The 114,646-nt window shown below is 74.7% G+C and carries 101 protein-coding genes, 2 tRNA genes and 1 pseudogene; 56 read left to right on the top strand and 48 right to left on the bottom strand.

What is annotated here, in order from left to right:
* Positions 1–879: 879 nt before the first annotated feature.
* From F593_RS0118020 to F593_RS26395, 14 genes are all read right to left on the bottom strand, one after another.
* A tRNA-Lys gene (locus F593_RS0118020) sits at positions 880–953 on the bottom strand.
* Positions 954–1,001: 48 nt separating this feature from the next.
* Positions 1,002–1,763 (bottom strand): hypothetical protein, encoded by a 762-nt coding sequence (locus tag F593_RS0118015; protein WP_022930142.1) that lies wholly within the window; start codon positions 1,761–1,763, stop codon positions 1,002–1,004.
* Positions 1,764–1,892: 129 nt separating this feature from the next.
* Positions 1,893–3,515: a twin-arginine translocase subunit TatC gene (tatC, locus tag F593_RS28765; protein WP_022930141.1), complete on the bottom strand. Its 1,623-nt coding sequence runs from the start codon at positions 3,513–3,515 to the stop codon at positions 1,893–1,895.
* A gap of 7 nt (positions 3,516–3,522) precedes the next feature.
* Entirely contained in the window at positions 3,523–3,819 is a 297-nt protein-coding gene (locus F593_RS28760; RefSeq protein ID WP_022930140.1) for a twin-arginine translocase TatA/TatE family subunit, read from the bottom strand.
* Between the two features lie 92 nt (positions 3,820–3,911).
* Positions 3,912–4,997, bottom strand: a complete 1,086-nt coding sequence (locus F593_RS26410; protein ID WP_022930139.1) for a polyprenyl synthetase family protein — start codon at positions 4,995–4,997, stop codon at positions 3,912–3,914.
* Positions 4,998–5,317: 320 nt separating this feature from the next.
* Positions 5,318–6,148: a c-type cytochrome gene (locus F593_RS26405; RefSeq protein ID WP_022930138.1), complete on the bottom strand. Its 831-nt coding sequence runs from the start codon at positions 6,146–6,148 to the stop codon at positions 5,318–5,320.
* On the bottom strand, positions 6,145–6,882 hold the full coding sequence (locus F593_RS26400; RefSeq protein WP_022930137.1) for a cytochrome b: 738 nt from the start codon (positions 6,880–6,882) through the stop codon (positions 6,145–6,147). The genes F593_RS26405 and F593_RS26400 overlap by 4 nt, the downstream gene beginning before the upstream one ends.
* 5 nt (positions 6,883–6,887) lie before the next feature.
* Positions 6,888–7,559 carry a QcrA and Rieske domain-containing protein gene (locus F593_RS0117985; protein ID WP_022930136.1) on the bottom strand — a complete coding sequence of 224 codons (672 nt, stop codon included), beginning with the start codon at positions 7,557–7,559 and terminating at the stop codon, positions 6,888–6,890.
* A gap of 99 nt (positions 7,560–7,658) precedes the next feature.
* A complete protein-coding gene (locus tag F593_RS0117980) occupies positions 7,659–8,408 on the bottom strand; it encodes a hypothetical protein (protein ID WP_022930135.1) in 750 nt (249 codons plus the stop codon).
* Entirely contained in the window at positions 8,405–9,682 is a 1,278-nt protein-coding gene (hemL, locus tag F593_RS0117975) for a glutamate-1-semialdehyde 2,1-aminomutase (protein ID WP_033208249.1), read from the bottom strand. Before hemL ends, F593_RS0117980 begins: the two co-directional genes overlap by 4 nt.
* A 170-nt stretch (positions 9,683–9,852) precedes the next feature.
* A complete protein-coding gene (gene ahbA / locus F593_RS0117970) occupies positions 9,853–10,944 on the bottom strand; it encodes a siroheme decarboxylase subunit alpha (protein WP_022930133.1) in 1,092 nt (363 codons plus the stop codon).
* 105 nt (positions 10,945–11,049) lie between these two features.
* Positions 11,050–12,030 carry a porphobilinogen synthase gene (hemB, locus tag F593_RS0117965; protein WP_022930132.1) on the bottom strand — a complete coding sequence of 327 codons (981 nt, stop codon included), beginning with the start codon at positions 12,028–12,030 and terminating at the stop codon, positions 11,050–11,052.
* 69 nt (positions 12,031–12,099) lie between these two features.
* Positions 12,100–13,485: an ABC transporter permease gene (locus tag F593_RS0117960; RefSeq protein WP_022930131.1), complete on the bottom strand. Its 1,386-nt coding sequence runs from the start codon at positions 13,483–13,485 to the stop codon at positions 12,100–12,102.
* A gap of 70 nt (positions 13,486–13,555) precedes the next feature.
* Positions 13,556–14,245: an ABC transporter ATP-binding protein gene (locus F593_RS26395; RefSeq protein WP_022930130.1), complete on the bottom strand. Its 690-nt coding sequence runs from the start codon at positions 14,243–14,245 to the stop codon at positions 13,556–13,558.
* 188 nt (positions 14,246–14,433) lie between these two features.
* Here F593_RS26395 and F593_RS0117950 point away from each other — a divergent pair, with 188 nt between their 5' ends.
* Both F593_RS0117950 and F593_RS0117945 read left to right on the top strand, forming a co-directional pair.
* A complete protein-coding gene (locus F593_RS0117950; RefSeq protein WP_022930129.1) occupies positions 14,434–14,904 on the top strand; it encodes a hypothetical protein in 471 nt (156 codons plus the stop codon).
* A gap of 116 nt (positions 14,905–15,020) precedes the next feature.
* Positions 15,021–15,821, top strand: coding sequence for a TIGR00282 family metallophosphoesterase (locus F593_RS0117945; protein ID WP_022930128.1), 801 nt, complete (start codon positions 15,021–15,023; stop codon positions 15,819–15,821).
* 326 nt (positions 15,822–16,147) lie between these two features.
* On the opposite strand, the gene F593_RS0117940 is transcribed toward F593_RS0117945, so the two are convergent.
* Genes F593_RS0117940 through F593_RS0117925 form a run of 4 tightly spaced genes read right to left on the bottom strand, consistent with a single transcriptional unit; the run spans position 16,148 to position 20,924 of the window.
* Positions 16,148–18,118 (bottom strand): PepSY domain-containing protein, encoded by a 1,971-nt coding sequence (locus tag F593_RS0117940; RefSeq protein WP_022930127.1) that lies wholly within the window; start codon positions 18,116–18,118, stop codon positions 16,148–16,150.
* Positions 18,115–18,576, bottom strand: coding sequence for a GtrA family protein (locus F593_RS0117935; RefSeq protein ID WP_022930126.1), 462 nt, complete (start codon positions 18,574–18,576; stop codon positions 18,115–18,117). Before F593_RS0117935 ends, F593_RS0117940 begins: the two co-directional genes overlap by 4 nt.
* Positions 18,573–20,303, bottom strand: coding sequence for an alkaline phosphatase family protein (locus F593_RS0117930; RefSeq protein ID WP_022930125.1), 1,731 nt, complete (start codon positions 20,301–20,303; stop codon positions 18,573–18,575). The genes F593_RS0117935 and F593_RS0117930 overlap by 4 nt, the downstream gene beginning before the upstream one ends.
* 45 nt (positions 20,304–20,348) lie before the next feature.
* Positions 20,349–20,924 carry a DUF4126 family protein gene (locus tag F593_RS0117925; RefSeq protein ID WP_022930124.1) on the bottom strand — a complete coding sequence of 192 codons (576 nt, stop codon included), beginning with the start codon at positions 20,922–20,924 and terminating at the stop codon, positions 20,349–20,351.
* A gap of 21 nt (positions 20,925–20,945) precedes the next feature.
* Between F593_RS0117925 and F593_RS0117920 the strand changes: the two genes are divergently transcribed.
* Positions 20,946–22,511, top strand: a complete 1,566-nt coding sequence (locus F593_RS0117920; RefSeq protein ID WP_022930123.1) for an aminotransferase-like domain-containing protein — start codon at positions 20,946–20,948, stop codon at positions 22,509–22,511.
* A complete protein-coding gene (locus tag F593_RS0117915; RefSeq protein ID WP_022930122.1) occupies positions 22,511–23,452 on the top strand; it encodes a D-alanine--D-alanine ligase family protein in 942 nt (313 codons plus the stop codon). Before F593_RS0117920 ends, F593_RS0117915 begins: the two co-directional genes overlap by 1 nt.
* Before the next feature lie 44 nt (positions 23,453–23,496).
* On the opposite strand, the gene F593_RS0117910 is transcribed toward F593_RS0117915, so the two are convergent.
* From F593_RS0117910 to F593_RS0117890, 5 genes are all read right to left on the bottom strand, one after another.
* A complete protein-coding gene (locus F593_RS0117910) occupies positions 23,497–23,976 on the bottom strand; it encodes a bifunctional nuclease family protein (RefSeq protein ID WP_245540821.1) in 480 nt (159 codons plus the stop codon).
* Positions 23,977–24,168: 192 nt separating this feature from the next.
* Positions 24,169–24,242, bottom strand: a tRNA-Ile gene (locus F593_RS0117905).
* Positions 24,243–24,324: 82 nt separating this feature from the next.
* Positions 24,325–25,179 (bottom strand): ParB/RepB/Spo0J family partition protein, encoded by an 855-nt coding sequence (locus F593_RS26390; RefSeq protein ID WP_033208165.1) that lies wholly within the window; start codon positions 25,177–25,179, stop codon positions 24,325–24,327.
* Positions 25,180–25,195: 16 nt separating this feature from the next.
* A complete protein-coding gene (locus tag F593_RS0117895; RefSeq protein ID WP_022930119.1) occupies positions 25,196–25,954 on the bottom strand; it encodes a ParA family protein in 759 nt (252 codons plus the stop codon).
* A gap of 252 nt (positions 25,955–26,206) precedes the next feature.
* Entirely contained in the window at positions 26,207–26,578 is a 372-nt protein-coding gene (locus tag F593_RS0117890; protein ID WP_022930118.1) for a hypothetical protein, read from the bottom strand.
* 1,108 nt (positions 26,579–27,686) lie between these two features.
* Here F593_RS0117890 and F593_RS0117885 point away from each other — a divergent pair.
* The gene (locus F593_RS0117885; RefSeq protein ID WP_022930117.1) at positions 27,687–28,088 is read left to right on the top strand and encodes a YybH family protein; all 402 of its coding nucleotides are present in this window, start codon (positions 27,687–27,689) and stop codon (positions 28,086–28,088) included.
* Between the two features lie 156 nt (positions 28,089–28,244).
* Here the strand turns inward: F593_RS0117885 and F593_RS26385 are convergent, their stop codons facing one another.
* From F593_RS26385 to rpmH, 6 genes are read right to left on the bottom strand one after another with little or no spacing between them, the layout of a single operon-like run.
* Positions 28,245–28,967: a 16S rRNA (guanine(527)-N(7))-methyltransferase RsmG gene (locus F593_RS26385; protein WP_022930116.1), complete on the bottom strand. Its 723-nt coding sequence runs from the start codon at positions 28,965–28,967 to the stop codon at positions 28,245–28,247.
* 52 nt (positions 28,968–29,019) lie between these two features.
* The gene (locus tag F593_RS26380) at positions 29,020–29,499 is read right to left on the bottom strand and encodes a Jag family protein (protein ID WP_022930115.1); all 480 of its coding nucleotides are present in this window, start codon (positions 29,497–29,499) and stop codon (positions 29,020–29,022) included.
* A gap of 2 nt (positions 29,500–29,501) precedes the next feature.
* Positions 29,502–30,452: a YidC/Oxa1 family membrane protein insertase gene (locus F593_RS28755; protein ID WP_022930114.1), complete on the bottom strand. Its 951-nt coding sequence runs from the start codon at positions 30,450–30,452 to the stop codon at positions 29,502–29,504.
* Between the two features lie 9 nt (positions 30,453–30,461).
* The gene (gene yidD, locus F593_RS0117865; RefSeq protein ID WP_022930113.1) at positions 30,462–30,722 is read right to left on the bottom strand and encodes a membrane protein insertion efficiency factor YidD; all 261 of its coding nucleotides are present in this window, start codon (positions 30,720–30,722) and stop codon (positions 30,462–30,464) included.
* Positions 30,723–30,725: 3 nt separating this feature from the next.
* Entirely contained in the window at positions 30,726–31,139 is a 414-nt protein-coding gene (gene rnpA / locus F593_RS26370) for a ribonuclease P protein component (RefSeq protein WP_022930112.1), read from the bottom strand.
* 3 nt (positions 31,140–31,142) lie between these two features.
* Positions 31,143–31,277, bottom strand: a complete 135-nt coding sequence (rpmH, locus tag F593_RS0117855) for a 50S ribosomal protein L34 (protein ID WP_022930111.1) — start codon at positions 31,275–31,277, stop codon at positions 31,143–31,145.
* Between the two features lie 333 nt (positions 31,278–31,610).
* Between rpmH and dnaA the strand changes: the two genes are divergently transcribed.
* The 7 genes from dnaA (at position 31,611) to F593_RS30430 (ending at position 43,412) form a co-directional block, all read left to right on the top strand.
* A complete protein-coding gene (dnaA, locus tag F593_RS26365) occupies positions 31,611–33,086 on the top strand; it encodes a chromosomal replication initiator protein DnaA (protein ID WP_022930110.1) in 1,476 nt (491 codons plus the stop codon).
* A gap of 142 nt (positions 33,087–33,228) precedes the next feature.
* The gene (gene dnaN, locus F593_RS0117845) at positions 33,229–34,338 is read left to right on the top strand and encodes a DNA polymerase III subunit beta (RefSeq protein ID WP_022930109.1); all 1,110 of its coding nucleotides are present in this window, start codon (positions 33,229–33,231) and stop codon (positions 34,336–34,338) included.
* A gap of 9 nt (positions 34,339–34,347) precedes the next feature.
* On the top strand, positions 34,348–35,493 hold the full coding sequence (gene recF, locus F593_RS26360; RefSeq protein ID WP_084630170.1) for a DNA replication/repair protein RecF: 1,146 nt from the start codon (positions 34,348–34,350) through the stop codon (positions 35,491–35,493).
* Positions 35,490–35,843, top strand: coding sequence for a DciA family protein (locus F593_RS0117835; protein WP_022930107.1), 354 nt, complete (start codon positions 35,490–35,492; stop codon positions 35,841–35,843). Before recF ends, F593_RS0117835 begins: the two co-directional genes overlap by 4 nt.
* Before the next feature lie 195 nt (positions 35,844–36,038).
* Entirely contained in the window at positions 36,039–38,573 is a 2,535-nt protein-coding gene (gene gyrB, locus F593_RS0117830) for a DNA topoisomerase (ATP-hydrolyzing) subunit B (protein ID WP_022930106.1), read from the top strand.
* Between the two features lie 115 nt (positions 38,574–38,688).
* Positions 38,689–41,373: a DNA gyrase subunit A gene (gene gyrA, locus F593_RS26355; protein ID WP_022930105.1), complete on the top strand. Its 2,685-nt coding sequence runs from the start codon at positions 38,689–38,691 to the stop codon at positions 41,371–41,373.
* A 101-nt stretch (positions 41,374–41,474) separates the two neighbouring features.
* Positions 41,475–43,412, top strand: coding sequence for a purple acid phosphatase family protein (locus tag F593_RS30430; RefSeq protein ID WP_022930104.1), 1,938 nt, complete (start codon positions 41,475–41,477; stop codon positions 43,410–43,412).
* Positions 43,413–44,151: 739 nt separating this feature from the next.
* Here F593_RS30430 and F593_RS26345 read toward each other — a convergent pair.
* From F593_RS26345 to F593_RS0117805, 3 genes are all read right to left on the bottom strand, one after another.
* On the bottom strand, positions 44,152–44,883 hold the full coding sequence (locus F593_RS26345) for an HNH endonuclease (RefSeq protein ID WP_022930103.1): 732 nt from the start codon (positions 44,881–44,883) through the stop codon (positions 44,152–44,154).
* Between the two features lie 96 nt (positions 44,884–44,979).
* Positions 44,980–45,543, bottom strand: a complete 564-nt coding sequence (locus F593_RS28750; RefSeq protein ID WP_022930102.1) for a DUF4446 family protein — start codon at positions 45,541–45,543, stop codon at positions 44,980–44,982.
* Positions 45,544–45,547: 4 nt separating this feature from the next.
* Positions 45,548–46,762 carry a hypothetical protein gene (locus tag F593_RS0117805; RefSeq protein WP_022930101.1) on the bottom strand — a complete coding sequence of 405 codons (1,215 nt, stop codon included), beginning with the start codon at positions 46,760–46,762 and terminating at the stop codon, positions 45,548–45,550.
* A 409-nt stretch (positions 46,763–47,171) separates the two neighbouring features.
* Between F593_RS0117805 and F593_RS26335 the strand changes: the two genes are divergently transcribed.
* The 8 genes from F593_RS26335 to F593_RS0117765 all read left to right on the top strand — a co-directional run bounded on the left by F593_RS26335 (position 47,172) and on the right by F593_RS0117765 (position 57,202).
* Positions 47,172–48,506 carry a serine/threonine-protein kinase gene (locus F593_RS26335; RefSeq protein ID WP_169449219.1) on the top strand — a complete coding sequence of 445 codons (1,335 nt, stop codon included), beginning with the start codon at positions 47,172–47,174 and terminating at the stop codon, positions 48,504–48,506.
* Entirely contained in the window at positions 48,503–49,363 is an 861-nt protein-coding gene (locus F593_RS0117795; RefSeq protein WP_084630166.1) for an FhaA domain-containing protein, read from the top strand. Before F593_RS26335 ends, F593_RS0117795 begins: the two co-directional genes overlap by 4 nt.
* On the top strand, positions 49,360–49,845 hold the full coding sequence (locus tag F593_RS0117790; RefSeq protein ID WP_022930098.1) for an FHA domain-containing protein: 486 nt from the start codon (positions 49,360–49,362) through the stop codon (positions 49,843–49,845). Before F593_RS0117795 ends, F593_RS0117790 begins: the two co-directional genes overlap by 4 nt.
* On the top strand, positions 49,846–51,114 hold the full coding sequence (locus F593_RS26330; protein WP_022930097.1) for a Stp1/IreP family PP2C-type Ser/Thr phosphatase: 1,269 nt from the start codon (positions 49,846–49,848) through the stop codon (positions 51,112–51,114).
* Positions 51,111–52,454, top strand: coding sequence for an FtsW/RodA/SpoVE family cell cycle protein (locus tag F593_RS0117780; RefSeq protein ID WP_022930096.1), 1,344 nt, complete (start codon positions 51,111–51,113; stop codon positions 52,452–52,454). Before F593_RS26330 ends, F593_RS0117780 begins: the two co-directional genes overlap by 4 nt.
* Positions 52,451–53,908, top strand: coding sequence for a peptidoglycan D,D-transpeptidase FtsI family protein (locus F593_RS0117775; protein WP_022930095.1), 1,458 nt, complete (start codon positions 52,451–52,453; stop codon positions 53,906–53,908). Before F593_RS0117780 ends, F593_RS0117775 begins: the two co-directional genes overlap by 4 nt.
* 160 nt (positions 53,909–54,068) lie before the next feature.
* A complete protein-coding gene (gene pknB, locus F593_RS26325; RefSeq protein ID WP_022930094.1) occupies positions 54,069–56,201 on the top strand; it encodes a Stk1 family PASTA domain-containing Ser/Thr kinase in 2,133 nt (710 codons plus the stop codon).
* Positions 56,198–57,202 carry a D-alanine--D-alanine ligase family protein gene (locus F593_RS0117765; RefSeq protein WP_022930093.1) on the top strand — a complete coding sequence of 335 codons (1,005 nt, stop codon included), beginning with the start codon at positions 56,198–56,200 and terminating at the stop codon, positions 57,200–57,202. The genes pknB and F593_RS0117765 overlap by 4 nt, the downstream gene beginning before the upstream one ends.
* Positions 57,203–57,300: 98 nt before the next feature.
* Here F593_RS0117765 and F593_RS0117760 read toward each other — a convergent pair whose 3' ends face one another.
* Positions 57,301–58,836: a protein kinase domain-containing protein gene (locus tag F593_RS0117760; RefSeq protein WP_022930092.1), complete on the bottom strand. Its 1,536-nt coding sequence runs from the start codon at positions 58,834–58,836 to the stop codon at positions 57,301–57,303.
* A gap of 253 nt (positions 58,837–59,089) precedes the next feature.
* On the bottom strand, positions 59,090–62,044 hold the full coding sequence (locus F593_RS28745) for an OmpA family protein (RefSeq protein ID WP_022930091.1): 2,955 nt from the start codon (positions 62,042–62,044) through the stop codon (positions 59,090–59,092).
* Positions 62,045–62,331: 287 nt separating this feature from the next.
* Here F593_RS28745 and F593_RS26315 point away from each other — a divergent pair, with 287 nt between their 5' ends.
* The 4 genes from F593_RS26315 to F593_RS0117735 are packed head-to-tail and all read left to right on the top strand — an operon-like array spanning position 62,332 to position 65,924.
* A complete protein-coding gene (locus F593_RS26315) occupies positions 62,332–62,907 on the top strand; it encodes an RNA polymerase sigma factor (protein WP_022930090.1) in 576 nt (191 codons plus the stop codon).
* Positions 62,904–64,169: a hypothetical protein gene (locus F593_RS0117745; protein WP_022930089.1), complete on the top strand. Its 1,266-nt coding sequence runs from the start codon at positions 62,904–62,906 to the stop codon at positions 64,167–64,169. Before F593_RS26315 ends, F593_RS0117745 begins: the two co-directional genes overlap by 4 nt.
* The gene (locus F593_RS0117740) at positions 64,166–65,407 is read left to right on the top strand and encodes a hypothetical protein (protein ID WP_157251941.1); all 1,242 of its coding nucleotides are present in this window, start codon (positions 64,166–64,168) and stop codon (positions 65,405–65,407) included. The genes F593_RS0117745 and F593_RS0117740 overlap by 4 nt, the downstream gene beginning before the upstream one ends.
* A 46-nt stretch (positions 65,408–65,453) precedes the next feature.
* Entirely contained in the window at positions 65,454–65,924 is a 471-nt protein-coding gene (locus F593_RS0117735; protein WP_022930087.1) for a hypothetical protein, read from the top strand.
* A 90-nt stretch (positions 65,925–66,014) separates the two neighbouring features.
* Here F593_RS0117735 and purM read toward each other — a convergent pair whose 3' ends face one another.
* Complete coding sequence (purM, locus tag F593_RS26310; protein ID WP_022930086.1) at positions 66,015–67,073, bottom strand: phosphoribosylformylglycinamidine cyclo-ligase; 1,059 nt, start codon at positions 67,071–67,073, stop codon at positions 66,015–66,017.
* 169 nt (positions 67,074–67,242) lie between these two features.
* Here purM and F593_RS0117725 point away from each other — a divergent pair, with 169 nt between their 5' ends.
* Positions 67,243–68,001: a class I SAM-dependent methyltransferase gene (locus F593_RS0117725; RefSeq protein WP_022930085.1), complete on the top strand. Its 759-nt coding sequence runs from the start codon at positions 67,243–67,245 to the stop codon at positions 67,999–68,001.
* A 91-nt stretch (positions 68,002–68,092) separates the two neighbouring features.
* Here F593_RS0117725 and F593_RS0117720 read toward each other — a convergent pair whose 3' ends face one another.
* Positions 68,093–68,995, bottom strand: coding sequence for an undecaprenyl-diphosphate phosphatase (locus tag F593_RS0117720; protein ID WP_028721780.1), 903 nt, complete (start codon positions 68,993–68,995; stop codon positions 68,093–68,095).
* 108 nt (positions 68,996–69,103) lie between these two features.
* On the opposite strand from F593_RS0117720, the gene F593_RS0117715 reads away from it, so the two are divergent.
* The 3 genes from F593_RS0117715 to F593_RS0117705 all read left to right on the top strand — a co-directional run bounded on the left by F593_RS0117715 (position 69,104) and on the right by F593_RS0117705 (position 72,464).
* Positions 69,104–70,225, top strand: coding sequence for a DegT/DnrJ/EryC1/StrS family aminotransferase (locus F593_RS0117715; RefSeq protein WP_028721779.1), 1,122 nt, complete (start codon positions 69,104–69,106; stop codon positions 70,223–70,225).
* Between the two features lie 2 nt (positions 70,226–70,227).
* On the top strand, positions 70,228–71,370 hold the full coding sequence (locus F593_RS0117710; RefSeq protein ID WP_022930083.1) for an SGNH/GDSL hydrolase family protein: 1,143 nt from the start codon (positions 70,228–70,230) through the stop codon (positions 71,368–71,370).
* A gap of 68 nt (positions 71,371–71,438) precedes the next feature.
* Positions 71,439–72,464: a DUF354 domain-containing protein gene (locus F593_RS0117705; protein ID WP_022930082.1), complete on the top strand. Its 1,026-nt coding sequence runs from the start codon at positions 71,439–71,441 to the stop codon at positions 72,462–72,464.
* A 9-nt stretch (positions 72,465–72,473) separates the two neighbouring features.
* On the opposite strand, the gene F593_RS0117700 is transcribed toward F593_RS0117705, so the two are convergent.
* Together F593_RS0117700 and F593_RS28740 are read right to left on the bottom strand one after the other, a co-directional pair.
* Positions 72,474–73,319, bottom strand: coding sequence for a hypothetical protein (locus tag F593_RS0117700; protein WP_022930081.1), 846 nt, complete (start codon positions 73,317–73,319; stop codon positions 72,474–72,476).
* A 49-nt stretch (positions 73,320–73,368) separates the two neighbouring features.
* Entirely contained in the window at positions 73,369–73,965 is a 597-nt protein-coding gene (locus F593_RS28740) for a TetR/AcrR family transcriptional regulator (RefSeq protein WP_022930080.1), read from the bottom strand.
* A 72-nt stretch (positions 73,966–74,037) separates the two neighbouring features.
* On the opposite strand from F593_RS28740, the gene F593_RS26300 reads away from it, so the two are divergent.
* From F593_RS26300 to F593_RS30045, 6 genes are all read left to right on the top strand, one after another.
* The gene (locus tag F593_RS26300; RefSeq protein WP_022930079.1) at positions 74,038–76,017 is read left to right on the top strand and encodes a polysaccharide biosynthesis protein; all 1,980 of its coding nucleotides are present in this window, start codon (positions 74,038–74,040) and stop codon (positions 76,015–76,017) included.
* Positions 76,014–77,369: a LytR C-terminal domain-containing protein gene (locus F593_RS0117685; RefSeq protein ID WP_022930078.1), complete on the top strand. Its 1,356-nt coding sequence runs from the start codon at positions 76,014–76,016 to the stop codon at positions 77,367–77,369. Before F593_RS26300 ends, F593_RS0117685 begins: the two co-directional genes overlap by 4 nt.
* A gap of 135 nt (positions 77,370–77,504) precedes the next feature.
* Entirely contained in the window at positions 77,505–78,050 is a 546-nt protein-coding gene (locus F593_RS26295) for a histidine phosphatase family protein (RefSeq protein WP_022930077.1), read from the top strand.
* Positions 78,047–79,948, top strand: a complete 1,902-nt coding sequence (locus F593_RS30050; protein WP_022930076.1) for a flagellar hook assembly protein FlgD — start codon at positions 78,047–78,049, stop codon at positions 79,946–79,948. The genes F593_RS26295 and F593_RS30050 overlap by 4 nt, the downstream gene beginning before the upstream one ends.
* Positions 79,927–81,453, top strand: a complete 1,527-nt coding sequence (locus F593_RS29480; RefSeq protein ID WP_022930075.1) for an O-antigen ligase family protein — start codon at positions 79,927–79,929, stop codon at positions 81,451–81,453. Before F593_RS30050 ends, F593_RS29480 begins: the two co-directional genes overlap by 22 nt.
* Positions 81,450–83,057 (top strand): hypothetical protein, encoded by a 1,608-nt coding sequence (locus tag F593_RS30045; RefSeq protein ID WP_157251939.1) that lies wholly within the window; start codon positions 81,450–81,452, stop codon positions 83,055–83,057. The genes F593_RS29480 and F593_RS30045 overlap by 4 nt, the downstream gene beginning before the upstream one ends.
* 108 nt (positions 83,058–83,165) lie before the next feature.
* Here the strand turns inward: F593_RS30045 and F593_RS0117660 are convergent, their stop codons facing one another.
* The gene (locus F593_RS0117660; RefSeq protein ID WP_022930073.1) at positions 83,166–83,663 is read right to left on the bottom strand and encodes a hypothetical protein; all 498 of its coding nucleotides are present in this window, start codon (positions 83,661–83,663) and stop codon (positions 83,166–83,168) included.
* Positions 83,664–83,941: 278 nt separating this feature from the next.
* On the opposite strand from F593_RS0117660, the gene F593_RS0117650 reads away from it, so the two are divergent.
* Positions 83,942–85,888, top strand: coding sequence for an RNA polymerase sigma factor (locus F593_RS0117650; protein ID WP_084630162.1), 1,947 nt, complete (start codon positions 83,942–83,944; stop codon positions 85,886–85,888).
* Positions 85,889–86,003: 115 nt separating this feature from the next.
* On the opposite strand, the gene F593_RS0117640 is transcribed toward F593_RS0117650, so the two are convergent.
* From F593_RS0117640 to F593_RS0117630, 3 genes are read right to left on the bottom strand one after another with little or no spacing between them, the layout of a single operon-like run.
* Positions 86,004–88,274, bottom strand: a complete 2,271-nt coding sequence (locus F593_RS0117640; protein ID WP_022930069.1) for an ABC transporter permease — start codon at positions 88,272–88,274, stop codon at positions 86,004–86,006.
* Positions 88,271–88,951 (bottom strand): ABC transporter ATP-binding protein, encoded by a 681-nt coding sequence (locus F593_RS0117635; protein ID WP_022930068.1) that lies wholly within the window; start codon positions 88,949–88,951, stop codon positions 88,271–88,273. Before F593_RS0117635 ends, F593_RS0117640 begins: the two co-directional genes overlap by 4 nt.
* On the bottom strand, positions 88,948–89,472 hold the full coding sequence (locus F593_RS0117630) for a PadR family transcriptional regulator (protein WP_022930067.1): 525 nt from the start codon (positions 89,470–89,472) through the stop codon (positions 88,948–88,950). The genes F593_RS0117635 and F593_RS0117630 overlap by 4 nt, the downstream gene beginning before the upstream one ends.
* A gap of 131 nt (positions 89,473–89,603) precedes the next feature.
* On the opposite strand from F593_RS0117630, the gene F593_RS26290 reads away from it, so the two are divergent.
* Both F593_RS26290 and F593_RS0117620 read left to right on the top strand, forming a co-directional pair.
* The gene (locus tag F593_RS26290; protein ID WP_157251937.1) at positions 89,604–90,098 is read left to right on the top strand and encodes an RNA polymerase sigma factor; all 495 of its coding nucleotides are present in this window, start codon (positions 89,604–89,606) and stop codon (positions 90,096–90,098) included.
* A gap of 43 nt (positions 90,099–90,141) precedes the next feature.
* Positions 90,142–91,341, top strand: a complete 1,200-nt coding sequence (locus F593_RS0117620; RefSeq protein WP_022930066.1) for a hypothetical protein — start codon at positions 90,142–90,144, stop codon at positions 91,339–91,341.
* A 41-nt stretch (positions 91,342–91,382) separates the two neighbouring features.
* Here F593_RS0117620 and F593_RS0117615 read toward each other — a convergent pair whose 3' ends face one another.
* A complete protein-coding gene (locus tag F593_RS0117615; RefSeq protein WP_022930065.1) occupies positions 91,383–92,435 on the bottom strand; it encodes a glycosyltransferase family protein in 1,053 nt (350 codons plus the stop codon).
* Positions 92,436–92,514: 79 nt separating this feature from the next.
* Here F593_RS0117615 and F593_RS0117610 point away from each other — a divergent pair, with 79 nt between their 5' ends.
* The 4 genes from F593_RS0117610 (at position 92,515) to F593_RS0117595 (ending at position 96,517) form a co-directional block, all read left to right on the top strand.
* Positions 92,515–94,026, top strand: a complete 1,512-nt coding sequence (locus F593_RS0117610) for a lipopolysaccharide biosynthesis protein (protein ID WP_022930064.1) — start codon at positions 92,515–92,517, stop codon at positions 94,024–94,026.
* 84 nt (positions 94,027–94,110) lie between these two features.
* A complete protein-coding gene (locus tag F593_RS0117605) occupies positions 94,111–95,430 on the top strand; it encodes a coiled-coil domain-containing protein (protein WP_022930063.1) in 1,320 nt (439 codons plus the stop codon).
* A 175-nt stretch (positions 95,431–95,605) separates the two neighbouring features.
* Entirely contained in the window at positions 95,606–95,956 is a 351-nt protein-coding gene (locus F593_RS0117600; RefSeq protein ID WP_022930062.1) for a winged helix-turn-helix domain-containing protein, read from the top strand.
* Positions 95,957–96,235: 279 nt separating this feature from the next.
* Positions 96,236–96,517, top strand: coding sequence for a LysR family transcriptional regulator (locus F593_RS0117595; protein WP_022930061.1), 282 nt, complete (start codon positions 96,236–96,238; stop codon positions 96,515–96,517).
* Between the two features lie 27 nt (positions 96,518–96,544).
* On the opposite strand, the gene F593_RS0117590 is transcribed toward F593_RS0117595, so the two are convergent.
* A complete protein-coding gene (locus tag F593_RS0117590) occupies positions 96,545–97,507 on the bottom strand; it encodes a glycosyltransferase family 2 protein (RefSeq protein ID WP_022930060.1) in 963 nt (320 codons plus the stop codon).
* 69 nt (positions 97,508–97,576) lie between these two features.
* On the opposite strand from F593_RS0117590, the gene F593_RS28735 reads away from it, so the two are divergent.
* Positions 97,577–99,607, top strand: coding sequence for a serine/threonine-protein kinase (locus F593_RS28735; protein WP_022930059.1), 2,031 nt, complete (start codon positions 97,577–97,579; stop codon positions 99,605–99,607).
* 9 nt (positions 99,608–99,616) lie between these two features.
* On the opposite strand, the gene F593_RS26280 is transcribed toward F593_RS28735, so the two are convergent.
* On the bottom strand, positions 99,617–100,666 hold the full coding sequence (locus tag F593_RS26280) for an SDR family oxidoreductase (protein WP_022930058.1): 1,050 nt from the start codon (positions 100,664–100,666) through the stop codon (positions 99,617–99,619).
* A gap of 210 nt (positions 100,667–100,876) precedes the next feature.
* Between F593_RS26280 and F593_RS28730 the strand changes: the two genes are divergently transcribed.
* Positions 100,877–102,886, top strand: a complete 2,010-nt coding sequence (locus F593_RS28730) for a serine/threonine-protein kinase (protein ID WP_157251933.1) — start codon at positions 100,877–100,879, stop codon at positions 102,884–102,886.
* A 128-nt stretch (positions 102,887–103,014) separates the two neighbouring features.
* On the opposite strand, the gene F593_RS0117570 is transcribed toward F593_RS28730, so the two are convergent.
* Positions 103,015–103,905, bottom strand: coding sequence for an NAD(P)H-binding protein (locus tag F593_RS0117570; RefSeq protein WP_022930056.1), 891 nt, complete (start codon positions 103,903–103,905; stop codon positions 103,015–103,017).
* Between the two features lie 79 nt (positions 103,906–103,984).
* Here F593_RS0117570 and F593_RS0117565 point away from each other — a divergent pair, with 79 nt between their 5' ends.
* The 4 genes from F593_RS0117565 (at position 103,985) to F593_RS0117550 (ending at position 106,713) form a co-directional block, all read left to right on the top strand.
* Positions 103,985–104,395 carry a winged helix-turn-helix transcriptional regulator gene (locus tag F593_RS0117565; RefSeq protein ID WP_028721778.1) on the top strand — a complete coding sequence of 137 codons (411 nt, stop codon included), beginning with the start codon at positions 103,985–103,987 and terminating at the stop codon, positions 104,393–104,395.
* A 108-nt stretch (positions 104,396–104,503) separates the two neighbouring features.
* Positions 104,504–105,613, top strand: a complete 1,110-nt coding sequence (locus F593_RS0117560; protein ID WP_022930054.1) for a glycosyltransferase — start codon at positions 104,504–104,506, stop codon at positions 105,611–105,613.
* The gene (locus tag F593_RS0117555) at positions 105,610–106,209 is read left to right on the top strand and encodes a hypothetical protein (protein WP_022930053.1); all 600 of its coding nucleotides are present in this window, start codon (positions 105,610–105,612) and stop codon (positions 106,207–106,209) included. The genes F593_RS0117560 and F593_RS0117555 overlap by 4 nt, the downstream gene beginning before the upstream one ends.
* Before the next feature lie 39 nt (positions 106,210–106,248).
* Positions 106,249–106,713 (top strand): NUDIX domain-containing protein, encoded by a 465-nt coding sequence (locus F593_RS0117550; protein ID WP_169449217.1) that lies wholly within the window; start codon positions 106,249–106,251, stop codon positions 106,711–106,713.
* 9 nt (positions 106,714–106,722) lie between these two features.
* Here the strand turns inward: F593_RS0117550 and F593_RS0117545 are convergent, their stop codons facing one another.
* Positions 106,723–107,412 (bottom strand): GNAT family N-acetyltransferase, encoded by a 690-nt coding sequence (locus F593_RS0117545; RefSeq protein ID WP_022930051.1) that lies wholly within the window; start codon positions 107,410–107,412, stop codon positions 106,723–106,725.
* An 84-nt stretch (positions 107,413–107,496) separates the two neighbouring features.
* On the opposite strand from F593_RS0117545, the gene F593_RS28725 reads away from it, so the two are divergent.
* The 5 genes from F593_RS28725 (at position 107,497) to F593_RS0117520 (ending at position 111,252) form a co-directional block, all read left to right on the top strand.
* A complete protein-coding gene (locus F593_RS28725; RefSeq protein ID WP_022930050.1) occupies positions 107,497–108,687 on the top strand; it encodes a glycosyltransferase in 1,191 nt (396 codons plus the stop codon).
* A complete protein-coding gene (locus F593_RS0117535; RefSeq protein ID WP_022930049.1) occupies positions 108,684–109,430 on the top strand; it encodes a sugar transferase in 747 nt (248 codons plus the stop codon). Before F593_RS28725 ends, F593_RS0117535 begins: the two co-directional genes overlap by 4 nt.
* Positions 109,431–109,554: 124 nt before the next feature.
* Positions 109,555–109,707 carry a hypothetical protein gene (locus F593_RS30040; protein WP_022930048.1) on the top strand — a complete coding sequence of 51 codons (153 nt, stop codon included), beginning with the start codon at positions 109,555–109,557 and terminating at the stop codon, positions 109,705–109,707.
* 130 nt (positions 109,708–109,837) lie between these two features.
* Entirely contained in the window at positions 109,838–110,230 is a 393-nt protein-coding gene (locus F593_RS0117525; RefSeq protein ID WP_022930047.1) for a hypothetical protein, read from the top strand.
* Between the two features lie 77 nt (positions 110,231–110,307).
* Complete coding sequence (locus F593_RS0117520; protein ID WP_022930046.1) at positions 110,308–111,252, top strand: SDR family oxidoreductase; 945 nt, start codon at positions 110,308–110,310, stop codon at positions 111,250–111,252.
* Between the two features lie 94 nt (positions 111,253–111,346).
* On the opposite strand, the gene F593_RS0117515 is transcribed toward F593_RS0117520, so the two are convergent.
* Positions 111,347–111,793 (bottom strand): GNAT family N-acetyltransferase, encoded by a 447-nt coding sequence (locus tag F593_RS0117515; RefSeq protein WP_022930045.1) that lies wholly within the window; start codon positions 111,791–111,793, stop codon positions 111,347–111,349.
* 63 nt (positions 111,794–111,856) lie between these two features.
* Between F593_RS0117515 and yczR the strand changes: the two genes are divergently transcribed.
* The 4 genes and pseudogenes from yczR to F593_RS0117495 form a co-directional block, all read left to right on the top strand.
* Positions 111,857–113,314 carry a MocR-like transcription factor YczR gene (gene yczR / locus F593_RS0117510; RefSeq protein WP_022930044.1) on the top strand — a complete coding sequence of 486 codons (1,458 nt, stop codon included), beginning with the start codon at positions 111,857–111,859 and terminating at the stop codon, positions 113,312–113,314.
* A 161-nt stretch (positions 113,315–113,475) separates the two neighbouring features.
* Positions 113,476–113,997, top strand: coding sequence for a sensor histidine kinase (locus tag F593_RS0117505; protein WP_022930043.1), 522 nt, complete (start codon positions 113,476–113,478; stop codon positions 113,995–113,997).
* 77 nt (positions 113,998–114,074) lie between these two features.
* Complete coding sequence (locus F593_RS0117500) at positions 114,075–114,254, top strand: hypothetical protein (RefSeq protein ID WP_022930042.1); 180 nt, start codon at positions 114,075–114,077, stop codon at positions 114,252–114,254.
* 171 nt (positions 114,255–114,425) lie between these two features.
* Positions 114,426–114,646, top strand: a pseudogene (locus F593_RS0117495) (TasA family protein); the annotation flags it as partial.

Below are 114,646 nucleotides of genomic sequence, written 5' to 3'. Positions count from 1 at the left end.
TAAGTCCTGCAAATCAGGCTTGTCTAGAACATCGATACTGGGCAGACGGCCCGTTCGTTGAGTCACGCTTTACCGCTGGCGGTGCCCACGTCTTAGGCGACCTGCGCCCTTCTCGTCGCGTTGCACGCCCAATCTTGCCCGGAAACACATGCTGTATATGAGTCCCGCGGAGTGCCGGATCCGGCAGCGGTCCCCGAAGTCCGCTCGACGCATTGCATACGCCGGACGGCCCAGCGTTGCCCCCGAACGCCGCCGGAGGCAAGTCGGGGCCTCCGGGCCGGGTGCTGCGCGCTGGATTCGCTCCTGCTTCTGCCCTAGTCCTTGGGCGGCCGCTCGGATACCAGCCTCGGCCAACCGTGCGCCTGAACCGGGCCTCGAATTCCACCCCGTGAGCAGCGCGCCTTTTGCGGCGCGGCAAGTTTTCCCGCTGCGTCGCCCCGACGTGATCTCCGACGCGCCCGCCCGGACGACGCCTCGAGTGACGTTGCGGTCGTCGAGCTCGTCCTCAAAGGACCCGAACGTCCGCCGCAACGGTCCGTTAATCGCGTCCTCCGCCTCATGGCTCGCGACCGCCGCATCATGCTGCGCGTTCGCGGGCTCCTGACGACACCTGCCCAACACCATGACGGGAAACGGGAACCTCGGGTCAGCCGGTAGTCCCAGCGCCTGCCCACTCCCCATCCCCGGGGCTGCCTACTTCGGCGCGGGACGAACCGCCCTGCAATTCCGTCCAGAAGGGAACGCGGCCCCGCCGAAGGGCGGTTCTAAGGCAAAGCGGGCGCGAGTGCTGCACCCGGCGCCAGTCTCCGACTCAGCGTCGCCGGACCAGCCGCCCCAAGAACGCAAAAGGCCCCCGTCTCAGACGGGGGCCTTGCACAGTGCCCCGGGAGGGACTCGAACCCTCAACCTTCGGATTAAGAGTCCGCTGCTCTAACCAGTTGAGCTACCAGGGCCCGAGCATCGTACAAGATGCTCGCCCGATCGCGTCGGCTGGTCGGGGGCTACTTCTCGTCCTCGGGGAGGGTCACCGTGCCGCCACCGGTGCTGGTGCCGGCACCCTGGGCGGCCTGCGCCGCGGCCTGGGCCTTGGGGTCGTCCGGGTTCTTCGCCACGGCGATGGCGGCGTCGACCTGCTTCTTCAGCTCCTTCGGCGTGACCTCGCGGAGCTTGCCCTCGGTGATCTTGGCCTGGCGGGTGCGCTTGGCCGCGTACTGGGCCTGCAGGAGCGCCAGGTAGGTGGCGGGCTCGACGGCCTCGTCGCGCTTCTCGGCCTCTTCCTCGGCCTCGGTCGTCACGATGGCCTGCACGTCGGCCCACTTGGCCGGCTGGTTCAGGCCCGTGGGGCTGAAGGCGGCCGCCATGCGGTTGGCCGTACCCGTGTCGATGGTCTTGGGGTCGAGGGAGAGGTACTTGTCCCACGCCGCGGCGGCCTTCTGGAACTCGGCCTTCGCCGCGGGCGGGGCGGTCGCCGCGTTCTCGGGGTAGTCGTCCAGGCCGGCCGCGTAGCGCAGGCGGGCGACGGCGGCGTACGCGGCCGCGTCGTTCGGGTTGGCCGCGATCCGCTTCTCGGCGGCCTTGATCTGGTCGGCGCGCTGGTCCTCGAGCGACTGGCCGCCCGAGTTGCCGTCGGCGCCGCCGAAGATGCCCGGCAGGCCGGTGCCGACGCCGAACAGGATCGTTCCGCCGACGAGCACCACCGCCAGGACGACGTAGACCACCTGGATGACGCGCTTGCGGCCGGGGGCTCGCAGGTCGAAGAGCATGCGGCCCAGGATAGACGGCGGCGAGCGCGAACCCGCCACCGGGTCGTGACGACTACCCCGGGTAGGCCCCGCGCATCCGTGCGCGGGGCCCGTGCCGCCGCCCGTCCACGGGCCGCGGTGCGGTCAGGACTACTCGCGGGAGGAGCCGCCGGCGGGCGGCGCGTCGGGCCCGTCGCCGGCGTCGTCGTCCGTCGCGAACGGGTCGGCGGCGTCGAGCTCGTCGGCCTCGGCCATCCAGCCCGCGGCGGGCGGCTGGGGTGCGGGCGACGGCGGCTGCGGGGCGGCCGGGGGCTCCGTCACGGGGTGCTGGGGGGCGTCGTCGTGCTGCGGCTGGCCCTCGGCCGCGGGCGACGGACCGCGGCGCGAGCCGGGCATCGGCGGCATGAAGGGCGCCGGGCCCGCGCCCGCGTCGTCGCCCGTCGCCGGGTGGACGAGGGTCGGCTCGTCGCCGTCGTCGAACGACGGGGCTCCGCCCGGGTGGACCGGCGCCGGGTCGCCGTCCGTCGCCAGCCGGGGGCCGGCGGGATCACCGAGCAGGTCCGGGTCCGGGGCCTCCGGGTCGGGCGCGCCCTGATCGTCGAGGGTGAAGTCGTCCTCGTCGTCGTCGAACACGCTCGCGAAGGCGGCCTCGTCGTCGTCCTCGAAGTCGTCGTCCTCGCCCTCGTACTCCGGGAGGAACTCGTCGGCCGGGTTGCCGCCCGACGCCGGGGCCGGCGCGGGGTCCGGGCCGCCGAAGTCGTCGTCGTCCTCGTCGTCCTCATCGTCGCCGCCGTTGCGGAGGTCCTTCCAGTCCGCCAGCGGCCCACGCACCGGGCTGCGGCGCTCGAGGAACGACGCGAACAGCACGCTGGCCTCGAACAGCACCACGAGGGGGGCCATCATCAGCAGCATCGTCACGGCGTCGGGCGTGGGGGTGATGATCGCCGCGACGACGGCCGCGCCGATCAGCACGAAGCCACGCTGCTTGCGCAGCTGCGTCGGGCTCACGATGCCCAGGCGCGTGATTGCGATGACCACGACCGGCACCTGGAACACCAGGCCCGTGCCCGCCAGGAACAGCCCCACGAACTTGTAGTAGTCCCGGGCCTGGACGAGGATGTCGAACGCGTCGTCGTTGAAGTTCTGGAGGAAGTCGACGGCCCGTGGCAGCGCCAGGAAGTAGCCGAACGCCACGCCCGCGTAGAACAGGAACGGCACGCCGACCAGCAGCGGGACGATCGCCTTCCGTTCCCGGTTGGTGAACGCCGGGATCAGGAACGCGTAGAGCTGGTAGAGCAGCAACGGCAGCGACAGCACCAGCGCGCCGTACATCGCCACGTTCAGCGTCTGGAAGAACGGTTCCGCCACGCCCAGCGTCACGGGCTTGCGGTTGACGTTCGTGGGCCGCAGGCTCTCGACCTGCCGGACCGCCGCGAGGGCCTCGGCGCGGCGCTCGGCCTGCGTGGCGTTCTCGCCGTTGCCGCCCTGCTTGAGGATCGGGCCGATCTTTCCCAGGGCGTCGGCGACGGCGCGGTCGAAGCAGTTGCTCTGCTCGAGGCTGTCGCCCGTGGTGGTGCACTTCTTGGCGCTCGGCGTCTGCGCGCTCTCGAGCGGCTTGTTGACGACGCTGATGACGCGTTCGTTCTGCCAGTACGAGATCGCGAACGCGACCACGAAGATGCCGATGCAGGCGATGATCCTGGAGCGCAGCTCCGTCAGGTGCTCGACGAGCGTGAAGCGGTCCTCCGAGGAGACCGGGCGCAGCTTCGCCATCCGGCGCTTAGGTGCGGGGCGTGCGGCGCGACTCAGGCACCGGCTCGCCCGTCACCGTCTCCTCCGCACCCTCGTGCGGAGCGGGGGCGCCTGCGGCGTCCTCGTGGGGGGCGGCGTGCAGATCGCTCTTCGCCTTCTTCTTCTCGTCCTTGTCGCCACCCGTGATCGAGTCCTTGAACTCGCGGGCGTTCGTGCCGAGGGAGCGGCCAACGCCCGTCAGCCGCTTCGGCCCCAGGACGAGGAGGACGACGACCAGGAGGACGAGGAGCTCCGGAAGGCCGGGGGCGCCGATGGCGAGGTACATATGGGGATCCTCCCAGGTCATGTCGGTTAAAGGAACGCTGGGGAGCGCGCCTTGGATGCCTGGGGGGTCGGGTTGGCGCGCGGGCGGTCGCCCTACAGGCGGCGGTCGATGACGCCGCGGGCCACGAGCTCGAGGGCCGCGCGCCGGGCGGGGTCCAGATCCGAAGGGAGGGCCGCGACGCCGTCGGCGACGAGCTCGCGGGCCCGGGCCTCCGTCGCCGTCGTCGCGCCGGTCGCCGCGATGCGGTCGCAGACCTCGGCCGCCTGCTCCGACGTGCGGATCTCGCGCAGGTCGAGCGCGGCCAGGGCCGGGTCGCGCTCGCGGGCGATCAGCATCGGCAGGGTGACGGTGCCGTCGAGCAGGTCGCTGCCCCGGGGCTTGCCCGTCTGCTCCGGCGGCGCGACGACGTCGAGCACGTCGTCGAAGAGCTGGAACGCCACGCCGATCGCCGCGGCGAACCGGGCGAAGGCGGCGTCGTCCTCGCCCGCCGCCAGGGCACCGAGCCGCGCGGCGGCCTCGAACAGCGCCCCCGTCTTCAGGTGGCAGCGGTGCAGGTACCGCGCCTCGTCGATCGCCGTCGACCAGGCGTCGGCGCGCTGGATCAGCTCGCCGCGGGCCAGGTCGCGGCTAGCGGCGGCGAGGATCTGCAGGGCGGCCGCGCTCCCGCCACCGGCGAGGGTGGCGAACGCCCCGGCGAAGAGCACGTCGCCCAAGCAGGTCGCAGCCGCCCGACCGTCGCGTGCGTAGGCGGTGGGCTCGCCGCGGCGCAGCAGGCCGGCGTCTAGGACGTCGTCGTGCAGCAGCGTCGCCGTGTGGGTCAGCTCGACCGCCACGCCGCCCCGGACGACCGCCTCACGCGCTGCGGAGCCCGGCTCGGCGACGGCAGGTCCGCCGACGATGATCGCCAGCAGGGGGCGCAGGCGCTTGCCCCCCGCGGCGACCGTGCCGTGGGCGGCCTGGTCGATCTGGGCGCTGCCGGGGGCGGCGGCGTGGCGGAGGGTGCGCTCGATCTCGGCGAGCACGTCAGGGACGTGGGCGCCGGCCGTGGTGACGATCGGGGCGATGACGGCGGGGACCGCGGGGGCGGGCGGGACCGCCGGGGCAGCGGGGGCGGCGGGGGCGGCCCCGGGGACCGGGGCGGCGGCGCGATGGTCGGGGGCGCCTGCGGCCGTGCTCATCGAGTTGAGGGTAGCTGCCGGATGCTCCCGCGGCGAGATGGGGGCCGCGCCCGCGGGCCGCGGAGAACGGCACCACCCCGCGCGGCCCGGGTCACGTCCTCGCTGCTCCGGGCCGAGAGCGGGATTCGGCCGCTATAGGCGGCCGAATCCCGACTTCGACTCCCAGTACGCGAAACGGCCGGGCCCAAGGGCCCGGCCGTCCGGATCAACGCTCTGGTGATCCGACCCGGAGCGCGGGGCGCTCCTCGGGACGGACCGGTCCGGCGCCGGGCGGATCGCCCGGCCGCCGGGGGCGGGGGTCAACCGCCGCCGGGCGTGGCTCAGCCGCCGGGGGACTGGCCCGGGGTCGAGCCGCCCTCGGACTCCTCGCCGGTGCCCTCGGCGCCACCGCCGGTGGTGCCCTTGCCCTCGCCGCCCGACTTGAGGGAGGCCAGGAAGAACGCCATCTTGTCGATGTTGTCCGCACCCAGCTGGGCGAAGGACGGCATCGGGCGCGTCGGGTTGATCAGCGTCTCGCGGATCGCGCCCTCCTTCAGGCGGTCACCGATCTCGGTCAAGGGCGGCCCGGGGCCGTCGTTTCCGTTCTCGCCGATCTTGTGGCAGCCACCACAGGAGCTCTGGGCGACGAGCTTGCGGCCCGCGTCCCACTTGAGCATGGTGGCGCCGCCGGCCTCGGCGATCGCCGGGGGCGGGCCGATCTCGACCTGCGACGGCGCGCCGGCCTCTGCACCGAGGTACGAGAGGAAGAACATCGCGCCCATGATGAAGATGCCGGCCGTCGTCGCGACCGGGCGGCGCAGCGGGTGGCGCTCCGGGTTGCGGTCGTAGAACGGCAGCAGGATCAGGAGCAGGATCGCGATCGTCGGGATGCCGACGGTCGCGAGCGAGACGAGGTACGGCGGCTTGATGACGCGCAGCAGCTCGAACGCCCAGAAGTAGTACCACTCCGGTCGCGGCGCGTACGTCGTCGTCGTCGCGTCGGCCTTCGCCGTCAGCTCGCCACCGAGCATGATCGACATCAGCATGATGACGCCGATGACGACGATCATCATCACGCCGTCCTTGACGATGATGTAGGGGAAGAACGGCTTGCCCGCCGACTTCAGAACGGCGTATTCGCGGAGGTACTCCTCCTTCTCGCGCTGGTTCATCCCTCGTGCTCCTTCAGGTCGGCGCTGACCTTGTCAGCCCGGACCCACGGCGGGGCGGTCGTGCCGAGCTTGACCACCAGGTACAGGTGGGCGCCGATCAGGGCGATGATCGCGCCCGGGATCAACATCATGTGGATGATGTAGAAGCGGGACAGCGTCAAGGTGGTGACGTCCGGACCGCCCAGGGCGATGTCCGGGGTGAACGGGCCGATCAGCGGGGCGTTGCCGGCGATGTTCATCGCGACGACCGACGCCCAGTAGGCGCGCTGGTCGAACGGCAGCAGGTAGCCCGTGACCGACATCAGCAGCGTCAGCACCAGCAGTGCGACGCCGATGACCCAGTTCAGCTCGCGCGGGTACTTGTACGCGCCGAAGAAGAACGTCCTGGCCATGTGCAGGAAGATCAGGATGACCATCACCGACGAGCCCCAGCGGTGCATGCCGTGCACGAACTCGCCGAGGAAGACCTCGTTGTTGATGTACTTCATCGACTCGTACGCGCGCGTCGTCGACGGCTCGTAGTACATCCCGAGCACGATGCCCGTGATGACCTGGTTGATGAAGGCGACCATGGTGGCCGTGCCCAGGGTGTAGAACCAGTTCGTCCCCTTGGGGATCGGACGGAACATCACCCAGCGCAGCGTGCCGGAGATCGATGTGCGCTCGTCGACGAAGTCGACGGCGTGGACGCCGGCTTCCTTCGCGCTGGCGAGCTTGGGGGTCTTCTTCGCCATGAGGATCAGGTGCCCGGGATCTTGCGCTGGGTCGGGCGCGACGGGTACAGGTACTGCCCGATGCCGTCGAGCGGCTGTCCGGGCGGCCGGGGCGAGAAGCGCTCGATCTGCGAGTTCACCGAGAAGCGCTTGCCGACCTGCACGCGACCGTCGACGACGCGCGTGTAGAAGCGGTCGAGCGGACGGACCGGCGGACCGGCGGCGACCTCACCGCGGAAGTCGTAGACGCCACCGTGGCACGGGCAGACGAAGTTCTTGGCGGCCTGCACGTAGCGGGCGGGGCAGCCCATGTGCATGCAGCGGGACGAGATCGCGATGATCTGGTTCCACTTGTCGGGCTTCTCCGTGTCGACCGCCTCGTTGCGGCGGCGCACGTAGATGGTCGACTTGCCGACCTGGCCGGTGCGCGGATCGAGCGTGATCACGCGCGGCAGGTACGTGTCGTCCGGGATCTCGTCCAGCGGACCGACGTCGTGCCAGCCCGTGTCGACCTCCACGAACGGCTGACCGGCAGCGAAGCCGGTCGCGGCCAGGACGACACCACCGATGGCGACGCCGGCCGTCGCGTTCGCTGCGAAGACCATCAGGCGTCGACGCGTGATGGTCTCCCCCTCGAAGGCTCCGGGGATGCCGCGGTCGAGGGTGTACTTGCTCTGCTCTGGGCGTCGATCGGACACGTGTGAGGCTCCTGCGTGCGTCCACAAGGGAAGCGTGGACTCGCGGATCGTACCTGCCCGGAGCGCGTCGCGATCCGCGCTTGCGGTCCGCTGAACGTGCTAGGGCGCCGGCGAGCCGTCGGGCACTGGGCGCGCGGCCTGCAAGAGCGCTGCCGAATCCGGCATCCGACCGGTCCGCGCGGCCTGCAGAAGCACCGTCGCCGGGTGCTCGGGACCCCCGCCGAGGGCCTGCGCGGCCGCCCGCCAGAGCGGCTCCGTGCGGGCCGCGGCGTCGTCGGGCGCGCCCGTGCCGCCGGCGACGACGCCCGGGGTCGCCGGGCCGATCTCCCACGCCGTGTCGGCGTGGATCCGCGCGGCGAGGGCGACGATGTCGGCGAGGATCGCGACCTCGGCCGTCCAGCCGCCCGCGGCGAGCCGCTCCAGGCCCAGCGCGTAGAGCCGGTCGCCGGCCAACAGCGCCAGGTCGCGGTCGTCCGTGCACAGCACCCGCGCGTGCTCCGGGGCGTGGTGGAGCAGCTCGGCCTCGCGCGTCGCCTCGGCGGCGAGCGCCAGGTCGGGACCGACGACCGCCGCGCGGGGGGTGGCGTCGACCGCGGCCTGCAGGGAGCGGTCGGCGTCCGGGGCCGGGTCGGCGGTGACGTCGGCGAGGAGACCGCCCTCGGCCCGGATGGCCGCGGCGATCGCGCTCAGGGCGTCGGCGTGGGCGGTCGCGTCCGCCGGGGCGTCGGTGCCGGCGTCCGTCGGGGCGTCGGACGCGGGCGCGGTCGTGCCGGGGTCCGGGGCGGACCCCGGACCCTCGCCGGCCGTCGGGTGGCCCGTCGGCCGCTCCCTGAGGGCGTCGTCCGTCACCAGGCGCTCTCGAAGGCGGCCGCGGCGGCCTCGACCGTCTGCGCCACGTGCTCGGGCTCGTGCGCGAGGGACACGAACAGGGCCTCGAACTGCGAGGGCGGCGCGTAGATCCCGCGCGCGAGCAGGCCGCGGCACCAGCGGGCGTAGGCCTCGGTGTCGCACGCCTTCGCGTCGTCGTAGTTGCGGACCGGCGTGGCGCTGAAGAAGACGGTGACGAGCCCCGTGACGCTCACGACCTCCACGGGGCGGTCGCCCGCGGCCTCGCGGAGGCCGGTCGCCAGCGCGGTCGTCGTCTCGTTCAGGCGCAGGTAGGCGTCGTCGTCGAGCATCCGCAGGCTCGTCAGGCCCGCGTGGACCGCCAGCGGGTTCCCGGACAGCGTGCCGGCCTGGTAGACGTCGCCCAGGGGAGCCAGGCGCTCCATGAGCTCGCGCGAGGCGCCGAACGCCGCGGCGGGCAGGCCGCCGCCGAGGATCTTGCCCATGACGGTCATGTCGGGCGTGACGTCCTCGCGCTCCTGCGCGCCGCCCGGGCCGACGCGGAAGCCGGAGATGACCTCGTCGAAGGCCAGCAGCGTGCCGTGGGCCTCGGTCTGCTCGCGGAGGAACTGCAGGAACCCGTCCTGCGGGGGGACGAGCCCCATGTTCGCGGGGTACGGCTCGACGATCAGGACGGCGACGTCGTCGCCGGAGAGCGCCTCGCGGACCGCCTCCTCGTCGTTCCAGGGCACGACGACCGTGGCGGCGGTCGCCGAGGCGAGCACGCCCGCCGACGCGGGAATGCCCTGCGTCGCCAGCCCGGAGCCGGCGTCGGCGAGCAGCCCGTCGACGTGGCCGTGGTAGTGGCCCGCGAACTTCACGACCTTCTCGCGGCCCGTCGCGGCGCGCGCCAGGCGGATCGCGCTCATCGACGCCTCGGTGCCGGACGACGTCATGCGGATCATCTCGACGGACGGCACGCGGGAGGCGATCTCCTCCGCCAGCTCGACCTCGACCATCGTCGGCGCGCCGAACGTGGTGCCCGCCTCGGCGGCCGCGTGCACGGCCTCGAGGATCTTCGGGTGCGCGTGGCCGTGGATGAGCGGCCCCCACGAGCCGACCCAGTCGATGAAGCGGTTGCCGTCGACGTCGACGAGGTCGACCCCGGTCGCGCGCTCGACGAAGAGCGGGTCGCGGCCGATGGAGCGCATCGCGCGGACGGGCGAGTTGACGCCGCCGGGGAGCACGCGGCGGGCGCGGGCGTAGAGCTCGGCGGAGCGGGCGTCGGTGAGGGAGATGGGGGGCACGGTCGTTCCGGGGGTGAGGGCGCGGGGTGGGTGGGGCGCGTCGAGCGGGCCGGTCGGTCGGTCAGGGCCGGCGGGCGGCCGGACCCTGCCGATACCCGGTCCTGCGGCCGTCCCACCGGGTCGGCGGGACGGGAAGGACCGCTGAGGCGGGTGGTGCGGGGTCAGACCCCGGCGTTCTCCCGCTCCCAGTTCTTGAAGTCCTCCGTGAAGTACAGGAGGCGGATCTTCTTGAACTCCGTGGAGGAGTAGAGCGTCGAGCGGTCCTCGATGCCGGGGACCTCGTTCGCGATCGCGTCGAGGATGGCGTCGCACTCCTCCTTGGAGCGCCCGTGGGCCATCGTGAAGACCTGGTACTTCCAGTCGGCGTACGTCGGCCGCTGGTAGCAGTGGCTGATGCCGCGGTAGGCGGCCATCCGGATGCCGATCTCCTCGATGCGGTCCGGGTCGACCTGCCACACGCCCATGCCGTTGGCGGAGAAGCCCGCGCGACGGTGGAAGAGGATGGCGGCGACGCGGCGCAGGAGCTTGCGCTCCGTCATGCCCTCGAGGTGCTCGAGCAGCGCCTCCTGCGAGATCCCGAGCGCCTTCGCGGCGGGCGCGAAGGGCTCCTGCACGATCGGCAGCGAGCCCTGCGTCTCGCGCACGACCTTCTTGTCGAACTCGTCGTAGGGCTGGCGCTCCGTCTCGGCCGGGGCGATCGCGACGCCCGCGGTGGCGAGGTCCTTCGTGTCGCCCGCCATGTCCAGGTCCATGCGGATCTTGAACAGCTGCAGCGTCGGGAGCTGGCGGATCGACTCGGCGCCCGTGAGCTCCTGCAGCACGTCGAGCGTGCCCTGCAGGCCGAGCTTGGAGTCCTCCTCGACCGCCAGCGTGAACCACATGTTGAAGTCGTGGTTGCGCAGGTAGTTGTGGCTGACGCCCGGGTGCGAGTTGATGATCTTCGCGGGGCCCCACGGGTGCTCGGGGTCGACCTTCGCCGCCACGAGCATCGAGCCGTAGCCGAACGCGCGCGTGTCGTAGATCGGCGTGACCTGCCGGATGATGCGTTCCTTCTCGAGCCGCTGCGTCCGCTGCAGCACCTCGTCCTCCGAGATCCCCACCGTCGTGGCGATCTCCGCGTACGGACGCGGGACCAGCGGGAACGCGCCCTGCAGCGTGTTCATCAGCGCCTTGTCCACGTCGTCGAGGGGGACGGCGGACCCCTCCTTGCGGCTGCGGATCTTCGGTACAGCCGTCTTGTCACTGGTGGCCATGGGGCTCCTCAGGTCGATCCCTCCATGGTACGGACGGGGCGAGGGCCGTGGTTGACGGGTCGCACGGGGCGGCCCGTTGTGCGCGGGGGGTGGCGGGAACCGTCCCTAGCCCTGCAGCGCCCGGGCCGCCTCGATGGCGAAGTACGTCGCGATCGTCGTGGCCCCCGCGCGGCGGATCGCGAGCAGGGACTCGAGCATCACCAGGGACTCGTCGACGTAGCCCGCCGCGCCGCCGGCCTTGATCATCGAGTACTCGCCACTCACCTGGTAGGCGGCGATCGGCATGTTCGTCGCGTCCTTCGTGCGGCGGATGAGGTCGAGCGCGGGGCCGGCGGGCTTGACCATGATCATGTCGGCGCCCTCGTCGACGTCCTGCAGCGCCTCGCGGATCGCCTCGTCGCCGTTGGCCGGATCCATCTGGTAGCTGCGGCGGTCGCCGAACGCCGGCGTCGAGCCCGCGGCCTCGCGGAACGGGCCGTAGTAGGAGGAGGCGAGCTTGCCCGAGTGGGCGACGATGATCGTGTCCGTGTGGCCGGCGGCGTCGAGCGCGTCGCGGATGGCGCCGATGCGGCCGTCCATCATGTCCGAGGGGTAGATGACCTCGGAGCCCGCGGCGGCCTGCGAGACGGCGGCGCGGCTCAGCAGCTCGAGCGTCGGGTCGTTCAGCACGTGGCCGTGGCCGTCGAGCAGCCCGCAGTGCCCGTGGTCCGTGTACTCGCACAGGCACAGGTCGGTGCCGACGGTGATCCCCTCGACGCCCTCGCGGATCGCGCGGCTGGCCTGCTGCACGACCTGGTCGTCGTCCCACGCGCCGCTGCCCTCGGCGTCCTTGTGCAGCGGGATCCCGAACAGCATGAGCCCGCCGACCCCGGCGTCCCGCGCCTCGCGCGCCAGCTCGACCGCCCCCTCCACCGTGTGCCGCGCCACCCCGGGCATCGCCTCGATCGGCACCGGCCCGTCCTGCCCCTCGCCGACGAAGATCGGCAGCACGAGCTGCTCCGGCCGCAGGATCGTCTCGCGCACCGCGGCCCGCAGGGCGGGCGTGCGGCGCAGGCGGCGGGGCCGGGAACGGGGGAAGGAGGCCATGGAGTCCATCGTAGGACCAGGCGGCGGGCGGGCCGGTGCGAGGGGGCACGGAAGGGGGCCGGCCGCCCCCTACGCCGCCCGGTCCGTGCGCCGCAGGCCCCACCAGCCGACCAGCGACCACCCCGCCGTCAGCACGACCAGGTGCAGCAGCGGCTCGACGACCGGTCCGTGCTCGAGCGCCGCCGTCGTCAGGCGCAGGCCGGGGCGGAAGGGGAAGAGCGCCGACGCGCCGTCGACCACCGCGGTGACGCCGCCCGAGGTCGAACCCTCGGGGACGAGGCCGATGACGACGACGGGGACGAGGAGCAGGATCGCCAGGAGGCTGGCCGCGCGGACGTCGCCGCCCGCCGCGCCGATCGCGCCGAGGGCGACGCCCAGGGCGCCGCACGCCGCGCCGCCCGCGACCGCGGCGAGGATCCACAGGGGCCCACGGGAGGCGTCCAGGCCGAGGAACGCTGCCAGACCCGCGGAGACCACGAGGGCGACCGCCGCTCCGGCCGCTCCGGCCAGCAGGGTCTTCGCCCCCAGCAGCGCGCCCGTCGGCACCGCCGAGCGGACGAGGCGGCCGAACGTGCGCTCCTCGCGCTCCAGCGCCACGAGCCCCGCCGCGAGCAGGACCGCGACGAGCAGCAGCGAGACCGTCGCCGCGACCGCGGCGGCGTAGGTGTCCAGCTCGACCGCCGGGCCCGTGACGCTGCGCTGGTCGACGCGGATCGGGTCGGCCACCGACTGCATCAGCGGGGAGGCCAGCGCGAGGTTCCGGGCCGCCAGCTCGGCGAACCGCTGCACGCGGACGAGCTCGTCGCGGGTCGGCCCCGGGTCGGTCTCGGCCGCGGCGCGGGCGATGATCTCGCCGGCCTGGCGCAGGCCCAGGATGTCCGCGTTGTTCCCGAAGAGGTTGAGGTTGCCGCCCGTCGTCAGGACCCCGAGGTACTGGCCGGCGACGGAGATCAGGCGACGCGAGATCTCGGCGTTCGCGTCGGCCAGCCGCGCCTTCACGAGCTCGCGGAGCGCGCGCGCCCGGACGGGGTCCGCGTCGTTCGTCAGGACCTCGATCGTCGGCAGGTCGGGCGATCCGCGCAGCGAAAGGACGCCGCGCAGGCGCTCGATCGTGTTCTCCGGGATGACGATCGCGCCGACCGCATCGCCGTCGCGCACGATCCGCTCGGCCTCGGCGCGCGTGTCGGCGTAGGTCACGCGGGTGTCGCGCACGAGCTGCCGGGCGTAGGTGCGGGCGTCGACGGTGCCCGTCCCCGTCTCCACGGTGCTGGCCCCCGTCGGGACGAGGTTGACGAGGACGACCTTCGGCTTCGCCGGCCCGCCCGAGAGCGCCAGGCCGAGCAGCAGCGCCACGAGCAGGGGGTAGACGATCAGCAGGCCCAGCAGGACGGGCGACCGGCGGACGATCCGCGCGTCCTTCCCGGCGAGGGCGGCGACGGTGGACAGGCGGCTCATGCGGCGCTTCCCACCTCGGGAACGTCGCACCGGCGTTTCCCGGCGGAGCGCGACACGGTGTGGCGGATCCTCATGCCGCGTCCTCCCCCGCCTCGGCCAGCGCCACGAACGCGCGGGTCAGGTCGCCGTCGCCGCCCATCGCGAGCTCGGCCGGCGGACCGTCGAAGGCGACCCGTCCGGACACGAGGACGATCAGCCGATCGGCATAGCGTTCGGCCTCGCCGACGTCGTGGGTCGAGAAGACGACCGCGCGACCCTCGGCGGCGAGCGCCCCGAGGAACCGCCACATGCGCTCGCGCTGGCGGGGGTCGAGCGAGGACGACGGCTCGTCGAGCAGCACGACCGGCGGGTCGGCGAGCAGACCGATCGCGACGTTCACCCGCTGCTGCCCGCCGCCGGAGAGGCTGCCGACGCGGTCGTCCGCGCGGTCGAGCAGGTCGGCCTGGTGGAGCATCCGCTCGACCCGGTCGGCGGCGTCGGGAACCTCGTCGAGCCGGGCGAACAGCGCCAGGTTCTCGCGCACCGTCAGGCGCCGGTAGACCGCGGACTGCTGTGGCACCCAGCCGACCTCGCGCGCGGGTCGACCGACGGTGCCGCCGTCGGGCCGCTGCAGGCCGGCGAGGAGCGAGAGGAGCGTCGTCTTGCCCGCGCCGTTGGGCCCGAGGATCGCCACGGTCTCGCCCGCGGCCGCCACGACGTCGACCCCGTCCAGGACGGTGCGGTCGCCGTAGCGGCGTACGAGGCCCTCGGCGCGCAACACGCGGCGGATGGTAGTCGGGGGCGGGACGGGCGGGGGCGGGTGTGCCCGGCCGAGGCGGCGCGGCAGATGGTCCGGCGCGACCGCGCGGTGGTCGGCGGCTATCCGCCCCGGCGGCGGGTGTGCGTCCGCCCGCGCGGCTACCGTCGCCGGGCGGTCGTCCGGCCGCAGGCGAGCCAGGAGCGACGAGCGTGAACGACGACCCGATCATGCAGCGCGCGTTCGAGGGGCAACAGCGGCTGATGGGCGGCGACCGCGCGGGGGCGCGGGCGATCTACGGCGAGCTGTGGGCCGAGATCGGCGCGAGCGGCGATCCGAAGCACCGGATCTGGGTCGCGCACATCATGGCCGACGCCCAGGAAGACCCGGCCGAGGAGGTCCGTTGGGACCTGCTCGCCCTCGAGGCCGCCGACGCGCTGGCCGAGCGCGGCGACCCCAGCGGCGTGGGGATCCGCACCTTCTACCCCTCGCTGCACCTGAACCTGGGCGAGGGCTACCGCAAGCTCGGCGATCCGGCGCGCGCCCGGGACCACCTGGAGCAGGCCGAGACGCACGCCGCCGGCCAGCCGCTGGACGACGAGACGACCGGCATCCTCCGGGCGATCGCGGCGCTGCGCGACAAGCTCGACCACCCGGAGCGGTACCCGGATCCGACGGCCTGAGGCGCGGGGCGGCACGCGGGCGACGGAGCCGCTACACCGGGCGACTGCGGCCGCCGTCAGGCCTTTGAGGCGCGGGCGGGAGCCGCCCCTGGCCCCCGCCCTGCGACCCTGATCCCATGTCTGACGCGCCTTCCGTGCTCTTCATCGGCGACGTGATCGGGTCGATCGGGCGCAAGGCCCTGCGGGCGGCGCTGCCGGCGCTGCGCGAGGAGCACCGGCCGACGTTCGTCGTCGTCAACGGCGAGAACGCGGCGGGCGGGGTGGGGATCACGTCGAAGATCGCCGAGGACCTGTTCTCGCAGGGCGTCGACGCGATCACGCTCGGCAACCACTCGTTCCGCCAGCGCGAGGTGTGGTCCTACCTCGACGAGGTGAAGGAGATCGTGCGCCCGGCGAACTACCTGCCCTCGATGCCCGGCCACGGCTCGTGCGTCGTCGAGCGCGACGGGATCAAGCTCGGCGTGCTCAACGTCATGGGCAACCTCTACCTCGACCCGGGCCGGCAAATGTTCACGCTGGCCGAGGCCGAGGTCGAGAAGCTGCTGCGCCAGGGCTGCGACCACATCCTGATCGACGTCCACGCCGAGGCCACGAGCGAGAAGGTCGCGATGGGCTGGGAGTTCGACGGCCGCGTGACCGCCGTCGTCGGCACCCACACCCACGTGCCGACCGCCGACGCCCGCGTGCTCCCCAAGGGCACCGCCTACATCACCGATGTGGGCATGTGCGGCCCCCGCGACTCCGTCATCGGCGTGAAGAAGGAGCTCGCGATCGAGGCGATGCGCACCAAGCTCCCGGTGCGGTTCGAGCCCTCCGAGCGCGACCCGTGGCTCTGCGCCGTCCTGATCCGCGCGGGCGAGAAGCCGCTGAGCGCCGTGTCGATCCAGCCGATCCAGGTCTCGCCGCTCCTGTACTGAGGGAGCGGCGTTCCGGCTCCGGACGGGGCACCACCGCGACGGGCCAGACGCCGCGGCGGGGCCGGACCAGACGCCGCGCCGGGGACGGGTGCGGCTGCGGTGGCCGTCCGCGCCGGAACGGCACGCGTCGCGGGGCGGTATGTCCTCAGGGACATGGGATATGTCTCTCAGGACATATCGCCGCGATGCGTGTGCGGTTCGGCCGCGCAACACCTCGTCGGGCCCGCCCGGCGGCCCGCGGCGTCGGCACGTACGCCGGCGTCAGGACGTACGCCGGCGTCCGGACGAGCGATCGCGGCCGCCCCGCGCCGCGCCGCCCCGCCCCGTCAGCTCGCCCGCGTGCTGCCCGTCGCCGGCGCGTCGGTCGCCCACGGGGCGTCCTCGCGCGTCAGCGGACCGTGCATCCGCGGCATCACCGACGGGGCCGGGGCGATGCCCGGCCATGCCAGGCGGCGGTCGCCGACGGCCGCGACGAAGATCAGCGGGATCAGCCACGTCAGGTAGAGGTAGAACCAGTACTCCGTGGCCAGCTGCAGGCCCAGGATCACGGCCATCACCAGGGCCGCGGTGCCCGTCAGGTCGTGGCGGCGCGGCAGCACGGCCACGACCAGGGCGAAGGCGATCGCGAGGTACCGGACCGGGTCGCGCGCCCAGTCGAGCCAGTCGTAGAAGCCCCAGGGCATGAACGGCGCCGGGCGGCCCGCCTGGTAACCGATCGTGCGGTCGAAGAGGACCCGGAGCGGACGCCCGTCCAATGCGATCAGGGCGGTGACGGCCACGACGACCAGCGCGCCGAGGAGGACGAGGACCGCGCCGAGCACGCCGCGCGCCGGGCCGTCCCCGCGTCGCCGCGTCGGCCAGAACGCCGGCGGGCCGTGGTCCACCGCCACCGTCGGCGCCACGCGCCTGCGGGTCATGAGCACCGGCAGCACCGCGAAGGGGGCGATCTTCGCCGCGCCCGCCGCGCCCGCCGCCATGCCGCGGGCGAAGGGGCGGGCACCGACGAGGAGCAGCAGGGCCAGCGCGGCCGCCGGGAGCGCGTCGTTGGCGTTGGAGTTCAGGCAGTAGGCCGTCCACGGGCACGCGAGCCACAGGTAGGCGTAGAGGATGCCCCGCCGGGTGCCCGCGCGACCGTCGTGCTCCTGGCGACGACCGACGAAGAAGAGGAGCGTCGCCGCGAGGACGTCGAAGCCGATCGCGGCGGCGTGCGCTGCGGGCAGGTCGTCCCAGCGGCCGCCCCACGGGAACAGCTGCTCGAACGGCACGTAGGCCAGGTACGTCAGCGGGCCGTAGGTGTCGCCGCGGCCGACGTCGGACGGGAACACCCCGTAGACCGTCTCGCCCGCCCCCACCTTGGACGCGCCGACCACGCTGGCGTAGCCGACGTCGATGACGTTGCCGTCGGTCACGTTGAGGACGATCCGGAACACGAGCAGCGCCACCCCGAGCAACACCAGCCCGCCCGTGGGCAGCAGCATCCGCACGTCCCTCGCGGGCTTGCGCGGCCGGTGCACGCCCCGCCACGTCGCCCAGCCGAACAGCCCGACCAGGAGCGCGAAGCTCAGCGGCACCGCCCAGTCCAGCCGGGCGTTGTTGAAGAACGCCAGCGGGGCGGTGAACCCGGCGAGCAGCAGCAGCGGCACCGGCGGGCCGCGGAGCGGACGCAGGCGCACGAAGGGCAGCAGGAACAGGACCAGCAGCAGCGCCCAGAGCCACGGGTTCGTGACCGAGCGGCCGAAGGCGCCGTCGTACCCGCGGGCCATCGTCCACGCGACGTACGGGACGTCCCACGACTCGGTGACCTTGCCCGTGCGGTCGTCGACGAGGACCTGCCCGATCTCGGTCAGCGGCTTGCCGGGCGCGTAGAGCGAGAGCTGCCAGCGCGTCTGCCCCTTCAGGAAGATGGAGTCGTAGGAGCCCTTCGTCTCGCGCCGGACCTTCGCGACCTTCGGGTCGGCGCGCGCGATCCGCTGCGCCTGGTCCGCCGTCAGGCGGTGGCCGGCGGGCGGCGTGTCGCGCGTCGCCGGGTTGGTGACCGCGTTGGGGTCGGTCGACCCGGCCGTCGTCGGCTTGAGGGCCGGGGTCCCGGAGCCGGGCAGCGTGCGTGCCCCCTGCGCCTCCTCGGCCACCCCGGGGGGTGCGGCCGTCCCCGGCGCACCACCCGTCTGCGCGCCGCTCCCGCTCCCCGCACCCGCCCCCTGCGCCGCCGCCCGATCCGGAAGCCCCGCCAGTCCCACGGTCGTGGCCAGGGCCAGGAGCAGGAGGACGACGGCGAGAACCGGCCGGCGGAGCGTCATCGCTCGGCGAAGCTCCAGAGCTTGTTGCCGACGAAGCTCATCGGTGTGGCGGCGGCGATCGCGACGGCCTGGCCCACGAGCTTGCCGGCACCGAAGCCGTCGACGAGCACGTGCAGGACGAAGAGGTTGACGACGAGACCCGCCAGGCTGACCGCCACGAACCGCGCGGCCTGGAAGCCGGCGTGGCCCTCGGCGTCGCGGAACGTCCACAGGCGGTTGAGCGCGAAGTTGTTGGTCACCGCGACGACGAAGCCGGCCACGGCCGCGACGCGGTAGTCCCAGCCCAGCGGACCCGAGAGGATCGCGAAGACGGCCAGGTTGACGACGGTGCCCGTCGCCCCGACGACCGCGAAGCGCAGGAGCTGCGCCCACGCCTGCGGGCTGCGCACGGCGGCGGCGAGGCGGCCGCGCAGCGTGACCGCGGCGGGCGTGGGGAGTTCGAACTCGGACGTGTTCATGCGGGCGTCTGGGCGGGCGTCGCGCCGAAGTGACGCAGGATGAGCGGGGTGGCGTCCTCGATGGACCAGGCGCCCGGGTCGAGCTCCGGGCGACCACGCGGGTCGTCCTGATCGTGCAGACCCGTATGGATCAGGATGCCAACCGCGTCGTCCGCGCGTAGCGAGCCGTGGCTGCCGCCGCCGAGGTGATGGACCCCGCCCCAGTCCGGGAACTCCACGCCGGCCGACGCGGAGAGCAGCAGATCGCCGCTGTTGACGCACGTCAGCGCCGACCAGCAGCGCCCGAGCGGATCGGGGTGCGAGGCGCTCGACAGGACGCCGTCCTGCACGGTGGCGCCCACCACGTCGAGGTCGCCCGCGACCTGCCACGTGCCGCCGCGCTGGTCGCGGACGGTCCGCCAGCCGTCGGGCTCGGTCTGCGGGGCGCGCCCCGTGCCCGCCACGTCGACCGGCCGGGAGTCGCCCTCCCCCACCTTGCGGAACCGCAGCTCGCCGATGGCCGCGCTCTCCGACCCGCTCGCGATGACCGCGGTGCCGTCGTCCTCGCGCCAGATCACGAGCTCGACGCCCTCGGCCTCGCGTCCGGCGTCGACCAGCTGCGGCAGCAGGGAGGGGCGCTCGAGCGGGTCGAGCACGTAGACCATGGCCGCGCGCGAGGCCGGCGAGTACGCGATCCGGTCCTTCTTGCCGGGACCCTTCGGCCCGGTGATGCCGAACGGCTCGAACGCCGGCCGCGGGTCGGCGGCGCGCTCGACGAGCGTGTGGCCGTGGTCGGAGGCCACGACGAGCGCCCACTCGGCGAAGAACCGGTCCGGCCCGCCGGCGGCGTCGATCACCCGGCGCAGCTCCTCGTCGGCCAGGGCGATCGAGTCGATTTGCGCCTCGGGACCGTGCTTGTGGCTGTGCGTGTCGTTGTCGGGCAGCGAGAGGAGGATGAAGTCCGCCAGGTCGTGCTCGACCAAGTGCGCCGACACGCAGCCCGCGTGCTGGTCGCGCATGCCCGGGTGGCCGAACCGCGAGCGGCACGGCGTGTCCCGCGTGGCGACGAGGTCGGCGAAGAACAGCTCGCGCGGCCCCATGATCGGCGCGCGGAACACCGAGGCGGCGAGCTTGGTCATCGTGCGGTCGCGCGCGATGGCGTGGCGGTAGCGGCCGCGCGTGATCAGGAACGTCGTGCCGGCGGTGCGCACCCCGGCGTCGTCGAGCGACTCGAAGACGGTGGGCACCTCGGGCGCCAGGTGGCGGCCGTTGAGGTGGTAGGTCACGTCGGCGAGTTGCCGGGCGATGCCGAGCCGCCGCGAGGCCGAGAAGCTCGACCCGTACTCCACGTACCGCCCGCGGGAGCGGTCCCACCAGTTGATGGACGGGATCCGGTGGCGGTCCTGGCGCACCCCGGTCGCCAGCGCCGTGGCGCACACGGGCGTCACGGAGGGGAACGCCGCGACGGACTCGTGCAGCCGCCCCTCCTCCACCGCGCGGGCCAGCATCGGGGCTCGACCCTCGTCGATCGCGCGCCGCAGCTGCGGCGGTGAGCAGCCGTCGACGACGGCGAAGACCAGGCGTCGGCGGCCGTCCGGGCCCGCGCGGCGGGCCGCGGCGGCCTGGGCCGCGGTGCGGTCGGCGTCCGTCACCCGGGAAGGGGCACGGACGCGGGCGGCGGCGCGGTCGGCGTCATCGCGGTCGGGGGTGCCGCGGTCGGCGTCGGCGCGGTCAGGGGCGACGGTCACGCGAGGCGGGCGATCGGTCGCGGTCGGGGGCGGGACAGGCCGGGTCTAGCGGAGGATCCGCAGCCCGGCGTGCTTGCTCGTGTCCTGCCTGCGACCGCCGGCGTAGAGCCAGATGCCGGCCGCGACGGCGACGAGCCCGAGGGGCGGGAGGACGACCGAGAGCAGGGCCACGAGCCCCGCGCCGAGGGCGCCGCCGACGGAGAGGAGGGTGCGCTGCTCGTCCTCCAGGCGCGCGCGGGTGCGGCGCAGCAGCGACTGCACCGCCAGGCCGGTGATCAGCGCGGCGAGGGCGCCGGCGATCAGGCCGGGCCACCACGTGTCGCTGCGGTCGGCGATCGTCGCGGCGGTCACCACGGCGCCGAAGACCACGCCGAGGCCCAGCATCACGCGCTCCGCCTGGGGCGACTCGAGCTTGCGGCGGGCCACCAGACCGACCACCGCGAGCAGCACCGCCAGGGCGATGAGCACCGGCGACTCGAGGAACGAGAACGTCGTCCCTTCGTAGTCAGCGCCCAGATTCACCAAGCCCGCGATCGCGGCGACCGCGAGCGGGAGGAAGGGGCTGGCGCCGGCAGCGGCGGCGACGCCGATGCCCTGAAGGAGGTCGAGGAGGTAGTTCATGGAGGCAGTACCGTGTCCGCCATGACTGTAGAGGACCAGGACCCGACCGCCCCGCAGGCCCAGGGATCCGTCCCGGCCGCGGGCGCGGCCGACGCGGCCCGACCCTCCGCAGCAGGCGACGCGCCCGCCGACCCGTCCGCGGCCGACGTCCCCGGCGCCGACGCGCCCCGCCCCTCGGCGCCGGGCATGGGCGACCGCGAGCGGTACGCCGAGCTGTTCGCCAAGCGCACGCGCGTGATGAAGAGCTCCGCCATGCGCGACCTGATGGCGCTGACGGAGCGCCCCGAGGTCATCTCCCTCGCCGGCGGCCTTGCGGACACGACCCTGTTTCCGGCCGAGGACCTCGCGAAGGTCCTCTCTCACATGGCCGCGCGCGACTCCGCCCGAGCCCTGCAGTACGCGCCGACCGAGGGCATGGCCGAGATCCGCCCGTGCCTCGCCGAGGTGATGGCGGCCGAGGGCACGGTCGTCGACCCCGACGAGATCCTCGTCACCACCGGCGGCCAGCAGGTCATCGACCTCGTCTGCAAGACGCTGGTCGACCCCGGCGACGTGATCATCGCCGAGGCCCCGACCTACCCCGGCGCCGTCCCCACCTTCAGCGCCTACGAGGCCGACCTCGTCCAGATCGCCTGCGACGAGGACGGCATGCGGATCGACGTGCTCGAGGAGACGCTCGACCGCCTCGAGGCCGAGGGCCGCCGCCCGAAGTTCATCTACACGATCCCCACCTTCCAGAACCCGAGCGGCGTGACGATGTCGCTCGAGCGCCGCCGACGCCTGGTGCAGATCGCCCAGGAGCGCGAGCTGCTCGTGCTGGAGGACAACCCGTACGGGCTCCTCCGCTACGAGGGCGAGCCCCTGCCGACGCTGTTCTCGCTCGACGGCGGGCGGTTCGTGATCTACGCGGGCACGCTGTCGAAGATCCTCTCCCCCGGCATCCGCGTCGGCTGGGCGCTGGCTCCCGCGCCGGTGCGACAGAAGATGGTGATCGGCAAGGCGGGCAGCGACCTCAACTCGTCCTCGCTCTCGCAGCTCTTCGTCGCCTACTACTTCCGCGAGCGCGACTGGCGCGACTACGTCCGCCATCAGGCGGAGGTCTACCGCGCGCGCCGCGACGTGATGCTCGAGGCCCTGACGCGCCACATGCCCGACGGCACGACCTGGACGCGCCCGCAGGGCGGCCTGTTCGTGTGGCTCACGCTGCCCGACTACCTCGACACGACCGACCTGCTCGCCCGCGCGCTGCAGCACGACGTCGCCTTCGTCCCCGGGCGCGGGGCGTACCTCGACGGACGCGGCGGCAACTCCATGCGGATCAACTTCTCCGGCGTCGGCGAGGACGACATCCGCGAGGGCATCAGCCGCATCGGCACCGTCGTGGCGGAGCAGCTCGAGCTCTACGCCTCGATCACGGGCGGGGCGCGACCCCGGGGCGGGTCCACGCGGGCCGGCTCCGGCGGGGCGTCCGGCACGGGCGGGGTTGGCGGAGCGGGGGCCGACGGCACGGGCCCGGACGGGCGCAGTGCCACGGACGGCTCGATCGTCCCCCTGCGCACCGCCGGCCGTCGTCGGGGGAACGGCTGATGCGCGTCGCGGTCCTCCAGGGCGGGCGCTCCCTCGAGCGCCAGGTCTCGCTGCAGTCCGCCCAGCGCGTCGAGGAGTCGCTGCGGCGCCTGGGCCACGAGGTCCACGGCGTCGACGTCGACCACGCCCTCGTGTCGACGCTGACGTCGCTGCGCCCCGACGTCGCGTTCGTCGCCCTCCACGGCGAGGACGGCGAGGACGGCACGGTGCAGGAGCTGCTCGAGGTCCTCGGCATCCCGTACACCGGGTCGGGCCCCGGCGCCTGCGAGCAGTGCTGGGACAAGGTCGTCGCCAAGCGCGTGCTGGCCGGTGCCGGCATCGCCACCCCGGACGCCGTCTCCGTCTCCGGCTCCGCCTTTAAGCAGCTCGGCGCGGCCGACGCGCTCGACGCCGTCGGCGAGCGGCTCGGCTACCCGATCGTCGTCAAGCCGGCGCGCCAGGGCTCCGCGCTGGGCCTGCGGATGGTCCGCAAGCCGCAGGAGGCACCGGGCGCCCTCGTGGCCGCCCTCTCGTACGGCGACCGCGTGCTGCTCGAGAAGCACGTCGACGGCCACGACCTGTCGATCTCGGTCCTCGACGACGCGACCCTGCCGATCGTCGAGGTCCACCCGCGCGACCTCGATCCCTACAGCGCCCGGTACACCATCGGCCAGACCACGTTCACGTGCCCGGCCGACCTCGACCCGGCCACCGCGAGCGCCGCCGAGGCCCTGGCCCTACGGTCGTTCCGGGCCCTGGGCTGCCGCGGCTTCGCGCGCGTCGACCTGCTCGTGGACCGCCGCACAGGCGACCTCACCGTGCTCGAGGTCGACGCGGTGCCCGGCCTGACCCACACGAGCTACCTGCCCGTGGCCGCCGAGGCCGCGGACATCAGCTTCGACGACCTCGTCGGCCGGCTCCTGGACCTCGCGCTCCAGGAGCACGAGGTCTCGCCGGCGTAGGACCGGCGCGCGGCCGGGGCCGGCGCCGAGCGCCGGCCCGTCCCTCAGCCCTGCTGGCCGAAGTCGTCCGGGGAGACCTGGTCTAGGAAGGAGCGGAAGCGGTCGACGACGTCGTCCGTCTCCTCGGCGCCGCGGTCGAACTCGATCGCAGACTCCTCGATGACCTCGTCGGCGGCGAAGATCGGCGCGCCGCAGCGGACGGCGATCGCCAGCGCGTCGGAGGGACGCGAGTCGACCTCGACCTCACGGCCGTTCTGGTCGAGCGTGATCGTGGCGTAGAAGGTGTTGTCCCGCAGCTCGGTGACCGTGATCTTGGTGCACTTCACGTCGTACTGCTCGAGCACGTCGACGAGCAGGTCGTGCGTCATCGGCCGCGGCGTCGAGGCGCCCTGCAGCCGCATGAGGATGGCGGCCGCCTCGGGATGCCCGATCCAGATCGGGAGGAAGCGGTTGGACTCGGCGCACTTCAGGAGCACGATCGGCTGCTTGCCGACCATGTCGAAGCTCACGCCGTAAATGGTCATCTCCTGCATGCTCAGCTCCGCGTGGTGGGTGCTGTGGGCCGGAACGGCGACACGGCGTCCTAGACCCCGAGTATAGGCAGGGCGGACGACGCGCCACGTCGAGTCGGGCCTCGCCGCTCGACACCGTGGGACGCGCCCGGGGCCGGCGCGGCCCGGGAACGACGAAGGCCCGCCGGGGCGGGCCTTCGAGAGTGGGCGATCCTGGATTCGAACCAGGGACCTCTTCCTTATCAGAGAAGCGCTCTAACCGACTGAGCTAATCGCCCGAAGAAGCGGAAGATTACCGCACCTCGCGCCGACGCGTCTGCTCGTCGCCCATCGGCCCGAATCGCCCGCGGGGACGGGGATTCAGGCCCCCAGGCGCTCGGTCAGACGGCGTGCCGCACCGGCGTCCCGGAGCCGGATCTCGATCGCGAAGCCGTCGCCCTTGGGCTTGACCTCGACATCGTGGCCCATGACCCTGCCGAGGCGCTCGCTGAGGTCGACCGCCGCGGCGACCTGGTCGGCCGGGGCCACCTCGCGGGAGCGCTTGGCCCGGTTGCCCGTGCCCGCGACGCGGGCCTTCTGCTCGAGCACCCGCACGGACCAGCCCTGGTCGGCGGCCTGACGACCGAGGTCGCGGCGCGTCTCGTGGCCGTCGGCCAGCAGGAGCGCACGCCCGTGACCTTCGGACAGCCGGCCCTCGCCGATGAGGTCGAGCGTCTCGTCCGGCAGGTCCAGGATCCGCAGCAGGTTGGAGATCGCGACGCGCGACCGGCCGACCATCTTGCCCACGGCCTCGCGCGTCAGCCCCATGTCGTCGACGAGCGCCGACACCGCGCGGGCCTCCTCGATCGGGTTGAGGTCGGCCCGAGCCATGTTCTCGACGAGCGCCGCCTGGAGCGTCGTCTCGTCGTCGCGCTCCTGCACGAGCGCCGGCAGCTCGCCCAGGCCCGCCAGCTGCGTCGCCCGCCAGCGACGCTCGCCCGCCACGAGCTCGTAGCGGCCGCCGGGCAGCGGCCGGACGAGGATCGGCTGGAGGACGCCACGGTCCGCGATGGAGCCGGCCAGGGCCTGCAGGGCGTCCTGGTCGAAGTTCCGCCGCGGCTGCTTCGGGTTCGGGACGACGAGCTCGACGGGGAGCGTGCGCAGCTCGGCGCGGTGCGCCGTCGCGCCCTCCCCCTGTTCGTCGGCGGACAGGATCGCCGCGAGGCCGCGTCCCATTCCCCGCTGCTTCGGCTTAGCCACGGGCCACCATCTCCTTCGCGAGGTCGAAGTACGCCGTCGCCCCGTTCGAGTGTGGGTCGTGGTGGATCACCGGGATGCCGTAGCTCGGCGCCTCGCTGATCCGCACGTTGCGCGGGATGACCGTGTCGAAGACGAGCTCGGGGAAGTGCTCGCGCACCTCGCGCTCCACGTCGTGCGCGAGGCGCGTGCGGGTGTCGTGCATCGTGAGGAGCATCCCGGCGATCGCGAGCCGCGGGTTCAGCCGGCGCTGGATCAGGCCCAGCGTGTCGAGCAGCCCGGCGAGACCCTCGAGCGCGAAGTACTCCGCCTGCACCGGCACGATGACCCGGTCGGCGGCGACGAGCGCGTTGATCGTCAGCGGCCCGAGCGACGGCGGGCAGTCGAGGAGGATGTACCGGTAGTCCTCGCGGACCTCTTCGAGCGCGTCGCGCAGCCGCCCGTCGCTCCCGGCCTCACGGGCCAGCTCGACCGTCGCGGCCGCCAGGTCGGGCTGCGCGGGGAGCAGCGACAGGCCCTCGACCTCGGTCTTGACGATCGCGTCGCGCGCACGCACGTCGCCACGCAGCACGTCGTAGACGCTCGGCTCGGAGTACTTGTCCACCCCGAGCGCGACGGTGGCGTTGGCCTGCGCGTCGACGTCCACGAGGAGCGTCGGGTAACCCGCCTCGGCGATGCAGGCGGAGAGGTTGACCGCGGTCGTGGTCTTTCCCACGCCGCCCTTCTGATTCGCGATGGCGTAGATCGTGCCCAAGGGCCACCCACGGTACCGGGCGGGGGTCCGCACCGCCCATTGAAGCGCCGTTTGGGCGTTTCACGTGAAACATCCGTTGCGAGCCGGAACACCGGTGGCACCCCGTCCGAGCTACGCGCCACCCCCGGGCCCCGCCCGGATCGCTCGTCGTCCGCGTCCCGGCCGATCGGTCGCGCTCCCCTCCGCCTCCTGCGGCCGACGCTGTTGGGCGCGGTCGCGCGGCGGGGCCGGTCGCGCGCTAGACGGCCGGCGCTATTCGGCCGGGCGCTCGTCGCCCGCCGCGTCCCAATCCGTCAAAACGTAGACCGCCGCCAGGCTCGCGAGCATGGTCGACAAGAACGCGCCGGCCCGCACCCCGCGCCACGCCCCGCTCAGGGCTACGGCCGCCGCGAAGGCCGGAACGGCGACCGTTTCGAGCTGGCCGTGCTTGCGAAACGGTACGACCTTCCGGGCCGCGAGCGGCTGATCGGTGATCGCGTTGAGCAGCCCCTGGGTCGCTCCGAACGCCGTCGGGAGGACGCGAGCGGCACCGGTGAGACCAAGCAATCGCGGGCCAGCGACCGCAGCGGCGAACAGTCCGTAGTCGATCACGCCGTGGCTGGCGACCTTGATGGGCTGGTGCATGGCCGCCCGTTGCCCTCGCCCAAGTCCACCAAACGCGTTTCACGTGAAACGCAGCAGCCCAAGGCCAGCGTTCGCCCTCCGCCGTCGCGACATCCTCCCGAGGCTCGCGTGCCCCGATGTCCCGCAGCCGACGGCGCCGCGGCGCTGCAGTCAGGGATGCACCGGATCAGCATCCGCGGTGTCGTGACGGCCGTGCGGTGCCGCACTGTCCCCCGTAACGACGACCGGCCCGCGGTCGTTCCGACGCCCTCCTCGTGCGGTGGCCGACCTGCCGGCGAAACCGGGACCACTCCCTTCCATGTCGCCCCCCGAACCAGCGGCCCGACCGCTCGTGGGGTGGTTGCCGTGCCTGTTCCCCAGAGCCGGCTGGAACACCCGGCGCGCCCGGCCTGGATGGATCGACGACTCCACAGACCCCCCCTCTCGCCCGGTCGCCGCCGCGGCCCGACCCGACCGCGGCGACGCCTAGGTGCACCGCATGGCGTCGGTCACCGAGCCCGGGCAGGGCTTCAGACCGTACGCCTCAAGCGGTCGAGCGTCGGCTCGGCCAATCATGGGCACGCACCGCTCGGCCCGAGGATGCAGCCGACGCCGGCGGAGCACGCGACGCCGAGCAAGGCTGCGTCAGGGGGCGCCCATTCAGGGCCCGGAGCGGAGCGCTCTCGAGCCCAGACGCCGTGGGAGAGAGGGGGAGAGGCAGGCCGGGACGCGGACCACACCGCCCAGCGGTGGACGCGGACCGACTGCGCCAGCCGGCGGCCGGACGTCACGAGACGGTGGCGCCGAGGGATGCGGTCGGGCCAGAGGAGCGCTAGCTGGGGCAGAGCGAGCCGCCCAGCTCCGGCCAGGCGGGCCTCCCAGAAGCGTCGTCCGAGCCCCGTGAACTCTCGCGTCGCCCCGTTCCACGATTAGTGAACCTCCCCCACCCGCTTCTCCCGCTGCCGCACCGCCCGACCCACGACCAGCCCCCGTTTCACGTGAAACGCAGCGTCCCGGCGCGACAACGCCCCGCCTGCTGTTTCACGACCCCGTCCTGCAAGGGATCTTGCGTCGATCGCCACCCGCGCTTCGCCGATGAGTCCGATCGCCGCGGACGGTCCCTGCCTTCATGAACGACGACGAGACCGCCATCCACGCCGGCATCGTGCGGTGGGCCGCCGCGGTCCACAGCGGCGACCTCGCCACGGTCGTGGCGGACCGGGCCGACGACATCGTCATGCTCGACGTCCCACCGCCTCACGAGGGCGTCCGCGGGATCGACGCCTACCGGGCCGCATGGCCCGGCTTCTTCTCCTGGCAGGCCGCGGGCGGCAGCTTCGAGATCGTGGAGGCGCATGTGACCGCCGGTGCGGACGTCGCCTTCGCCTGGATCCTGCTGCGGTGCGACACGCCCGAAGGCCGCACGGTGCGGCCGGAGAAGCGGCTGCGCGTCACCCTGGGACTCCGCAAGTCGGGGGACCGGTGGACCGTCCACCACGAACACCACTCGTTCCCCCTCGACGCGGGCTGACCCGCCCGCGCCGTCCTGTGCGCCGAGCCACCTGACCCCGTGGGGCGCCGAACCGCGTCCCCCGACCGACCGGACTCTCGCCTTCGCGCTCGTCCAACGTGGCGCGCTGCGTCAGGACCAGCCCGCGCCGCCTCCGGGCCAGCCCCGCGCGCCGGCCTACCGCAGCGGCTTGCGCAGCGCGGCCCCGGGCTGCCGGGGGTAGCCCTTCGGTGTCGGGCCGCTCTTGACGTGCACGACGAGCTGGGTGTCGCGGGCGTCGGGCCACGGCTGCACGGCGATGCGCTCCGGGGGCGACATCCGCATCTTCTTGGCGACGGAGCGGGCGACCGTCTCCTCATCGCCCTCGATGGAGCCCTTCCAGGCCACCAGGCGGCCGCCGGGAGCGAGGAGGGGCGCGGCGTACTCGATGAGCACGCCGAGCTGGGCGACGGCACGGGCGGTGACGACGTCGAAGCGGCCGAGGCCCTCGGGCCACGCCTCGGCGCGCGCGTGGACGCCGGTCAGGTTCCTGAGCCCCATGCGCTCGGCGCAGGCCATGACCCAGGTCACCTTCTTGCCGACGGTGTCGAGGGCCACGACCTCGCACTCCGGCCGGGCGGCGGCCAACACCAGGGAGGGCACGCCGGCGCCCGTGCCGATGTCGACGATGCTGCCGGCGCGGGCGACGGCAGGCACCAGCAGACCGGTGAGGCCATCGGCGACGTGCCGGTCGATGGCGATCTCGGGCTCGCGCACCGTCGTCGCGGCGTGCTCGTCCGTCGCGTAGACGTCCAGCAGGACCCGCAGCGCGTCGAGCGCCCGACCGTCGAACGCGTACTCGGCGCCCAGGGCCTCGAGCCGATCCTCGACGGCGGGGGAGAAGCGGGGTACCGCGCTCACCGTGCGGCCCCGCCCGAGGAGGGGCCCCCGATGGCCGGGACGGCGGTGGCCGTCACGCCGTGGGGCGGGTGACGACGAGGTGCCGCTCGGGCTCGTCGCCCTCGCTGTGCGTGTCGACGTCGCCGCGGTCGCGGAGCCGCTCGTGCACGAACCGGCGCTCGCTGGCCGTCATCGGGTCCAGCGCGACCGGCTCGCTCGTGCGCAGCGCGCGCTCGGCGGCCTCGTCCGCGATGCGCTCGAGGATCGAGGCGCGACGCGTGCGGTAGTCGCCGGCGTCGACGGTGACGACCCAGTCCCCGCCCGGCGCATGCTTGGCGGCGATGCGGGTGGCGAGGTGCTGCACCGCGTCGATGACGTGGCCGTGGCGCCCGATGAAGGGCGCGACCTGATCGCCCTGCAGGGTGGCCGTGATGCGGGTCCCGGCGCGGGTGACCTCGACCTCGTCGCCGGCCTCGATGGCCGCGGCGACGCGGCCCACGAGGGTGCCGACCTCGGTCGCGATGAGCTGCCCGGTCTCGTCCTTGTCGGGCATCTCTAGCGCCTCCGGCCGGAGCGCTTGCGCTTGCGCTTGCGGGGCGGCGGGGGCGGGGTGGCACCGGTGGCGGTGGCGGCGCCACCGGAGGCCTTGCCGCTGCCAGACGAGCGGGAACCCTTCTTGGGCTCCTCCGGCTCGTCCTCCGGGACCTCGACCGGCTTGACGTGGCCGTAGACCTGGATCAGGCCCCACTGCTGGACGAGCGTGAAGACGTTGGTCGTGATCCAGTAGAGGAACAGACCGGCCGGCGGCTTGATCGGGATGAGGAAGAAGACGAAGACCAGGGGCAGCGCGAGCATCAGGCGCTTCTGGTTCTTGTCGGCCGTCGGGGGCATGTTCACCAGCGACGAGGCCATCTGCGAGCCGACGTAGAGCACCAGCAGCAGGATGAGCAGGCCACCCGTGGCGACGGCCGTGATGTCGTGCATCCCGAGGAACGTCTCGCCGAAGCCGCCGAGCGTCTTGCCGGCGATGTCCGAGGTGAACGTCTGCGCGTTGTAGATGAAGTCCCCGGGCGGGTTCGGCACCTGGCCACAGCCGACGTCGTGCGGCAGCCCCAGGTCACGTCCGCCACCACAGATCTCGAACTTCAGATCCGTGCGCAGCATGTAGTAGAAGCTGATCAGGAACGGGATCTGGACCACGATCGGCAGGCAGGAGCCGAACGGGTTGACCTTGTGCTGCGAGTACAGCTTCATCGTCTCCTGCTGGAGACGTGGGCGGTCGTCCTTGTACTTCGCCTGCAGGGCCTTCATCTGCGGGGCGATCGCCTGGAGCCCCCGCATGGACTTGAAGGACTTCACGCTCAGCGGCAGCACCGCCAGGCGCAGGCAGATCGTGAGGACGATGATCGCGACGCCCCAAGGCAGCCCGATCTCATGGAAGAACTCCAGGATCGGCAGGAAGAGCTCGATGAGCCACTGGATCGGAGCGATGACGGCTGAGGGCATGGAACTCGTTCAGGAGTCAGGTGAGGAACGGCGAGAGCGGAACAGCCTCTGGGCCGACACGGGATCGTAGCCGCCGTGGCTCCAGGGGTTGCACCTGAGGATGCGCCAGGTCGCGAGCACGAGCCCGCGGAGGACACCCTCGGTGCGCACGGCATCGACGGCGTAGTGGCTGCAGGTCGGCTCGTACTTGCACGAGCGCGGCAGCGCGGGGGAGATCAGGCGCTGGTAGAGGCGGATCGGCGCGATGACCGCCGAGCGGAGCGGATGCACCGCTCAGCGCGCCTCGGCGTCGGCGCCGGGTGTGGCCACCGGCACGGCCTTGTCGACCAGCTCGCGGAGGGCCGCGGCGATGCCGGCCAGACCCTCGCGCTCGGCGAGCTCGCGCGCATCGGGGCGCGCGACGATCACCAGGTCGACGGAGGTGGGGAACCGGCCGACGTGCTCGGTGAAGGCCTCCCGCAGGAGGCGCTTCACGAGGTTGCGCTCGACCGCGCCACCGACGCGGCGGGAGACGCTCAGGCCGACCCGCGGGTCCCGCGCTTCGTCGGGACCGTCCTGCGGGAAGAGGTGCAGCACCAGGTGGCGGTTGCCGAACGAGCGCCCCTTGCGGAAGACGCGCTCGAAGTCGGCGCTGCGGGTCAGGCGACCCCGCTTCGACCGCGGAGCGGCCGGACGGGGATCAGCCATGACTCAGACGGTCAGCTTGTGGCGGCCCTTGGCGCGACGGCGCTTGAGGACCTCGCGGCCGGCCTTGGTGGACATCCGCTCACGGAAGCCGTGGGTGCGGGCGCGCTTGCGCTTCTTCGGCTGGTAGGTGCGCTTCATATCGTCAGAGCTCGAGTCGTGGGGCGCCGGTCGGCGGCAGGCAGAACCACCTGCCGCGACGCGGGCACGGAGTGGGCAGTCTAGCGACCCTGGCCCGGGCAGGCTGCGTGCCCGTACTGCACCCCCCGGACGGCAACGCGCCGGGCCACCGGTCGATGTTCCCGCTCTTTCCGGGAACTCCGCTCGGACGGCCGTCGACGGGCCGTGCGAGGCCGGACGCCGCTGGTATATTCGCGGCTCGCCGACGCCCCTGGCGCTGGCCCCTCCGGACCTCCAGCACGGTCCCCGTCGTACAACTCTCGCCGCTCGCCGAGCGGCCGCTTCCGTCTGCCCGTGAATCCCACCGACCTCGACCGCGCCTGGAGCGCCATCATCGAGGACGCCCGTCACCGCATCGGCGACGGCGCGTGGGACACCTGGCTCTCCGTCCTGAAGCCCGTCTCCACCGACGGGCACAAGCTGTGGGTCCATGCGCCCGACCACGCGCGCACCTGGATCGAGTCCCGCCTGGTGCCCGTGCTCAGCGCGAGCGCCACCCGGGTCATGCAGCGCCCCCTCGAGGTCGCCCTGGCGGCGCCGGACGGCCCGCGGATCGACGCCGCCCCCGCGCCGGGCGGCCCGCGGGGCGCGTCCGCCGGGGCCGGTGCCGGCCAGGGTCGCGGCCTCCCGCCCACCGGCGCGGACAGTCTCCCGGCCGAGCGCCCCTTCACGCCCCGCTTCCGCTTCGAGGAGTTCGTCCTCGGCCCGTCCAACCGGTTCGCCCACGCCGCGGCGCTCACGGTCGCCGAGAACCCGGGCGTCGCCTACAACCCGCTGTTCCTCTACGGACCGCCGGGCACGGGCAAGACGCACCTGCTCCACGCCATCGGGCAGTACGCACGCCAGCACCACCACGGGCTGCGCGTCCGCTACTGCACCGCGGAGACGTTCACCTCGGAGTTCACGGGCGCCCTGCGCTCGAAGGGCATCGAGGCGTTCAAGGAGCGCTACCGCGAGCTCGACCTGCTGCTCGTCGACGACGTGCAGTTCCTCATGGCGAAGAAGGCGACGGAGGAGGAGTTCTTCCACACCTTCAACGCCCTGCACGAGGCCGGCGCCCAGGTCGTGCTGACCGCCGACCGGCTCCCGCACGACATGGAGCAGCTCGAGCAGCGCCTGCGCGACCGCTTCGCCTCCGGCCTCGCCGCCGAGGTCGAGCCGCCCGACCTGGCCACGCGCCTGATGGTCCTGCGCAAGCGGATCACCGGCCAGACGATCGACCTCGCCGAGCCCGCCGCGCTTGAGGAGATCGCCCGCCACGTGTCCTCCAGCGTGCGTGCCGTCGAGGCCGCCCTGGTCCGCGTCGTCGCCTACGCCTCGCTGACCGACCGCCCCGTGACCGCCGGCCTGACCCAGGAGGTCCTGGGCTCGCTGTACCCCGGCCGTACGCACACGCCCGGGCAGCGGATCGACGAGCCGGCGCTCGGCCCCGTCACCGTCCCGCACGTCCTCCGGGCCATCGCGCAGACGTTCGACGTGTCCGAGGAGGACCTCATCTCCCGCCGCAGCGACAAGCGCCTGGCCTGGGCCCGCAAGCTCGCCATGTATCTCGCGCGCGAGGAGACGGGTGCCTCGTACCCGACCCTGGGACGCGACTTCGGCGGCCGCAACCACACCACGGTGATGACCGCTGTGCGCAGCGTGGGGGAGGCCATCGACCGCGATCCGGCCGCACAGGTCGACCTCGCACGTGTGCGTTCGCGGCTCCGGACTGTGCACGGCGCGGACGCCTCCGGCGAGCACGGTCCACAGACCGACCGCCGCGACTGACAGACTGCACAGCGGCCTGTGCGTGGACGCTGCGCCCGAGACCCCGTGGACACGGGCGATCCGGGCTCTCGGCGACCGGCTCCACAGGACGCACAGGCCTTCCTACGACTCCTGATAACTCTTCTCTCCTGAGGACTCCAAGGTGAAACTGCACACCGCCGCACAGGACCTGCTCGGTCATCTGCAGTCGCTCAGCCGCATCGCGTCGGGGCGACTCGCGAACCCGACGCTCTCGGGAGTTCAGATCGCCGCCACCGGCGACGGCATCGAGCTGCGGGCGACGGACCTCCAGGTCGGACTGCGCATCAAGCTCGAAGGCGACGTCGAGCGTCCGGGGACGATCGTGCTGCCCGCACGACTGCTCCTCGACATCACCCGGCAGGCGCCGGGCCCGCGGCTGACGCTCGAGCTGCGGACGGAGGAGCAGGACGTCGAGGTGACGGCCGGCTCGGCCGTCTTCCACCTGCGGACGCTCCGCGGCGAGGACTTCCCGCCGCTGCCCGAGCCGACGGGCGTCGAAGGCGTCGAGGTCGACGCCGCGGCGTTCGTGCAGACGACGGGCAAGGTCGTGCGCTCCGCCGCGAAGGACGACACCCGGCCGCTGCTGGCCTGCGTGCTGGTGCGCGCCGAGGGCGAGGTCCTCACCATGGTCGCGACGGACTCGTACCGCCTCTCGGAGAAGAAGACGACGCTCGCCACCCCGCTCGAGGGCTCGTTCGAGGCCAACGTGCCGGCCCGCGTGATGCAGGAGCTGGAGCGCCTGGTGCCCGCCAGCGGGGCGGAGACCCTCACGGTGGCCCGCGGCGAGAACCAGGTCCTGTTCACGATCGGCGAGCACGTGCTGTCCTCGCGGCTCGTCGACGGCACGTTCCCGCAGTACCGCTCGCTGATCCCGGAGACGTTCGACCACGAGCTGCGCGTCTCGACCGCCGAGCTGCGCGAGGTCGTCTCGCGCGTCTCGCTGCTCGCCCAGAAGGCCGCGGCGCTCAGCCTCGCCTTCTCCGAGGGCGAGCTCGTCGTCTCGGCCCAGACGCAGGACGTCGGTGAGGCCCGCGAGGCCCTGCCCGTCCCGTTCCACGGCGAGGCGTTCGCGATCGGGTTCAACCCGGAGTACCTCCGCGACGGTCTCGACACGATCGACGGCGACGAGGTGCTGCTGCGCCTGACGAGCCCGATCCGTCCCGGCCTGCTGCAGACGACGGACGATCAGGGGTTCCTCTACCTGATCATGCCCATCCGCCTGAACTCCTAGAGGGCTCCGCTGTCCGCCTCGCACCTCTCGCGGCTGCGCGTCCGCGACCTGCGGACCTACGTCGAGGCGGACGTCGAGCTGGGGCCCGGGCTGACCGTCGTCGCCGGCCCGAACGGGGCCGGGAAGACGAACCTGCTCGAGGCCGCCTACCTGGCGTGCACCGGGCGGTCGTTCCGGCAGGCGAGCGACCAGGACCTCGTCCGGCGCGGCGCGGAGGCGGGACACGTCGGGGCCACCGTGCAGACGGCGGTCGGGCCGAGCGTGTTCTCCGTCGGCGTCCACCCGGGCGACCGCCGGCGGTTGCGGGTGGACGGCAACCCCGTCGACGGGCTGCTCGAGCACCCGGGACGGCCACGGATGAGCGTCTTCCTCCCCGACCGGATGGTGCTCGTGAAGGGCGGACCGGCGCTGCGGCGCTCGCACCTGGACGGCCTGCTGGGCGTGCTGCGGCCGTCGTCCGGTCCGCTGCGGCGAGGGTTCCACGAGGCGCTGCGGCAGCGCAACGCCCTGCTCTCCTCGCTGAAGGCCCGGGGGACGGACGTCGGCCGCGCGGCCGAGGAGCTCGCCCCGTGGGACCGCACGCTCGCCGGCGCGGCTGCGGCCCTGACGACGGCGCGTCGCGAGACGGCCGAGGCCATCAAGCCGGCCGTGAACGCCCGGGCCGCGCAGCTCGGCCTGAGCGGCGAGCTCGAAATCGCGTACCGCCCGCGCTCGGCGGAGGACCCCGACGAGGTCGTCGCTGCGTTGGCGGAGCGCCACGCCGGGGACCTGGACCGCGGGTTCACCCACCACGGACCGCACCGCGACGACCTCGCCGTCCGCCGCGACGGACGCCTGATCACCCGGTTCGGCTCGCAGGGGGAGCAGCGACTCTCGCTCCTCGCCCTGCTGCTCGGCGAGGCCGACGTGATCGAGGAGGCCGCCGGCCAGCGCCCCGTGCTGCTGCTCGACGACGTGATGAGCGAGCTCGACGCGGACCGGCGGGCCCGACTCGTCGCCGTGATCCGGGAGCGCGGCCAGGCCTTGGTGACCGTGACCGAGGCCTCGCACGTCCCGGGGGCCGACGACCCGGAGGTCGGCGCGATCGACGTCACCCCGGGGTCGGCGCAGGCCACGCGGGTCGCGTCGGAGCGGACCCCGGAGGCGGCGGCATGAGCCGGGGACGCCGCCGTTCCACCCCGCACTCCGCGGCCGCCGGGCTCGAGTCGCTGCTCGACGACATCGCCCCGGAGGACACGGGCGACGTCGGCCTGGCGCGGATGCAGCGCGCGTGGTCGGCGGCCGTCGGGCCGGCGATCGCGGGGGCCGGTACGCCCGTCGCGCTGACGGACGGGACCCTCCACGTAGCCTGCTCCGACGCCACCTGGGCCCACGAGCTGCAGCTGCTCGAGTCCTCGCTCCTGACCCGTCTGCGGGACGCCGGCGTGACCGACGTGACGGGGATCCGGGCCCGAGCGGGGGCCTCCGGCGGCGTGCGCGGCGCGAGCCGCCCGCGCCGCCGATGACACCCGGGGGGGTAGCGGCCATCTCCGGCCCCGGCCGCCAGAACGGCCTCCACGGGCGCCTGAAGGCCTGATTTCACCCCGCGGGGACTGGGATTCAGGGGGGCCCCTGTGGTACCCTCTGAGGGATTCGCTCGGTGCGCCTCGTCCCGACCCGTTGGGCCCCGGGACCGAGGCGTTTCTGCTGCACGGAGGCTTATGGCGACTGACGAGAACCCCACCCCGGACGAGACCGCGAAGACGGAGGCCGAGATCGCGGCCGACGCCGCGGCTCTCGGAGCGGCCAAGACGGAGGCGGCCACGGCCGCCAACGCGAAGACCGCTTCGGACGGGACCTACGACGCGGCGGACATCACCGTCCTCGAGGGCCTGGAGGCGGTCCGCCACCGGCCGGGCATGTACATCGGCTCGACCGGCCCCCGCGGCCTGCACCACCTGGTGTGGGAGATCGTCGACAACTCCGTCGACGAGGCCCTGGCCGGTCACGCGTCGACCGTGACGGTCACGATCCACCCGGACAACTCCGTCACCGTCACCGACGACGGCCGCGGCATCCCCGTCGCGATGCACGAGACGGGGCGCCCCACGGTCGAGGTCGTCCTCACCGTCCTGCACGCCGGCGGCAAGTTCGGCGACGGCGGCGGCTACAAGGTCTCCGGCGGCCTGCACGGCGTCGGCTCGTCCGTGGTGAACGCGCTGTCGGAGGAGTTCGACATCGAGATCCGCCGCGACGGGTTCCTGTGGACGCAGTCCTACGTCCGCGGCGCGCCGGCGAACGAGCTGCAGAAGGGCCGCGCGCTCGAGAAGGGCGAGGGCACGGGCACGAAGATCCGGTTCCTCCCCGACACCGAGATCTTCGAGACCACCGAGTACGACTGGCCGACGCTCGAGAACCGCCTGCGCGAGACCGCGTTCCTGACCCGCGGCCTGCGGATCAAGATCACGGACGAGCGCGAGGGCGGAAAGACCGTCGACTTCCACTACGAGGGCGGCATCGCCGACTTCGTGGAGTACCTCAACGAGAACAAGGACGCGATCGGCAAGAAGGTCATCGCGTTCGAGTCCGAGGACGAGAAGGAAGGCGCCGCGGTCGAGGTCGCCATGCAGTGGAACGGGACCTACACGGAGTCCGTCCACACCTTCGCCAACAACATCAACACCCACGAGGGCGGCTCGCACCTCTCGGGCTTCCGCTCCGCGCTGACCAGCACGATCAACACGTGGGCCCGCGCGAACGGCGAGCTGAAGGAGAAGGACCCCGCGCTCTCCGGCGAGGACATCCGCGAGGGCCTGACCGCCGTCGTCTCCGCCAAGCTCACGAATCCGCAGTTCGAGGGCCAGACGAAGACGAAGCTCGGCAACCCCGGCATGGCCGGGTTCGTCCAGCGCGTCGTCAACGCGAAGCTCCAGGAGTACTTCGAGGAGAACCGCTCCGACGCGGTCGCGATCGTCCGCAAGGCGGTCCAGGCCGCCCAGGCGCGCTCCGCCGCCCGCAAGGCCCGCGACCTGACGCGCCGCAAGAGCGCGCTCGAGAACTCCCGCCTGCCGGGCAAGCTCGCCGACTGCTCCGTCAAGGACCCGTCGCTGGCCGAGCTGTTCATCGTGGAGGGCAACTCCGCCGGCGGCTCGGCGAAGCAGGGCCGCGACCGCCACACCCAGGCGATCCTCCCGCTCCGCGGCAAGATCCTGAACGTCGAGCGCGCGCGCATCGACAAGGTGCTGCAGAACGTCGAGGTCCAGTCGCTGATCACCGCGATCGGCACGGGCATCCGCGAGGAGTTCGACATCACCGCGGCGCGGTACCACAAGATCATCCTGATGACGGACGCCGACGTCGACGGCGCCCACATCCGCACGCTCGCGCTGACGCTGATCTTCCGCGAGATGCAGGAGCTCATCGAGGCCGGGTTCGTCTACATCGCCAAGCCGCCGCTCTACAAGGTGCGCCAGGGCGGCAACGATCGCTACATCGAGAAGGAGGCCGAGCTGGAGGAGTACCTCCTCTCGGACAAGCTCGAGAAGTTCGAGATCATCAACGCCGCCGGCAAGACGGTCGGCCTGAACGACGCGCGCTGGAAGAAGTTCGCCCGCCTGCGCAAGCAGCACGAGGGGTGGGCCAGCGCGCTGCGCGCCGAGCACGGCATGGACACGGTCCACTTCCTCGCCTCGACGGGTCTGGTCCACGACGGCATCACCGGCTCGGACGCGGTGCTCGAGCGGCTGCAGTCCTCCGAGGTCTCCGGGGACGACGCGGCGATCAACGTGCGCCTGCTCTCGTCGGAGGGGACGCACCTGCGGATCCGCACGACGGAGAAGAAGACGGGCCTGGCCCGCACCACGGACCTCGACCGGACGCTGTTCGACTCCCCGGAGTACGTCGGCTTCGTCAAGGTCCACCAGCAGCTCGTCGGGCTGTTCGGGCAGCCCTCCTTCACGATCCGCCTCGGCGATCGCCACGAGGACGCGGACACGTTCGAGGAGCTCGGCCGCGGGGTGCTCTCCGTCGCCCAGAAGGGCGTGCAGCTCTCGCGCTTCAAGGGTCTGGGCGAGATGAACGCCGACCAGCTGCGCGAGACGACGATGGACCCGGCGCACCGCACGCTGCAGCAGGTGACGGTGGATGACGCCGCCGGCGCCGACCGCCTCTTCTCGATGCTCATGGGCGAGCACGTCGAGCACCGCCGCGACTTCATCGAGGAGCACGGCCGCCAGGTCGCCAACCTCGATGTGTAGGTCCCGTCGCGAGACGCCCGCCGGCCCGCACCGGGCCGGCTTCACCACCGGCCGGGCACAGGACGCCCGGCCGGGCACGATCACCACCAGCACCACCGGGCAAGGAGCCTGATCCATGACGACTGACGTCATCGGCGGCGGCAACATCGAGCCCCGCAACCTCGAAGACGAGATGCGCACGGCGTACCTCGACTACGCGATGTCCGTCATCGTGGGTCGGGCGCTACCGGACGTCCGCGACGGGCTGAAGCCCGTCCACCGCCGCGTGCTGTTCGGCATGTCCGAGCTCGGCATCGGCCCGACGCGTCCCTACGCGAAGTGCGCCCGCATCGTCGGCGAGGTGATGGGCAACTACCACCCGCACGGTGACGCGTCGATCTACGACACGCTCGTGCGTCTGGCCCAGGACTTCTCGATGCGCTACGAGCTCGTCGACGGTCAGGGCAACTTCGGCTCGATCGACGACGACGACGCCGCGGCCATGCGGTACACCGAGGCGCGCCTCACGCGCCTGTCCCTCGAGATGCTGCGCGATCTCGACATGGACACCGTCGACTTCACGCCGAACTACGACGGCCGCAAGATGGAGCCGACGGTCCTGCCGTCGCGCTACCCCAACCTGCTCGTCAACGGCTCGGCCGGCATCGCCGTCGGCATGGCGACGAAGATCCCGCCGCACAACCTGCGCGAGACGATCGACGCCACGATCGCCTTCATCGACGACCCCGAGATCACGGTCGAGGGGCTCATGGAGCACCTCAAGGGCCCGGACTTCCCGACCGCCGGCATCATCCTCGGCACGGGCGGCATCAAGAGCGCCTACGAGACGGGCCGCGGCAAGATCCGGGTCCAGGCGAAGGCGCACATCGAGCCGCTGACGCAGGGCAAGGAGGCGATCATCGTCACCGAGCTGCCCTACGAGGTGAAGAAGGGCGGCGAGAACGGCCTGATCGTCAAGATCGCCGACCTCGTCCGCGACAAGAAGATCCCCGAGATCTCCGACATCCGCGACGAGACGGACCGCCGCGGCATGCGGCTGGTCATCGAGCTCAAGCGCGACGTCCTGCCGAAGGTCGTGCTGAACAAGCTGTTCAAGCACACCAACATGCAGACGACGTTCGGCGTCAACATGGTGGCGCTGCTCGACGGCGTGCCGCGCACGCTGAACCTGCGCCAGGTGCTGACGGCCTACGTCGGCCACCAGCGCGAGGTCGTCGTCCGCCGCGCGAAGTACGAGCTGGCGCAGAAGGAGGCCCGCGCGCACGTCCTCGAGGGCCTGCTCATCGCGCTGGACAACCTCGACGCCGTGATCGCCGTGATCCGCTCGTCGAAGGACCGCGAGACGGCCCGCGGCGAGCTCATCTCGCAGTTCGGGCTGACGCTGATCCAGGCCCAGGCCATCCTCGACCTCCGCCTCTCGCAGCTGACCGCGCTGGAGAGCGACGCCATCCGCGCCGAGCACGCCGACGTGATGGAGCGCATCCGCGAGCTGCGTCAGCTCCTCGGCGACGAGCAGCAGGTGCTCGAGCTCATCAAGACCGAGATGATCGAGATCCGCGACCGGTTCGGTGACGAGCGCAAGACGCTCATCACCCACGCCGAGGGCGAGATCGACATCGAGGACCTGATCGCCGACCAGCAGATGGTCATCACGATCACGCAGTCCGGCTACATCAAGTCCCTACCGCTGGCCACCTACCGCCAGCAGCAGCGCGGCGGTCGCGGCGTGACCGGCATGGACATGAAGGACGGCGACTACATCGAGCACCTCTTCGTGTGCTCGAGCCACGACTACCTGCTGTTCTTCTCCAACCGCGGCAAGGTCTACCGCTCCAAGGTGTACGAGCTGCCGGAGGCCTCGCGCACCGCGAAGGGTCGCTACCTCGGCAACGTGCTGCCGCTGCGCGAGGGCGAGCGGATCCAGTCCGTGCTCTCGACCCGCGACTTCACCGAGACGGCGTACCTCGTCTTCGCGACCCGCGAGGGCACGATCAAGAAGACCGAGCTGCAGCAGTACAACACGCCGATCAAGGCCGACGGCATCATCGCGATCAAGATCCGCGAGGACGACGAGCTCGTGGCCGTCCGCAACGTGGACGCCGAGGACGAGGTCGTCATGGTCTCGAAGGCCGGGCTGACCGTCCGGTTCTCCGAGGCGGACGCGCGCTCCATGGGCCGCGACACCAGCGGCGTCCGCGGCATGGACGTCGGCTCGTCCGAGGTCATCGCGATGGACGTGGCCCGCGACGACTACGACCTGCTCGTGGTCACGGAGAACGGCTTCGGCAAGCGGACGCTCATCCGCGAGTACCGCAAGACGAGCCGTGGCGCCAAGGGCGTGAAGACGATCCAGCTGACGGAGACGAAGGGCGGCCTCGCCGGCGCGCTCGTCGTCCGCGAGCACGAGGGCCTCGTCTTCATCTCCGAGGGCGGCATGGTCCAGCGGACCGCCGTGCGCGGCATCAACCGCTACGGCCGCAACTCGCAGGGCGTCAAGGTCATGAACGTCAAGGACGACGATCGCGTGTCCGCGATCGCCCGCATCCTCGACGACGAGACGACCGACGTGGTCGAGGAGCTCGTCGACGCCGAGGGCAACGCCCTGGTCAGTGGCGGCCCGGTCGACCTCTCCGGTGCCGACGCCCCGGTGGCCTCGGACGTGTCCGAGACGACGGTGCAGCAGCCGACGGACGAGCGCGACGCCCCCGGCTTCATCGACGAGGACGGCGCCGACGAGACGCCCGGCGTCGTGAACAGCGACCCGATCGACCCGGACCCGGGCGAGTCCGACCAGGACTGAGTCCCTCCGACCGCTCGCCCTTCGGGGCGGGCGGTCGTACCCCGGGCTTCACGCGATGGTCCCAAACGGGGCCCCGACCGCCGGTAGGATCGCCGGTCACCGTGACCCTCTCTCGTGACCCGGGCCACCAGCGATCAGGACGCCGCCGCCGGCTGGCCACCGCGTTGCTGACGGCCGCCGCGCTGGCCGGCGCAGCGGCACCGGCCGCGTCCGCGGTAGCGCCGGATCGCGTCGCGCTGAACCCCACCGCGACGCCCGCGACGGCGCAGACGTTCACCTGGCGGGCGCCGGACGGTGCGGCCGGCGGCGTCGAGCTGCGGGTGCCGGGCGGTGCCGTGCGCGAGATCCCGTCCCCCGGCGGGGTGGTCCTCCGGCGGGCCCGTCACCACGCCGTCACGATCGACTCGTTGACGCCCGACACCGCCTACGAGTACCGGGTCGGCGGCGCGGCGGGCTGGTCGGCGTGGCACGGGTTCCGCACCGCGACCGACGGGCTGACGAAGCCGTGGCGGTTCCTGTCCTTCGGCGACGCCCAGGAGGGCCTCGACGTGTGGGCGCAGTGGATGAAGCGGCCGTTCGCGGCCGTTCCCGACGCTCGGCTCGTCATGCACGTCGGTGACCTCATCAACGCGCCGAACGAGGACGGGGAGTGGGCGCAGTGGTTCGGCGGCCAGGCCGGCACGGTCGAGAGCCGCAACGTCTTCGCCGTCCCCGGCAACCACGAGTACCTCGGGACGAAGTCGAGCTTCCCGTTCGTCGACGCGGACTCGTCGGCCCGGACGTTCCGCGCCCACTTCGAGCTGCCCCGCAACGGCGTCGAGGGCCTCGAGGACACGAACTACACGTTCGAGTACCAGGGCGTGCGGTTCGTGGCGCTGAACACCGGCGACAACATCGGGTACGACCCGTCGCCGCAGCAGCGGGAGTGGCTCGACCGGACGCTGACCGAGAACCGCGCGCGCTGGACCGTCGTGCTGTTCCACATCCCGATGTGGTCGAGCGCCGACCAGCACCACGACCAGGCCGGGCGCGTGCGCCGCTCGTGGCTCGACGTCATCGAGCACCACGACGTCGACCTGGTCATGCAGGGCCACACGCACGCCTACGGCCGCGGCCACGTGAACGGCCGGCCGAACGGCCCGCAGTACGTCGTGAGCACGAGCGGCCCGAAGTACTACGACCTCGGCACCCCGGGCCAGGACTGGACGGGCAACGGCGCCACCCCGAAGCTGATCGTCGGCCAGACCTCGACCTCGCAGACCGTCTGCGTGGGCCGGGACAGCCTCGCGCTCCGCGCCACGATCATCGGCAAGGGCGACGCGGCGACGACGCCGAAGCCGGTCGGAGACACGCTCGACGAGTTCACCGTGCACAAGGGCACGGGCCCCAAGCGCGTCACGGACACGTACGACTGCGCCGCGGACGCGGCCCCGATGACGCCCGGCGACCCCGTCCCCGGCCCGGGCGGCCCGGCGACGCAGCCCGGCTCGCCGACTCCCCGGTGCACCGCGAAGGGGACCGCCGTGACGGACGTCGCGGTCGGGCGGGGACGTGACGTCGTCCGGGGCGAGGTGCCCACGACCCACGCCGGGGCGCGGGCCACGCTGCAGCGCCGCGAGGGCCGGCGGTGGCGCACCGTCGGGCGCGCGAAGGTCGGGGCGACGGGCGCCGTGCGGTTCCGCGTCGCCGCGCCGAAGGCCGCCGTGCGGCGCACCGCCCGGTACCGGGTCACCCTGCCCGGGGTGCGCGCCGCCTCGGCCGCGCGGACGCAGCGGGCCCGGGTCGTCACCGTGAAGCGGGCCGGTCTGCGCGTCCGTGTGAGCGGACGGGTCGCCGCCCCGCGCCGGACGGTGGTACGGATCGGCGTGCGGCGCCCGTGCGGCGCCTGGCGCGTCGTGCGCAACGTGCGCGCGGGGACGGGCGGCCGCTGGAGCGCCACCGTGTCGGCGCCTGCGGGCGCGGCGGTGCGCGTCGAGGCGCGGGTGCGGGCGGCCGGGCGGACGACCACGATCCGGAGCCTGGGGCGCACGGCGGGCTGAGCGCCGCGGCCGCGCTCGGGCGGTCCGCGACGGGCCGCCGAACGGTGCCGCGCCGGGCCGCCGGAGCCGGGCCCGACGGGCGGCCGAACGCCGACGCGCCAGGTCGCCCGGAACCGTCGACCTGCGCGGCGCTGCGTGCTACGTTTTCTCCACTGCAGCACCAGAGAAAGGAGGTGGTCCGAATCAACGACAGTACTTTCGGGACCCAGGAGGTGGCCGTCGTCTGACGACGGTCATTCGGGCGGTCCGGTGACGCAGCGACGTCATCGCCGAACGAGGGTTCGACCTGGTCCCAGCGGATACGCACCCGTGTTACTGGCACGGGGGGAGCGGAACCTCAGTTCGGGTTCACCACCCGGCACTCTCAGCGCGGCGCCCCACGGGGCGCCGCGCGTCGTTTCGGGGTGGGGGATAAGAACGGGCCCCGCCCTGTGCTTCTCGGGCCGGACCGCGTAGGACTGCGGCGCGGCACAGGGCACCCGTGTCGGCGTGCGGTGCGGAACCCGCGTAGAGCCTCCGCGGAGGCGCGGACTGCGCCGCGCCGCGGAGTACGACGGCGCCGGCCGGCGGTCTGACGGCGCTGATCGGCCGGCCGCGGCCGTCTGCCGCGGAACGGGTCCTTCGGCCGGGCGTCCCCCCAGGGCCGCTCCGTGGTTCGCGACGGCGACGGTCGGCGGCCGGGCGACGAAGCTGAAAGGCCGGAAGCGGCGCTACGCCCCGCGAGGTGTCCTGTCGCGCATCACGCCGCCATCCCCAGCCAGGCGTCCCAGCTGGCCGGTATTCGCGGGCACGCGACCTGGATGAAGACCGAGGGGTGCGGGGCGCGGGGGGTGTTCTTGGGGAACATCCGCGCCTGGTGGGGCATGCGGTCGGCCTTGCGGCGGTTGCACGAGGAGCAGCAGGCCACGATGTTCTCCCACTCGCTCGAGCCGCCCTTCGAGCGCGGGATGACGTGGTCGACGGTGAGGTCGTGCCGGTCGCCGCAGTACTGGCAGGTGAAGTCGTCCCGGGCGAAGACGGCGCGGCGGGTCAGGCGGCGACGGCTGCGGCGGGGCACCGGGGCGTAGGTGCGCAGGCGGATGATCGCGGGGCGGGGGAGGGCGGTGTGCTCGGCGTGCAGCTCGCCCTCGCCGGTCTCGATCACCTCGGCCTTCTCCTTCAAGAGCAGCACGGCGGCGCGCTTGACGCCGCACACGTGTATCGGCTCGTAGGTCGCGTTGAGGACCAGCACGTGCGAGCTCGGGGCGGACGCGGAGCCCGCGTCGAGCGACGTCTCCGTCGTGGTGGCGCCGCCGGTCGCGCCGGCACCCGCCTTGCCGTTCGTGGAGCCCGAGCCGGCCTTGCCCGCCGCTCCGGGCGACCGGCGTTTGCGCGCAGTGATGTGTCCACCACCCCTCGGCGGGACCGGAGCGTTTCCGGCGCCTCGGGGCGGCAGGGTCACGACGGTGGCTGAGGGCTCGCCCGCGTGCATCACCTGTGCCTCGACACCGAGGATACCCGCCGTCTCGCGGTTGTCCAACGGCTTTCACGGGCGGGTCACGGGACGGCCCGGCCCGCGTACGCGGACTCAGTCGTCGATGCCCGGTCGGGGGGCCGGGGGGACGCCGTCGATGGCGCCGTCGGCGGCCACCGCGCCCGCGCGGAGGGCGTGGGCGAGCGCCTCTTCCTCCTCAGGGGCGAGGCGGTGCTCGGGCTCGCCGCGATTGATGCGGCGGATGTACAGGCGCGCCTGGTCGCGGTGGTGGATCGAGGTGATCACGAAGCCGTCGCCGCGGACGTCGAGCAGCGCGAGCGAGCAGGACTGCTGCCCTGACTGCTCGCCGTAGGCGTCGTACCGCACCAGGCCGTGGCGGGAGAAGACGCGCAGGATCGCGCCCTCGATGCCGCCCATCCGGGTCGACAGGCGATCCGAGAGCGCCCGCCACTCGGCCGTCGAGCGGTCGACGTGGTGGGTGAGCCGCGCGGCGTGGGCGACGAGATCCTGCGTGCCGCTCTCGCCGAGGACGGCGGACTGGGCCCGGCGGAGGCCGCGGAACCGCAGCGACAGCACGAGCAGCCAGATCAGGGCGATCGCCGCCAGGGCGGTGCCCACGACGGCGATCAGGTGATACGTCTCCTCGCCGCCGGGCACCGGGTCAGCCGCCGATCGTCACCGAGTACGTGGCCTCGTTGTTGTCGAGCTTCTCCTCGCCCGGCACGCCGCCGACCTTCACGACGAGCTCGCCGCTCTGGCCGGAACGGACGGTCGCGGGGAGCTCGAGCTCGACCTCGGCGGTCTGGCCCTGGGCGATCGACGCCACGGTCTTCTTCGTGCTCACGGCGCGGCCGCCGCCCGACGGCGTGAACGTCACGCCGACGTCGATGTTCGTCTCGTCCGTGTCGCCGCCGTTCTGCACGCTGACGGTGACGGCGCGGCCCGTGACGGTCGTCGCCTCGCCGCCGGCCTGCAGGGCCGTGTCGCCGAAGCTCACCGCGTTGAGCGCGGTGCCGTGGGTGCCGGGCTGCGCCGGCTCCTCGCCCGAGCGGTCTCGGACGGCGCCGGAGGAAGCCGCCTCCCCGGTGCTGCCGCCGCCTCCGCCGGCCAGCGTGGAGAGCACGGCGACCGGGTCGAGCAGGGAGACGTCGCGCAGGGTGGCCGGGGCGCTGACGTTGGCGCCCGAGACGTCCTTGGCCGCGAGCGCCTCGTCGATCAGCGGCTTCGTGCGCTGGGAGACGATCACGTCGCTGGCGAGGAACGCGCCGAGCTCGCCGGCGATCCGCCGGGCCGCGGCCTCGGAGGTGTCCTCGTCGGCCTTGGCCGCGGGGATCTGCTCGGCGATGATCCGCACGGCGCGGGCGCGGAAGTTCATGGCCAGCTCGAGGTCGTGCTGCGCCGCCTTCCCGCTGTCGTCGCCGGGCTCGCTGAAGTTCTTCACGCGCTCGGCCTGGCTCTCCGCCGTCTCGCGCAGGCGGTTCAGCGACGTCTGCAGCGTGTTGGCGTCCTCGCCGGAGGCCAGGGCGCGGAACAGGGGCTCCGAGACGTCGTCGCGGGACTCCTGCAGCACGGCGGTGACGTCCCGCGCGTAGTCCTTCAGGGCCGAGGTGCGGCTGCCGTTCACGCAGCTCTGCACCCCGACGACCAGCAGGATGAGGACGAGCACGATGATGCCGCTGGCCACGATCTGGCGCTGGCGGGCGGTCTTCGGGTCCACTGACCCGCCCGCGCCGCCGCCACCACCACCGGGGCCGGAGGGCCGACCGGCGCCGAATCCCCCGAACCGGCCAGCAGCGCGCGCGCCGGCACCGCGCCGGGGCTCGGCGTCGGCGACGTGCGTGGGCTCATCGAAGTCGTCGTCGTCGAAGAACGACACGGGGTGCGCTCCTGGGGAGGTGGCAAGAAATGCGCCGGAGAGTCCAGAGGACGCTAACCGACGGTCCTGCCTGCCGTTCACCGTTCCTGGGGCGGTTCCTTCCTGAGAGGACACATTCCGGACACTTCCCGGGCGGTCGGGGGGCGGTCCGGGCGACCGCGGGGGGCGGATCGGGGCCACCACGGGGGGCGGTCCGGGCGACCGCGGGGGGCGGGGCGAGCCGGGGCCGCGGGCGCCGTCCTGCACGGGAAGGAGGGTCCGGGAGGGGGGCGAAGACGGTGCCGTGCGCACGGGAACCGCCCACAGGACCGAAGCGTCACCCGTCCTTCCTCCCGCGATGGAGGACGGCGCCCCCACGGCCGCGCGGCTCCGGCCCGCTGCCGCGGGCCACGGGTCACCCGCGCGCGAGGTGCGGCCCACGCCCCCCGGCGCGGACCGCGCGCCCGGCGACCTCGTGCTCGGCCGCTACGCGCTCGTGCGCATCGTCGGCCGCGGCGGCGCGGGGACCGTGTGGCAGGCGGAGGACCGCAACCTCGGGCGCGTGGTGGCGATCAAGTGCCTGCCCAGCGACGGTGGCGACCGCGCGCTGGCCGAGGCCCGTGCGGCCGCCCGCCTGGGCCACCCGACCGTCGTCGGCACCTACGGGTTGGGCACGGCCGACGGCTGCGCGTGGCTCGTGACGGAGTTCGTCGCCGGCGACACGCTGCGGCGGACGATCGCCGAGGACACGCACACGGACGACGAGCTGCTCCAGATCGGCGTCGCGGTGTGCGTGGCGCTCCGGCACGCGCACTCGCGCGGGATCGTCCACCGCGACGTCACGCCCCGCAACATCCTCGTGCCCGTCGGCGCGTTCGACGGCACCGACCCCAAGCAGCCCTGCCGCACCCACGTCGCGCCGGCCAAGCTGGCGGACTTCGGGATCGCGCGCCTGAAGGAGGCGCCGGAGGAGACGCGTCAGGGCCGGATCGTCGGCACCCTCTCGTACATGGCCCCCGAGCGGCTGAAGGGCGCGACGGGCGACGAGTCCGGCGACCTGTGGGCGCTTGGCGTGATCCTGCACGAGGCGTTCGTCGGCGAGCACCCCGCGGGCAAGCCCGACAAGGCGAGCGCGCTCGTGCGCACGCACACGGACCTGCCGTCCCTGGGCCCGCGCCGTCCGGACCTCCCCGAGGGCGTCGTCGCGGCGATCGACCGCGCCTCGTCCACCGACGCCGTCGACCGCGGGACCGTGGAGGAGCTCGAGCGCGCCCTGCGGAGCGGCCTCGCCGAGCGGGGCGTCGCCGTGGCCCCCGTGCTGCGCGAGTCCGCCCCGCGGCCCGTCGCGGGGCCGCGTCCGGCCGGGACCGCTCGTCCCCGGGGCTCCCGTCCGGTGGCCGAACGCGCCCCGGCGGCCCGCGCCTCGGCCCCGCGTCCCGCGCTCCTGCGCGCGGCCCCGGCGGCCGCGGCGCTCGGCGCGGCCGTGGGGCCCGCGGCGCTCGCCGCCCTGCTCCTCGCCGCGCTCGCGGTCGCGTTCGGCGCGGTGGGTGGCCCGGCGGCCCGGACCGGCATGCGACCGCGGGTAGCGGCGGGCGTCGCGCTGCTCGCCCTCGTCGCGGCGGCGGCGGGCGTCGTCGTCCCCGTGGCGGTCGCGGCCGTCGGCGGGTCCGGGAGTGGCGCGGTCGCGGCCGTCGTCGCGTTCCTGCTCACGGCGGCCACGGGAGCGTGCCTCGGTCGGATGCGAACACCCCGTAGCATCCGGTGACCGAGCCCGGTACCCCTGTGCTGCGAGACATCGAGAGCAAGCTTGCTGGTCTGGTCGAAGGCACCTTCGGCCGGTTGTTCCGAAGCGAGGTGACCCCCGCTGAGCTGGCCCGTGGGCTGGCTCGGGAGATGGAGTCGTCGCGCCGCCAGGGGCTCGACCGCACCTGGGTCGCCCACCACTACGACGTGTACCTCTCGCCCGCCGACTACCGCCGGATCTCCGACGGCGCCACCATCCTCGCCGACGAGCTCTCGGCGAACCTCGTGCTGCACGCCCGCGAGCAGCGGTTCGCGCTGGCGCACGCGCCGCAGGTCGTCTTCCACCGCGGCGACGAGCTGCCCACGAGCCGCTACGGCGTACGGGCGAGCCACGAGGACGCCCCGCCGGCCGTCGCCGCGCAGCCCGACCACGGTCGGTCCGCCCGCCCCGCCGGTCCCCAGCGCACCGGTCGCGAGGAGCCCGTCGGGCGCACCGGTCCGGCCGAGCCCGCGGCGCGCTCCCGCGAGCCGCAGCGGCCCGCCGAGGTCGTCCCGCCCCGCCCGCGCGGCGGCGGTTCCGGCGTCGCGCCGGCGATCGTGCTGTCCATGGACGGCCGGCGAGAGTCCGTGCCGCTCGACGGCGGCACCGTCGGACGCAGCCGCGACTGCGACGTCGTGATCGCCAGCGCCGAGGTCTCCCGCCAGCACATGGAGCTGCGTCCGCGTGGCGACGGCTGGCTCGTGTGGGACCTGGGCTCCACGAACGGCGTGCGCCTGAACGGCCGGATGATCGGCGGCCCGAACGAGCCGACGCCCGTGCGCATCGGCGACCGCCTGGAGCTGGGCACCGTCGTGCTGCACGTGGAGGACGGCGCGTGATCGCACCACCCCTCGCGGACCTCGTCGAGCCGGTCTCCGTCGCGCTGAAGTTCGCGATCGTCGGCGTGCTCTACCTGTTCCTGGCGTGGGTGGCGCGTTCGAGCGTCGTCGACCTCTCCCGCGGTGCCGTGGGCGCGGTCGCGCCCGGCGTGGTGGCGGGCGAGGGCCTCTCCGGCGGCGGTCGCGGCGAGCCCCGGCTGCGGGTCGAGCGCGCGATCGGGCACCATCCCGGGGACGAGTACGACATCGGCCAGGGCGCGGTCATCGGCCGCGGTGCCCAGGTCGAGATCCAGATCGAGGATCCGTACGCATCGAGCAGGCACGCGGGGCTGGTGCGACAGGCAGGGGTGGTCATCGTGGAGGATCTGGGTTCGACGAACGGCACGTTCCTCAACGAGGAGCCGCTCGTGGGTGCCCAGCCGCTCCAGCTGGGCGACCGCATCCGCATCGGTGACACCGAGTTCACCTACCTGGACGACTGAGTGCTTCGCGTCATCGAATACGCCCAGCGGACGGACACCGGCCGCCAGCGCCCCGCCAACGAGGACTCCTTCCTGGCGCGGACGCCCCTGTTCGCCGTCGCGGACGGCATGGGCGGCGCCCAAGCCGGCGAGGTCGCCTCCCGCATGGCGGTCGAGGTGCTTCACGAGGGCCTCGGCGACGCGAAGGACGGCACGATGGCCGAGCGGCTGCGCGACCGCGTGGTCGAGGCCAACCGCCGGATCCACGAGCGCGCGCAGAGCGACAGCTCCAACGCCGGGATGGGCACGACGCTCACCGCCGCCTACGTCGACGAGCGCGAGCTCGTGGTGGTCCACGTCGGCGACAGCCGCCTCTACCGCCTGCGCCACAACCACCTCGAGCGCCTGACCCGCGACCACTCGCTCGTCGAGGAGCTCGTGCGCCAGGGCCGGCTCACGCCGGAGGAGGCCGCGGAGCACCCGCAGCGCTCCATCATCACCCGCGCGCTGGGGCCGGAGTCCGAGGTCGCCGTCGACTCCGAGGTCCTGCGGGTCGAGAACCACGACCTCTACATGGTCTGCAGCGACGGCCTCACCGCGATGCTGTCCGAGGACCGCATCGAGGACCTCCTGAACATCGACGCGTCGCTGGACGCCCGGGTCGACGCCCTCGTCGACGCGGCGAACGAGGCCGGCGGCCGCGACAACATCACCGTCCTGCTGTTCCGCGTCGCGGGCGACGAGTCGGCGCCCGTCTACCCCGCCACGCGCGGGGCGGCGATCGAGGACGAGCCGACGATGCCGCACGCCGGCCCCGACGCCCCGGGCGAGCTGACGGACGACGGCACGGGCCGCGGCGAGCAGACGACGGCGGTCATGCCGGCCGTCGCCGCCCCCGAGCGCGAGGAGCCCGGCCCCCGGCCGCTCATCGACCGGCCCGAGCCGCACGGCACCGTCACGGGCGGCACGAAGCGCCGCCGTCGCGGCCTGCGCGCCGGCCCGTTCATCGTGCTGTTCCTCGTCGGCTGCGTGCTGACGGGCGTGTATTTCGCGTCCCAGACGGTCTACTTCGTCGGCTCCTACCGCGGCCTCGTCACGGTCTACCGCGGGCTGCCGTACGAGCTGCCGCTCGGGATCGACCTCTACAGCCCGAACTACCCGTCGTCGGTGCCCGTGAGCGAGGTGGATCCGGCGCTGCGCGAGCGGCTGTTCGACCACCGGATCCGCTCGCTCGGTGACGCGAACGACCTGGTCTCCCGCCTGGAGCGCGGCGAGGTCGTCAAGCCGTGAGCGCCCGCAACCGCGAGGCTCTCGCGCTGTTGCCGTCCGCCCTGCTGGTCACCGCCGGCTTCGCGGCGATCTTCCTCAAGCGCGACGCCTTCCTCTCCAACGCCTCGCTGACGTACGGGGCCGTCTTCCTCGGCCTCTGCCTCGTCGGGCATCTCGTCATCCGCTTCACGGCGCCGAACGCGGACCCGTACCTGTTCCCGCTCGTGGCGGTGCTCGCGTGCTTCGGGCTCGTCGAGCTCTACCGGATCGACGAGAGCTTCGCCCGGCTGCAGGCGCAGTGGTTCGTCGTCGGCCTGGGGCTGTTCGCGTTCACGATGGTGGTGCTGCGCGACTACCACCTGCTCGAGCGCTACCGGTACACGATCGCGGCAGGCTCGCTGCTCCTGCTGGTGCTGCCGCGCATGCCCGTGATCGGCGAGGCGACGAACGGGGCCTACCTCTCGATCCGGCTCGGGCCGTTCTCGTTCCAGGCCGCGGAGTTCGCGAAGATCGGCATCGTCATCTTCCTCGCGGGCTACCTGCGCGAGACCCGGCAGGTGCTGATCCACGGGGGCCGCCGGTTCCTGGGCATGTCGCTCCCGCCGCTGCGCCACTTCGGCCCGCTCTTGGCGATCTGGGGCACGGCGATGCTGCTCCTCATCTTCATCCGCGACCTCGGCGCCGCCCTCATGTTCTTCGGCGCGTTCCTCGCGCTGCTCTACGTCGCGACGGGCAAGAAGCGCTACCCGCTGCTCGGGCTCGGCGCGTTCGCCCTCGGCGCCTACGTCGTCGGCGGGCGGGTCGGGCACGTGCAGGACCGCGTCGCCGCGTGGCAGAACCCGTTGGACCCCGTGCTGTTCGGGGCGGACATCGCGGACCAGGGCAAGCCCGGGTTCGGCTCGAGCTACCAGCTGGCGCAGTCGCTCTTCGCCCAGGCCGACGGCGGGCTCTTCGGCCGGGGCTTCGGCCAGGCCGAGCTCCTGACGCGGGTCTCGGACGGTGGCACCGTGACGACGGAGCTGCTGCCGGCGTCGCAGACGGACATGATCTACGCGCTGATCACGAACGAGACCGGGCTGATCGGCGCCGCCGCGATCCTGCTCACCTACCTGCTGATCGTGCAGCGCGGGTTCCGCATCGCGTCCCTGGCGCGCGACCCGTTCTCCAAGCTGCTGGCGACCGGCCTGACGTCGGTCTTCGCCCTCCAGGTGTTCGTGATCGTCGGCGGCGTGACCAAGGTGATCCCGCTGACCGGCGTCACGCTCCCCTTCATCTCGTACGGCGGCTCCTCCGTGATGGCCAACTTCATCCTGCTCGCGCTGCTCATGCGCGTGTCCGAGGACGCCCGGAGGCCCACGTGAACGGGCAGATCCGGAACCTCTTCCTCGTCGTCCTCGTGCTGTTCGGGCTGCTGCTCGTCTTCACCTCGCGCTGGACGGTCCTCGAGGACGGCGACCTGCGGGCGTCGGCGCAGAACAACCGCGACGTCATCCGGGCGCAGCGGGTCCCGCGCGGGCGGATCCTCGCGGCGGACGGCACCGTGCTCGCGCGCAGCGTGCGGACGCGCTCCCGCGGCACGAACACCACGGTCTACAAGCGCCGGTACCCGAAGGGCGCGGCGTACGCGGGCCCCGTCGGCGTCTCGGACCTGCAGTTCGGCCAGTCCGGGCTGGAGAAGTCGCAGAACGCGTTCCTCGGGGGCAAGGCGGTCAAGCTCGCCACGGCGGTCGACCGCCTGATCCAGGGTGACCAGCGCGGGAGCACCATCCGCACCACGCTGGAGCCCAAGGTCCAGGAGGCGGCGCTGGCCGGACTCAACGGGCGCGCCGGCTCGGTCGTCGCGCTCGAGCCGGAGACGGGCAAGGTGCTCGGGATGGCCTCCGTGCCGGGCTACGACCCCAACCGCATGATCTCCGAGCCCGGCTACCGGACGACGCTGAAGAACAGCGCCGAGCTCAACCGGGCCACGCAGGCGGCCTACGTCCCCGGCTCGACGTTCAAGGTGCTGACCGCGGCCGCGGCGCTGGACTCGGGCAAGTACACGCCCGACACCACCGTCGACGGCTCGACCGGGCAGCGGTTCTCCGGGCAGCCGCTGGCGAACTTCAACGGCGAGCAGTTCGGCCAGGTCACGCTGACGCAGGCGCTGACGCAGTCCATCAACGGCGCGTTCGGCAACATCGCCAACGACCTCGGCGGCCGCACCCTGCAGGAGTACATGGAGCGCTTCGGCTTCGACGCGAAGCCGCCGCTGGACTACCCGGCCGGGCAGATCCGCACCTCGGGGATCCGCCGCAACGACAAGCTGATCCCGGCCACGAGCAAGTACGTCGACCTGGCCCGCACCGGGATCGGACAGGACAAGCTCGGGGCCACCCCGCTGCAGATGGCCATGGTCGTCTCCGCCGTGGCCAACGACGGCCGGCTCATGAAGCCGCACCTCACCGACCGCGTGGTCGACCCGGACGGGCGCGTGCAGGAAGAGGTGCAGCCGCAGCTCTACAAGCAGTCGATGAAGGCCTCGAGCGCGCGTCAGCTGCAGCAGATGATGGGCAACGTCGTCGACGAGGGCACCGGCGCTCAGGCGCAGCTGGGCACGGACGTGCGGGTCGGCGGCAAGACCGGCACGGCCGAGCTGGGCAACATCGCCGACGGCATCAACAACCTCTGGTTCATCGGCTTCGCCCCGCTCGAGGACCCGAAGGTCGCGGTCGCCGTGATCGTGGAGAACAGCCCGGGCCAGGGCGGCCAGGTCGCCGCGCCGATCGCCAAGAGCGTGATCCAGGCCGCCCTCGCGGCCGGGGCCGGCCGGTGAGCCCGGCGGGCCACCCCGCCCGCCCGGGGGGTGGCGGGCGGACGTTCGGTCGATGGTTCGAGGCTGTCCGGTGGACGGCCGGTGGACCGACGGCGGGCGCCCCGCGGTCGGTCGCCCTCGACGGGCATGATGGGTCTCGCGTGCAGGGAGCGGCGAGCAGATGAACCGGGCCGGACAGACCATCGACGGGCGCTACCTCGTCGAGCGCCGCCTGGGCACGGGCGGCATGGCCGAGGTCTACGCCTGCGAGGACCTGCAGCTGGGGCGGCACGTCGCGGTGAAGGTCCTCCACGAGCAGCTGGCCGAGGACCCCGATGTCGTCGCGCGGTTCCGCCGCGAGAGCCAGTCCGCCGCGGGCCTGCAGCACCCCCACATCGTCCAGGTCTTCGACCGCGGCGACTGGGACGGCATCCCCTACATGGCGATGGAGCTCGTCGACGGGGTGACGCTGAAGGACGTCATCCGCGACCAGGCGCCGCTGGATCCGGTCAAGACGATCGACCAGATCTCGCAGGTGCTCGACGCCCTGCGCTACGCGCACCGCCGCGGGCTCGTCCACCGCGACATCAAGCCGCAGAACGTCCTCGTCGGCCCCGACGGCGACCTCAAGGTCGCGGACTTCGGCATCGCGCGCGCCATCGACGACCTGCAGATGACGCAGACGGGGATGATCGTGGGCACCGCCCACTACCTCTCCCCGGAGCAGGCGTCCGGGCTGCCCGTCGCGCCGTCCGCCGACCTCTACGCGGTCGGCGTCGTGCTCTTCGAGATGCTGACGGGGCGGATGCCGTTCGACGGCGACCAGCCCGTCGCGATCGCGCTCAAGCACGTCAACGAGGAGCCGCCGGCCCTCTCCATCGTCAACCCGAACGTCCCCGCGGACCTCGAGTACGTCGTCCTGAAGGCGATGTCGAAGCAGCCCGAGGATCGCTTCGAGGACGCGGAGGACTTCATCGCGGCGCTGCAGTCGGTGCGCCACCGCATCGTCTCGGGTGCCCCGGTGCCCGCGCAGCCGCAGCTCCTGACCGCGGCCCCCGCGCCGGGCATGTACGGCGGCCAGACCACGGGCGGCTGGCTCCAGCCCGCCGCCGGCATGGCCGTCCCTGCGGGCGTGGCGCCGGAGGAGGCGCGCGAGAACGCGCAGGCCCGCCGGCGGCGCCGGTGGACGGTCGGGATCGTCTCGCTGCTCGCCGTGCTCGGCGTGGCCGCGATCGCCGCCTACCTGACGTTCGGCCGCATGGAGGTCGTCCCGAGCGTGAAGGGGCAGAGCTTCACGAAGGCCGAGCAGCGGCTCGAGGCGCGCGGGTTCGACGTCGTCCGCGACAACCGCGACGTCACCAGCCGCCGCTACGAGCGTGGCGAGGTCGTCTACCAGTCGCCCGTGAGCGGCAAGAAGGTGCGGCGCGGCACGACCATCCGCCTCGTCGTCTCGTCCGGTCCGGAGCAGGCGTCCGTGCCCGTGGTGGAGTCGCTGACGCCCGAGCAGGCGCGGGCGAAGCTGGGCGACGCCGGGTTCGACGACTTCCTCGTCGCGAACGAGAACAGCGACGACGTGACCCGAGGGCTCGTGACGCGCACGGACCCGGTGGCGGGCGCCAGCATCCCGCCGGGCGAGAAGATCACGATCTACGTCTCGCAGGGCCCCGCCGCGGACGGCACGGCCACCCAGAAGGTGACCGTCCCCGATCTGGAGGGCCAGGGGCGGGCCGAGGCGGCCGCCGCGCTGCGGCGGATCGGGCTGTCGGCGAGCTTCTCCGAGGAGGAGAGCGAGGAGGCCCCGGGCACCGTCATCGCGCAGAACCCCGGCGCGCGGTCGCAGGTCGACCGCGGCGGGACCGTGGCGGTGACGCTCGCGAAGGAGCCGGTCGACGAGGCCGACCCCGATACCGCGACGGACCCCACCACGACGGCCCCGGAGAGCACCGACGTGCGCGTGCCGAACCTCACGGGACGTACCCGCGCGGCCGCCGAGAAGGCGCTGAAGGCGGCAGGGCTGAAGCCCTCCGTGGTCACGACGACCACCACGGAGCAGAGCGAGGACGGAAAGGTCGTCAATCAGGTGCCGAACGGGGGCAGGGTGGCGAAGGGCTCGCAGGTGACCATCACGGTCGGGAAGTACCAGGCGCAGGACGAGGCGGAGGGCGGCACGCAGAGCGGCACGTCCTCGGAGGCGGCCGACGCGCGCACGCAGAGCGGCGCGACCACGGACCGGGCCGGCGGGCGGACCCAGAGCGGCACGTCCACGGCAGCGGCCGGCGCGACGTCGACCGTCGCCGGCGGAGGCCGCTCGTGACCCGCGTCGCGGTCCTCGGCGGCGGCCGGTCCTCCGAGCACGACGTCTCGCTGCGCTCCGCCGCGGCGGTGGCGGCGGGCCTGCGGGCGGCCGGCCACGAGGTGGTCGAGGTCGACCTCGACCGCGACGGCTCCTGGACCACGCGCGACGGCGAGCCCGTCCTGCTCACCCCCGGCGGCGGCCTGCTCGACTGCGACGTCGTCTTCCCCGTGCTGCACGGCCCGTTCGGCGAGGACGGCACCGTGCAGGGGCTGCTCGACCTGCTCGACGTGCCCTACGTCGGCTCGTCCGTCCTCGGCTCGGCCGTCGCGATGGACAAGCTCGTCTTCAAGGACCTCATGCTCGCCGCGGGGATCCCGCAGGTCGCCTACGAGCCCGTCCACGCCCGCGACTGGGAGCACGACCGCGCCGGCGTGCTCGAGCGCATCGCCCGGCTGGGCATGCCCGTGTGGGTCAAGCCCTCGCGGCTCGGCTCGTCCGTCGGCATCGCGCCCGCCCGCACGCCCGACGACGTCGCTCCCGCGATCGAGGATGCGCTGCGCCACGACGCGCGCGTGATCGTCGAGGCGTCGGCCGTCGGGGTCGAGGCGGAGACCGCGGTGCTCGGGTCGAACGACGCGCCGACGGTGTCGGAGATCGGCCAGATCGTGCTCACGAGCGACGACCCGGACGCCTGGTACGACTACGAGGCGAAGTACACCCCGGGCGGCATGGAGCTGCGGGTGCCGGCGCCGATCAGCGCCACCGCCCGCGCCCGCGTGCAGGAGCTCGCGGCGCGCGCGTTCACGCTCTCCTGCTGCGACGGCCTCGCCCGCGCGGACTTCTTCGTCCACGGCGAGGACGTGCTGCTCAACGAGCTCAACACCCTGCCCGGGTTCACGGAGACGTCGGCCTACGGCAAGCTCTGGGAGGCCAGCGGGGTCAGCTACCCCGACCTCGTCTCCCGCCTCGTGGCCCTGGCGCTCGAGCGCTACGACCGCGAGCGCGCGCAGGCCTTCTAGCGGGCGCAGCCCCGGGGAGCGCCCGGGGTCGCCCGGCGCTCTGCGGGGCGGCTCTGCCGGTGGTGCCCCGTCGTGGGGCAGGCGCCGTAGCCCGTGCCCTAGGAGCGGGCCCGCACGAGGCCCATCGCGCTGATCTGGACCTTCGTGCGCCCGCCGCTGGCCGGGGGCATCTTCGTGATCCACAGCAGGTAGTAGCGGTACCGCTTGCCGTTCGTCTCCAGCGCGACGCGGTTGTCGCCGGTCTTCGCGGACGAGAGGCTGCCGACCTCGGTCCACCCCGCGTCGGTGACGGTGCTCGGGGGCTCCGAGCCGGTGGCGGCGTAGACCGTGGCGGCCCAGCCACCCTTGGGGGTCGTCACGTCGAGCTTGGTGGCGGCCACGGAGCGCGATCCGCCGCCGGCGTCGAGGTAGATGCCGACGCCGTCCTTGCCGGCGATCGTGTCGCCCTGGTACGTCTCGGTCGACCAGGAGGTGTTCTTGTCGCCGTCGAGCACGCGGAAGGTGTCGGAGGAGTGCTCCTGGCCGTCGCCGGGCGGCGGGTCGTAGTCCGACGCCGCGTCGCTCTTGAGGGAGATCGCGACCTCCCCCTTGGGCACCTCGACCCGCGGCTTCTGGCTCGTGCCGCGCGTCGCGTTGTCGCTCGTGAGCAGGACGGCGGCGACGGCCAGGGCCGCGAGGACCAGCAGGACGGCGACGGCGATGACGGTGCGCTTGCCGGGACGCAGGTTGGCGCGGCTGCGCTGGGCCTGCGGGAGGCTGCGGAAGACGGCGGTGGCCTCGCCCGTCGTCTCGCCGCGGCGGCCGGCCTCGATCGTGAGGACGTCCTCCAGGTCGGCGACGAGCTCCTCGGTGGAGGAGTAGCGGACGTCGAGCGGCTTGGCGGTGGCGCGGTCGACGACGGCGGCCAGGGCGGTCCCGATCGACGGGCGCAGCTGCTGCACGTCGGGGATCTCGTCCCGCACGTGCTTCATCGCGACGGCGATCTGGTTGTCCCCCTTGAAGGGGATGTCGCCGATGAGCATCTCGTAGAGCACGATGCCCAGCGAGTAGATGTCGCTCTGCCCGTCGACGTCGTGCCCCATCGCCTGCTCGGGCGAGACGTAGTCCGTGGTGCCCAGCACCCGGCCGTCGGCGGTCAGGCCGTGCTCCTCGACGGAGCGGGCGATGCCGAAGTCGGTGACCTTCGCCTGCCCGTCCTCGTTGATCATCACGTTCTGCGGCTTGACGTCCCGGTGGACGATGCCGCGCTCGTGGGCGGCGCCGAGGGCGCGCGCGATCTCGATGGCGTAGGCGACGGCCTCGGTGACGGGCAGGCGACCGGCGCGCTGGACGCGCTCCTTGAGGGTCTCGCCCGCGACGTACTCGAAGACGATGAACGGGGTGTCGTCGTGCTCGCCCGCGTCGATGACCTGGACGATGTTCGGATGGTTCAGGCGCGCGACGGCCCGGGCCTCGCGGCCGAACCGCTCGAGCTGCTCCGGGTTCTCCGCCAGGTTGCGGTGCATCCGCTTGATCGCCACCGTGCGCTCCAGCACGGTGTCGAAGGCGCGGTAGACCGTCGACATGCCTCCAGAGCCGATCTGGGCCTCGAGGCGGTAGCGATCCGCGAGCAGTGTCCCGACGTCGATGGTCACCGGTACGGCCCTATTGTGCGGGTCCGACGGGGGTCCGTGTCCTGCGCTTGCCCGGGAAGGTGCCGCCGGTCGCCGCGCGGCGCGCGCTCACGCACGGGGTCGGACGTCGGGGAGGGCGGCCACCCGGGGCATCTTGCCGGTCGGAGTGCCCCGGCGGCGCAGGGCAGCGCCCACGGGGGCCGGATGCAGGCGGGCTTGCACGCGTCGGGCCCGCGGGTCGCCACCGTGGCGACCCGCGGGGCGCGTCCCGTCGCTAGTAGCGGACGGCGATCTCGACGCGGCGGTTGGCCTTGCGGCCCTTGGCCGTGCCGTTCGACGCGGTCGGCGACGTCTCGCCGGCGCTCTCGACGACGACCTTGGCGCCGCCGAGACCCGCACCGCGCAGGAGGGCGGAGATGGCCTGGGCGCGCTCGAGGCCGAGGCGCTCGTTCACGGCCGGGGAGCCCGCGTTGTCGGTGTGGCCCGTGATGGTGATGCGGCGCGCGCCGGAGAGCTGCGCGGCGATGTCCTTGGCGATGCGCTTGGCGGCGGCGGTCGGCTTGGCGCCCTTCGCGCCGAAGAACTCGTCCGCCGAGAGGGCGAGGTCCTTCGTCGGCAGCAGGCGGACCGTCTTCGTCGTGACCGTGCTCTTGCCGTCGACCGTCGCCTTGACCTGCACGCGGACCGTCAGGCCCTTGCCGGAGCGCTGCACCTGGCGGGCGCCGGCGCGGGTGAGCTTGATCTGCACGGAGCCGTTGCCGGTGCGGACGGCGCGCCCGAGGGTCTTTCCGCCCTTGGTGACCGAGACCTCGCAGCGGTACGACGCGGCGCCGGGGACGGTGCAGCCGACCGTCAGCGTGCGGCCGACGACGGCGGCGGTCTTGCCGGCCAGCGGGGCCGTGGGGGCCTTGAGCTCCGGCATGGGGGTCGGGGCCGGGGCGGGCGTCGGGGCTGGGGTCGGCGTGGGGGCCGGCGCCAGCGGGTTGACCGGGGCGTCACCGAACTGCGGGCCCGTGGGCTCACTCGTGTCGCCGTCCGGGATCGCCGCGACGGTCCAGGGGTAGTCCGTGACCTCGGACACGTCGGCGCCGATGCTGGTCCGGGCATGGAGGACGTGGTCGCCTGCCGTCAGGCCGCTGAGCTCGACCGTGGGGCCGCAGGCGCGGAACGCGGCGCCGTCGAGGGCGCACTCGATCTGCCCCTCGGTCTGGTCCTGGAACCCGAAGGACGCCGTCGTGTCCGTCGTGAAGCCGCTTGGGCCGAAGGTGAATCGCGGGGCCTCGGGCGCCGTGATCTCCCAGTCGACGACGTCGGGCTCGCCGACGTTGCCGGCGGCGTCGACCTGGCGGACGCGCACCCGGTGGGGGCCCTGCGTCAGGCCCGTGCGGCGGAACTCGTCCACGCACGTCTCGTACGGGCCGTCGTCGAGGGAGCACTGCGTCGCGACGGCGTCGCCGTATGTCATGAACGTGATGACGGCGGTGCGGCTGCTGGTCTGCTCGTCCGGGACGGTCATGATCCCGGGCTGGCCCGGCTCCGTGCGGTCGACCGTGAAGTCGTAGGAGAGCGCCTCGGAGGCGACGTCGTTCCCGTCGACCCAGCGGAACTCGGCGCGGTACTCGCCCTCCGCCAGCTCCCGGGTCCAGTCGGCGGCGCACGTGGCGAAGTCACCGGTGTCCGGCAGGAAGGGTCGCGGGTCGTAGACCCGGCACTGAAGCGTCGAGCCCGGGCGGTCCGTGATGCGGGCCGCGGCGTTCTGCACGGCCGCGGGCGGGGTCGTGGCGAAGACCGGGGGCTTCGGCTGCACGACGAACTCGAACTCCGAGACCGCGGAGAAGAACGTGAGGCCCTGCTCCCGGCGCTGCACCCGGAGGGTGTGTGCACCCGTGCCAAGCTGAGCCAACGTGAAGGTGCCGGCGCACGTCCCGAGCTGTGCGCCGTCGACGGCGCACCGGTACGCCGCACCGTCGGAGGGGACCTTCCAGTCCAACGTGGTCTCCGTCGTCGAGAGGTCGCCGGCGGCGTTCTCCGTGAGGGGCTGGACGAACTGCGCCGCCGCGAGGGTCGTCGCGGTCTCCTGCGAACCCGTGATGTTGCGGTAGACGACGAGCTCGGCCGGTCCGCCGGTGAGCAGCGGGACGACGATGTCGTCGCGGCCGTCGCGGTCCGCGTCGACCAGGGCGGCGTCCTGGCCGCCCAGCGAGAAGGAGGACTCCGTGCCGTCGGGAGCGCGGAAGTCCGCGCCGCTCTCGCCGATCAGGCCGACCGTGTCGCGGCCGGCACCGACTCGCCCGAACCGCGCGACGACCGCACGCTTGGCCTTCGAGTTCGAGCCTGTGAACGCATCCGACGGGCCGCCGAGGACCGAGAAGCCGAAGGCGCGCGTGGTGCCGTCGGAATTGCCGGTACCGCCCCAACGACGTCCGAGCAGGTCGAGGTCCTGGGAGCCCGTCGACTGCATCTCGGCGAGATCCGGGATGCCGACGGGCGACGTCACGGTGGCCGTGGTGCCGTCCACGCCGAGCGCGGAGACGGCCCCGCCGTTCCGGGTGGCTCCGAGGGCGAGCTGCGCGCCGGCGCCCTGCTTCCACGAGGAGAGGGGGCCGGCGAGGTCGGCCCAGATGGCCTGCTCCTCCAGCTCGGGGCCTTCGAAGCCATAGATCCGCGTCTCGCCGCTGGCGAGGGAGACGGCGACGCCGTCGGCGGTCGCGTCGGGCAGGAACCGGCCGACGGCGAGCCCGGTGGGCTGGTCGGGCAGGTCGAGCGCGGCGATGCCGTCGGCGCCGTCGGCGCCATAGATCGCGAGCAGGTGGCCGCCCCCGATCTTGGAGACGACGGCCGCGACGGCCGTGCCGGCCTGGTCCGCGGCGTTCATGTGGCCTGCGCCGGTGTACTGCACCTGCTCGACGCCGCCGTAGACGGCGATTCCGCCCTCGCGCAGCACGGCGTCCGCCCCGGCGATGAAATCGGTGAAGCGCAGCATCCCCAGATCCATGCTGGCGTCGACCCGGACGACGCCGGTGCGGCCGCCATCCGGAAGGCCGCCGATCACGCGGAGCTGACCCAGCGAGGGGTTGGTGGTGACCGCGGTGGTCGTCGTGAAGTCGAACTTCGCCGGGAAGGACGGCGCATCGGCCTGGGCAACGCCCGGCAGGACCAGGGCTGTTCCGGCCAGCAGGGCGCCGGTCGACAGGAGGGCGGAACGGAAGAACCGCCGGGAGCTGAGCAAGAGGGGCCTCGAGAGGAGAAGGGCGCGCCGGGGTCCCGGCGACGTCCGGTTTCGTCGGCCCGGGGAGTCCGGGCCGTGATCTTCCGTACGCCTAACGGACAAATGGCTACCGGCGTTCGCCTGAGACGTCGTACGCCCCCACCGGGTGCTGAGGCGAGCACGGGACGGCCGCGCCTGGGCGCTCGGGGCGCTCGTCCGCGCCCCGGCGGCTAGCCTCCGCGGCGTCCCCGGAGCCCGATCCGCCGTCCCGTGTCACAGGATCGGAGCGCCCACGCACTACCCAGGTGATGGCGGAGCCACCCCAGAGCGCCCTGGCCCTGAGCCGGCGCGATCCCCAGGCCTTCGCCACGTTCTACGCCGAGGAGGCGCCGCGCATGGTCGTGTTCTTCGCGCGCCGCGTGCTGGACCCGGAGGCCGCGCTGGACCTGACGGCGGAGACGTTCGCCGCGGCGTTCGTGTCCCGCCGCGGGTTCCGCGGGCGCGACGTGCGCTCCGCCCGTGCGTGGGTGCGGACGATCGCCGAACGGCAGCTCGCCGCGTACCTGCGCAAGGGCTACGCCGACCGCGCCGTCCGGACGCGCCTGGGCGTGGAGCGCCCGCCCGCCACCGCCGAGGAGCTGCAGCGCGTCGACGAGCTGGCCGCCCTGACGGGCCTACGCGCCGCCGTGGCCCGTGAGCTCCTGGAGCTGCCGCCGGGCGAGCGCGAGGCCGTGCAGCTGCGGGTGGTCGACGAGCTCGAGTTCGGCGAGGTGGCGGCCCGGCTGGACATCACGGAGGCCGCGGCACGGCAACGGGTGTCGCGGGCGCTGCGGCGGCTCGCGGCGCGGCTGCGGCCGCTGGGCGAGGGGGAGGTGACGGCATGACGGCGTACGAGCCGCCCGTGGGCCCGCCGCGCGAGCCGCGGATCGAGGACTTCCCGTCGCTGGAGGCGTTCGGGGAGCGGCTCGCCGCAGCCGACGTCCGCCGGTGGCGGCGCGGGTCGGGGTTCGGCGGCCCCGGCGTGCTCCTGGCGGCATTCGTCGGCACGACGGGCCTGGCGTTGACCGCGGCGACCGGTTCGCCCGTCCCGCCCTTCCTGCGGGCCGAGGCGCCCGTCGTGCGGCCAGCCCCGACGAGCGTCCGGCTGTCGACGGTCCGCGCGGCCGACCCGGCGGGTGGCCTGCCCTGGACGGTCCGGGTCGGATCGGCGGGCGACGGGACGCGGTGCGTGACCGTGGGTCAGGTCCGCGGTGAGCGGCTGGGGATCGAGACCGCCGAGGGCCGGTTCGAACCGCTCGGTCCCACGGCGGACGCCCAGTGCGGACAGATCGCCGACGGCGGTGCCGCGGCCCATGCTCCGGTAGTCGGCCTGCGCGACGTCCGCGCGGTGTCGGGCCGTGCGGGCCGCTTCACGGTCCTCTTCGGCGTGGCGCGCCCGGGGACCGATCGGGTCCGCGCCCTGCTGCCCAACGGCCGCACCGTGGTGGCGTCGCTCGCCGCCGACGGCTCGTTCGTGGCCCTGCTCCCCGGAGAGCCGCGACAGGCCCAGCCGATCGTCGACGTCCGCCGAGCGTCCGCCGGTGCCACCGTCCGCTTCGACCTCGCGAGGACGCTCCCGGACCCCGACCCACGGGGGCGGCCATGGAAGCTCACCGCCGAGTCGGACCTCGGGCGTGGTACGGGCAACCGCACTGTCGGTGCGACGAACGCGACCTGCTTCCGGGTCTCGCCGGTCCCGCCCTTCGTCGGATGGGACACGAAGATGCCGCGCGCCTGCGCCGTGCCCCGCGGGACGTGGGCCGCGGTCACCCGGCTGCGATCGGGAGCCCGCGGCGAGTTCGGCATCGGGCGTCTGCTCCGACCCGTGGATTGGGCCGGGCTTCCGACGAGGACGTTGGTGACGATCCGGGTTCCGGGGACGCGGAGCCTCCCCACCGTCCGGGCGCTCGGGCGGGCGTGGGCACTGCGCCGCGTCGGCGTGGCCCATATCGGCGGGAGCCGTGGCGACGCGGTCTACATGGGTTTGCTCCCAGGGGCGGTCGAGCCGGCGGACGTCCAGGTCAGCGTGCAGCGGGGCGCGAAGGCCCCGACCGCCGTTCCGGTGAGGCGCAGGGACCTGCGCGAGAGACGAGGGGTACGACCGTGAGCGTGTCGATGCGGAACGTGTTCTGGGCGGTGCTGGGCGGCACGCTCGTCGCCGCGGTGCTCTGGGCGGCGGGAGGCGGGCCGGGGACGGCCGAGGCGGAGTCGGGTGCCGACCACGGGCCGGACGCGACAGACGTGCGGGCGGCGACCACGGGACGCCAGGCACCGGCGTTCCGGTCCGTCCGCGGAACGGTGCGGATCGTTGCGCGGGCGCGAGACGTGGCCGGCGGCCCCGACTGGGTCGTCGAGCGGTTCGTCCTCCGGGGCCGGCCGTTCGCGCCGTACGTGCGGGTACCGAAGGGGCCGGTGGAGTGCGTCCGGCTCGGCCGTGCCGTCGGCCGGCGGGTCGCCTGGCTCGACGCCCTGGGGCGCGCCGGTCGGGTGTCGGACGAGCGCCGGCCGACGTTCTGCACCGTGGACGGGCGCGGGCGTGACCTGCAGACCCTGGCCGTGTTGGACGCGCGGGGCGGCCGCGTGCGGCGGACGGCCCTGGTCACCTTCGGGTTCGGCCGGCGCGGTCGACGGGCCGTCGTGCACGGCCGGACCGTGACGCTGCCCCGCCATGCGTCAGGGTTCGTGCGGGTCGACCGCCCCGTAGCGGGCGAGACGCCGGTGAATGCGCGCCCACCGATGCGTGCTCGGGTGACCTACGCGTCCCGTGGGCGGATGCAGCGCCAGGCGAGCGGGCTCCCCGACGTGACCACCGACGTGCGGCATCCCCGGGTGATCAGCCAGAGCGGAACGCCGATCGGGACCGTCGGTGTGGTCGTCGGCCGCATGGGCGGGACGGGGGAGCCGTGCGTGGCCTCCGGGGTCGTTCCGGCGTTCATGGGAACCGCGGGACGGTTGCGCGGCCCCCTCGGGGTCATCGAGGTCGATGCGCTTCACCAGTGCGATCGCATCGGCCGCCACCCGCGGTCGACCCGACCGCTGGCGAGCGTCGGAGCCCTCCGCGTTCCGGATGCCGCCGGAGGTACCGCCATCTATTCGACCGCGGTGGTCCTCGCGCCTCGCGGCGTCGACCGGATCGAGCTGCGGACGGTCGGTGGTGTGCAGACCGTCCGTGTCGCTGAGCCGGGCGTCGCCCTCGCGATCTGGCCGGACTCGGGTGCGGGGACGGACGATTTCGGTCCGAACGTCGACGCCGTCGGGCTCGGACACGACGGGCGACGGGTGGTGGCCCGCAACCGCTACCGGGAGCCGAGCCCCCCGACGGGCGACGTGGCGTTCGGCGGATGACGTCCCGACGCGCGCGGCCGGGCCCGTCATGCGCCAGAGTGGGCGCATGAGCCGTCGGATCCGCACGACATGCGCGACGTTGCTCGTCGCCGCTGCCGTGGCCGGCTGCGGCTCCGACGACGACCCGTCCACCACGGGGCTCGCGACGCCCGGGAGCGTCCCGTCGAAGACCGCGTCCACCGGCGCGACACCGCCCGCGTCGACGCAGTCCGTCCCCGATGCCGCCCCGTCGCCGGGCGGCACCACCACCGATACGGAGGCCAACGTGCCCGACGCCGATCAGCCCATCCTCTGCCCGTCCGACAAGGCCGGCGGGGCGCCGGGCGCCTTCGACGCCCGCGAGCTCGAGGGTCGCCCGCTGGCCGAGGCGCAGGCCACCGCGAAGGCCCGCGGCTGCTCCGTGCGCGTCGCGCGCCGCGACGGCGAGGACCTCATGGTCACCCAGGACCTGTCGACCAGCCGGATCAACGTCGAGGTGACGGACGGCCGGGTGACGCGGGTCCTCGGCGTCGCCTGAGGGGCCGGACGGCGGCCGGGGGCGACGTGCCCCGACCGCCGGGGCACGCGGGTGTCGCGGATCCGGCCGGGGGCCGGGCCCGCGACGGGCTCAGCCCTGCAGCGTGACGCCACCCGGGGCGGTGCAGACGCCGGGGCGGTCGGAGACGGTGCCGATGCGGCGGGTGCCGTGGTGGCGCTTCTCGAGCAGTGCGACGGTCGTGTCGACCTGGTCCTCGGGGACGATGGCGACGAAGCCGCAGCCCATGTTGAAGACCTCCCACATCTCGGCGTCGGAGACGCCGCCGAGCTTCTGGATCAGCGGCATGACCGCCGGCAGGGGGAGCGGCTCGGTGATGTCGAACCCGAGGCGGTCCGGCCCGAGGCGCACGAGGTTCAGCAGGCCGCCGCCGGTGATGTGGCTCAGGCCGCGGACGGCGACGCCGCTCTGCAGGAGCTCGACGATCGCGCGGACGTAGATGACGGTCGGCTCGAGCAGCGCGTCGGCGACGGACAGGCCGCCGAGCTCCTCCGGCCGGTCGTCGAGCGAGAGGCCGCCGTCCTGCTGCAGCGCCTTGCGGGCGAGCGTGTAGCCGTTGGAGTGGATGCCGCTCGAGGGCAGGCCGATCATCGCGTCGCCGGGCTGGATCTTCTCGCCCGTGACCATCTCGTCGAGCGCGACGGTGCCGATGGCCGTGCCGCAGAGGTCGAAGCCGTGCGGGTCGGGGTGGCCCTTGAGGAGCTCGGGGAGGACGGCGAGCTCGCCGCCGGGGATCTCGATGCCCGCGTCCTCGGCACCCGCCTTCAGCCCGCGCGCGATGGCCGCGAGGCGCTCGCCGTCGGGCTCCTGCACCGCGAGGTAGTCCAGCATCGCGATCGGCTCGGCGCCGACGCAGATGAGGTCGTTGACGTTCATCGCGATGCAGTCGATGCCGACGGTGTCGAGCCGGCCCGTCTCCTCCGCGACGATCAGCTTGGAGCCGACGCCGTCCGTGGCGATGGCGATCCCCAGGTTCGGGGCGACGCGCAGCACGCTGGCGTAGTGCCCGGAACCGAGGACGGAGGTCGAGGGCTTCCCGGTGTTGATCGTCCGCAGCACCGAGACCAGGGCGCCGACGCCCGCATCGGACTGGTTCGTGTCGACCCCGGAGGCAGCGTAGGCGTCGCTCATTGCGAGGGATCGTCGCAGACGGGGGTGTGACGCAGGTGCTCCGTCGAGACGACGACCTGCGGGCCCCGCCCCGTGCGTCGCGGGGCGGACCGCTGCGGAACGACGGCCGGGCACGGGCGCCCGCGAGCGCCGCCACCGGGTGCCCGGGGACGCGGGCTATCGTGGCCGCATGGACGCCGTCAGCACCGCCGCGCGCATCGGGGCCCTGCTGGACCCGCCACGGCCCGACCCGCCGGCCACGCACGGCTACGTCGACCTGCTGCCGCCGGAGCCCGACGAGCGCCCGTCGGTCGCGCAGCGGGCCATGCGCTCCTCCGTGCTCCCGCGGATCTACGAGCGGGCGTGGCGCCCGCTGCTGTTCCGCGCGTGGACGGGCCGGTCGACGGCGGCCGAGACCCGGCTGGGGCTCGACCTCGTACGGCCGCGGGCGGGGGAGACGGCGCTCGACGTCGCATGCGGCCCGGGGAACACGACGCGCCGGCTGCGCGAGGCGCTGGGGGACGGCCTGGCCGTGGGCTGCGACACGTCCGCGTCGATGCTCGCTCGTGCGGTGCGCGACAGCCCCGGTCCCGGGGTCGCCTACGTGCGCGCCGACGCCGAGGCGCTGCCCTTCGCGGACGGCAGCTTCGACGTGGTCACGTGCTACGGCGCGCTCTACCTGATGGAGCACCCGTTCCGGGCCGTCGACGAGCTGCTGCGCGTGCTGCGTCCCGGCGGGCGCGTCGCGCTCTTGACGACGTGCGACCGCGGTCCCGCCGCGGCGCGCACGGCGTTCGCCGTCACGCACGGGGCGATCGGCCTGCGGGGGTTCGCACCCGACGCGTTCACCACGCGGTTCGCCGCGGCGGGGCTCGTCGACGTGCGCCAGGAGGTCTCCTGGTGGTCGCAGACCGTGGCGGGACGGCGGCCCCAGGCCGCAGGCGGCTGAGGTCCGGGGCGACCGGGTTCCGGAACGGCCCGAGCCGAGGCGGCCAGGCCCGGCGCCCGCTAGGCCGGGCGCCGGCTAGGCCGGGCGCCGGCTAGGCCGGGCGCCCGCTAGGCGCGGGGTCCGCCGGCTGCGCCCGCCAGCGGCAGTCGGCCGCGGCCAGCGCCGTCGCGAGCCCCACCCGGTAGGCGGCGAACGGCCACAGGGGGAGGCCCTCCAGCGTGCGCCGCGCCATCGGGGCGGCCACGCGGCCCGACAGGGCGCCCGTGGTCGTGACGGCCACGAGCGGGACGAGGTGGCGGGGGTCCATCGTGCCCCGCCGCAGGCGTACGCCGAGACGCACGACCTTCAGCGCCGTGGCGCCGCCGACGGCCGGGACGGCGAGGGCGGCGGAGATCTTGCCGGAGTCGCCGCGGGAGAAGCCGCGGGCGCGGGCGGCCGTGAGGACGGCGCCGGAGCGCGAGACGCCCGGCCACAGCGCGGCGGCCTGGGCGGTGCCGACGACGAGCGCATCGGTCCACGTGGCGTCCTCCCAGCGCCGGCCCGCGGCGGGGCTCAGCGCGTCGGCGGTGGCCATTGCGACGGAGCCCGCGACGAGGCCCACGGCGATCGTGGCGTCGCCGCCGAGGTGACGCTCGATCTGCCGCTCGAGGGTGAGCGCCCCGACGACGGCGGGCAGCGAGGCGGTGACGATCCGCAGGGCGGTCCGGGCCGTGAGCCCCGGGTCGTCGATCACGCCGCGCAGGGCATGGACGGCCTCGCGGCGCAGGCCGACGGTGAGGCCCAGCAGCGTGCCGGCGTGGGCCCCGACCTCGACGCTCTTGGCGACCTCGGGATCGGCCGGACGACGGCCGCGGCGGCCCGCGGCCAGCCGCGCGACGAAGGCGACGTGGGCGGAGGAGGAGACGGGCAGCGCCTCCGCCGGGCCGTGCAGCGCACCGGCCAGGAGCGCGGCGGCCAGGCTGCGCCGCGGGCTGATGGCTTCGGGGACGGGCACGGAGGCAGGGTAGACCGCTCCCCGGCCGACCGGTGTGACCGCCGCCCGCCGCGCCCTCGGCTCCGGCGCCACGGTGCCGCGCCCGCAGTCGACCCCTACCCTCCACCCATGGCCGTCCCGCTCTTCGACACCGCGACCGCCCTCGCCCCGCTGCGCGGCGAGCTGCACGACGCGCTCCTGCGGACGGCGGACGGCGGGGCCTTCATCCTCGGGCCCGAGGTGGGGGCGTTCGAGCAGGAGTTCGCGGGCTGGCTCGGTGCGCGCCACGCCGTCGGCGTGGCCAACGGCACCGAGGCGATCACGATCGCCCTGCGCGCCCTGGGCGTCGGACCGGGCGACGAGGTCGTCGTCCCGTCCTTCACGTTCTGGGCGAGCGCCGAGGCGATCCCGCCGACGGGCGCGACGCCCGTCTTCTGCGACGTCGATCCCGAGACGATGTGCGTCACGGCGGAGACGGTGAAGGCCGCGCTGACCCCGCGCACGAAGGCGGTGATCGTCGTGCACCTGTTCGGCAACGTCGCCCCCGTCGCCGAGATCCGCCGCGAGACCGGGCTGCCGGTGCTCGAGGACGCCGCGCAGGCCGCCGGGTCGACGCTCACCGCCGACGGCGACCCGACGCACCCCATCGCCCGCCCGGGCGCGCTGGGCGACATCGCGACGTTCAGCTTCTATCCGTCGAAGAACCTCGGCGGGTTCGGTGACGGCGGCGCGATCACCACGAACGACGACGCCCTCGCCGAGCGGGTCCGGACGCTGCGCTTCCACGGCAGCGCGGACAAGGTCGACTACGTCGAGATCGGCTACAACAGCCGTCTCGACGAGCTGCAGGCCGCCGTCCTGCGCGTGCAGCTGCCGCACCTGAACGCCTGGGCGGCGCACCGCGCGGCCAGCCACGTCCGCTACCACCGCGCCGGGATCGACGAGCTCGTGCAGCCGCCCGTCGCCGCGCCGGACGCCACGCCGGCCTGGCACCTCTACGTCGTGCGCTCGCCGCGGGCGGACGAGCTCGTCGCCGGCCTGCAGGAGCGGGGGATCGGGGCGCGGGCCTACTACCGGACGCCCGTGCACCGCCAGGCGCCGATGGCGGTGTTCCAGCCCGACGGGCTCGCCGACCTGCCCGTGACGGACGAGCTGGCGCGCACCCACCTGGCCCTCCCCATCAGCGCGACGATCACCGAGGAGCAGATCGCCGAGGTCGTCGGCGCCGTCGGGGACGTCCTCGCCGGCTGATCGTGCGCCGCCCGCGCCTGGCCCTCGCGGCGGCGGGGCTGCTGCTCCTGCTGGTCACCGTGGCGGTGTCCGTGCTCGTCGGCCGGGACGGCGACGACCCGGCGCGGTCGGGCGCGCCGGGGACCACCACGGCCCGCGGCGCCGCGGCGGCGCCGAACACGGACGCCGCGCCCGCCACCCCGGACGCCGACGGCTCCGGAGCCCCCGCGGAGGGGGACGGCCCCGAGGGCGGCGCGGGAACGGACGGCGCCGCGGGGACCGGCACGGACGGGAGCCGGCCGCCCGTGGCCCCGCTCCGGCGCGACGAGGCCGGCGACCCGGCGCTCGTCCCGCCGTCCCCGACCGCGCCCGGGACGGCCTACCTCGCGCTCGGCGACTCGCTCGCGCAGGGCATCCAGAACATCGACGGACGGCTGCGCACCACGAACCAGGGCTACCCCGACGTGCTGGCCGCACGGCTGCGCGCGGCGGGGACCCCCGTGGCGCTCGGCCGCGTGGGCTGCTCCGGCGCGACGGTGGAGAGCCTCGTCGAGGGCGCCCGCGACTGCCTGCCGCCGCCGCCGCGCCCGCTGGCCTACGTCAACCGGGGCCCGGGGACCAGCCAGCTCGCCTGGGCCGAGGACTGGCTGCGTCGCCGCGGCGACCGCCCGACCCTCGTCACGATCGACATCGGCGCGAACGACCTGCTCGGGTGCTTCACGCCGAACCCCGACCGGGTCCGCGCGTGCTTCGACGAGCGGCTGCCCGTCGTGGAGGCGCAGCTGCGGGACGTCGCCCGCCGGCTGCGGGCCGCGGCCGGCCCCCGCACCGTGCTGGCGGCGATGACGTATTACGACCCGGCCGTCGCGCTCGTCCGGATCGGCGCGACCCGGAAGGCCGCGATCGCCTTCCACGACGCCGTCCGCCGCCGCGCGAACCCGGCGATCGTCGCGCTGTACGAGGCCGAGGGCTTCGCCGTCGCCCGGGTCGACCGGGTGTTCCGCAGCCACCGGCCGGCGACGGCCGATGGCGTCGTGCAGCGCACGTGCGACCTGACGCGGCTGTGCACCCTGGCGGACTTCCACCCCACCGCGGAGGGCTACGCGCTGATCGGCGACGCCTTCGCGCGCGTCGCCCGGGACCGCGTGGCCCGGGTCGCCGGCTGACGCGAGCCTCGGCGCCCGGTGGGACGCCGACCGCCGGGCGCCGCCCCGATGCGCGAGCATGGCCCGCGATGCGCGTCTGGATCGACCTCACCAACAGCCCGCACGTCCTCGTCCTGCGTCCGGTGATCGAGGACCTGCGCGCCCGCGGGCACGAGGTCGACGTCACCGCGCGCGATTTCGCCCAGACCCTGGGGCTGTGCGACCGGCTCGGCATCGCGCACACCGCGATCGGCCACCACCGCGGCGAGCGGCTGCCCGACAAGGCCCGCGGGCTGGCCTCGCGCACCACGGCGCTGCTGCGCTGGGCCCGCCGCGTCGGCGGGTGGCCCGGCGGTGCGCGTCCCTTCGACGTCGCGCTCGGCCACGGCTCCAACGACGTGACGGTGGCGGCGGCGTTGCTGGGCATCCCGTCGGCGACGGCCTTCGACTACGAGTGGGCGACGGTCCAGCACCAGATCAACTGCCGGCTGGCGCGCTCCGTGGTCGTGCCGGCCGTCATCCCGCCCGAGCGGCTGGCGCCCTACGGGGCGACGGGCAAGATCCGCGAGTACGAGGGGCTGAAGGAGGAGTACTACCTCTCCGACCTCGAGCCCGACACGTCCGTCCTCACCGAGCTGGGCCTCGACCCCGCGCTCCCGCTCGCGGTCGTGCGCACCCCGCCCGAGGTGTCGCTCTACCACCGCTTCCACAACGACCGCTTCGCGATCGTGCTCGACCGCCTGCGCGCCCAGGGACAGGTCGTGGTGCTGCCCCGCACCGAGGCGCAGCGGGTCGAGCTGCGCGAGGCCGGGGGCTTCGTGATCCCGGAGCGGCCGATCGACGGGCCCTCCCTCGTGGCGCTCGCCGACCTGGTCGTGAGCGCGGGTGGCACGATGAACCGCGAGGCCGTCGCGCTCGGCACGCCCGTCTTCACGACCTTCGACGGCAAGCCGGGCGCCGTCGACGACGCGCTCATCGCCGATGGCCGCCTGCGGCGCCTGGACGACCCGGAGGAGGTCGTGCTGGAGCGCCGCGACCGCTCGGGCGCCGACGCCGGCCGCACCCGCCGCGACCCGCGGATCCTCACCGACCTGCTGCTGACCGCGGCGGGCTGAGCGGGACCCCTACGCCCCGGCCCAGCCGATCGTCCGCAGGGCGTCGCGCAGGCCGGTCGTGAGGACGGGGGCCACCGCCGCCGTGATCCCCGCCGCGACGACGGCCGCGATCACGAACCGGCGGGCCCGGGCCGCCGCCCCCGCGGCCACGATCACCGCGCCGGCGACGCCCTCGAGCGTGGCCATCGCACGCAGCCCCGGCTGCTCCCAGACCCACAGCAGCGCGATCGACTCGCCCATGAGCAGGCCCCCGAGGACACCGAGCGCGGCGCCGTGCAGCCAGGAGCCCCGCGCCCGGCCGTCCCGCCCGACGCGCATGGTCACCCGGGTGGAGAAGCACGCCCCCAGCAGCCCGACCGCGCCGCCCACCACGACGCCGGCCGCCCCCCAGCCCACGCCGAGGACCGCGGCGCGGCGCAGCCCCGTGTCGCCGTCGAACCACACCGGGATGGCGTAGTAGGCGACGGAGCCGAGGGCGATGGTGATCGCGCCGGCCACCGTGCCCAGGACGAGGCCCCCGGCCCCACGACGCCAGCCGCCGAGCGCACCGGCCACGAACGCCCCGACGAGCCACGGGCCGCCGAGGCGCGAGAACTCCCACGCGCCGCGGAACGGGCCCTCCGTCGTGATCCGGCCCATCAGCCCGAGAGCGCCGGCGAACAGCACCGCAACGAGCAGGACGAGTAGGACGGGGACGCCGCGCGGGCGGACCCGGCGGCTGCGCCCGCGGGCGCCGTCCGTCGGGCCCCACGGCCCGGCGCCCGGCCCGTCGCCCCTCGGGCGACGCAGGGCGCTGGGCCTCGCCTCCTCGGCACGACGGGGGACGCGAGGCCTCGCGTGGTCCGGGACGGGCATCGCCCCGGATCCTGGAGCATGCGCCTCAGGGGCGCCTCAACGTGGCGCGTCAGCCGGCGTTCGCCGCGGCGATCTCCGCGGCCAGCCCCGCGAGCAGGTAGCCCGCGCCCTGGTCGTAGACCTCGCGCACGGGGTCGGGTAGGCGGTCCGGGAGCTGGGCGAACGGGACGCCGGCGCCCTGGCGCCGCTCGACGGAGGCGAGGAAGGAGAGCGCCCAGTGGACCCAGCAGACCGCGGCGCGCTCGGCGGCGGGCCGCTCCAGGCCGGCGTCGACGAGCACGCCGACGAGCTGCTCGGCCTCCGTCCGCGTCTCCTCCGTGGCGGCGCGGCCGTCGAGCGACTCGGCGGCGAGGCCGGGGCACGGGCGGTAGACGCTCCAGATCCGCTGGGCCGAGCCGTCGAAGGTGGCGCGCCAGTCCAGGCCGTCCGGAACGCGGGGGACGACGGCCAGCCGGTGCTCGAGCATCAGCTCCAGCAGGGTCCCGCGCGAGTCGACGTGCCGGTAGAGGGCGGGGGCGCTCACGCCCAGCCGGGCGGCGAGCGGGCGGAGGGTCACCTGGTCCGTGCCCTGCTCGGCGGCGAGCGCCAGGGCCTCCTGCACGACGCGGTCGGGAGTGAGACCGGGGCGCTGCGTGTCGGGGGCCATCGCCGGCGATGGTAGACGGGTGTGCAGCGCCCGGGTGCCGGTGCTCCGCCCACCCGTGCGAGAATCGATCGGATGCGCCGTCGCCCCGCTGCGCTGAGTTTCCACCGGCTCTCGCCCCTGCAGGCGCTGGTCGACTTCGTGCTGGCCGTCGGGGCGTACTGGCTGGCGTTCCGCATGCGGTTCGACCTGCGGCACGTCTCGGAGGTCTCGCCGAAGTTCGCGAACCTCTTCGACCACACCTGGTACCTCGTCGGGATCTGCGTGGTGCTGGCGGTCTGGGCGCTCGGCGGCTACCACCGCTCGTGGCGCCACACGGACGGCCGCGACGACTTCCGCGCCGGTCAGGGCGTCGTGCTCGGGCTGCTGCTGTTCCTCGGGGCCAACGGCGTGCTGCACCCCGCCACGTGGGTCAGCTCGCAGGGGATCACCACCACCTACCCGCCGCCCTCGATCTACGGCCTCGCGACGGTGGCGGGCATCGGCCTGATCATCGGCGCACGGATCGTGGTGCGCGCCGTGGCCGAGCGCAGCCTGCTCTTCGGCTTCGGCCGCCGCGGCACGGGGAAGGGCGCGCTGATCGTCGGGGCCGGCGAGGGCGGGCGGCTCGTGCTGCGCGAGATGCTGCGCAACCCCCAGCTCGGCCTGCGGCCCGTCGGGTTCGTCGACGACGACCCCGCCAAGCGCGGCACCCGCGTCGACGGCGTGCGGGTGCACGGCCGGATCTCGGATCTGCCGCGCGTGATCGACGACGTCGAGCCCGACGAGATCATCATCGCCATCCCGTCCGCGCCCGGCACGCTGCGCGCCGACGTGCTGCGCGCGGGCCGCCAGCGCGGGGTGCCGGTCCGCACGCTGCCGACGGTCTTCGAGCTGCTGCAGGCGGGCAGCGGCCAGGTCGTCCGCCAGGTGCGCGAGATCCGGGTGGAGGACGTCCTCGGGCGCGACCCCGTCGTGATGGAGCTCGACCGGGTCGGCGCGTACCTCAAGGGGGAGCGCGTGCTCGTGACGGGCGCCGGTGGCTCGATCGGCTCGGAGCTCTGCCGCCAGATCGCCCGCGTCGGCCCGGAGCGGCTGATCCTGCTCGACCACGCGGAGGACAACCTCTTCCGCATCGAGCGCGAGCTGCTCGAGGACCGGCAGGTGCCCGAGGGCGTGGTCGGCTCGGTCATCGCCGACGTGAAGGAGGGGGAGCGGATCCGTGAGGTCCTGCGGGACGAGGCGCCGACGATCGTCTTCCACGCCGCCGCCTACAAGCACGTGGGGCTCATGGAGCTCAACCCCGTCGAGGCGGTGCGCAACAACTCCATCGCCACCCGCCTGCTCGCGCGCCTGTGCGGCGAGCAGGGCGTCGACCGGTTCGTGCTCGTCTCGACCGACAAGGCCGTCGATCCCGCCACGGTGATGGGCGCGAGCAAGGCGCTGGCCGAGCTGGCCGTCGAGAGCGCCGCCCAGCGCTGGACGGACACGCGGTACGCCTGCGTGCGGTTCGGCAACGTGCTGGGCTCGAGCGGCTCCGTCGTCCCGATCTTCCAGCGGCAGATCGCCAAGGGCGGTCCCGTCACCGTGACCGATCCGGGGATGACCCGGTACTTCATGACGATCCCGGAGGCGGTGCAGCTCGTCATCCAGGCCGGATCCCTCGGCTCGTCCGGCGAGATCCTCGTGCTCGACATGGGCGAGCCGGTCAAGATCATGCAGCTGGCCCGCGACATGATCGAGCTCTCCGGGCTGCGCCCGGACGAGGACATCGCCATCGAGGTCGTCGGTCCGCGCCCCGGCGAGAAGCTCCACGAGGAGCTCTTCAACCCCTTCGAGACGCTGCGGCCGACGGGCGCGGAGCGCATCCACCGCGCCGAGCGGACGCCGCTGACGGCCGACGCGATCGAGGGCATGTTCGACGAGATCGCGCTGCTCGTGCTCGAGGGCGACGCCCGCGGCGTGGCGGGCAAGGTCGCCGACCTGCAGCGCGTCCACGCGGCCGTGGCGGAGCCCGCGGACGACCCGGGCCGTGCCGTCGGGGACGGCGCCAGCGCCTACACTGGTCCGCTATGACGTCCGGGGTCCCCCTGCTCGCGGCCAGTTTCGCGAGCAAATTCGACACGATCGGGCCGTACGTCGGCTTCGCTTCCCTCATCGCCGTGGTCGCCATGGCGATCCTCGTGTTCTCGCAGGGCCGGGAGCTGCAGCGCCTGCGCGAGTGGGCCGGCACGTCGCCCGAGCGACTCGAGGCGCTCGAGGACGAGATCCGCGCGCGGGCGTACGGCGGGGCCCCGCCGCAGGCCCAGGGCGCCGGCCCCGCGCGTCCCGGCACGCTCGCCCGGCACCCGGGTGCGGTCGCCGGCGCCGCCGGCGTCGCCGCCCCGGGCGCGCCCCCCGGTGCCCCGGTGACCGCCGCGGCGACGGCCACCCCGCCGCCGCCCGGCTCGCCCGTGACGGGCGCGTCCACGACCGCCGACGGCGCCGCGGTGCCGCCCGGCGGCGCCCGCCCCGTCCCGCCGCGCCCCACGCCCCCGGGCGGTCCCGGCGCCACCCGCATCCTGCCCGCCGCCTCCACGGCCGGCGGCCCCCGGGCGGCCACGCCGGCGGGCATGGCGGCGGCCACCGCCCGCGAGCGCGAGGCCGCTGACGGTGGCTCGCGCCGCTCCCTCGGCCAGATCCTGGGCGTCGGCGCGGTCGTCCTCGTGGTGCTCGTCGCGCTGCTCTTCGCCTTCGGCGTCATCGGCGGCGACGGCGGGAACCCGGCGGTGGACGAGAAGAACCGGGCCGACCCGATCGCGAACCCCGAGAAGCCGCGGAAGACGACCCGCACGTACTCGCTCACGTCGACGCGCGTCACCGTGCTCAACGGCTCGGGCCAGTCCGGCGTCGCGAAGTCCGTCAGCGACGAGATCGACCAGAAGCTGCGCTTCCCCCTCGGCAAGCCCAGCAACTACCTCGTCAACGGCGTTCCGCCGACCCCGTCGCTCGCGACCACGTTGGTCCTCTACGCCACCGGCGAGGGGCAGTCCCGCAACCGCGACGCGGCGCGGGACATCGCGAAGGGCCTGGGGCTGAAGACGAACGGCACCGTCGTCCGGGCGGCCAACGCCGACGCGAAGGCGAACGCGCCCGACGCGAAGGTCGTCGTCGTCGTGGGCCAGGACCTCGCCGCGAAGTACGCGGACGAGCCGAGCTCGTCGAACGCCAACGGTGGCGCGACCGGCGACACGAGCGGCGGCACCACGGGTGGCACCGGCGGGACGTCCGGCACCACCACGCCGGGGACCACCGGTGGCACGGGCGGGGCGACGACGCCGAGCGCGCCGGTCGACCCGGGCGCCGGCACCGCCGCCCCGGACGCCACGGCGACGCCGGACGGCACCGCTGACCCCACCGGCACCGCCGGTGGGGGCACGGCGCCCTAGCGCGACCCCGCCCGCGCCGGACCCCGTAGGGTCCGCACCGCGCCGTCCCGTCCTGGGTGCGGCGCCGCGCCCGGCCACCCCACGTGCGGTGGCCGGCAGGAGCGCCGCGCTCCCCGTCGAAGTCCCGAACGCCGCATGATCCTGCTCGCTCGCCACGGTCGAACCGCCTACAACGACGAGGGTCGCTTCCAGGGCCGTGGTCCCGTACCCCTCGACGCGCACGGTCGCAGCGAGGCGTTCGCCCTCGCCGACCGGATCGTCGCCCGCGGGGACGTGACCCGGATGGTCGCCAGTCCGCTCACCCGCGCGATGGAGACCGCGGCGATCATCGCCTCGCGGACCGGGCTGGCCCCGGAGGTCGACCCGCGGCTGGCCGAGACCGACACGGGAGAGTGGACGGACCGGACCTACGCCGAGGTCCTCGCGGAGCCGGGCGGCGAGGAGGCCTACGCCACGTTCCGCCGCATGGAGCCGGCGTTCTCGGCCCCGGGCGGCGAGACGTTCGCCGACCAGCTCGCGCGGCTGCTGCCCGCCATCGCCGACCTGCGCGCGAGCGAGGGCCCCGACGACGTCATCCTCGTCGTCTGCCACGGCAACGTGATCCGGCTGCTGCTCGGCCACTTCCACGGCCGGCAGCCCACGCACGAGGAGATCGCCAACACCCACCTCGAGGCCCTGTGACCCGCGCCGCGCGCCTCCTCTTCGGGCTCCTCGTCGTGGCGACGGTCGGCTCGTTCTTCCTCGCCCAGCGGCTGAAGAACCAGCCCGCCGTCGTCCAGAGCGTCCGCGGCTCGGCGTACTTCTCGCCCGACGGCGACGGCCGCCGCGACCGGCTGAAGGTCTCGTTCCGGGTCAAGCGCTCGCAGCCCGTCACCGTCGAGATGGTCGACCAGGCCGGCGAGACGGTGCGGACGCTGGCGAAGGACGAGCCGGTGACGCAGTACCAGCGTGCGACGTTCGTCTGGGACGGCAAGGACGGCACGGGTCCCGAGGCGCGCGTCGTGGACGACGGGGTCTACCGCCTGAAGGTGGTCCTGCCTGACGAGGGCCGCAGCATCGTCGTCCGCTCCCGCTCGTTCTCCGTGCGCACGGCGCCGCCCCGCCCGCGGGTGCTGCGCGTCGCCGCGCCCGGCGCGGTGCCCAAGAGCGGTCCGGCGATCCTGCCCACCGCCGACGGCGGCGCGGTCCGCGCCACCCTGCGCCTGCGCGGCTGGGAGCCGACGGCGCGGGTCGTCCGCACCGCGCCGGGTCCCGCCCAGACGGTCCGGTCGCTGCCGGTCAAGGTCACGCGTCGCGACACGGACGGCACGCAGCTCACCGACCGCAAGGGCGGGCCGAAGGAGTACCGCGCGATCGAAGGCACCGCCGACTGGGACGGCCGCCTCGACGACGGCAGCGACGCGCCGCCCGGCACCTACGTCGTCCAGGTGTGCGTCCGTGACGTCGCCGGCGTGCTCGGCTGCGGCCCGCGCCGGGGCGCGAACGGCCTGCCGGCGCCGGAGGAGAACGGCCGCATGCGCGGGCGTGGCGGCATCACGGTGCGCCCCGTCGGCGTCCAGGCCAACCCCGCGCCGGTCACCGCGGGCCACCGCCTCACGTTCTTCGTCGACGCCCGCGGGAAGCGCTACGAGTGGGCGCTGCGTCGCGTCGGCACCCCCGGCGTGCTGGACCGCGGGACGAGCACGAACCCGGTCCTGAAGACCGAGACGAAGTCCGACCGCGGCGCGCTCTACCGCCTGACGGTCCGCGCGAACGGCCGCCGCGTCGACGTGCCGGCGATGTCGAACGACGCGCGCGAGCAGCCCGTGCTCGTGGTCGTCCCCGCGATCGCGTGGCAGGGCCTGAACCCGCTCGACGACGACGGTGACGGACTGGTCAACGTGCTCACCGGGGGCGAGACGAGCCGCGCCAGCCGCGTGAAGGCCCGGCGCGTCCTCGCGGCGATCCCGCGCGGGTTCGACACCGACGTGCAGCCCGTCCTGGAGTGGCTCGCTCGCCACCGCAAGCGCTTCGAGATCACCTCCGACCTGGCGCTCGCCGCCGGGACCGGGCCGAAGCTCGAGGGCCGCCGCGGCGTGCTGCTGGCCGGCGAGCACCGCTGGATCACGGCGGGCCTCGGCGACGACCTGCGGGCGTTCGTCCGCGGCGGCGGCAGCGTCGCCGCCCTCGACCCGACCGGGCTGCGTCGCGCCGTGACCCTCTCGCAGGCGTCGCGGGAGGACGGCGGCGTGCTGCGCGCGCCCGGGCCGTTCGTCGCCGAGAACGCCTTCGGGCTCGTCAGCCGCGGCGCCGTCCGCCTCGACGGCCCGCCGCAGATCGACACGGACGACATCGGCCTCTTCGACGGCACGGACGGGCGCTTCGAGGGCTACCCCGTCGCCTGGCCGCTCGACGACACCGGCGGCGCGCGCGTCGTGGCCCGCGCCGTCGACACGAAGGACCACGTCGTCATCGCCGCGGTCAAGGTCGGCGACGGCTTCGTGATCCGCACCGGACTGCCGACCTTCGCCTCGCGGCTGGCCGACGACTCCGACACCTCCGAGCTGATGGACAGCACATGGCGACGACTCTCGCGCTGACCGCGGTCACCCTGGCCGCCGCGCTCGCGCTGCTGCTGCGCGGCCCGCACGCCCGGGCCGGCGCGATGGCCGTCGCCCTCGCCGGCGCGCCGATCATCCTGCTGACCGAGGTCTGGACGACGGGGCCCGTCGAGCGCCTGCGCGAGCAGCCGGCGGTCTTCGCCGGCGTGGTGGTCGCGGGCCTCGCGGTGCTCGCCGCGGGGGCGTGGGCGTTCCGACGCTGGCCCCTGGCCGTGCCGCTGCTCGTCGCGTTCGTCCTGCCCTTCCGCCTGCCGATCGACCTGGGCGACGGGCCCCCGGTCAACCTGCTGCTGCCCCTGTACCTCGTGACGGGCGCCGCGGCGCTGGCCTGGGTGTGGGACCGCGCCACCGCCGACCCGGACGAGCCGTCGCCCGACCGCCGCCCCGGCGCGGCCGACGCGGCCCTGCTGCTGTTCGTCGTCCTCTACGCCGTGGAGAGCCTGTGGTCCGACGACCAGGGCAAGGCCGTCGAGCAGGTCGCGTTCTTCTACGTGCCCTTCGCGCTGCTCTACGTCGTGCTGCGCACCGTGCCGTGGACGCCGCGGCTCGTGGGCCGCGCGTTCGGCGTGACGACCGCCGTGGCGCTCGTCCTCGCCGCGATCGGCTTCTACGAGCGCGCCACGAACCACGTGCTGCTCAACCCGCGCGTCGTGGCGTCGAACCAGATCGACGACGTCTTCCGGGTCAACTCGCTGTTCTTCGACCCCAACATCTACGGGCGCTTCCTCGCGCTCGTGATCCTGGGCGTCACGGCCCGGATGCTGTGGACGCGCCGCGGCCGGGTCGTCGGCGGGGCCGCGGTCCTCCTGGCGATCCTGCTGGCGGCGCTCGTGCTCACCTACTCCCAGACGAGCTTCCTGGCGCTGCTGCTCGGCCTCGCGGTCCTCGGCGGGCTGCGGTTCGGGCCCTGGAAGGCGTTCGGCACGCTGCTGGCCGTGCTGGCGGTCGGCCTGGTGCTCGTCCTCGCCTCGCCCAGCACCCTGAACATCAAGGGGCTCGACGAGGGCGGCCTCGACGACGCGACCTCGGGGCGCGTGGCGCTCACCGGCGGCGGAGTGCGGCTGTGGGCCAACCACCCGATCGCCGGCGTCGGCTCGGGCGGGTTCGCGCAGGGCTTCCGCGAGCAGGAGCGGAAGGGCGAGCGGTCGACGACCGACGCGTCCCACACCAGCCCGATCACGATCGCCGCGGAGCAGGGCCTGATCGGCCTCCTCGCCTACGTGGTGCTGCTCGTCCTCGTGCTCCGCCGCCTGCTGCGCGACGCCGAGGACTCGGCGCCACGGGCGGCGATCGCGGCGATGACCGCGGCCCTGATCGCGCACACCATGGGCTACGCCGCGTTCCTCGAGGACCCGGTGCTGTGGGTGCTCCTGGCCGTCGGCTCCGCCCTGGCGCCGCCGCCCGGGCCGCGCACCCGGATCGTGCTGCGCCGGCGCCGCGACGTCCGCGAGCGCCGCCCGCGGACGGCCACCCCCGCGCCGTGAGCGACGACGGGACGGCGCCCGCGCCGGCCGTGGTCCGGGCGGGGGACGACTGGACGGAGCGCGACGCGCGGCCCCTGGCCGAGTGGGCGATCCTCGTCCTCGGCCTGGTCGGCGCGGTCGTCGTCTGGGCGCTCGCGCCGTCCGCCGGCAACTACGACACCGTCCTCGACCTCGTCTGGGCGCGCGAGCTCCTCGACGGGACGACGCCGGGGTTCGAGGCGTACGCCGCGTCGACGCCCCACCCGCTCTGGCTCGCCGTCGGCGTGCCGGTGGTCGGGGTGTTCGGCGACGACGCGGACCGCGTCATGGTCCTGCTCTCGGCGCTCTCCTTTGCCGTGCTGGCCGCGGGCGCCGCGCGGCTGGGGCGCCTGGCGGGCGAGGCGGTCGCGCCCCCGGATCGGGCCGCGGCGACCGGCCGCTGGACCGCCGCGGTCGCAGGGCTGCTCACGCTCTCGAGCTTCGCCTTCGGGCTGCTCGCGGCGAAGGGCTACCTCGACGTGCCCTTCCTCGCCCTCGTCGTCTGGGCCGGGGCGTGGGCGGCCGCGCGTCCGGCGCGCTGGAGCGGTCCGGCGGTGCTGCTCGCCCTGGCGGGGCTGCTGCGCCCCGAGGCGTGGCTCCTGGCCGGGGCCCACTGGCTCTGGTGCACGCTGCGCGGCCGCTGGTCGGCGGCCGACGCGGACGACGACGCGGCCCGCTCGACGCTGCCCGGCCGCGGCGTGCACCTGGGGCTCGTGCTCCTGGGCCCGGTGGCGTGGATCGCGGTGGACTGGATCGTCACCGGCAACGCCACCCACTCCCTGACGGCGACGAGCGCGCTGGCCGACGAGCTCGGCCGCGACCGCGGGATCGCCAAGGCGCCGCGGCTGCTCCTCACCCAGCTCGTCGACCAGGCGCGGCCCCCCGTCTTCGTGGCGGGGATCGCCGGGCTCGCCGTGCTGGCGCTCGGCGCGCGGGTCGGACTGCGACGGCCGTCGCGCCGGGTCACGGCCGTGCTGGCGACCCTGCTCGGTGCGGGCGTCCTGACGTTCCTGGCGGCCGGCGTGGGCGGGCTCTCGCTCATCCCGCGCTACCTCTCCGTGCCGGTCGTCGCGCTCACCGTGCTGGCGGCCCTGGCGGCGACGGGCTGGGTCGCCCTGCCGGCCACCGCACCCGGTCGCCGGGCGTGGGCGGCGCTCGTCCTCGTCGGTGCGGTGCTCGGCGTCGGCGCGTACCTGACCGTCAAGCGCGACTCCGTCAGCCGGCTCGGCACGGAGCTGCGGTTCCTGGCCGACGCGCGCACCGACGTCCGCGCGCTGATCGACGCCCCGGCGGTGCGGGCGGGCGCGCGCTGCGGCCCGATCTCGCTGCCGACCTACCGGCTCGTGCCCGAGATCCGCCTGCAGACCGGGTGGAGCGGCGCGCGCGTCGTGGCCCGCTCGGACCCCCGCGCGGCCGCGCTCGGCGTCGCGCGGAGCGGGGTCGCCATCACGGTCGACCAGGGCAAGTGGGCCTCGCGCTACGGGCGCGCCGACGGCGTGCCGCGCAGCACCCAGGCGGCGCCGGCCGGGTTCCGCGAGGCCGCGCGGTCCGGCGCGTTCCGGGCCTGGGTGCGCTGCGCGCCGTAGGGCGGGCGCGCTCCGTCGGGCGGACGCGAGCCCTGGGGCTAGCGCGGGCCGTGAGGCGAGCGCGGGCCGTGAGGCGAGCGCGGGCCGTCGCGGCCCGCGCCCGCCGGATCAGGCGGCGGTCTTCGCGGCCTTGGCGGCGTCGCGGGCGGCCTTCTTCGCGGCCTGCTCCGCCTTCTTCGTCGCCTGGCGCTGCTTGGCCGCGGCGGTCACGCACTGGCCGTAGGGCGTGCCCTTCTGGCCGGCGACGTGCTTCTTGCTCAGGCCCTTGCACGCGACCTTCGCCGAGGTGGTCTCGCCGCGGTCGAGCTTCGCCATCGCGGTGACGCACTGGCTGAAGGGGGTGCCCTTCCGGCCCTTCACGTGCTTCTTGCTCACGCCCTTGCAGAGGACGCCGTAGCCCTGGCGCTTCTCCGCCTGCGTGGGGGCGTCCGGGGCGGGCGCCTCCGGCGTGGTGGTCGTGGGGGCGGTGGTCGTCGGCGCCGTGGTGGTCGTCTCGGACCCCGGCGTCGTCGGCTCGTCGGCGAGCGCGAACGGCGCGGCGGCCGCGAAGCCGACGCAGGCCGTGGCCAGCGCGGTGGTGGTGAGGGTCTTGCGGGTGCGGTTCATGGATCTCCTCTTCGGCCGGGGATCCGGCCGTGCGTGGCGGGGCCGGGTGGGCTCCGCCGTGGTGGTCCTGTGCTTCCTGTGACGCGCCCGCGGCCGAAAGGTCAGGGACGACCCGGCGACGAGGTCCCCAGTGGGACGGCCGGGACGCGCCCGGTAGGGGGCGGGCCGAGGCGCGGTGGACGGACGGCGGGTGGCGCGGAACCGGTACGAGGTAGTCCCTGACCTTGGGGCGGCCGAGCCGTTGTAGATCCCATGAGGGGCAGGCGAGGGGGACGCGCATGACTCCCGGGGCGGTGGCGATCCCACCGCGCCCGGCACGCCTGCGTGGCCGGGCACGGTCTCGGCACGCGGCCGGTGAGGCCGCCGCGTTCGCGGCGCTCTACGAGCGCCACCAGCTCGAGCTCTACCGCTACTGCCGCTCCATCGTCCGGCACGACGAGGACGCCCGCGACGCCGTGCAGAGCACGATGGTCAAGGCGTTCACCGCGCTGCAGACGGAGGGGCGCGACATCGATCTGCGGCCCTGGCTGTTCCGGATCGCCCACAACGAGGCGATCTCGCTGCTGCGCCGGCGGCCGGACACGACGGAGCTCGACGAGCAGGTCGGCGGCGCGGACGACACGCTGCACGAGACCGTCGAGACGCGGGACCGCCTGGCGCACCTGCGCGAGGACCTGCAGGACCTGCCCGAGCGTCAGCGCGCGGCCCTCGTCATGCGGGAGCTCAGCGGCATGGGGCACGAGGAGATCGCCGCCGCGCTCGACACGTCGGCGCGGGCGGTCAAGCAGACCATCTACGAGGCCCGTTCCGGGCTGGACGACTGTGCGGAGGGTCGCGACATGGAGTGCGATGCGGTCCGGCGGGTGCTGTCGGACGACGACCGACGGGTGGTGCAGAGCCGCCGGATCCGGGCGCATCTGCGCTCCTGCCGTGGCTGCCGGATGTTCAAGGCGGCGCTCGTGCAGCGCCCGAAGGACCTGGCGGCACTGTCCCCCGTCGTCCCGCTGACCGCGCTCGGCGTCTTCTCCGTCGGCGGGCTCGGCGGCGGCGCGGCAGGCGGCGGCGTCGGCGGTGCGGTCGGGAGCGGGGCAGGGGGCGCCCTGGGCGGCGGGGCGCTCGCGGGCGGCTCGGCGGCGGGTGGCGGTGCGGTGGCGGGCGTCACCGCCGGCTCGGCGGCCCTCGCGGTCGGCGGCGGGTCCGGCCTGGTCCTCGCCGTGGCCGGCAAGGTGGCCGCCGTGGTCGCGGCGACGGCCGCCGTGACGGGTGGGGTGATCGCCGTGGCCGACCCGGGTCCGTCCGGGCGGGCGCAGTCTTCGGTGACCCAGCGCGTGGCCGCGCCGGCTGGCGCGGGCGGCGCGCGTGGCGCGGCCGGGAACGGCGGGGGCGTCACGTTCGCCACCCCCGGCCTCGGCGCGGCGGGCGGCACGGACCTCCTGACGAGCACCCTGACGGGGCGCCCGTCCCCGCTCGGACTCGTGGTCGCCGACCGCGGGCCCGGCGTCCGGGCGGTGGGCGAGCGCGCGGGCGCGAAGCGCCGGCCGGATGCGCGCGCGGCGCGCGACGCCCGCGAGGCCCGTGGCGCCGGCCGGGCCCCCGCGGCGGCCGTCGCCGACGGTGGGCGACCCGGGGACGCTCCCGGCGGTCGGGCGGCCGGGTCCGACGGCGCCCGCGCCGACGCCGCGCCCGGTCCCGCCAGGACCGCAGCGGCCCGGGACCGAGCCCCGGAACGCCCGACGACGCGCCGGGCGTCCGGGGACGGCAGCTCCGCCGCCCGGGTGAAGCCCCGTCCCGGCGCCGCGTCGGCGCGGCCGGTGGGCAAGGGCCCGGCGCCTGCGGCCACCGCACCGCGTCGCACCCCCGCACCGAAGCCGAAGCCGAAGCCGCAGTCCTCGTCGCCGAAGGCGTCTGGTTCATCGTCCTCCGGGAGCGGCGCGTCGCGCGGCTCGGGCGGGGCCGCGAAGGGCGCGAAGGCGGTGGGCGCCTCGGGCACCGGGAGCGCGCGGCGCGGAGGCACGAGCGGCGCCGGTGCGGCAAAGAGCACCGGGGCCGCGAAGAGCACCGGGAGCGCGAAGGGCGCCGGGACCACGAAGGGCTCAGGGACGACGAAGGGCGCGACGGCCGCCCCGGCCGCCCCCGCCCAGGGCGCCCCCGGCGCGGGCGCGAAGGCTCAGTCCGGGGCCGGGGCGGCGACGCCGTCGGCCCCCGCGGGGCGCAAGGCCGACTGACGCACCGCCTCGTCACCCGCGGCGCGCCGCTCGCGCTCGCGGGCGAGGAGCAGCAGCACCACCGCGCGCCGCCGGGCGGCGTGCGGCCGACCGGCGCCCCACGCCGCCGCGCTGCTCACTCCGTCCTCAGGCCGTCGGGCCGCACGATCCGCCGCAGCGCGGGGACGGTGAGGGCGGTCACGACCGGGACGACGGCCGCTCCCACCGCGGCGATGCCGAGGATCGGGACCACGTCGAACCGCACGGGCGAGCCGACGATCCGCAGCAGCAGCGCGCCGAGCCCGAGCCCGACCCCGATGGCGAGGACCAGTCCCAACGCGACCGGCACCGCCGTCTGGAGCAGCAGGGACCTCCCCAGCGTGCGCGGCGGGGTCCCGAACGCGACGAGCGAGGCCAGAAGCCGGCGGCGCTCGTGCAGCCCCTCGAGCGCGGCCACCACCATGCTGGCCGCGATGAGCGCCAGGACCGCGACGGCCCCGGCGTAGACCGCCCGCCGGACCGCGGCGAGGTCGCGGTCGTCCCGGGTCGACTGCAGCTCCTGGGCCACGGCGAGGGGCGTGACGGCCGCCGCCGCGTTGCGCAGGCCCTCCAGGTGGTCGGGATTCCTCGCGTCGAGGGCCACGTCCGCGTAGGTGGCGCCCACGGACGTGAGGTCCGCCGCGGCGGACGGCGTGGCCAGCACGCCGGTCGTGTCGCCCCCCGAGGGCTTCGGGTCCGAGACGACGCGCCGGGCGTCGGCGGGCACGCGCCAGGGGCCGGTCTCCGCGATCCGCACGCTCGCCCCGGGGGCCGGGCCCTCTGGCGTGACGAACGCGTCCCCGTCCTGGCACGACCGGATCCGGGCGAGCCGGCGCAGCGTGGAGCACGACGCGACGGTCAGGAACGCCGACCGGTCGGGGTGCGCGGCCTCGGTGATCGAGGCCTCGGACCACGCGAGCACGGAGCGGACGCCCGGCACGGCGGCCAGCCGACGGTCGAGCTGCGCCGCATCGTCCCGGCCGGGACGGACGGTGTAGTAGACCTGCGCCTGCGCGGCCTCGAGGTCGGCGCCGGTGGCCACCGCCCGGTCATCCTCGACCGCGCCGAAGAGCGACGTCAGCGCGATCGCGCCGGCCACGGCCACGGCGATCCCCGAGACGGTGCGTGCCGACGCGCCGCGGTCGAGCTGCAGCCGCCGGACGGCGAGCTGCCACGCGACGCCGCCGCGCCCGTCGAGCCGGTCGACGAGCGCCTCGACGAGCCAGGGCAGCAGGGCGGTGACGCCGACGAGCAGCAGCACGACGCCCGCCGAGGTGAGGACGGGATTGAACCCCTCCCCCTGCGTCAGGTCGACCCCGAGCAGCGGCACGAGGAGCAGGAGCCCCACGACGGGCAGTGCCAGGCGCCAGGCGAGGCGACGCGAACGCGTCGCTCCCCGCCGGACGACGCCGAGCGGGTCGATCGCCACCCGGGTCAGCGCGATCTGCGTGACGACGACCGCCACGGCCGGGACGGCGAGGAGCACGAGCAGGGCGAGCGGCAGCGCCGGGCGCACGTCGGAGGCGAAGAGGCTGAGGCTCGCGACGGGGAGCTCGGGGACGACCCGGGTGGCGAGCCCGAACACCACCGCGCCGACGAGGAGGCCGCCGAGCGCGCCGACGAGGGATTCGCCCGCGGCGATCCGGCGCACGCCCCGGCGGTCCGCGCCGACGAGCCGGAGGGCGGCGAGGCGCCGGTCGCGGGCCTCGCCGCCGAACCGCGCGGCGGCGGCGACGAACACCGCGACGGGCAGCAGGAGGACGACCACGGCGACGACGACGAGGAACGCCAGGACGGGGTCGAGCCCCTCGTCCGGCTGCACGCTGCCGAAGCGGTCGATCCGCCGCGCGCCGCTTTCGACGCTCAGGTCGGCGGCGCCGGCGTAGTAGGCCGCCTCGACCGGGCCCTCGAGGCCGGCGTCGCCGATCGTGCCGACCACCCGGCCCGGGATGCGGGGCCGCAGAAGTGCCGCGTCCGGCCGGTCCAGCAGCTCCTGCAGGCGCGGCGAGACGACGACCTCGCCGGCCCGAGGCAGGCGATCGAGGCCCGGGGGCAACGGGGCGTCCGGGCCCTCGGGCTGCACGAGCCGGCCGCGGACGTCGACGCCGCGGAACACCGTGGGCGCGTCGGCGATCAGCAAGCTGGCCGGACCGCGGCGCACCTCGGGTACGCCGAACCGGTAGTCGTCGCGCGCGGAGGTGCGGTCGTCCCGGGCGGCGATGGCGGTCGGGAACGACGCGGCGAGCAGGAGCAGGGCGACGCCGAGGCCGACGCCGACGGCGGTCATCGCCGTGCGCACCCAGGCCCCGCGTCCGCCGGAGATCGCGAGCCGGGCCCCGAGCGCCAGGTCGCGCAGCCAACCGCTCACCGCGTCAGCTCCGGGCTGCGGGTGCGGCCGTCGCGGACGACGACCTCGCGGTCGGAGTACGCGGCGACGCGGGCCTCGTGGGTCACCAGCACCACCGCGGCGCTGGTCTCGCGCGCGGCCTCCGTCAGGAGCTCCATCACGCGCTCGCCGTTCAGGGAGTCGAGCGCACCGGTGGGCTCGTCGGCGAACAGCACGCGCGGCCGCGTGGCCAGCGCGCGGGCCACGGCGACCCGTTGCCCCTGACCGCCCGAGATGTTGCCGGGCGTCTTGCGGGCCACGTCGCCCACCTCCAGGCGGTCGAGCCACTCCGTCGCCGTCGCCTCCGCGGGGCGGCGCGCGACGCCGTTCAGGCGCAGGGGTAGCGCGACGTTCTCGACGGCGGTGAGCTCCGGGACGAGCTGGCCGAACTGGAAGACGAAGCCGAAGTCCGTGCGGCGCAGAGCGCTGCGCTTCGCGTCCGAGGCGGCGCCGAGGTCGACGTCGCCGTAGAGGACGCGCCCCTGGTCGGGCACCGCGATGCCTGCGAGGCAGTGCAGCAGGGTCGACTTGCCCGAGCCGGAGGGGCCCATGACGGCGACGACCTCGCCGGCGTCGATCGCGAAGGAGGCGTCATGCAGGGCCGCGGTGGAGCCGAAGGCCTTGTGCAGCCCCTCGGCGCGCAGCAGGGGGGCGCTCATGCGGCCACCTCCTTCGCGAGCGCGTCGAGCCGGGCGGCGGCGAGCTCGAGCCACCGCAGGTCCGCCTCGAGGTGGAACAGCGCGTGGTCGCAGACGAGCTGGTCGGCGAGGTCGCCGCCCCGCTTGCGCTGGGTGAGCTCGCGCATCAGGCCCAGGTGCTCGGCGCGCTGGACGTCGAGGACGTCCTGGGCGGGGCGACCGGTGAGCAGCGCGAGGACGACCTTGGCGTAGAGCGTGCTCTGCAGGTAGGGCTGCGGCGCCTCGGGCTGGCCGAGCCACACGTCGACGTCGGCGACCCCCGCCTCGGTGATCGCGTAGCGCTTGCGTTCGGGACCGTCGCCGGCCTCGACCCCGTCGAGCTCGACGAGCCCGTTCTTCAGCAGGCGGGACAGCGTGGCGTAGACCTGCCCGTAGGCGAGGGGGCGGTCGTGGCCGAAGCGCTCGTCGTAGGCCCGCTTGAGGTCGTACCCGTGACTCGGGCCGCCCTCAAGCAGCCCGAGAAAGGTCTTCGCGATGGACATGGGAGAGGACTATACACCGCGAGTACACCTCGAGTGTCTACGCGGGGTGAGGAGTCCTGTGGGTGCCGGGGGAGGCACGGTCGCCGCCTGCTCGTCGGTCACAAGGGACCCCCTCGACGCAAGTACTGGTGATGCCCCGGACGTCCTCCACCGACGACGCTGCCCTGCTTGCCGGCGACGCCGCCGCCTTCGGACGCTTCTACCGGCGCAACGAGGACGCGATCCTCGCCTACTTCCTGCGCCGCACCGGGCGGCCCGAAGTGGCCGCCGACCTGACCGCCGAGACGTTCGTGCGTGCGCTGTCGGGGCGCGGGCGGTTCTCGCCCGAGCGGGGCGAGCCGCGCGGATGGCTGTTCGGCATCGCGCACAACGTCCTCGCCCGCAGCCTGGAGGTCGGGCGGGTCGAGAACGAGGCCCGTGCACGCCTCGGCGTCGCACCACTCGCCCTCACGGACGACGACCTCGCCCGGGTCGACGAGCTGACGGGGGTCGACGCCATCGCGGCCCTGGCCGACCTGCCGGAGGACCAGCGCGAGGCGTGCGCGCACGGATCGTCGACGAGTGGGAGTACGACGCGATCGCGGCGGCGCTGTCCTGCTCGGAGAGCGTCGTCCGTCAACGCGTGAGCCGTGGGCTCCGCGCACTCCGTTCGCGACTGGAGGACCGTCGATGAGCCGTCTGCCGCAGCTCGAGCGCCTGCTCGTCGAGGAGGCCGCCCGCCAGGACCGCGCAGCCCGGCGCGCTCGCCGGGGCAGCACCCGCCTCTTCCTCGCCGTCGTCCTCGCGATCCTCGCGGGCGGGTCCGCGGCGTTCGCCGCGACGCAGCTGCTGCCGGAGGGGCGGGCCGTTCCCGCGCCGAAGCAGCGGCCCGGCGCGTACGTGCATCGCTACACCGGCCCCGATCGCGTCCTGAGCCTGCGGGCGGCCGACCCGGACGGCGGGCTGCCGTGGGGATTGCGCTTCACCCGCACCCGGCCGACCGGGGGCATGGGCTGTACCCAGGTCGGGCGGACCCAGGACGGGCGGATAGGCGTGGTCGGCCGCGACGGCGCGTTCGGCGACGACGGCCGGTTCCACGCCCTGCCCAAGGCGCTGGTCCAGGGCTGCGGCGGGCTCGACGCGCGTGGCGCTCCGTCGCTCCAGGCGTCCGGCGAGGCGACGGCCAGCGGCCTGCGCGGCTGGTCCGAGCAGACCGGGGGATGCGTGCCCGCCGGGACCCGGACACCGGCCGGGGTCCCGGGGTGCGCACCGTCGTCCGCGCGGACCGTGGTCTACGGGTTCGCCGGGCCGGGTGCCCGCTCCGTGACGCTGCACGAGCGGGGTGGGCCATCGCGGACGATCGACACCGGCCGCAAGGTCTACGGCGCCTACCTCTTCGTCCTGCGCGGCGCTCCGGGGGCGCACCGGAGGGTGCGGCTCACCGCGCGGTTCGCCGACGGACGGACCTGCTCGCAGGGCGGAAGCGGCCGGCCGCGCGGCCCGACCCGCGCATGCCTGGCGGCGGCGGGCTTCGACTTCCGCCGACGGAAAGGGGCTCGCCGGACGCCGACGCAGCGCGCCCTCGCACGCATGGCCGCACGCCGCGCCCGGGCCCGGAAGCAGCCCCTCGATGTGTCGATCCGCGGGCTGGACCCGCCGGGCTTCCGCTTCGTGCCGCCGCTGCGGGGCCTGCACGACTACCAGGTGATGATCGCGTGCACGCGGAAGACGGCCGCGGCCTTCGTGACCGCGCGCCTGCGCGGCGGCCGGCCCGCGACGGTGCGGGTGCCCGGCACGCTCGGGAAGGATTGCCGGCTGCCGGCGAAGGGCACCGTGACGCAGGCTGGAACCGGTCGGGCCATCGGCACGTTCGTGCTGCCCGCACCCTGAGCGCCACGCGGCGGCCTGGTCGGGCGGGAGGCCGAGCTCCTTCAGCCCGCGTCGAGCCCGAGCCCCGCCAGCCGCTCGCGCAGCGGGGCGTTCTGCTTCTCGGCCGTCTGCGCCAGCGCCCACGCGCGCAGGTCGGCGTGGGGTGCGCTCCGGCGTCCCGCCTCGGCCGCGACGGCGGCGGCGAAGCGGTCGGCGTCGGGAGCCACCACGACGGCCTCGGACCACGTCCGGGGGCCGGCCAGGTCGGGCACCACGGTGCGGCGGCCCAGGCGCGCGGCCTTGAGGATCCGGTAGGGCAGGCCCGCGTCGTTGAAGGCGTCGACGCGGAAGGGGAGGATCCCGACGTCGCTCACGCGCAGGAGCTGCGCGGCCGCGGCGTCGGACTGGGGGCCGAGGAACGCGAAGGGCTCGTGCGCGCGGCACCAGGTGGCGTCCTCGTCGCCCTCGACCTCGTCGTCGTGCAGCGCGCCGACGAAGAGGACGCTCAGCCCGGGCAGCCGCTCGCCGAGCGCGCGCAGGAGCGCCCAGTCCGTGCGCCGGCCCAGGTGGCCGAGGGAGAAGCCGACCACCTCGACCGTCGGATCGGGCGCCGGGAACGTGTCGGCGGCCAGCGGGCTCAGCACCGTCGGCCGGCCCTCCTCCTGCGCCAGCTCCTGGAGCCGGCCGCTCGAGGCGATGACCAGCGAGGCGGCCTGGGCGGCGCGGCGGTGCAGGGCGGTCAGGCGGGCGCGGCGGGCCTCGTCGGCGTCGCCCGCGGCCTCGTAGCGGTCCCAGCGCCAGTACCAGAGCTCGGCGCCCGTCCGCGCGCGTAGGGCGGCGGCCACCGGCTCCTGGGTGGCGTGGAAGAGGACCACTACGCGCGGGTCCCGCCCGTCCGCGTGCAGGCGCTTGAGAAGGGCCCCCGCCTGGCGGCCGGCGACGGCGCCCGCGGCCCCCTCGGGCAGGCGCAGCGCGGCGCCGTAGCCGGGGCGCGGCGGGTCGAGGGCGACGACGTCCGGCCCGCGCAGCAGGTCCTCGGCCTGGTCGCGGAGGATGAACTCCTCCAGGGGCCGGGGGAGCAGCAGGACGCAGGCGGGGCGCAGGTCGTCGCTCACGGGCCGGAGGCTACGCGACGCCGCTCGCGCTCCGGCCGCCCGTGCGCCGCCGCGCTCCGCCCGACTACGATCCTGCGCGATGGCGTCGCACCCGCTCCGTCGCCTGGCGGCGTCCGGCCTCGCCTACCAGTCGTCGAGCCTGATCTCGGGGGTGCTGGCCCTCGTCACGCTGCCGCTCTACACGCGGCACCTGACCGGGGCGGAGCTCGGAGCGGCGGAGACGCTGCTGACGTGGATCATCCTCGCGTCGATCCTGCTGCGGGCGGGCCTGCAGGAGGCGATGCTCCGGCACTGGTTCCACGACGACGACCCCGACCGGCGCTCGCGGCTGGCCCGGCGCGTCACGGGCTGGGTGCTCCTCACCTCGACCGCCGTGGCGGCCCTCGTCGTCGTGGCCGCCGAGCCGCTGTCGGAGCTGCTGCTGAACCGCTCGTGGCCCGGGCCGCTCCGTGCGACGGCGCTGGGGATCTGGGCGTTCACGAACCTCGAGGTCATGAACGCGCTGCTGCGGGCGCAGGAGGCGCGGCTCGTCTACCTCGTGGCGGCCCTGAGCAACGTCGGCCTGACGGTGACCGCGACGGTCGTCCTGGTCGTCGGGCTGGACGGCGGCGCGTCGGGCTACCTGCTCGGCAATTACGCGGCCTCGGCCGTGGTGCTGGCGGGCCTCGCGTGGTCGCAGCGTGGGCTGCTGCGCCGGCCCGCCGCGCGCCCCGGCGACGCCGACGGCGGGGACGGGTCACCGGCGGTCCGTGCCCGCGCGGACCGGGACGGCTTGCGCGAGCTGTTGCGCTTCGGGCTGCCGACCGTCCCGCCCGAGGCGGCGGTCTTCGCGCTGAACCTCGTCGACCGGCAGTGGCTGACGCACGAGGTCGGCCTGGAGGCGACGGGCGTCTATTCCGCGGCGGCGAAGCTGGCGACCCTCGTGATCGTCGTCGCCCGGGCCTTCCAGGCCGCGTGGCCGCCCCTGGCCTACGACCTCAGCGACGAGGAGGCTCCGAAGGCCTACGCCCACGTCGTGCGCGCGTACGTCCTGCTGCTGGGCTGGATGGTCGTCGGGCTGACGCTCCTGCGTCACCAGGTGACGGACCTGCTCGTGGGCCCGGCGTTCGCGGACGCCGCGGGCGCGCTCCCCTGGCTCGCGGTCGGCTGGGCGCTCTGGGGCCTGACCTGGGTCTTCACGACGATCGCCGGGCGGCACCACGTCACGGGCCGCACCCTGCCCGCCGCGCTCCTGGGCCTCGCCGTCAACGTGCTGGCGCTCTGGCTGCTCGTGCCCTCCCTCGAGGCGACGGGAGCGGCGATCGCGCTCGTGGCCGCCTACGTCGTGGCCCTCGGCGTGGCCCACCTGCGCACCCGGCGGCTGATGGTCGTGCCGTTCGACCGCGTGCGGATCGCGAGCTCGGTCGCGCTCCTCGTCGTCGTGGCGGCGGGCCTCGACGCGGTGGCGGCGCCCGACGGCGTCGGCGGGATCGCTCTCCGGCTCGCCGGATGCGCGGCCGTCCCGCCCCTGCTCGTCCTCGTCGGCGCGGTGCGGCCGAGCGAGGTCCGGGCCGTCGTGCGCGTGATCACGTCCCGCCGCCGCGCGGTCTGATGCTTCGCCCGCCCCGCTGACGCCGTCCGCCCACCCATTCCGCATCCTCAGGAACCGCTGAGGGGGCTGCGCTAGGGTCGCCGCATGAGCACGAAGAAGCGCAAGCCGAAGGCGAAGCGGTCAGGCAACCCGGGCCACAAGCGCCCCGTCTCGTCGGCGGCGGCGCCGACCGAGCTGACGTTCGACCGCATCGGCAAGCCGGAGATCGACCGGATCCTCCGCGAGCAGATCGGCCTGACGCTGACGGTGGCCCTCGAGCGCTCCTCCGTGCCGAGCCTTCAAGCCTTCGTCGACGAGCTAGAGCACGAGGACGACGCGGTCGTCGCGGTCCGCGAGCTCGAGGCCGAGCTGGGGATCGAGCCAGGGGCCGACGAGCTGCCGGAGCTCGAGCCCGAGGCGGAGCTGCGCCTGCTGCGCGCCGACGCCGACCAGGAGCGCCAGATCTCCGAGGTCGACAAGCGCCTCCTGACGATCTGCCGCGAGGCGATGGTCTCGCTCGAACGGCGCGCGATCCGGGCGGAGAAGGAGCTCGAGCAGGCCGTCCGCCGCACGGAGCAGGCCGAGACGCAGGCCGCCCGCCACGAGCGTCGCGCCGAGGAGCGGGTCGCCGAGAGCCAGGAGCTGCGCGGCAAGCTCGAGGCGGCCGAAGCCGAGATCACGGAGCTGCAGGGCCGGCTGGACAGCGCGCGGGGGAAGGCCGCGGAGCTCGAGCACGAGCTGCACGACGCGCCGGAGCTCGTCGCGGGGGACGCGGCGGACCAGGCCGAGGTCGAGGAGCTGCGCCACCGCCTGAAGGAGCGCGAGGAGCTGCTGGTCGAGGCGCACGCGGAGCACGAGCGGCTCGAGGTCGCGCTCGACGCCGCGCGCCGCGAGGCGATCCGCCTGCACCACGAGGTGGAGGGCGCGGAGTCCGAGGAGGGCGCCGTCGAGGAGGCGCTGCCCGAGGTCGAGACGGTGCTCGAGGCGGTCCAGGAGGCCCAGAAGCGCTGCAAGCACCTCGTCTTCACGGAACGCTCCCTGGAGACGGCGGAGGACAGCCCCTTCTGGCGCCCCGACATGGTGCTCGCCGACCTCATCAAGCTCGACAAGGTCGCCGAGGCCTACGAGCGCCCCGAGGGCATCGGCCAGCCCGTCGGGCAGTACGCCCAGGATCTCGGCCTGGACTGGCGCTCCGGGGTGGGCGAGGTCTGGTACGGGATCCACCCGAACGACTACCACTTCACCCACGAGGGGCACACGCTCCGCGTGGCGGAGCACGTGCGGGTGGCCAACGGCTCGGGCGCCCAGCGCTGCGCCCGTGTCTACTGCGCGTTCCACCCCGGCTCGGACGGCGACGGCGACCTGCCGCGCGGCGTCTACGTCGGGCCCGTCGGGCGCAAGCTGCCCGACTCCACGACGGGCTGAGAAGACCCCCTACTCGGGGGTACCTTCGGGCCCGTAGGCGGGCCTCCGGCGGCCCGCAACGCCAGTCCCCACCGGGGTTCGCGGGTCGTCCGACCTTGGTCCTACCGACGGTCGCGATTCGAATGGCCGATGGTCTATGGCACACGGGGTGCCAGACGGCTACGTTTCTCGACGTATGGATGACGGGTTCGTCGGCACCCTGCGTGGCGACATCGAGCGACGCCTGAGCGAGCTGGAGGCTGCGCGGGCCGAGGCAGAGCGTCTGCAGCGGGCCTTGGACGCCCTCGACGGCGCTCCGCAGGCCGCTCGCGCGTCAGTCGATCGCGTGCCCCGCGGCACCCGTTCGGCCCAGCTGCTGCGGGTCGTGGCCGACCGCCCGGGCATCACGCAGCGCGAGGTCGCCGACGCCGTCGGCGTCCCGGGCGCGGCGGTCTACGCCTGGGTGCGCCGCGCGGTCCTCAAGGGCCAGATCGAGAAGCAGGAGCGGCGCCTCTATCCCGTGGAGCACGCGGAGATGGCGGCGTAGTCGACGCACCCCGGGGGACCTCGCCCGCCGGGCACCCCGATCCCGTCGCCGGGCACCGGTGCGCATCCGCTGCCTGCTGCGGCGCGTTCTCCCCCCGGGGGATCCGCCGGCGCTCCTCGGCGTCGCCCGTCGCCCTGCCGCTCCCCGCATCACGATGACCGTCCCCGTCCCCCAACCCCCAGCGCCCCGCTGCGTGCCGCGATCACCCGGCCGGCCCGGCGTTCCCCGGCGTCGCGCCGACGGGGCGACCACGGACCGCGTCGCCCGCGGCGGTGGGCGATGACGGGCACCTCCGACCTGCGCCGGCTCACCTTCTTCGTCGAGCTGGCCCGCGACCTGCACTTCGGGCGCTCCGCGGAGCGCCAGCACGTCTCGCAGCCGACGCTGAGCCAACAGATCAAGCGGCTCGAGAGCGAGCTCGGCGTGCAGCTCTTCCACCGCTCCGGCGGCTCCGTCGAGCTGACGCCCGCCGGCCACCGGCTGCTCCCCGCGGCCCACGCCTTGATCGACCACGCGGCGCGCTTCAACGCGCTGGCCGCGGATCTCGCCAAGCGCCCCTGAGGCGCGTCCCGCGTCCCGCGTCGCCCGCTAGGCGCTGGCGGGCCGCTCGAGCTGGGCGTTGAACGCCTCGGCGGCCTCGCGGATGCCTTCCCCGTGGTGCGGGGCGAGGATCGCCTGCACGTGCCACGCGTAGCGCCGCACGGAGTGACCGGGCAGGACGGTCGCGGCCAGGGCACGGAGCGCGTACGGCAGCGCGGCGAGCGGGCGGCACGCCAGCGCGACCGCGGCCCCGTGGTGGGCGGCGAGGTAGCGCTCCTGGTTGCGGTGCAGCTCGATGATCCGCCGCCGGGCGCCGTCGCCGGTCGACAGGCCTTCGTGGTGGATGCAGCGGGCCGCCGGCACGTGCAGCGTGTGCCAGCCGGCGTCGGCCAGGCGGCGCTGCAGGTCGACCTCGTCGCCGTACACGAAGTACTCCGGGTCGAGGTGGCCGATGGTCGCCGAGGCCTGCACGCGCACGAGCAGGCAGGCGGACTGGCACCAGTCGACCCGCTTCGTGCTGCGGCCGCCGGACTGCACGACGAGCCAGCGGTGCAGGAGGAGGGTCTGGGCCAGCGTGGTGCCGAAGCCGGGGAACCGCCAGGCGGAGGGCTGCTCCGTGCCGTCCGGGCGCATGAGCGCGGCGCCGGCGCACGCGGCCTTCGGATCCCGCTCGAGCGCGTCGACGAGCTCCTTCGTGGCGCCGGCGCGCAGCTCGGAGTCCTCGTTGAGCAGGAGCGCGAAGCGCCCCTGGGCCTCGTCGAGCAGCCGGGAGTCGTTCGCCGCCTTGCCCTCGCGGCGGTCCAGCGCGATCACGCGGGCCCCGACGGGGTGCTCCCGGGCGATGCGCACGCTGTCGTCCGTCGACGCGTTGTCGAGCACGAGGACCTCGGTCGGGCGCTCGAGCAGACGCTGCTCCAGGGCGATCGCGTCGAGGCACGCGCGGAGGTGCTCGGCCCCGTTCGTCCCGACGACGCAGAAGGAGACCAGCGGGGTGGGGACCGCGGTGGACACGCCCGCACCGTACCTGGGCGGCTCGATGTGCGGCAGACTGCACGGCGTGCCGCGACGGGGAGACCACTGATGGCGGAAGGCGGGGTGCATCCCGGCGCGCTCGTCGGCGGCCACCGGGTCGAACGTGAGCTCGGCCGGGGCGCGATGGGCACGGTGTGGCTGGCGGAGCACGTGACCCTCGGGCGGCGCGTGGCGCTCAAGGTGCTGGCGCACGGCCTGGCGGACGACCCGTCGTTCCAGGATCGCTTCATGCGCGAGGCGCGGCTGGCCGCGCGGCTCGACCACCCCAACGTCGTCCCCGTCTACGACGCCGGCACCGACCCCGCCGGCCTGTGGCTGTCCATGCGCTACGTCGAGGGCGAGGACCTGCGCCGCCGCCTGAACCGCGTGGCCGCCGCGCACGGCTCCGACGGGATGGAGCGCCAGGGGCCGGCCGGTGGCGCCGCCGACCCGGACGCCACCGTGGCCGCGGGTCGGTACGGCCTGCCGCCGGAGGAGGTCGTCGCGATCGTCGAGGGCATCGCCGCGGGCCTCGACCACGCGCACGAGCGGGGGATCCTGCACCGCGACGTCAAGCCGGGCAACGTGCTGCTCGAGGCGTCGCCGCGTGAGCGCGGCCGGCCCGTGCGCGGCGCGGGCGGGACGGGCGACGACCCGGTCCTGACCCCGTGGCGGCGCGTGTTGCTCGCGGACTTCGGCCTGACGAAGGACCTGGACGAGCAGCACGACCTGACGCAGACGGGGATGCTGCTCGGCTCGACGGACGCCATGGCGCCCGAGCAGATCGAGGGCCGCCGGGTCGACGCGCGCGTCGACGTCTACGCGCTGACCTCGCTGCTCTACGTGGCGCTGACGGGCGAGCCGCCCTTCACCGGCCCGGCGATGGCGAAGCTCTTCGCGCACGTCAACAACGAGCGCCCGCAGGTCAGTGCGCTGCTGCCCGGCCTGGGCGCGTTCGACGCCGTGGTCGCCGCCGGGATGGCCCGCGACCCCGACGACCGCCCCGCCTCGGCCGGCGAGCTCGCGGCCCTGGCGCGCAAGGCGCTGGCGGGCGACGACGACGGGCAGGCGACCGTGGCGTTCGCCGCCCCCTCCGTCCCGGCGGCGCCGCCCCGTCCTCGGCCGCCGGCGACGGGGGTGCCGCTCGCGCCCCGGCTGCGTGAGCGCGACGAGCCCCCGCGCGACGAGCCCGTCCGCGACGAGCGCCCCGACGCCACGCGGGTCGCCCCGGCCGCCGCCGGCCCGCGGACGGCCCGCCCCGCCGCGGCCGCACCACCCGCCGGCCCGCCGCACGACCCGGGCGCCCCGGGGGACGGGCGCGGCGGCGGGAGCCCGAAGCGCTGGATCCTGCCGGCGGTCGTCGGCGTGCTCCTGCTCGCGGTGATCGTCGCGGCGGTGGCGCTCGGCCTCGGCGGCTCGGGTGGCGACGACACGCGCGCCGAGACGTCGACCCGCACCACGACCCGCGACCGCCCGGCGTCGACCGTGTCCACCGCCGAGACGCCGGCGACCCCGGAGCCCGAGCCGGAGGGCACCACGGAGGAGCCGCCCACGACGACGGAGGAGGCCGACCCCGCGGCCGCGGACATCACGGTCAGCGGCGGCGGCACGGTGCGCGGCGGCGCGCCGGAGAACGACCCGGGTCAGGGCGCGCCCCTCCCGGCCGACGGCGCGGCGGCGACCTACGTGTCGTCGGACGGCAGCTGGCGCACGCTCGTCGCGCGTCCCGGCGGCGGCTGGTCCAAGCCGACGCGCTCCTCCCAGAGCGGCGGCGCGCTCATCCGCCTGCGCCAGCGCGGCCCCGAGGGACGGCTGATCCTCGTGGACCACACGCCGAAGCAGAAGGCGGCGTTCGACACGAGCAACGTCCTCGAGACGCGCACGATCGGCGGCACCGCGTTCGGCGAGGCCACGGGCTACCGGTTCAACGACGCGCGCATCGCGTCCATCCCGGAGTGCGCGAGCGCCCAGTGCGTCGACGTCCCCCTCAACGCGTCGGAGAGCGGCCCGGGCTGGGGCGTCCTCGTCGCCGCGCCCACGGCCGACGAGGCGTGGGCGCTGGTGGAGCGCGTGGTGCGGGCGACGGGCCCCACGGGGTAGGACGACGCCTCAGCGCGCCGGGATCACCCGCGCCTCGCGCAGCCGGTCGAGGACGGCGACCAGCGCGTCCTCCGTGCGGCGGAACCCGTCGAAGCCCGCCGCGCGCAGGGCCAGCGGGTCCAGCACGCCGTCCTCCTCCGTCGACCACAGGAAGTCGACGAAGCCCCAGCCCGCCACCCGCGTGACGTCGGACTGCGCCAGGCCCTCGCGCTCCGCGAGGCGCTCCCACACCGGGGCGAGCGCCGGCATGTTCTCCGCGAGCGCCAACGGCTGCGGGTCGTGCGTCTCCATGCCGAAGTAGTCCGCCACGCGGTCGAAGAGCTGCGGCCAGCGGAAGAGGTCACCGTTCACGACGTTGAACGTGCCGCCCGCCGCGGCCTCCGTCGTGCCCGCCCAGTGCGTCGCCTCGGCCAGCAGACCCGCGTCCGTGCAGTTCACGAGCGCCGTGGCCCCGAGCGTGCCGGGGTAGCGCAGCGGCAGGCCGAGCTCGCGGTTGATGAGCGCGTAGGCCGCGAGGGTCTGGGCCAGGTTCATCGGCGAGCCGACGCTCGTCCCCAGCACGATGTCGGGCCGCAGGATCGTGAAGGCCCAGTCCTCGGTCGCCGAGCGCTCGCGCAGCAGGTCCTCCTGCCCGTAGTAGAAGTGCGGGATCGGCAGCCGCGGATCCGTCTCGCGCGCCGGGGTCCGGTAGACCCGCAGGTGCGCGCCGTAGGCCTTCCCGCCCTGGTAGAGCGTCACGTGCCGCAGCGGCGCCCCGGCCTCGCGCAGACCGTCGAGCACGCCGCGCAGCATGCCGACGTTCACGTCGATGTCCCGGTGCGGATCGCCGCTCTCGGCGTACGCGGCGAACACGAGGTGGGTGACGTCGGCGAGCGCCTCCCGCTGCGCGGCGACCGCGTCGGGTTCGAGCAGGTCGAGCGCCAGGTGGCGGTCGGCGGGGTGGTCGGCCGGGGCGTCGCGGCGGGACACGGACGTGACCGTCACGTCGGGCTGGGCCGCGAAGTGCTCGATGACGCCGGAACCGATGACGCCGAGGGCGCCGGGGACGAGAACGTGCATGGGCCGACCGGTGCCCGGCGGGCGGGGCGGCGCAAACGGAACCGGTGCCTCCCCGCCGGGCCACTCTGAATATGGACGGTTCGCTTGTCATATCCAGAATGGCGCGGCGGGGAGGGGGTTCCCGCTGCTGGGACGCGGGGGCGGCCGCGCCCTGCACGGTCGCGTTCAGCGCGGAGGAGCGCGCTCGCCCGAGGCGTAGCCGTGGTCGTCGTGCCCGCCCTTCCCCGACCCGGAGACCGCCTCGCGGGCTTTCGCATCGAACGCGAGCTCGGCCGCGGGACCACCGGCGTCGTGTTCCTGGCCCACCAGGAGGCGCTGGACCGCCGGGTCGCGCTGAAGGTCGTCGGGCGTCCACTGGCCGACGACGAGGCGTTCCGTGCGCGGTTCCGGCACGAGGCCCGCACGGTCGCGGGCCTGGACCACCCGAACGTCGTGCAGATCCTCGAGAGCGGCGAGGACGACGACCACCTGTGGCTGGCCATGCGCTACGTCGACGGGCCCGACCTGCGCGTGCTCCTGCGCCGCACGGGGCGGCTCGACCCGGTCCAGGCCGTCGTCGTGGTCGAGCAGGTCGCCGCCGCGCTCGACGCCGCCCACGCTGCCGGGGTCGTGCACCGCGACGTCTCGCCGGGCAACGTCCTGATCGAGGACGGACCCGGCCGCGACCTGCACGTCGAGCTGGCCGACTTCGGCCTGGCCCGCGCGCCCGGCCCCGAGGACCCGGGCGGCACCCCGGGCTACGCGGCGCCGGAGCAGCTCGCGGGCGCCGACGCCACACCCGCGGCCGACGTCTACGGGCTCGGTTGCGTCCTCTACCTGCTGCTCACGGGCGTCGCCCCGCCGGCGCCGCCGGTACCGACGATGGGTGGCACCGGTTACGACGCCGACCCGGTGGGCGGGGCCGGTGCGCGCGCCGCGGGCCCCCTGCGGCCGTCGCAGGCCCTGCCGCGGCTCGGTGGGGCGTTCGACCCCGCCGTGGAGCGCGCCACCGACCCCGATCCCGCGCGGCGGTTCGCCTCCGCCGGCGAGCTGGCGATCTGGGCGCGGGCGGCCCTGACCGTCCCCCGGCCGGCGGCGGGCCCCGCGGTGGCCGGTCCCCCGGCCGCCGACGTCCGCGCCGCCGCTGCGCTCCCCGCCACCCCGGCCGAGGTCGGGCCGACCGCCGTGACCTGGGAGGCCCCGCCGCGGCGCAGGCGCCGCACCCGCTGGCTCCTGCTCCCCCTCGCGGTGCTCTTGCTGGCCGCCCTGGCCACCGCCTTCGTCTTCATCGGTCGTCTCGGCACGGGCGCGGACGACACCGACCGCCGCGCCGGGGCACCCGCGGCCGGGACGACCACGGGCGCCGCGGGCAGCACGCCGCTGCGCACCGGGACCACTGGCGGCGGCGCGTCCTCGGGGAGGGGTGCCACCTCGGGCGGGGGTGCGGCTCCAGGCGGCGCCACGACCTCGGGCGGCGGCGCGGCTCCGGGCGGCGGCTTGTCGTCGGGCGGAGGTGCGTCCTCGGGCGGTGGCGGGTCGTCCGGCGGCCGCGCGGGCACTGGCGGTGCGGCGGCGTCGGGTGCCGGCCCCTCCACGGGGGGCCGCGGCGGGTCAGGCGCGGGGCTGTCGGATGCGGGGTCCGGGTCCGGGGCCTCCCGGGGGTCGGGTGCGGGGACGGGGTCGTCGGCCGGGTCTCCGGTGGGTGGCGGCGCGGGCGCCGGCGGCTCCGGTGCGGGCGCAGGCAGCTCCCGTGCCACGCCCTCGCCCGGGACCGCCGCACCGCCGTCGGTCGGAGGCTCCGCTCCGGGCGCGGGCGCGGCGGCCGCCCTGCCGCCCGTGGCGCGTGGCCAGGTCCGCTTCGGCGGGGGCTTCTGGTCGCTCGACCTGCCCGCGTCGGAGGGCTGGCGACAGACGTCGAGCACGGAGCAGGACGGCGGGTCGCGGATCGTCACGCGGCTCGAGCGGCCCGACCGGGTCCGGCTGCTCGTGGAGCAGCTGCCGGGCCGGACGGCCGTGTTCGGTCCCGCGCCCGGCGCCGGCTTCGCGGTGCGCCTGCCCGACGCCGGGCGCGTCACCGCCACGCTCTTCCGCGGGGGTCGCTGGGCCCTGTGCGCCGACGCCTGCGCGGCCGTCCCCGCCAACGGCCCCAGCGGTGGGGTGCTCCTCATCGCCGGCGCGCACCGCGCGGACGGCGCGCGGCGGCTCGCCCGCCGGGCGGCGTCGGGACTGCGGGTCCGTTGAACGCGGCTTCGGGGCATCTTCGCCACCCCTGACGTGGCAAGGGTGCACCGAAGGGCGCAAACCGGGACGCTCGCCCTCCTCGGTACGCCTCGGACCCGCGGGGGCCCGTCCGTCCTCGCCCCGCCCGTCTACCCCGCCACCGAGAGCGCCGGGTGGTCGAGCGCCGCGACGACCTCGGGGAGCACGTCCCGGGGCGGGCCGGCGAGGAGCTCCGGCAGGTCCGTGTGCGACTGGACGAGCGCCCCCGCCACCGCGTTGCTCAGGATGGAGAGGCCGTGGGCGGCTTGGTACGCCGGAGCGCCGCTCGCCACCAGCGCCGCGCGGGCGTCGGCCAGCGGGGTGGGGACGTAGCGCACCGGCGCGTCCGGGCTCGACAGTGCCGCGGCGACGGTCGCCCCGCTGACCGGCTCCGGGTGGGCCAGCTCGTAGGTGCGCCCGGCGTGGGGCGTCGGCCCGCCGGCGGTCAGGGCCTCGTCGACCTGCGCCGCCACCGTGGCCAGCGCCTCGGCCAGGTCCTCCCGGGAGGCGAGCGAGATCCGTCCCGACCCCCACGGCGCGGTGAGGACGTCGGCGGAGGGGGACGGGGCGGCACCGGCCGCCAGCCCCGCCGGGACCTCGGGGTAGAGCCCGTTGCGCAGCACGGTCACGTCGAAGGGGGCGTCGGCCAGGGCCCGCTCCGTCCACCGGTGGGCGACGGCGATGCCCAGGCCGTCGCCGGCGCCGTAGAGCGAGGTGTAGACGACGTGGCGGACCCCGGCGTGCGCCGCCGCCGCGATCACGGCGCCGTGGCGGGCGAGGACGACGTCGTCCTCGGCGTAGCCCGCGGAGACGAGGACGAGGGTGTCGACGCCCGCCAGCGCGGGAGGTAGCGTTGCCGGGTCGTCGAAGTCGAGGTCACGGGTCGGCAGGCCGCCGACGACGGCCTGCGGGGTGCGGCTGCCGACGACGACGTCGCGGCCGGCGAGGCGCTGGATGGTCAGGCGGGCGAGCGCGCCCGTCCCACCGGTGATGAGGATCATGTGCTGGGTCTTCGGTGGAGGTCTTCCGGGCTGTCACGATCGTGGAGATGACGGCGCTCGCCCACAAGAAGGCACCCCAATGTCGGTAGGGCACACGGAGGGAACCGCCCCGCCCGCCGTCGTGTGCGAGGAGCACGAGGATTGCGGGATCCGCGACGTCCTCGACCGCGTCGGCGACACCTGGACCGTGCTCGTCGTCGTCGAGCTGGCCCGGGGCGAGCGGCGGTTCGGGGTGCTGCAGCGGGCGGTCGACGGGATCTCGCAGCGGATGCTGACCCTGACGCTGCGGCGGCTCGAGCGCGACGGCCTCGTCAGCCGCACCGTCTTCCCCACGATCCCCCCGCAGGTCGAGTATGCGCTGACCCCGCTCGGGCGCGAGATGACGCACCTGATCAAGGCGCTGGCGGACTGGTCGCTGGACCACCGCGACGCGATCGCGGCCTCCCGCCGCGGCTGGGACGAGGCGCACCCCGGGTCCGGCATCCGGTAGCCCGGCCCGCGCCCGTCGGGTCCGCCCCCCGTGCCTGTCGGGTCGCTGCCCGCGCCCGTCGGGTCCGCCCCCGCGCGCCGGCGCCGTGCAGATAGCGTCCGACCTCAAGTGCACGTCCGCCTCGTCGACCCGTCCGCCTACACGCCGCCGTACGACCACGCGCTCGCGAGCGCGCTGGCGCGGGGTGGGGCGCGCGTCACGCTCGTCACCAGCACGTTCCCGTACGGGCAGGTGCCGGGCCCGGAGGGGTACGCGATCGAGCACGGCTTCTACCGCCGGGCGATCGGGCCGGCCGGGTCGCGCACGCGGCGGATCGCGAAACTCGCCCAGCACGTGCCCGACATGCGGCGCCTGCGGCGGGCCGCGCGCGACGCCGACGTCGTGCACTTCCAGTGGCTGCCCGTCCAGCACGCCGACGTCCACCTGCTGCCCCGCGACCGGCCCGTCGTCCTCACCGCCCACGACGTGCTCCCGCGGGAGGCGAGGCGGGGCCAGCGCGACGCTCAGCGCCGCCTGCTCGAACGCGTCGACGCGGTCGTGGTGCACTCGCAGCACGGCCGCGCGCGCCTCGTCGAGGAGCTGCGCCTGGACCCCGCCCGCGTTCACGTCATCCCCCACGGCGCCTTCCGGCACCTGACCACGCTGCCGCCCGCCGCCCTGCCGCCCGCGTTCGAGCACACGCGGCGGCCCGTGGTCCTCTTCTTCGGCCTGCTGCGGCCCTACAAGGGCGTCGACGTGCTGCTCGACGCGTGGGCCCGGCTGGTCGCCGGCGGCCAGCCGCCCGCGGAGCTGTGGGTCGTCGGCCTGCCGAAGATGGACGTCTCCACCCTGAAGGCCGCCGCGCCCGCCGGCGTGCGGTTCGTCGACCGCTTCGTGACGGACGAGGAGGCCGCCGCGTTCTTCGCGCGCGCCGACGCCGTCGTCCTGCCCTACCGCGAGATCGACCAGTCCGGCGTGCTCTTCACCGCCCTGGCGTTCGGCCGGCCGCTCGTGCTGAGCGACGTCGGTGGGTTCCCCGAGATCGCCGCGGAGGGCGCCGCCGAGCTCGTGCCCGCCGGCGACCCGGTCGCCCTGGCCACCGCACTCGACGCGGTGCTGACCGACCGCACCCGCCGCGCCGCCCTGGGTGCGCGCGCCGCCGAGCTCGCGGCGGGCCCCTACTCGTGGGACGCGATCGCGGCGTCGCACCTGGCGCTCTACTCCTCGCTGCTGCGATGACCGCGACCGACCCGACGGCGGGCGCCTCGGCCTCCGGTCCCGCGCCGCCCGCCCCGTCCCGCCGGCTGCCGGCCGTGACCCTCACGGCGGCAGGGGTCCGCGAGGGCGACCCCGCCGTCCTGGGGCTGCTCGTCGAGCGCCGGGGCGGGGCGGTCGTCGGCTACCTCCGCGAGGTGACGCCGCCCGGCGAGGCGCTGTGGGCCGCGGCCTGGGCGCTGGCGGACCTGCGGGCCCGGGTGCTGACGACGGGCGGCGCCGAGTTCGATCCCGCCGCAGAGCTCCTGGCCGCCACCCGCCGGGCCGCGACGCGGTTCGCGGAGAACCCGCTGCGTCCGGACGGTCGGCGCCGGACGCAGGAGCGCACCGCGGTGTGCGAGCGGATCCCCCGGCTGCTCGTGTCGTGGGCGGGCGCCCGGCTGCCGCGGGAGGACGAGCTGCGGCTGCTCGAACACGTGCGCGGCTGTCCGGACTGCCAGGCGGCCAACACCGCCTTCGCGCGCGCCGAGACCGAGTTCCGCGACGGCCTGTCGCCGGCGCTCGAGCCCGCCGAGGCCGGCGCGCTGATCGCGGCGATGGCGCTGGCCTCGGCGGGCTGAGGTCGCGGCATGACCTACGAGGGTTCGCACCTTTGGCAGTTGCGGCAGCTGGTCGGTTCGCGGCTGATCGTGACGGCGGCGGCCGTGGCCTTGATCCTGGACGCCGAGGACAGGGTGCTGCTCCTGGAACGCGCCGACACGGGGCACTGGTGCCTGCCCGGCGGCTCGGCCGAACCCGGGCAGACCTTCTCCGCGGCGGCCGTTGCCGAGACGTTCGAGGAGACCGGGCTGCAGGTCGACCGGGAGCGCCTGACGGCCTTCGCGAGCCTCTCCGACGAACGCTGGACGCGGTTCACGTTCCCGAACGGCGACGAGGTCCACAGCTTCAACCTCTGCTTCGTCGCTCGCGACTGGGCTGGTGAGGCCCGGCCGGACGGGGAGGAGAGCCTGCGCACCGGGTTCTTCTCGATCGATGACCTTCCGAGACCCATGCTCCCGATGTCGGAGCGCGTGCTCGACCTGTACGCGCAGTGGCGGGCGTCAGGAGACTTCCAGGCCTCCTGAGCGGAACCGTCAGCCCGCCCGCAGCTCCGCGAGCCCGCGCCGCTGGCGGCCGTCCGCGTCGAAGTTCTCCGGCGCCAGCCAGGCCCGGAACGCGGCGTCGGCGGTGGGCCACTCGGCGTCGAGCAGGGAGAACCAGGCCGTGTCGCGGTTGCGGCCCTTCACGACGAGGTCCTGACGGAACGTGCCCTCGTAGGTGAACCCGAAGCGCTCGGCCGCGCGGCGCGAGCGGGCGTTGAGGCTGTGGCACTTCCACTCCAGGCGCCGGTTGCCCAGGTCTGCGAAGGCGTGGTGGGCGAGCAGGTACACGGCCTCCGTCGCCCCCGGCGTGCGCTGCAGGGCGGCGCCGAACCAGACGTGCGCGATCTCCGTCCGGCCGCGCTCCGGGGCGATCCGGGCGTAGGCGATCATCCCCGCCGGCGCGCCCGTGGCCTCGGCGACGATGGCGTAGAAGCGCTCCTCCGGCGCGAGACCCGGCAGGGTGCTCAGCCAGGTCGCGAACGCGCCCTCGTCGGCGAACGGACCGTAGGGCAGGTAGTCCCACAGCCGCGGGTCGCCGCCCTGGGCGGCCGCCCACAGGCCCTCGGCGTGGCCCCGCGGATCCAGCGGCTCGAGGCGCACGTACTGCCCCCGCAGCACCTCGCCGCCCGGCTCGCGGGCCGGGACGAAGTCGACGGGCGGACCGAGCTCGGCGGCGGACATGCGCCGGAGGCTAGTCGCGCGCCGCGGCGGACGGAGGACGGGGCCGCGCGCCGGGCCCGAGGGTCGCTCTGGGACGATCGACGGGTGCGCGCACTGCACCTGTTCTCCCTCGGGCTGCTGGCCTGGACCCACGCCGGCTGGCACGTCGCGCTGCGGATCGCCCGCCGCGCCGGCCTCGGCCGGGTGACGGACGACCGCGAGGCCGCGCCGGTCGGACCGGGGACGGGCGACGATCCGGTCTCCGCGCTGCGCGTCACCCTCGTCGTCGCGGCGTACGCGGAGGAGGACGCGATCGGCCGCACCGTCGAGCGCCTCCGCGCCCAGAGCCACCCCGCCGACCGGCTGCAGATCGTCGTGGCGTGCGACGGCTCGACGGACCGCACCGCGGAGCGCGCCCGCGCCGCCGGGGCCGACGTCGTCCTCGAGCTGCCCCGGGGCGGCAAGCACGCCGCCCAGGCCGCCGGCGTCGCGCACGCCACGGGCGAGGTCCTCGCGTTCTCCGACGCGAACACGCTGTGGGAGCCCGACGCCCTGCGCGAGCTCGTCGCCGCGTTCGTCGACCCCCGCGTGGGCTACGCCTGCGGCCGGGTGCACTTCGTGGCGCCGGACGGCGCCACGAACCAGGAGGGCGCGTACTGGCGGCTCGAGATGGCGATGCGGCGGCTCGAGAGCGACGCGTGGTCCGTCACCGCCGGCAACGGGGCGATCTACGCGGTCCGGGCCTCCCTGTGGCCGCGGCTGCGCACCGCGTTCGGCCACGACCTCGCGCTGCCGCACCAGACCGTCCGGGCCGGGATGCTCGCCCTCGACCGGCCGTCGGCCCGGGCCAGCGAGCCGATGGTCCCGACCGTGACCGGCGAGTGGCGCCGGAAGCGGCGCATGATGAACCAGATGTGGCGCGTCGTCCTGCGCGGCGGGCGGGACGGCGGGCTCGTCGGCGGCGTGCTCGACCCGCGTGGCCTGCCCCCGACGTACCTCGCGGCGCTCGTCTCGCACCGCTGGCTCCGCTACGCCAGCCCGTTCCTGCACGTCGTGGCCCTCGCGGCCGGCGTGGTGGCCGCGCGCCGCGGTCGCCCGCTCTCGCCGCACCGTCTGCTGCTGGCCGCCCACCTGGCGCTCTTCGCCGGCGCCGCGGCCGCCGGCGCCCGCCCGGCCCGGCCCCTGCTGCTCGCGCGGTACTACGTGCTCATGACCGCGTCGATCGCCGCGGGCCTCGAGGACCACCTCCGCCACGGCACGCCCGCGGGCTGGGAGCCGGCGGAGGGCACCCGGTGACCGCGGCAGCCGCGGGCCCGCGCGTCCGCGACCTCACGGGCCGCGGGCCCGACGCGCACGCCGAGCTCCGCGCCGCGATGCGCGCCGCCGGCCGGGCCGTCGGTCCGGACGGCCCGATCGTCCGCCCCGCCGGCACCCGCGCCGGCGACGTGGTGCGCCGGGCCTTCGACGTGGTGGTCTCGGCCGTCGCGCTGCTCGTCCTCGCGGTGCCGCTCGGCCTCGTGCTGCTCGCGGTGCGGCTCGAGTCGCCCGGTAGCCCGCTCTTCCGCCAGCGCAGGGTGGGCCGGGACGGCCGCGAGTTCGACGTCCTCAAGGTGCGCACCATGGTGCAGGGCGCCGAGGGCATGGGGGCCGGGCTCGCGATCGTCCGTGGCGACGCGCGCATCACGCGGCTGGGGCGGCTGCTGCGCCGCACCTCGATCGACGAGCTGCCCCAGTTCGTCAACGTCCTGCGCGGCGAGATGGCGATCGTCGGCCCGCGGCCGACGGTGCCGGTGCAGGTCGAGCGCTACGACGCCCGGCAGGTCGAGCGGCTGCTCGTGCGCCCCGGCCTGACCGGGTGGGCGCAGGTCCAGGGTCGAGCCGGCCTGAGCTGGCCCGAGCGGATCGAGTTCGACCGCTGGTACGTCGCGCATCGCTCGCTGCGCACGGACGTGCGGATCCTCGCGATGACCGTGCGGGTGGTCCTGGGGGGCGCGGGCGTCGAGCGTGACGGGGCCGCCTGGGACGCGCCGCCCCGCTGAGGCCCGGACCGGGCGACGGTCAAGAGATGGTGGTTGCCCGCGAGCAAACGCCGAATATCTCGTACAAACGTCCAGTTGGTCATCCGATCCGGTTCGCCGCCCCACCCGGGGGTAGCTGTCGCCCATGCTTTACGCCCTAGTCGTCACCCTCGCCGTCATCGCGGTCATCCTGTTCGTCGCCAAGGTCGCCGTCGGTGGCGGCATCCTCGGCGTGCTCGCCGTCCTCGTCCTCGTCTACATCCTCATGAACTCCCGCAAGGGCGGCAAGCGGATCTAGTCCGCGGCGGCGCGCCCCGCGCCGCCACCCCGAGCACCCGACGGCCGCCCCCGCCGCCGTCGGGTCTCCGCCGATCGGCCGCTTTCGAGCGGTCCGGTCACAGATCGGCCCCGTCGTTCGATGAGAAGACGTGGCCGACATGCGCGGATGGGAGGACGCCCGCCTCCCGCACGACCCCGAGGACCGCACCGCTGCGGTCCGGCCGCTCGTGCCCTCCGAGGCCGCCCGGTGCGCCCGGCCGGCGCCCGACTACCGCCCCTCCCTCCGCGACCGCCTCGACCGCGACCGCGCCCTGCGCCGCGCGACCCTCGGCACCGTCGTCCTGGCGACCACCGTCCTGATCGCCCTCGCGCTCGCGCTCGCCGTGCGTCCGGCCCCCGGCGTCGGCGGTCCCGGCCTGGGTGTCGGTGCCCCCGGGCTCTTCGGCGCCCCCCGGGCCGCCGACGCGTCCCACCTGCGCCTGGTGCTCCACGACGCCGCGTCCGCCGGTCCGGCCTTGCGCCCACCGCGACCCCGCGGATAGGGTCGAACGTGACGGAGGCGTCAACTTCGACGCCGATCGCACCACCCCCGCCCGCGCGGCGGGCGAGAGGAGACCCCATGGCCCGACAGCAGCCCCGCGTCCTCGTCGGTCGCATCGCCGCGATCACCGGAGGGGCCCGCGGCATCGGCCGCGAGACCGCCCGCGCGTTCCTCCGCGAGGGCATGAAGGTGGCCATCGGCGACCTCGATGCCGCCCTGGCCGAGCAGACCGCCGCCGAGCTGCAGGCCGAGCTCGACGCCCGTCGCCCCGCGGGCGCGGCCCCGCCGGCGGCGCCCGCGATCCGCGCCTACCCCCTCGACGTGACCGACCCGGCGTCCGTCCGAGCCTTCGTCGAGGCCGCGGAACGCGATCTCGGGCCCCTCGACGTCTTCGACAACAACGCGGGGATCATGCCGCTGGGCACGTTCCTGGACGAGTCCGCCGAGAGCACCCGCCGGCAGATCGACATCAACGTCATGGGCGTGATCCACGGCGCCCGCGAGGTGCTTCCCCGGTTCGTCGAGCGCGGGCGCGGCCACCTGGTGAACGTGGCCTCGATGGCGGGCAAGGCGGGCGTGCCCGGCGCGGCCACCTACTGCGGCACGAAGCACTTCGTCGTCGGGCTGTCCGAGGCGCTCCGCGGCGAGCTCCACTACGCGGGCGCCCCCGTCGACATCTCGTGCGTGATGCCCGCGATCGTCCAGACGGAGCTGGCGGCGGGGGCGAAGGACACCCGCGGGGTCAAGAAGGTCACGCCGGGGGACGTCGCGGAGGCGATCGTCGACGCGCTGCGCACGCCGCGGTTCGACGTCTACGTGCCGAAGGCGGCCGGCACGATCACGACCGTCGTGGGCGTCCTGCCGCGCCGCGGCCGCGAGGGGATCGCGCGCATGATCGGGGCCGACAAGACGCTGATCGAGGCCGACGCCGGTGCGCGCCGCGGCTACGAGCTGCGGGCCGCGGAGAGCGACCCGCGGCTCGAGGCGGGCGAGACGCGGAAGACGCTCACGCCGGGCGGCTGAGCGCCCGGCGCCTGGGTGCGCGGCGGTTGGGCGCGCGCCGCCTGGGCGTCCGGCGCCGGGCTGAGCGCCGGGGTGGCTGTGACGCCGCCCGCGGTCAGTCGGCCGCGCCGGCCGATGCGCGGCGGGTCCGCGCGCCGGCGCCCCAGGGCAGCCGGACGGACCAGCGGCGCCGGCGCTCGGGCCCCCGGGCCTCCGCGGCGGCGGCCTGCAGCAGGTCGACCGCCGTGGCGGTGGGCAGCCACGGGTCGGCGATCACGCGGCGGTCCAGGACCCCGATCGCCGCGACGATCCGTCCGCCGTGCTCCGCGACGAGCAGCGGCTCGGCGGGCACGCGGGCGGAGTCGAGCTGGGCCAGGTCGGCCAGCGCGTCGACGTCGGCCGGCGCCGAGGGTCGGATCTCGAGCGGGCCGCCGGCCCCGCCGCCGACGGCGGTGCCGCGGGCGAGGAGCGAGCGGTGGATCCGCGCCCGGCGGTCGACGCCGCGGGCCGGGGCGCCGCCGAGGGCGGGAGAGACGGTGGGCGTGGTCGCGGTGCGGTCCATGGACTGCACGGTGCCACCGAGTGGCCTTGTGATCCAGGGCCAGTTACGAGATAGTGGACTGCGATGACGCCCCGCAGCATCACCAGCGCCGCCCTCGTCCGCCACCTCGGAGGCTGGCGCGACGACTCCCGGCCGGACCCCGCGTACCGGCAGCTCGCCGAGGCGATCCGGATGTTGATCCTCGACGGGCGCCTGCCGCTCGACGTGCGCCTGCCCGGGGAGCGCGAGCTGGCGTCGGCCCTCGGCGTCAGTCGCACCACGGTCACGACGGGGTTCGGGCTGCTGCGCGACGGCGGGCACCTCGTCAGCCGTCACGGGTCCGGCAGCCGCACGAGCGTGCCGGCGGGTCCGGGCCGACCGTCGATCGGGGCGCTCATCTCCGTCGACACCCCGGGCGGGATCGACCTCGGCGCCTCGGCCCTGCCGGCGGGCGCGGGGGTCCACCAGGCCTACGCGTCGGCGCTCGAGGCCCTCCCCGCCCACCTGCCCGGCCATGGCTACGACGCGCGGGGCCTGCCCGCGCTGCGCGAGGCGATCGCGGAACGCTACGCGCGCCGCGGCCTGCCGACGACGCCGGACCAGATCCTCGTGACCCTCGGTGCGCAGCACGCGTTCTCGCTCACGTTGCAGCTGTTGGTGGGCCCGGGCGACCGGGTGCTCATCGACCACCCGACGTACCCGCACGCCGTCGACGCGATCGCGCGCGCCTCGGCCCGTCCGGTCCCCGTAGGCCTCCCGACCACGGGCTGGGACGTCGAGGGCGTGCTCGCGGCGCTCCGGCAGACCGGCCCGCGCATGGCGTACCTCGTGCCGGACTTCCACAACCCCACGGGGCGGTGCATGGACGCCGAGAGCCGCGAGCGGATCGCCGGCGCCGCTGCGCGCTCGCGGACCACGATCGTGGTGGACGAGACGATGGTGGACCTCGCCCTCGACGGCCCGCCGCCCAGGCCCTTCGCGGCGCACGATCGCGACGGCCTCGTCATCACCCTGGGCTCCATGAGCAAGGGCTACTGGGGCGGTCTACGGATCGGCTGGATCCGGGCGGACGTCGGAACGGTCGCCGCCCTCTCCGGCGTGCGGCCGGCGGTCGACCTCGGCACGCCGATCGTGGAGCAGCTCGCGGCTCTCGCCCTGCTGGCCGGCCCGGAGTCGCGCCTGGACGAGCGGCGCGCCCTGCTGCGCGAGCGGCGGGACCGCCTGGTCGCAGCGCTCGAGACCCATCTGCCGGAGTGGCGGGTGCCGACCCCGCCGGGCGGCAACTCGCTGTGGGTGGAGCTGCCCGACGCGGTCAGCTCCGCGCTGGCGGCCTCGGCCGAGCGCCACGGCGTGCGCGTCATCGCCGGCCCGCGGTTCGGCGTCGACGGGGCGTTCGAGCGGTTCCTGCGGCTGCCCTACACGCGGCCGGCGGAGGAGCTCGAGGACGCCGTCGTGCGCCTGGCCAGGGCGTACGAGGACCTCGGCGTCGGGCTCCGCCCCGTCGGGGCGAGCGTCGCGGTGGGGGCCGGCGCGGTCGTCTGAGTCACGGGTGGCAGGTGGACACCGATGCGCGTTCCGTAACGCCCTCGATGCGGTGACGACACCGCCCCGATACGGCGGGCTGACAGGGTTCTCCGACGATGAGCGCGCCGGACGGATCAACTATCACCGGCACCCGCCCAGGCGCTCACGATCCCGTTCCCGTGATCGCCGACCGGGCGGGCCGCGGGCGCGCCGAGGGCCGCGGATCCGTGGCGTCGGGGCACGTGTACTGCGAGGACGCCCACGGTCGCGCCGTGCCGGCGGACCGGCCGTCGTCGAGCGCGTCGACCGGCCGGACCGAGCGCAGCCTGCGCCGCGCCGTCGCCGCCCGTCCGTCCGACGGGCTCGCCCACGTGGGTCTGTTCGTGGGGCCCGACGTGCCCGACCGGTTCGCCCCGTCCCTCACGGCGGCGGTCAACGCCCTGGTCTCGCTCGCCGCGCGGGACGCCGGTGCGCGCCGGGTCGACATCGTCGTCGGTCGACGCGGCGACGAGCTCGTGGCCCAGGCCCAGTACGACGGTCGCTGCCCCGGCGCCGACCCGGCCGTCGACGCGCACGCCGCCCGGCTGGCCGGCATCACGCGGCGCGTGGAAGACCTCGGTGGCACGGTCGACGTCCGCCGTACGGGCGGCCGCACGGTGACGCGGTTGCGCATCGGCGCGTCCGCCCGCGCTCGCGATTGACGCGCGCCGAGGGCATCGCCGAACGCCCTGAGGGGTACCCGTAGGGGGTGAAATTCTTCAAGACCCCCATCGGGCGCGTGGCGGCTGTCGTCCTCGTCGTCCTCCTCATCGTGCTGGTCGTCGTGATGATCCGCAGCGTCGACAGCACGTCGAAGGGCCCGGGAACCGGTGACGCGCGGCCGACCCCGGAGCTGCGCGTAGAGGCGCCGGGCGTGCCCGCGTCCGCGTCCGTGGTGCGCTCGCCGACGCCGGCGTAGAGGCCCCTCGGGGGCAGGCTCGCGGCCCCGGGTTCAGGGGTTTCGCACCGCGATACACGACCGCTACATGGCGGATGCGTGTTCGCCACGACGGGGTCTCAGGATGCAGTCCATCAGCGCAGCCCACCCGGGCAAAGCGCTCTCCGACTCCCACCCCCAGGACTCCTCTTCATGCTTCGCGCTCTGCTCTCCTCGCCCCGTCGTCTGCTCTCCGCCCTCGTCGTCCTGCTCGCCGCCACCGGCGTGGCCGTCGGGTCCGGCGCGACGTTCTCCTCCCGCACCGCCAACGCGGCGAACACGTTCACGTCGGGCACGCTGCTGCAGACGAACTCCAAGAACGGCACCTCGATCGTGACCGGCGCGAACATGAAGCCCGGCGACACGAAGACCGG

This window comes from Patulibacter americanus DSM 16676 (assembly GCF_000420025.1).
Classification (GTDB): domain Bacteria; phylum Actinomycetota; class Thermoleophilia; order Solirubrobacterales; family Solirubrobacteraceae; genus Patulibacter; species Patulibacter americanus.
The sequence above is the reverse complement of the archived record's forward strand: the minus strand, read 5'-3'. Positions and strand labels throughout refer to the sequence as shown.

Bases quoted from the DNA above. Each gene is read 5' to 3' on its own strand.
- F593_RS0117630 (WP_022930067.1), bottom strand. From the start codon at position 89,472: ATGTCCATCGCGAAGACCTTTCTCGGGCTGCTTGAGGGCGGCCCGAGT.
- F593_RS28735 (WP_022930059.1), top strand. From the start codon at position 97,577: ATGGCGGAAGGCGGGGTGCATCCCGGCGCGCTCGTCGGCGGCCACCGG.
- F593_RS0117910 (WP_245540821.1), bottom strand. From the start codon at position 23,976: ATGACCATTTACGGCGTGAGCTTCGACATGGTCGGCAAGCAGCCGATC.
- F593_RS26300 (WP_022930079.1), top strand. From the start codon at position 74,038: ATGCGCCGTCGCCCCGCTGCGCTGAGTTTCCACCGGCTCTCGCCCCTG.
- F593_RS0117650 (WP_084630162.1), top strand. From the start codon at position 83,942: ATGACTCCCGGGGCGGTGGCGATCCCACCGCGCCCGGCACGCCTGCGT.
- F593_RS26410 (WP_022930139.1), bottom strand. From the start codon at position 4,997: ATGAGCACGGCCGCAGGCGCCCCCGACCATCGCGCCGCCGCCCCGGTC.
- pknB (WP_022930094.1), top strand. From the start codon at position 54,069: ATGAACCGGGCCGGACAGACCATCGACGGGCGCTACCTCGTCGAGCGC.
- F593_RS0117555 (WP_022930053.1), top strand. From the start codon at position 105,610: ATGACCGCGACCGACCCGACGGCGGGCGCCTCGGCCTCCGGTCCCGCG.
- F593_RS0117635 (WP_022930068.1), bottom strand. From the start codon at position 88,951: ATGAGCGCCCCCCTGCTGCGCGCCGAGGGGCTGCACAAGGCCTTCGGC.
- F593_RS0117835 (WP_022930107.1), top strand. From the start codon at position 35,490: ATGAGCCGGGGACGCCGCCGTTCCACCCCGCACTCCGCGGCCGCCGGG.
- F593_RS0117570 (WP_022930056.1), bottom strand. From the start codon at position 103,905: ATGATCCTCATCACCGGTGGGACGGGCGCGCTCGCCCGCCTGACCATC.
- F593_RS0117915 (WP_022930122.1), top strand. From the start codon at position 22,511: ATGCGCGTCGCGGTCCTCCAGGGCGGGCGCTCCCTCGAGCGCCAGGTC.
- F593_RS28740 (WP_022930080.1), bottom strand. From the start codon at position 73,965: ATGGCCCCCGACACGCAGCGCCCCGGTCTCACTCCCGACCGCGTCGTG.
- F593_RS0117660 (WP_022930073.1), bottom strand. From the start codon at position 83,663: ATGAACCGCACCCGCAAGACCCTCACCACCACCGCGCTGGCCACGGCC.
- F593_RS0117925 (WP_022930124.1), bottom strand. From the start codon at position 20,924: ATGAACTACCTCCTCGACCTCCTTCAGGGCATCGGCGTCGCCGCCGCT.
- F593_RS0117705 (WP_022930082.1), top strand. From the start codon at position 71,439: ATGCGCGTCTGGATCGACCTCACCAACAGCCCGCACGTCCTCGTCCTG.
- F593_RS0117685 (WP_022930078.1), top strand. From the start codon at position 76,014: ATGACGTCCGGGGTCCCCCTGCTCGCGGCCAGTTTCGCGAGCAAATTC.
- rnpA (WP_022930112.1), bottom strand. From the start codon at position 31,139: ATGGCTGATCCCCGTCCGGCCGCTCCGCGGTCGAAGCGGGGTCGCCTG.
- F593_RS26295 (WP_022930077.1), top strand. From the start codon at position 77,505: ATGATCCTGCTCGCTCGCCACGGTCGAACCGCCTACAACGACGAGGGT.
- F593_RS26380 (WP_022930115.1), bottom strand. From the start codon at position 29,499: ATGCCCGACAAGGACGAGACCGGGCAGCTCATCGCGACCGAGGTCGGC.
- yczR (WP_022930044.1), top strand. From the start codon at position 111,857: ATGACGCCCCGCAGCATCACCAGCGCCGCCCTCGTCCGCCACCTCGGA.
- F593_RS26315 (WP_022930090.1), top strand. From the start codon at position 62,332: ATGGCGGAGCCACCCCAGAGCGCCCTGGCCCTGAGCCGGCGCGATCCC.
- F593_RS26390 (WP_033208165.1), bottom strand. From the start codon at position 25,179: ATGGGACGCGGCCTCGCGGCGATCCTGTCCGCCGACGAACAGGGGGAG.
- F593_RS0117605 (WP_022930063.1), top strand. From the start codon at position 94,111: ATGAGCACGAAGAAGCGCAAGCCGAAGGCGAAGCGGTCAGGCAACCCG.
- F593_RS0117520 (WP_022930046.1), top strand. From the start codon at position 110,308: ATGGCCCGACAGCAGCCCCGCGTCCTCGTCGGTCGCATCGCCGCGATC.
- F593_RS0117735 (WP_022930087.1), top strand. From the start codon at position 65,454: ATGAGCCGTCGGATCCGCACGACATGCGCGACGTTGCTCGTCGCCGCT.
- F593_RS26345 (WP_022930103.1), bottom strand. From the start codon at position 44,883: ATGCACGCGGGCGAGCCCTCAGCCACCGTCGTGACCCTGCCGCCCCGA.
- F593_RS30040 (WP_022930048.1), top strand. From the start codon at position 109,555: ATGCTTTACGCCCTAGTCGTCACCCTCGCCGTCATCGCGGTCATCCTG.
- F593_RS0117945 (WP_022930128.1), top strand. From the start codon at position 15,021: ATGTCTGACGCGCCTTCCGTGCTCTTCATCGGCGACGTGATCGGGTCG.
- F593_RS0117600 (WP_022930062.1), top strand. From the start codon at position 95,606: ATGGATGACGGGTTCGTCGGCACCCTGCGTGGCGACATCGAGCGACGC.
- F593_RS0117940 (WP_022930127.1), bottom strand. From the start codon at position 18,118: ATGACGCTCCGCCGGCCGGTTCTCGCCGTCGTCCTCCTGCTCCTGGCC.
- F593_RS0117920 (WP_022930123.1), top strand. From the start codon at position 20,946: ATGACTGTAGAGGACCAGGACCCGACCGCCCCGCAGGCCCAGGGATCC.
- F593_RS0117545 (WP_022930051.1), bottom strand. From the start codon at position 107,412: ATGTCCGCCGCCGAGCTCGGTCCGCCCGTCGACTTCGTCCCGGCCCGC.
- F593_RS0117890 (WP_022930118.1), bottom strand. From the start codon at position 26,578: ATGCACCAGCCCATCAAGGTCGCCAGCCACGGCGTGATCGACTACGGA.
- F593_RS0117725 (WP_022930085.1), top strand. From the start codon at position 67,243: ATGGACGCCGTCAGCACCGCCGCGCGCATCGGGGCCCTGCTGGACCCG.
- rpmH (WP_022930111.1), bottom strand. From the start codon at position 31,277: ATGAAGCGCACCTACCAGCCGAAGAAGCGCAAGCGCGCCCGCACCCAC.
- F593_RS0117885 (WP_022930117.1), top strand. From the start codon at position 27,687: ATGAACGACGACGAGACCGCCATCCACGCCGGCATCGTGCGGTGGGCC.
- hemB (WP_022930132.1), bottom strand. From the start codon at position 12,030: ATGGCCTCCTTCCCCCGTTCCCGGCCCCGCCGCCTGCGCCGCACGCCC.
- F593_RS0117610 (WP_022930064.1), top strand. From the start codon at position 92,515: ATGGCGTCGCACCCGCTCCGTCGCCTGGCGGCGTCCGGCCTCGCCTAC.
- ahbA (WP_022930133.1), bottom strand. From the start codon at position 10,944: ATGGCCACCAGTGACAAGACGGCTGTACCGAAGATCCGCAGCCGCAAG.
- F593_RS28755 (WP_022930114.1), bottom strand. From the start codon at position 30,452: ATGCCCTCAGCCGTCATCGCTCCGATCCAGTGGCTCATCGAGCTCTTC.
- F593_RS0117700 (WP_022930081.1), bottom strand. From the start codon at position 73,319: ATGCCCGTCCCGGACCACGCGAGGCCTCGCGTCCCCCGTCGTGCCGAG.
- F593_RS0117960 (WP_022930131.1), bottom strand. From the start codon at position 13,485: ATGAGCCGCCTGTCCACCGTCGCCGCCCTCGCCGGGAAGGACGCGCGG.
- F593_RS26400 (WP_022930137.1), bottom strand. From the start codon at position 6,882: ATGGCGAAGAAGACCCCCAAGCTCGCCAGCGCGAAGGAAGCCGGCGTC.
- F593_RS0117620 (WP_022930066.1), top strand. From the start codon at position 90,142: ATGAGCCGTCTGCCGCAGCTCGAGCGCCTGCTCGTCGAGGAGGCCGCC.
- F593_RS0117595 (WP_022930061.1), top strand. From the start codon at position 96,236: ATGACGGGCACCTCCGACCTGCGCCGGCTCACCTTCTTCGTCGAGCTG.
- F593_RS0117745 (WP_022930089.1), top strand. From the start codon at position 62,904: ATGACGGCGTACGAGCCGCCCGTGGGCCCGCCGCGCGAGCCGCGGATC.
- F593_RS0117715 (WP_028721779.1), top strand. From the start codon at position 69,104: ATGGCCGTCCCGCTCTTCGACACCGCGACCGCCCTCGCCCCGCTGCGC.
- F593_RS26280 (WP_022930058.1), bottom strand. From the start codon at position 100,666: ATGCACGTTCTCGTCCCCGGCGCCCTCGGCGTCATCGGTTCCGGCGTC.
- gyrA (WP_022930105.1), top strand. From the start codon at position 38,689: ATGACGACTGACGTCATCGGCGGCGGCAACATCGAGCCCCGCAACCTC.
- F593_RS26290 (WP_157251937.1), top strand. From the start codon at position 89,604: ATGCCCCGGACGTCCTCCACCGACGACGCTGCCCTGCTTGCCGGCGAC.
- F593_RS0117515 (WP_022930045.1), bottom strand. From the start codon at position 111,793: ATGGACCGCACCGCGACCACGCCCACCGTCTCTCCCGCCCTCGGCGGC.
- F593_RS26405 (WP_022930138.1), bottom strand. From the start codon at position 6,148: ATGAACCAGCGCGAGAAGGAGGAGTACCTCCGCGAATACGCCGTTCTG.
- F593_RS0117935 (WP_022930126.1), bottom strand. From the start codon at position 18,576: ATGAACACGTCCGAGTTCGAACTCCCCACGCCCGCCGCGGTCACGCTG.
- F593_RS0118015 (WP_022930142.1), bottom strand. From the start codon at position 1,763: ATGCTCTTCGACCTGCGAGCCCCCGGCCGCAAGCGCGTCATCCAGGTG.
- F593_RS28760 (WP_022930140.1), bottom strand. From the start codon at position 3,819: ATGTACCTCGCCATCGGCGCCCCCGGCCTTCCGGAGCTCCTCGTCCTC.
- purM (WP_022930086.1), bottom strand. From the start codon at position 67,073: ATGAGCGACGCCTACGCTGCCTCCGGGGTCGACACGAACCAGTCCGAT.
- tatC (WP_022930141.1), bottom strand. From the start codon at position 3,515: ATGGCGAAGCTGCGCCCGGTCTCCTCGGAGGACCGCTTCACGCTCGTC.
- F593_RS29480 (WP_022930075.1), top strand. From the start codon at position 79,927: ATGGCGACGACTCTCGCGCTGACCGCGGTCACCCTGGCCGCCGCGCTC.
- F593_RS0117565 (WP_028721778.1), top strand. From the start codon at position 103,985: ATGTCGGTAGGGCACACGGAGGGAACCGCCCCGCCCGCCGTCGTGTGC.
- gyrB (WP_022930106.1), top strand. From the start codon at position 36,039: ATGGCGACTGACGAGAACCCCACCCCGGACGAGACCGCGAAGACGGAG.